This is a genomic window from Bacillus sp. FSL M8-0350 (assembly GCF_038593345.1).
Lineage (GTDB): Bacteria > Bacillota > Bacilli > Bacillales > Bacillaceae > Bacillus > Bacillus safensis.
In genome coordinates, this window is record NZ_CP151985.1 from 1321297 (window position 1) to 1436639 (window position 115343).

A 115343-nucleotide genomic window follows, 5' to 3' on the forward strand; every position below is an offset into this window, starting at 1 on the left:
CGGGCAGATGTTTCAATTACTGACAAGTGATCAGAAGGATGCCATTCAATCATTTATTTTAGAGGATACAGAGATTCGAGAAGGATTTAAGCAATTTGTCGATGAGGTAAAAAAAGCAGATATTCCTTTCTATGTACTTAGCGGGGGGATGGACTTTTTTGTCTACCCCATCCTCGAAGGCATTGTCGATCGAGACGATATTTATTGCAACCATGCATCATTTGTGGAAGACCATATTCAGATTGAATGGCCGCATGCCTGCGATACGCAATGTCAAAATGGCTGCGGATGCTGCAAGCCCTCAATCATTCGAAAGCTGACTCATGAGGATGACTTCATCATCATGATCGGAGATTCAGTGACTGATGTGGAGGCGGCGAAGCATGCGGATCTTACGTTTGCGCGCGACTACTTGCTCAATGAATGTCAAGAGCTCGGGCTCGTACACAAGGAATATGACACATTTATTGATCTACAAGCGCAATTTGTTCAAATAAAGGAAGTGAAGGAATGGCAGACGCAAAGAGCAAACGCTGGCAGGAGCTAGCAGACGTTAAACGTGAACTGGCTCAAAGAGATTGGTTTTTCGGAACAAGCGGTAATTTATCGATCAAGGTGTCGGATGATCCAATCACGTTTTTGGTGACGGCAAGCGGCAAAGATAAACGAAAAGAAACAAACGAAGATTTTGTGCTAGTAAATGCGGCAGGCCAGCCCCATGATCCGAACGAGCCGCTTAGACCATCAGCTGAAACACTGCTTCACACGTACGTATATGAACGGACGAAAGCAGGCTGCTGCCTCCATGTCCATACAATCGATAATAATGTGATGTCAGAGCTGTATGGGGATAAGGGAGAGATTCGTTTTAAAGGCAACGAAATCATCAAAGCGCTTGGTTATTGGGAAGAGGATGCAGAAGTGTCGATTCCGATTATTGAAAATCCAGCTCATATTCCGCAGCTTGCAGAGCAATTTGCCAAACATCTGACACTAGAGGCGTCATCTGGTGCTGTACTCATTCGCAATCATGGTATTACAGTCTGGGGAAAAACAGCCTTTGAAGCAAAACGAGTATTAGAAGCATATGAATTTTTATTTAGCTATCACTTAAAATTAGCGCTTTATCAACAGCAGCTTGTAAGATAAAAAGGAGGAAAAACACATGGCGACGATTTTGATTCATAATGAAGAGAACACATTACTTGAAAGCGAGCAAGAGGTAGCATCATATTTGGAAAACCAAGGGGTCATTTATGAGCATTGGGATATTGAAAAGCTGCCAAACCGTTTATCAGAAAAGTATGATTTAACCGATGAGGAAAAGGAAGAGATTTTGACTGTTTTCCAAAAGGAAATCCAAAGTATTTCTGAAAAAAGAGGGTACAAAGCGCAGGATGTCATTTCATTATCTGATGCCACGCCAAATCTTGATGAGCTGCTCCAAAACTTTAAACGTGAGCATCACCATACAGATGACGAAGTACGCTTTATTGTGAGCGGGCACGGAATCTTTGCTATTCAAGGCAAGGATGGCGTCTTTTTTGATGTGAGATTGAATCCAGGTGATTTAATTTCTGTTCCGCCAAACATTCGTCATTACTTTACACTTCAAGAGGATCGCAAAGTGGTCGCAGTTCGCATATTTGTCACAACTGAGGGCTGGGTGCCGATTTACGAGGAAGAAACGGTTTAATGATAGAGCTGATCATTCCGCATGAGGCGGAAGATCAGCTTTTTTTTAGGAGATTAGACATAAAATGAGAAAGAAAATAGTTGATTTTGATCTTCTGCATAGGATAAAATTCTGTTTAATCAATGTGTCAGTCCTGTCCAAATTTGAAGTTTACCCCCAAATTTGATTGGGTAAAAGGTCTTTAGGCTGTAAAAAATTAAATAAAATAAGCATATTTAATTTAATTTACAAATAAAGTATAATTTTGGTGTCGGATCATTTTGAGCATAGACAGTCGAAATCATTGCGGGAGCTGAGATCATGAATATTTACGTAAGGAAAGAACAATTGCTGATGTCCATTGATGAGAAGAGAAAACAAATGGTAGAAGCTGCTCAAGTGGAAGGTTACACTGGTGAGAAGACAATTAAATATAGTCAAGAACTGGACAACCTGATGAATGAGTATCAGCATCTTCTTTTTCATGAGAAACAATCTGCCCCCTCCTTTCATGATCTTGTGTCTCAAATGAGTCTTTTATCTGTGAACCGCCCCTCTTATTGACATGAAAAACCGGTCTTGCATAAGCAAAACCGGCTGACATCTTCAGTTATGCTGAGTGAGCAGAAGGAAGCATGATCATAACAGTCGTTCCTTTATTCACTTCGCTATGAATATCAATTGTTCCGCCATACATCGAAATGATTCGTTTACACACGACAAGCCCAAGACCTGTGCCTTTTTCCTTCGATGTAATAAAGGGGAGGAAGATGTGCTTTAACATCTCTTCTGGTATGCCTTCACCTGTATCCTCTACTTTAATGATGACATGTTCTTTTTCAGCTTCGATCACAATCTTCAAATGACCGCCGTTTGGCATCGCTTCTAAAGAGTTCTTTGCTACATTTAAAACAACTTGTTTAATATGATCCTTTGTGCAATACACGCCGACATCTTGAATCGTATTGATTTGCAAATCCACTTCGACATTATAAAGATTTGCCTCAGAGAAAACGATCGGCATGATCTCACTTACAATTTCTTTTACAGAGTTATTCTGCCATTTTTCTGCCGTTGGTTTTCCTAATACAAGAAATTCACTGACGATTTGGTTGATCCGTTTAATTTCTTCCTCGATGACAGAAAAATAGAGCTGATCTTCTTCTGAATGATACTTCTTTTGCAATAGCTGGATAAATCCGCTAATCCCTGTTAATGGGTTGCGAATTTCGTGTGCTGTACTTGCTGCGAGTGTTCCGATCAATTCAAGCTTTTGCGCTTCATTTTGATGACGCTCCTGCTGAGTTTGCCGCCTTAACACGATATATTGGACGAGTGTGAATAAAATATTTAATAAAATAAACGCACTGGATAAAGGGATGAGCATCACAGACAGCACTTCACTTGTTGAAGCACGCTGCGGAAAGACCTCCAGCTTCCAGCTGTTTTCATCTAAATATGTAGACACGGTGCTGCCGCCCTCGGGTACTGGCTGTGGACCGCTTGTAAAGACCACATGTCCATTTTGATTCAGCATCTTAAAATGAAGATCAGGGTTCAATACATTCATAATATTTCTTAAATAATCAATTTGAATGGCGGCAATCAGTACATTGGTGACCTCTTCGTTTTCATCGAGAACAGGCACACAAATGGAGAGAATCCGCTGTTTTGTAATTCGGCTCACATAGTTGTCTGTGATCACGGTCTGCTTGGTCACTTGAATGCGTTTAAAGTAATCTCTGAATGATAGGTTAATTTTTTCCTTTAACGGGGTGGTGCTTGCTGTTACATTTCCTTTTTTGTCTAGGAGATACAGACCTGAAAAACGAGGTTCTTGTTTATAGATTTTCTCTAGGATGTTTTGTACTTTTTTCGTCTCAAGCGGCTGGTCAAATCCCATGGCGAGGGAAGTTAATCTCGCTTCTGTTTCACTTATTAAATAATTCATTTGATTTTTGTGAATATTTAACATAAGTGTAGCGGTTTGTTTGTTCTTTAAATCGATTTTTTCAGTTTCTTTTTCGTAGATAAAATAACTAATGATTAGGGTTGGAAGCATGACCAAAATAAGGTAAAGCCTGATCTTCTTCCAAAACCCTTTCAGTATACTCATCATTCATCGCTCCAACGTATTACCTAATAGACTTATTATAGCATTGAACCTATCTTTATTACGATGACTTGTGTGATTTTTAAAAAATTAGGTGATTCGTTCTGGTCTCATTTTCGTGCTAAAGATGGATCAAAATGTTGACATTTTACTTATTGTTTATTAATGTCACATTAGTGGGTTGCATTTCATAAAGGATGATAAAAAATGGAAAATCATAATGTTGAAAAATCATTGAAACTATTTATTGTATTATCACGTGCCTATCGCTCAATTAATCATCACATGAACAAACATATTGTGAAGCACGGGCTGAATCCAACTGAATTTGCTGTGCTAGAATTGCTGTATCATAAAGGTGATCAGCCGCTTCAGCAAATCGGTGATAAGATTTTACTTGCAAGCGGCAGCATCACGTATGTGGTTGATAAATTGGAGAAGAAAGAACTCCTCAGCCGCAAGGCTTGTGCAGAAGACCGCAGGGTGACATTTGCGCATATTACCAAGCAGGGACGAGCTTTGCTTGATGACATCTTCCCAGATCATGCGAAAGAAATTCATGAGATGATCAGTGTCCTCAGTGAAGAAGAGAAAGATGCCTGCATCGATATGCTCAAACATGTAGGGCTGCGTGCAAAGCATTTATATGATCATCAAGAATAAATAAAAAGGAAGCCGCTGGCTTCCTTTTCAGCGCGCAGGCAATCCCTCGCATTCAGTTGTCAGTCCTGCGTGCCGGTGCTCGTTCCTAGACTGCAAAGGTATTCTATCACGCTGAAAAGAAGACAAAGGGCTAAAATAGAGATCATTTTAGCCCTTTGTCAACAATCTGTAAAGAAGCCGCTGGCTTCTTTTTTTATTTCGCTTTTTTCTCAATCGGTAAAATGAGTACTTCTACACGCCGGTTTTTACTTCTGCCTTCTGCTGTATCGTTCGAGGCAATCGGTTTGAATTCGCCGTATCCTTTTGTACTAAAGTTCTCTTGGTTTAGATTGCTGTTTTCAAGAAGAATATTTAAAAAGTTCACAGCGCGAATGGCGCTTAAATACCAGTTTGATTCAAATTCTGAATTTCTGATCGGTACATTATCTGTATGTCCGCTAATGACAATGTCACGAGCAGGATTAATGACGAGCAGTTTTGAGATTTCTTTTGCTAACGGGACATCCTGAGGGCGAATAACTGCCCGTCCAGAGTCAAAGAAGATACTATCCTCAATCGTAATGAGAAGACCTTCATCCGTAAGCTTTGTTTCGAGCTTTGAACCAAGTTTTTTATTTGCAATGAATGAATCGACTTGCTTTTTGACCTTTGTGAGAACCGCTTGGTCCCTAGCCTTTGCTTTGGCTTCTTCATCTTTCTCTTCCTCGGCTGCTTTCTTGACTTGGTTGCTGTTTTCAGTTTCTTCCGTGCTTTGCATGCTGGATTGATCCATAACACCAGTACCGCCAGTAAAAACTACATTAAAAGACTTAGCCATCTGTTCATATTTTGCCGCATCAATTGAACTAGATGCAAAGAGCACAATGAAGAGGGCGAGAAGAAGCGTTAGTAGATCGGCATAAGGGATAAGCCAAGATTCATCTACATGGTCTTCATGATCATGGTTTTTACGTTTCCTAGCCATTTTGATTTTCTCCTTCTTCAATGACAAGATTTGCACGTTCTTTTGCTGGTAAGTACATAAGAAGTTTTTGTTCAATGACTTTTGGAGATTGACCTTCAAGAACAGAAAGAATACCTTCGATCATAATCAGACGAAGCTTTACTTCTTCCTTTGATTTACGCTTCAGCTTGTTGGCAAATGGATGCCATAACACATATCCGGTAAAAATCCCAAGCAGTGTGGCGACAAAGGCAGCACTGATCGCATGTCCAAGTGCTTCAATATCTCCCATGTTGGCAAGTGCGGCAATAAGTCCGACAACGGCGCCAAGTACCCCTAGCGTCGGAGCGTATGTACCAGCTTGTGTAAAGATTAATGCACCTGACTGATGTCGTTCAGACATGGCGTCAACTTCTTCTGTTAAGACGTCTCGAATAAATTCAGCACTTTGACCGTCAACTGCCATGCTTAACCCGTTCTTTAGAAAATCATCATCGACTTCCTCAAGACTTGCTTCTAATGCCAAAAGACCTTCACGACGCGCAATTTGTGCCCAGTTTGAAAATAGAGGGATCATTTCTTGAATCGTTGGAAGCTGGCTGTCTTTGAAAATTTTGCCGAACAATTTTGGTGTTTTCTTAATTTCACTAGAAGGGAATGCGATGACAACAGCTGCAACCGTCCCAACAATGATGATTAATATAGCCGCCGGGTTGAGAAGAGCAGTTAGACTCACACCTTTCAAAACCATACCGACACCTAGTGCAATAAATGCTAAAATAATACCAATTAACGATGTTTTGTCCATTATCTCACCAAATCCTTTAACTATCTTTTTCTATAGTTAATATCGGTGTGTTCCAGAAGGGTTTTAGTCAGAATATAAAATTAAGACACTTTCTGTGAAGAATTTTTGACGAAAGCGCTTTCTATCTGCATAAAAAGAAAACTCCCTCTCATATAAAGGGAGTCTCCATTTAATCGTTTTGAGCTGGTTCATCTAAATGAAGCAGCTCTTTTAATTTTTCTTCATACATGATTTTAACAAGATCGTAGCTCCAATTCATCATGTGATCCACCTCTTTTTCTTTTATCGTAAAGGAAAAGAGGCGGGGGAGCGTCGTCGTTCAGATGGAACTTAGACGCCGCAACATGATGGAGATGCATATCATCCTGAAGATGTAGTTATCCTTTTTTTACGACGATTTCGTCATGTTCAACATCCACAGTAAATCCAGAAAGCTGCTCCTCTTCAAGCAGGATCTCCGTCATTTGGTCTTCAACGTGCTCTTGGATGGTTCTTCGAAGTGGACGAGCACCAAATGCAGGGTGATATCCAAGCTCTGCGATTTTTTCTTTCGCTTCATTTGTGACATGGACTGTTAAATTCTGCTCTTTTAATTGCTCTGACAGCTCATTGAGCAGAAGATCAACAATCTTCACTAAATCATCTCTGTCTAATGATTCAAACTGAATGATGCTGTCAAAACGGTTCAAAAATTCTGGTTTGAAGTAGCTGCTTAGTGAATCAATGAGTGATTGTTCCTCAATCGCTTCTTCTTGATCAGACTGGAAGCCGACCTTGACCGTTTTATCTGCGCTGCCTGCGTTACTTGTCATGATGATGACTGTATCTTTAAAGCTGACCGTTCTGCCTTGGCTGTCTGTTAAGCGGCCGTCTTCCATGATTTGCAGGAACATGTGCTGTACATCTGGGTGTGCTTTTTCGATTTCATCCAGCAAAATGATGCTGTATGGTTTTCTGCGCACTTTTTCAGTAAGCTGGCCAGCTTCATCATGTCCAACGTAACCAGGAGGAGAACCGATGAGTTTGGACACAGAGTGTTTTTCCATGTACTCACTCATATCTAAACGAATGATCGCATCTCTTGAACCGAATAATTCTTCAGCTAACGTTTTAGACAATTCGGTTTTCCCGACACCTGTTGGTCCAACGAAAAGGAAGGAGCCTGTTGGTCTATGTTTCGATTTTAAACCAGCTCTGCTTCTTTTCACGGCTTTCGCCACTTTATCAACCGCATGTTCCTGTCCAATCACTCGTGCTTTTAGACGGACGTCAATTTCTTTCATTTTGGTTTGTTCGTCTGCTTGGAGTTTCCCGACAGGAATGCCTGTTTTTTGTTCCACAATGGCCTGAATGTCCTCTGCTGTAACGATATGCTCTTTTTCAGTTGTTTTGTTTTGAAGTCTTGCTTCAATGGCTTCTTCTTCATCGCGAAGCTTCGCTGCTTTTTCATATTGTTCTTCTTTTAGCGCAGCTTGTTTTTCTGCGGCAATTTGCGCTAGTCGGTTTGTCAGCTCATCTGCACTTGCTGCATCAATGGAGAGGTTCGCTTTTGAACCAGCTTCATCCATTAAATCAATGGCTTTATCCGGCAAATGACGGTCTTGAATATACCGCGAAGATAATTGAACGCACGCTTTGATTGCTTCATCTGAATAGGTGACACCATGATAGGCCTCGTATTTATCTTGAATGCCTTTTAAGATGTCGATTGCTTCATCTTGTGTTGGCTCATCTACGATAACGGGCTGGAAGCGCCGTTCGAGTGCAGCATCTTTTTCAATTTGGCGATATTCTTTTAATGTCGTCGCACCTACTAGCTGCAGCTCGCCTCTTGCAAGGGCTGGTTTTAAAATGTTTCCAGCATCCATTGATCCTTCTGCAGATCCTGCGCCCACAAGAAGGTGGATTTCATCTACAAATAAGATGATATTTTTACGGCTTTGCAGTTCTTTGATTAACTGCTTCATTCTTTCCTCAAATTGACCGCGTACACCTGTGTTTGCGACAAGTGAGGAGACATCTAATAAATAGATTTGTTTGTTCTTTAATTTATTTGGCACATCGCCGCTCGCAATTTTGAGCGCGAGTCCTTCTGCGATCGCTGTTTTCCCAACACCTGGTTCACCAATAAGAACAGGGTTATTTTTATTTCTTCTATTTAAAATCTCAATGACTCTTGCGACTTCTTCATCTCGGCCAATGACTGGATCAATTAAACCAGCATTTGCTCCATCTGTTAAGTTACGGCCAAGCTCATCGAGTAAGCCTTTTTGCTTTGGCTGCTCCATGTTTGGGGCATGACTTGCTGCCTGAGAGAAGAATGAACTTCCTCCAAAAAGCTGAGGTCCCATTTTCATTTTTGACTGCTCCATCAAAGAGGTATAGCAGTCTTCACATAAAACCATTTGGCTCCGGGACGAATTTACTTGCATATTCAGGCGAATAGTTGCTTCATTTACTTGACAATGTTGACAACGCATTTGCCATGACCTCCTTAAAATAAAGTTTGACTTTATTTGACCAATGAATGTTAAAGAAAATGGCCTATTGTTTGACCATCTTTGACTATAGTATACTCTGACCTATTTTGACTTTCAACTGTTTTGCTCAAAGGGGAATAAAAATCCTTTTTTGCATTTAATCATGGTTTGTCCTTCTTTTCAAGGAACTTGTCTCATAGGATAAAAAAGAGACAATCGAAAGTGATGGGTGCGGAGGGGTCACATGAAACGTTCAAATGAATCCGCTTTTCAGCTTGCCTTTGTTTATGTAGGAACAGTGGTTGGAGCTGGGTTTGCGACAGGGAAAGAAATCGTAGAATTTTTTGTTCGTTTTGGCTGGATTGGACTATTAGGGATCCTGATTAGCGGTGTTATTTTTACTGGCCTTGGGGCAAAAATGATGCTGATTTCGAAACGAATCGAAGCAGAATCTTATCAAGATATGAACCGTTTTTTATTTGGCGCAGCTGCGAGTCGATATATTAATATTGTCATGTTTTTTATTTTACTTGGTGTCACCTCAGTCATGATTTCAGGCGCAGGGGCTATTTTTGAAGAACAGCTTGGCATATCGAAGGAGTATGGGATCTTTTTGACGATCATTTTGAGCGTCATTGTACTCTTTAAAGGTTCAAAAGGGCTATTTGGAGTCAACGTCCTTGTCGTTCCAATGCTGATTTTCTTTTCAATGATCGTGTTTCTTGATTCATTTGTGTTTAGCAGCAGTGAAAGTTATGTTCTTGCGCTGCAAATGGGTGAGGGCGAGTGGATATTATCAGCCGTGTCATATGGTGCCTTTAATTTAGCACTGTCACAGGCAGTGTTAGTACCCGTCGCAAATGAAATGACCTCTGAAGCAGTCATTAAAAAGGGAGCGGTGCTTGGGGGCGTCATGCTGACACTCATTTTGCTTGCTTGCTTCTTATCTCTTTCTTCATTAGATATGCTGGAGGCGTTTGATATTCCAATGGCCCAGGTAGTGTATCAAGTCGCAAACTCCATTCATCTCATTTATTTATTTGTCATCTTCGGTGAAGTTTTTACATCCGTCATAGGCAATTTATACGGGCTGGAGAGACAAGTGAGGGCATATATCCGAATGAACAGCATCTTTACGATATCCCTTATTCTCATATGCTGCTATGTGATTAGTAAAATTGGTTACGGTACACTGATTTCAACGGTTTATCCGGTTTTTGGCTATGTCAGCATCTTTTTTATCCTCTTTCTTTGTCTAAAAAAAGTGCCTGCCCCGCTAGATAAGTAAAGAAAGGATAGCCTGCATGAAAAATATGTGGTACACTATCCTCTGTGAAAATTGAACAAAAATCCGTGAAGACGGGAGAGGTTCTAGCAAAACCCTCTATAAAAAACTAAGGACTTGCCGTATCCTTGGATGTGGCATTTTTTATTTTTTATGGCTGGGACACCTCATACACATGTAAAGGTGTCTTTTCTTTTGAGAAAAATAGGGGTTTTCAGGAGCCTTTCAGATGCAGTGTTGTACGGTTGTACTCATCTGCAAAAGGAGGAGAACAGAAAATGAAAAATGAAAAAGCAGTCGTTGTCTTTAGCGGGGGACAGGACAGTACGACATGTTTATTATGGGCACTTCAACAATTTGAAGAGGTAGAAACCGTGACCTTTCATTATAATCAGCGTCATCAAGAAGAAATTGATGTCGCCAAAAGAATCGCTGACAAATTAGGTGTGAAGAATCATCTGTTAGATATGTCTCTTTTAAATCAACTGGCACCTAATGCTTTAACAAGAGATGACATTGACATTGAGGAAAAAGAAGGAGAGCTTCCTTCCACATTTGTACCAGGAAGAAACTTAGTGTTCTTATCTTTCGCCTCTATTCTTGCGTATCAAATTGGAGCAAGACATATTATCACAGGTGTTTGTGAGACAGACTTTAGCGGCTATCCAGATTGCCGTGACGAGTTTGTGAAATCTTGCAACGTCACAGTGAATTTAGCAATGGAAAAACCATTTGTGATTCATACACCACTGATGTGGCTGAATAAAGCAGAAACATGGAAGCTGGCAGACGAGCTTAATGCGCTGGATTTTGTGAAAAATGAAACGCTCACTTGCTATAATGGCATCATCTCTGATGGCTGCGGGGAATGTCCTGCGTGTAAGCTGCGGAAAAATGGCTATGACACTTATATGGAAATGAAGGAGGCAAAATAAATGCTTTCTCAAATCTATCCACAAACCGATCATCCATTTTCATTTGAATTAAATAAAGACATGCATGTTTCTGCTGCCCATTTCATCCCGCGAGAAGATGCGGGCGCATGCAGCCGTGTTCATGGTCATACGTACACCATCAATATCACGATTGCGGGAGACGAGCTAGATGAATCGGGTTTCCTTGTCAATTTCAGTACATTGAAAAAGCTCATTCATGGGCAGTACGATCACACGCTGCTCAATGATCATGAGGAATTCTCATCAAACGATCGATACGCGATGCCAACCACTGAGGTGGTGGCAAAGACCGTACATGACAAAGTCGCAGCGTATTTATCGACTTTAGCGAACAAGCCGGCATGTGTTCAGGTCTTTGTCAGAGAGACACCAACAAGCTATTGCATTTACCGTCCGAAACGAGTTGAGATCAATGGCTAAAGCGATTCCCGTATTAGAAATCTTTGGTCCAACCATTCAAGGAGAAGGAATGGTCATTGGACAAAAAACCATGTTTGTCAGAACGGCTGGCTGTGACTACTCGTGCAGCTGGTGTGATTCCTCCTTTACATGGGATGGCTCAGCGAAGCATGACATTCAGTGGCTTGAGGCAGAAGACATTGTCAAAGAATTAAAAAGAATAGGCGGACAGGCTTTTTCTCATGTCACCATTTCAGGGGGAAACCCAGCGCTTTTAAAACAAATGGAATCCCTCATTGATTTACTGCATGAAGAGGGAATTGATACAGCGCTTGAAACACAAGGGACGATGTATCAGGAATGGTTTTTGAAAATTGATGATTTAACCATTTCTCCTAAGCCGCCAAGCTCGAATATGAAAACAGATTTTACGAAACTAACACGTATTATAGATGAGCTGAAAAGCGGGAATAGATTACAGCATGCTAGCCTGAAGGTCGTGATCTTTGACGATCGTGACCTAGCGTATGCGAAGGATGTTCATGCAAAATACCCTGAGCTTCCTTTTTATTTGCAGGTAGGAAATGATGACACGACGACAGCTGATGATGCGTACTTATTGACGCATTTATTAAAGAAATATGAAGCGCTTGTCGATCAAGTAGCGCAAGATCCAGACTTAAACCGCGTAAGAGTGCTGCCGCAGCTGCACACGTTATTGTGGGGAAATAAACGAGGCGTATAGAAAGGAAGAGATGACATGACGACAAGAAAACCAGAAGAATTAGAAGGTGTCACGCTACTGGGAAACCAAGGAACCAATTATTTGTTTGATTATGCACCACAAGTGCTTGAAACGTTTCCAAATAAACATACAAATAGAGATTACTTTGTGAAATTCAACTGCCCAGAATTTACCTCACTATGTCCGCAAACAGGTCAGCCTGATTTTGCGACAGTTTATATCAGCTATATCCCAAATGAAATCATGGTCGAAAGTAAATCGCTAAAATTATATTTGTTCAGCTTCCGTAACCATGGTGACTTCCATGAGGACTGTATGAACATTATTATGAACGACCTGATTGAATTGATGGATCCAAGGTATATTGAAGTTTGGGGCAAATTTACGCCAAGAGGCGGTATTTCCATTGACCCGTATACGAACTACGGGAAACCTGGCACGAAATATGAGGAAATGGCAGAATACCGTATGATGAACCATGATATGTATCCGGAGACGATTGATAATCGGTAATTATTCCGCTGTGTGAGACGGAGTGTGAAACGAATTGGTGTCACAGTAAAAGTGGGAAAAGTCACACCTGAAAATACTCATGGGAATTGTATGATAAAGTGTGACCTGAGGTGCAAGCTGAACTGTGACTTTTATGCAGTGAAAAATTGATAGTGCAGAAGCAGATGAAGGCGTACAATTTGTACGTCTTTTCTTTTTTATCCGAAAGAAAAAATGCCTATTTAGAGATCATAGGCATTAAATATTATGATCATATCTTCATTTATTGTTTAAAGTTAAGTTTCTGAACCTTCTCTTTAACATTTGAAACAGCTCTTTTTTGAATTTCATCAAAGTTCTCCTGAATATAGTCCATGACACTTCTGATTAGAACTTTACTTTCAAAATTGACTATCTCATTTATTTCTGACTGTTCTTCATCTGTTAGGTGATGGTATTGATGTTGTTTATCATTTACTTCAGCAGCTACTTCAATCCTCACTTTAGTTGTTCTGGTTGTACAATTTCATATTCACCTTCTGCATACTCTTGCTCCGCATAATGGCTCCCCCATTGACAGAGCTCCTGCAAGATAGGTTTAAGAGATTCTCCAAGTTCAGTGGAAGAATATTCAACCTTCGGCGGTACTTGATTATACATCTTTCTGGTCACAAGTCCACTGGCCTCAAGCTCTCTAAGTGTTTGAATCAGCATTTTCTGCGTGATATTTGGGATAATGCGCTTTAATTCACTCGTTCTCTTTGGTCCATTCATTAAAAAGTATAATACAAGGCCTTTCCATTTTCCGCCAATCACTTCCTTTGTCACTTCAAACCCGCAGCTGAATTTTTTCATGTCTAAAGCTCTCCATTCCACATTTATTACTTTTTAGTTACTATATCACAAAAAAGTGGGTACTTCCGATAATGTGCTTGCTGGAGGATACTATATCTTGTAAGTTGCTCTTCAAGTACTTAAAGGTACTAGACATAAAATAATATGAATTCTAAAGGAGTGTTAAGTATGGGTAAATTTGAAGGTAAAATAGCGCTTGTAACGGGTGGAACAAGTGGGATTGGTCTTGCTGCAGCACAAAAATTTGTAAACGAAGGTGCATATGTGTATATCACGGGACGTAGACAAAACGAACTTGATAAAGCTGTTAACCAAATTGGCAAGAACGTAACCGGTGTTCAAGGTGATATTTCTAAGCTTGAAGACTTAGACAAACTATATGACATGATAAAGCAGGAAAAAGGTAAGTTGGACATCCTTTTTGCTAATGCAGGCATCGGCAACTTCCTTCCATTAGGTGAAATTACTGAAGAGCAGGTTGATAGAACGTTCGACATTAACGTGAAAGGAACCATTTTTACTGTTCAAAAAGCGCTATCACTATTCCCGGACAAAGTAGGTTCTATTATTGTAACGGGCTCTACTGCTGGATCAATTGGCAACCCAGCATTTAGTGTATATGGAGCATCTAAAGCAGCATTAAGAGCACTAGTTCGCAACTGGATTCTTGACCTAAAAGGTACTGAAATTCGTGTAAATGTGGTAAGTCCAGGAGTTATTCTTACACCTGCATACGATGAGCTTTTTGGTGATGCACTTGAAGGAGCGATGGAAAATGCCAGAAAAACTGTTCCAGCTGGAAAAGTTGGGACACCTGAAGAAGTAGCAAACGCTGTAACTTTCCTTGCTTCAGACGAAAGCAGTTACTTGACGGGTGTTGAATTGTTCGTAGATGGCGGGCTAGCACAGGTATAATGTCACTGCGAAGAGATTACAAATCGTCCCCAAAAAAAGTTAATGGGGATTTACTTGAGTCATACAAAAAAGTCGTTTTCCTTATGTCCTGAGTAACCACAAATGCTGCATGTAAAATGAGAAAAAAGGAAAAGACATGCCGGATGCATGTCTTTTTTGCGAATCAACCATAAAAAAAGAGAAGAGTCATGTCACTCTTCTCATACGAATGGGAATAGAACTTGCTAGGACGGCTGGGGGCTACCAGCTCGTAAACATATTATACATGACAGAACGTACGTTTGTAAAGGGGGATCATGTTTTTTTGCTTATCTCATTTGATGTAAGATAAAATAGAGGGAATGAATGATAAACGGAGGCGTTTGAGTTGGCAAACAAAGAAGAGCGGACAGAGCAGCTGCTAATGGATCTAAGGGAAGAGCTTCAAATACTCGAACATCAAAACAAAGAACGGTATAAATGGAGTGCCTCCACATTGCTTGGAGTGATTGCCCTCTTGATTGATAAAGGAGTGATCACACCCGAGGAAGTCGAGATGTACAAGACGAAGGCGGAAATGCAAACTTTTCATACGCAAAAAGACTGACCCCTCTTTAAGTGGTATCAGTCTTTTTCATATGTGATTGTTCAAATAGAGCAAAGTTGTCAAACGAGCCAAATTTGCTTTATATATACGTATGTACCGATCGTCTGAATTGAGGATTGCAAATTAATGTACGGAGTCTTTGATGATTTTATAGTTTTTATGATTAACGACTGTTAGTGAATCCAGTTCTAAATCTCTATAGTTGTCCATAATGGTGACATCCACAATGACAGAGTTTTCATTCACTTTTTCAACTACACCTGTTAAACCATTTCTAAATTCGATCACATTTCCAATTTTTGCAATCTTCAACCGATCCCTCTCCTTTAAAAACAGATTTCATTCCCTATTAAAAAGTATTTTGCAATATTTTCATACCAATGTAAAGGATAAAGACGTTTTTGTTTTGTTTTCGTTGTATGCTCTTCTAACGAATGGTATATTTAATAATTGATCATGGCTGAAAAGGAGCGGTTTTTTTGACTGAAGAACAAATCCTCACCATCCTCGAATCTTTACGGAATGGGACGGAAAAACAGGTGACCATCCAAAAAGATGACTTTTTAACGTTTCGTTCTGTTTTGGTGAATCAAGATGATTTTAAACATTTTCGCGGGATCGCCAAACATGGTGGAGATGTTATTTTTGAATATCTTACAGAAGCAAGAAGCTAAAGCTTTTTCTCATTGATGAGAGAAAGCTTTTTTATTTTCGTTCTTTTGTCACACTTCAAACCACTCTGATACATATGAAAAGAAAATGTAATAACCCATAATCAGGAGCATAAGGATGATGATAGGTGAAAAAGGGACCTTTTTAAGCGCTAACAATTCCATTTTATGTGCGCTCAACTAGGACATGCCATTTAATGACGGAATTTGGACAGGCATGTAAATCTTTGTGCGTGAAAATAGAATGAGCTCTTGTTAGAGTGGACAAGTATCTTACAGCCTACTTTTGATTAAAGGAGGAAAAAGGCGAATGATTAAAATTCATACAGCTCTTTTTGTCATCCTTATGCTCGTTGCAGCAATGAAGATGGACAATATACAAGAGCAGCAAGGCACATTAAGTCACGAACTTTCACAAGCACCTGTTAAACATCAGCTTTCATATATAGATCAAGACCACGATCAAGTCATCCCGGCATTTTCTGAAGAAAAGCGTCAGCCAAAAGTGAAATTGCTAAGTACGTCAACAGAAGAAAAGTCTTCAAAACCGAAGCAAAAGAAAAAAGTAAAATCTGAAACGACGAATAAGGCAAGCGGCAAACAGTATTCTAATGAAGAAATGGATTTGCTTTCTCGATTGGTACATGCTGAAGCGAAAGGTGAATCTTACGAAGGGAAAAAAGCGGTGGCAAGCGTTGTTTTAAACAGGGTGGAGCATCGTTCTTTTCCTGACAGCGTTAAAGGTGTGATTTATCAGCGAAATGCCTTCCAGCCAGTATCAAATGGAAGCATTCATGATAAGGCAGATCAAGATTCCATTAAAGCGGTGAAGCAGGTAGTAAAAGAGCATGACAGAACAACAAAGGCTATCTATTTTTATAATCCAAAAACGGCAACAGATCATTGGATTCGTTCCCGCAAAATTGTAGAACGCATCGGACGTCACGTGTTTGCCGTATAAAGAAAAAGAGCGATCAATGAGATTGCTCTTTTTTTGTCTTCAATTATTAAAATATTTTTTGGACTTGTCTCATAGAATGTGAAAAGAATTTGCTTTAGACAAGGGGAGGCTACATGAATCGATTTGTAAAAGGGGTCATTCTGCTATCTGTCGCAGCTTTTATTGCGGAGTGTATAGAGTTTTTAGTCAATATGATTTTAGCGAGAGAGCTTGGAGAACATGGAATGGGTTTATATATGAGTATCCTTCCAATCATCATGCTTGTCCTTGTGATCGCCAGTTTAGAGCTGCCAGTCTCCATTTCTAAATTCATTGCAGAATCACATGAGCGTCTCCACAAAAGCATGCTCCGTCATGCCTTTAAAATGACACTTGTGGTGACAAGTACAACAACAGCTATAGCAGCTATTGTACTGCCTTTCATTCCAGTGTTTCAGTCGTATCATCCGCTTATGAAGGGCCTAGTGCTGTCACTTATCCCGATTATTGCGTTTACCTCCATTGCCCGCGGCTATTTTATGGGAAAGCAGCAAATGGGCAGAATTGCTTTAGCCAATATGCTGAAGAAAACGATCCAGCTTATCTGCTTGTTTTTGTTTTTTCATTGGTATTCGTTTGATATTGAAACAGCAGTACTCATCGCCATTGGTGTCATTGTTGCGAGTGATCTTGTTGTCTTTATTTATTTATACTCCCAATACGTCATGGCAAAAAATGCTGTGAATGTCAGGTCTGTTGAATTAAGAGGAAGTGATGTGCGAAAGCGCCTATTAGCCGTTTCCATTCCGACAACGGGCATGCGCATCTTTCATGCGATCGCCAATGCGGTTGAACCATTTTTAATCAAAGGAGCGCTCGTGGCAGCAGGCATTTCTGGAACACTTGCTGTTGATCATTACGGCATGCTGGCTGGTGTCGCAATGTCGATCGGTTTTTTCCCAGCGTTTATCGCTCATTCCATCATGATTGTGATGATTCCGAGTGTCTCTGAAGCCTATGCTTTAGGTCAGTATGATCTTGTGAAAAAACGTGTCAGACAGGCGATTCTTATAACGTTTGGATACGGGGTGCCGGCAGTGATGGTCATGTATTATTTTGCTTACCCGCTCACACAGCTCTTTTTTGATTCACCGCAAGCTGCTGTCTATTTACAGCTGCTATGGCCATACTTTTTATGCCACCTGTTTGTGATGCCGTTTCAAGCATGTTTAATCGGAATGGGGCTCATCAAAGATGTGTTCCTACATAATATATGGGTGCATGTCGTCTCTTTTTCTATGGTGTATTTCCTCGGTTCAATTGAAAGCTTGAATATGATGGGGGTCATTTTAGGGATGAACACAGGCATGCTGCTGTTGACTGCCCTGCATTATGCGACGATTTGTAAGGAGCTCGGCGTTTCAATGTTTCTTACATTGAAAAAAGCTTGAATGTCATCGCCATCGAGAGGGCAAGCTAGAAGAAAACTGGGAAGGAAGATCATGATGAATCGTAAACATCTACCCGCCAGTCTTCTGATGATGACCCTGCTTCTATTTCTAACGAGCACAGCAGCAGAAGCAAAAGAGCCTGTGATGGCGCCAAGGATAGAGGCGCCGACATTAAATGGTGGCATAAAGATGGTTCCCGAAAAAGGGAAAAAGACCATTTTGCATTTTTGGACAACATGGTGCCCGTCCTGCAAAATGGAGCTGCCCGAATTTGAACAGATTGTGAAAGAAAATCAGAGTGATGTTGACATATTGACCGTGAATTTACTAGGTGCTGAACAAAGTAAACATGCTGTTGCCCAATTTGTGAAAGACAGAAGGTTTACATTCCCGATCATACTAGATGAACATGGAGAAATGATGAAGAAATATCAAATCATCACCATTCCAACGACCTTTTTGATTAACGAAAAAGGAGAAGTGGTAAAAAATCATGTAGGTCCACTGACGAAAAAACAAATCAAAGAGTGGACAAATTCGTAGAACAAATCCTTTCTGTGAAAGAACCAATTCTGTTGGTTCTTTTTTGTGTTCGTTTGCTTTTCATCTGAATACACTGTGCTCAGAAGAAGACGGAACGGTCTATATCAGTAATGATAATTATTATCAAAAAGAAATTATAATAATTATTAATTGAAAATTAATCAGAACCTGTTATAATGAGTGACAGACCAATAAAAAGCTTGAAATAGCAGAAAATATAGATGAAAAAGAAACGGGCAACGATTGATAATATGAAAACGATTATCAATTAGAGAGGAGAAAACAATCATGAATGAGAATACAGCACTTTACCAAACGACAAATCAAAAGGAATCGAAATGGTCCTTACATAAATGGGCACAGCACGGAGAATTAATTGCAGCAGGTATATCGGGGATTCTTATTTTAACTGGATGGATTCTAAAGGATCAGAGTATGTGGAGCATTCCTCTTTTCATCCTAGCATTTGTTATTGGAGGTTTTGCAAAGGCGAAGGAAGGAATTGAAGAAACGATTTCGTCGAAGACCTTGAATGTGGAACTTTTAATGATTTTCGCAGCGATAGGATCAGCTCTAATCGGCTATTGGGCAGAAGGCGCTATCTTAATTTTTATTTTCTCACTGAGTGGTGCGCTTGAAACGTATACGTCAAATAAAAGCAAGAAAGATTTAACAGCATTAATGAGCATTGCACCAGATGAAGCAACTTTAATTGAAAAAGATGGTACGACCATTCAAATCGCCGCTTCATCATTAACACCAGGTGACCAGATTATGGTCAAAGCTGGGGAACGCATTGCAGCAGATGGTGTCATTTTAAGCGGGAGAACAAGTGTGGATGAATCTGCCCTTACAGGCGAATCTATTCCACAGGAAAAAGGGCAGGGGGAAGACGTATTTGCAGGAACAGTGAATTTAAATGGTTCCTTAACAGTGGAAGTCACGAAACATAATGAAGAAACGCTATTCCATAAAATTATTAAACTTGTTGAATCCGCTCAAGAAAGTGTTTCGCCAAGCCAGGCATTTATCGAAAAATTTGAGGGTGCCTATGTAAAAGGTGTGCTGATTACCGTTGCGGTATTAATGGTTCTGCCTCATTTTGTCCTCGGCTGGAGTATGAGTGAAACTTTCTACCGGGCAATGGTGTTTATGGTCGTTGCTTCACCTTGTGCTCTAGTTGCATCCATCATGCCAGCAGCACTGTCACTGATCTCAAATGGCGCGAGAAATGGAATGCTTGTTAAAGGAAGTGTCTTTTTAGAAAAACTAGGCACAAGCAGCATGATTGCTTTTGATAAAACGGGGACAATTACAAGCGGGAAGCCAGCCGTAGAACAAGTCGTCATGGCTAAAGGGCAGGATGAATCTGCTTTTTATCAGGCACTCTATCAAATTGAGAGTCAATCAAACCACCCATTAGCGAAAGCAATTTCTGATATGGCAAAAGAACACCAAACAGAAAGATCAGTCCATGTCACCATTGAAGAAGCCTCTGGATTTGGTGTAAAAGCACAATTAAATGGAGAAACGTGGCGGATTGGGAAGAAAGACTTTGCGGGTAAGGCGTCAATCGACCGCGAGATTGAAGAGACAGGTGATGACCTTTCAGCTCAAGGATACACAGTGGTCTACGTTCAAAAGGGTGAAGAAGTTGTTGGCTGTCTTGGCCTTAAGGATCAAATCAGACCTGAAGCCAAAAAAATGATTCAAGAACTAAATGATTTAGGCATCCAAACCGTCATGCTGACAGGAGATCAGCAAAAAACGGCTGAAGCGATTGCGCAGGAAGCCGGTATCCAAACCGTAGTGGCTGAATGTCTTCCAGATGAAAAGGTACATGAGGTCAATCAATTAAAGAAACAAGGTAATTCAATCATCATGGTAGGAGACGGAATCAATGATGCACCAGCGCTCGCCACAGCAGATGTTGGGGTTGCGATGGGCGGAGGCACAGATGTTGCCTTAGAAACAGCGGATCTCATTTTAATGAAGAACAATTTAAGTAACCTAACAAAGATGATCCGTCTTTCAAGAAAAATGAATCGAATCATTAAGCAAAACATTATTTTCTCATTAACGGTGATCTGTCTGTTAATTTGTGCGAATTTCTTACAAGTGCTTGATTTGCCTTTTGGTGTCATCGGGCATGAAGGAAGTACGATTTTGGTCATTTTAAATGGTCTGCGTCTGCTTCGTGCATCTTAAATCAATCATCAGGGCGCACTGGATTCATGCCAGTGCGCTTTTGTGCGAAATACAGCAAAAACTGATACAATAGACCAGTAGTAAAACGTGTGAGGAGGATCATGATGAACCGAATGAAGAGCTTGTCTTCTTGGCTTAAGAAAGAAGACATTCAAGGTGCATTTATACATACAAAGGAAAATGTGTTTTATCTATCTGGATACTTCACAGAGCCGCATGAAAGAGTGATGGGGCTGTTTGTGTTCCAAGAGGCAGAACCATTTTTTATTTTGCCTAAAATGGAAGTCGAGCAGGCAAAAAATGCAGGATGGTCCGGCGATATCATTGGATATGAAGATCATGAGAATCCATTTGATTTCATTCAATCAGCGATAGAAAAACGAGGTATTCAAGCGGCGCGTCTTGCGATTGAAAAAGAATCGATTCCGCTTCAAAGAGCAGAACAGCTCCAAGCTGTCACCGGGGCAGAAACGTTCGTCCGGGCTGAAGATGCGCTCGATCAGCTCAGACTGATTAAAGATGAATCTGAAATTGCTACACTGAAAAAAGCGGCTCAATTGGCAGATGAAGGTGTAAAAATTGGGGTTAACGCCTTAAAAGAAGGAATCACAGAAACAGAAGTGCTCGCTGTCATAGAATATGAACTAAAGAAAAAAGGCATTCAAGGCATGTCCTTTTCAACCATGGTTCTCTTTGGTGAAAAATCAGGCGAGCCTCATGGAAATCCGGGACAGGCAGCCTTAAAAAAAGGCGATTTTGTGTTATTTGACCTTGGCGTCATTGTCGATGGATATTGCTCAGATATCACAAGAACATTTATCTATCAGGAAGCTTCTGAAAAGCAAAAGGACATCTATCAAACCGTCTTAAATGCAGAAATGGCAGCACTTGAAATGAGTAAGCCCGGCGTGAGAATCGGTGATCTTGATTTAAAAGCCCGCGGGCTGATCACAGAAGCGGGATATGGTGAATATTTCCCTCATCGCCTCGGACATGGGTTAGGGGTTTCTGTTCATGAGTTTCCTTCTATGAGTCAGGCAAATGACGATCTTCTGCAAGAAGGTATGGTGTATACGATTGAACCAGGAATTTATGTCCCAGGAGTCGGCGGCGTAAGAATTGAAGATGATGTTCTCATTACGGCAGATGGTCCAGTCACCTTAACCAATTATCCGAAAGAGCTGACGATCATCAAGTAATGAAAAAAATCACGATGAACGTCCGGGTATTGGAAGTGTCATCGTGATTTTTTATCACTCTTCTCGATCCTTATCAACAAAAAAATCATCAATTGATTGAAACGGTTTGATTTTATGTTCTTTTCCTAAAGGATGTAATGCAAAACGAGCAGAAAACAAAACAGTCATACATAATATAATCCATATGATGAAACCCATCTTGAATTCCCCTTTCCATCCAGTGATTTGTTCAGCTCACATACATCTTAAAGTATGAAACGCTTACCATATCAAGAGAAAGTAGGAGAAAAAATGGCAAACATAAGGGAGATTGCGAAAAGAGCGGGCGTATCTGTGACAACCGTATCACGTGTGTTGAATGAGCATCCTTATGTTAAAGAAGAAAAAAGGGAACGTGTTCTACAAGCGATGAAAGAGCTCAAGTATACAAGAAACATCCAGGCGGTCCATTTAGCGAAGGGCTATTCGAATATGCTTGGCATCGTCCTTCCAAATATTGAACACTCTTATTTCAGCGCACTCGTCACAGGTATTGCAGAAAAAGCACAGGCGCGCGGCATGCATTTTGCTTTATTTCAAACAGGATATGACCCATTAAAAGAAAAAGAAGCGTTAATGAGTTTAAAAGAGCGCCGTGTGGATGGTTTAATATTTTGTTCAAATGCGTTAAGTGATGGTCACATTTTAAAGTGGCAGGAATCAGGGCCGATTATATTTTGTCATCCTGCACCGCACGATCAATGCTCAACCGTGTCGATTGCGCATGATCAAGCATTTAAGGAAGGCCTGCATCATTTGGCGGCATGCGGCCATCAACGAATTGCGATTGTTCTCGCCAGAACAGAAGGAGCGAATAGCGAGTCGCGACTTCAGGCTTATCAAGACATGATGCAATCGCTCGGGCAGACCATTGATGAGAAGTGGATCATCGAAGGGAAGTTATCCCTGCTTGATGGGAAGCAATTATTTGCAGAATGGCAGGAAATGAAAAATCGTCCTACAGCTTTATTTATTACAAATGACGAAGTCTCTGCCGGCTTTTTATTAGAGGCGCAGCGTCATGACATAAAAGTAGGAGAATCACCAGCCATACTCAGCTTTCAAAATAACCAATTGAGTGAGGCTTTGGGGATTTCCAGCATTCATATTCCCCTCAAACAAATGGGACAGGAAGCGTTTGACTTGTTTGACCGGGCATTAAAGGGAGAGAAATCAGAAAAAAGAATGCTGCCATTTCGCCTGATTGAGCGAACAACAACCGTTTTGAAAAACAATCGTTGACGCACGTTTCATCTGTTTTGTACGATAAGAGGGATTGAATAAGAAGGAGGTGGGGATGTTCATGGAATCCTTCACCGTTGATAAAGCGTTAAATAATAATGTCATCATCGCAAGACACCCTTCTTTGGGCGAAGTGGTTCTGATTGGGAAAGGGATCGGCTTCGGTAAAAAATCGGGGGATCTTCTCGATCAAGACGTGTTTGAAAAAATGTTTGTGTTAAAAAACACGAAGGAACAAACAGAATATAAACAACTGCTTCATCATATTGATGAGAACATGATCGAGCTTGCCAATGACGTCATTTATCATATACGAGAAAAAATGGGACAACGATTGAATGAGCATATACATGTTGCACTGACTGACCATATTGCGTTTAGTTTTAAGCGGGTGCAGCAAGGCTATGATATCACGAACCCTTTTATGCTTGAGACGCAATCGCTTTACCCGAAAGAATACGAGGTTGCAAAGGAAGTCGTTGAACTGATTAACGAGCGGCCAGATGTCGAAACGAAGCTGCCAGAAGGAGAAATTGGCTTTATAGCGCTTCATATCCATTCAGCTTTGACGAATCGGCCATTATCTGAAGTGAACCGTCATTCGCAGCTCATTACACAAATGGTCCAAGTCATTGAAGATTCATTTCATATGAAAGTAGACAGAGAAAGTATTCATTATTTACGCTTATTACGCCATATTACGTTTTCAATTGAGCGTATTAAACGGGGAGAATCATTAGAGGAGCCAGAAAAATTGCTTCATCTATTGAAAAATGAATATCCTTTATGCTACAATACTGCTTGGAAAATGATCAAAATTTTGCAGCATGCATTGAAAAAGCCTGTACAGGATGCTGAGGCCGTCTACCTGACACTTCATCTGTACAGATTGACAAATAAAATTTCATAGTTTCCTTGAAACGTGTAACTGATTCGATCAGGCATGAGTGACTTAAGGTAAATACAGGATAAGATCCTGTTATTTGCGCAACCTTATATCACCATGCCTTTTTTTGCGTTTGAAAGTGAAATGTAAACGGTTAATTATGAAATGTACGTCAGGGAGCATCCCAAATGTATGTTGTAAGCGAAAACAAAAGGAGGTTCAACCAGTGTTTAAATCACTTTTTGGTGTGTTGCAAAAAATTGGACGAGCACTCATGCTTCCAGTTGCGATCCTTCCTGCTGCCGGTATTTTACTAGCACTTGGGAATGCGATGCAAAATCCGCAGCTGATTGATGTAGCTCAATTTTTAAGCAACGATACAATTCAGCTTGTTGCAAGTGTCATGGAGAATGCGGGGAACATCGTCTTCTCGAATCTTCCGCTATTATTTGCTGTAGGGGTTGCCATCGGTCTTGCCAATGGAGACGGAGTGGCAGGAATTGCCGCTATCATCGGTTATCTTGTCATGAACGTAACGATGAGTGCCGTATTAATGGCCAACGGATCCATTCCATCCGATTCACTCAAACTAGCCCAGTTCTTCAAGGAAAGCCATCCAGCATATATTAATATGCTCGGTATACCGACCTTGTCTACCGGCGTTTTTGGCGGGATTATCGTCGGGGTATTAGCAGCTTATATGTATAATAAATTTTACAAAATTGAGCTCCCGCAATATCTTGGCTTCTTTGCTGGTAAGCGTTTTGTTCCAATCGTTACTTCTATTTCAGCACTTATTTTAGGGCTATTGATGCTAGTCATTTGGCCGCCAATCCAAGGTGCACTGAACTCATTTTCAACAGGACTGCTCGCAGCGAATGAGCCGCTGGCTGCCTTTGTATTCGGTGTCATTGAACGATCATTAATTCCGTTTGGTCTGCACCACATTTTCTACTCACCATTCTGGTATGAGTTCTTTAGCTACAAGAGCTTATCAGGAGAGCTTGTCCGTGGTGACCAGCGTATTTTCATGGCGCAAATCAAAGATGGTGTACAGCTGACAGCTGGTACATTCATGACAGGGAAATATCCGTTCATGATGTTCGGTCTTCCAGCAGCAGCACTTGCGATTTACCATGAAGCAAAACCAAAGAATAAAAAGCTAGTAGCAGGAATAATGGGATCAGCGGCCCTTACTTCTTTCCTAACAGGGATCACTGAACCGCTTGAATTCTCATTCTTGTTTGTTGCACCAGTATTATTTGCGATTCACTGTGTATTCGCTGGATTATCCTTTATGATAATGGATATTCTAAACGTGAAAATCGGGATGACCTTCTCAGGAGGGTTAATCGACTTTTTCCTATTTGGTATCCTGCCAAATAGAACCGCTTGGTGGCTCGTCATTCCAGTAGGTCTTGTCCTTGCTGTCATTTACTACTTCGGATTTAGATTCGCCATTCGCAAATTTAATCTGAAAACGCCAGGCCGCGAGGATGAAGCAGCAGACGGAGCAAGTGAGGCGAAGTCTGAAAAAGGTAATGACTTGCCTTATGAAATCCTTGAAGCAATGGGTGATCAAGAAAACATTAAGCACCTTGATGCTTGTATCACGCGTTTACGTGTTACTGTCAATGATCAGAAGAAAGTGGACAAGGACCGCTTGAAAAAGCTTGGCGCTTCAGGTGTTCTCGAAGTAGGGAACAACATCCAGGCAATCTTTGGACCGCGCTCTGATAATTTAAAAACACAAATGCAGGACATCATTGCAGGCTGCACGCCTCGTCCAGCGAAAGACCCTTCCGCAAAAGAAGAAGTCAGCCAGCAGGTCGAAGAAGTCATTGCAAAGCCGCTTCAAAATGAGCAAGGGGAAGAAATTTTTGCTTCACCAATTACAGGGGAGCTTCATCCAATTACAGATGTACCAGATCAAGTATTCTCAGGAAAAATGATGGGTGACGGTTTCGCCATCTTGCCAACAGATGGAACGGTTGTTTCACCGGTAAGAGGGAAGATCTTAAATGTGTTCCCGACGAAACACGCCATTGGCCTGCAATCTGATGGTGGACTTGAAATTTTGATCCACTTCGGAATTGATACGGTCGGCCTCAAAGGAGAAGGGTTTGAAGCATTTGTACAAGAGGGAGATCAAGTAGAAATCGGTCAAAAACTTTTAGAGGTTGATATTGATAAAATTAAGTCTGAAGTACCATCTTTGATGACTCCAATTGTATTTACCAACTTAAGTGAAGGACAATTTATTGACCTTCAAGCATCCGGTGAAATCAAAGCTGGACAAGAAAACATCATGAAAATTTCAAAATAATTTTCATAACTGCCGTTCTTGTTAGATGACAAGCTCGGCAGTATGATATAATATTGTGGATGTATTAATTGTATAAAAAGGAGATTGATAAAAATGGCTCAACAAACATTCAAAGTAACTGCAGATTCTGGAATTCACGCACGTCCTGCAACAGTTCTTGTACAAACTGCTAGTAAATATGATGCTGATATCAACTTAGAATATAATGGTAAAACAGTGAACCTGAAATCTATTATGGGTGTAATGTCTCTAGGAATTGCGAAAGGTGCTACAATCACAATCTCTGCTTCTGGTTCTGATGAAAATGATGCACTTGCTGCGCTTAAAGACACAATGAAAAGTGAAGGCCTAGGCGAGTAATGCAACAACTGAAAGGAATCGGTGCTTCAGCAGGCGTTGCGATTGCAAAAGCGTATCGTCTGGAAGAACCAGATTTAACAGTTCACCAAAAAGACATCAATGATCCAGAGACAGAAGTGAAGCGTTTTGAAGAAGCAATTCATGTTTCTAAACAAGAACTTGAAGCAATTAAAGAGCATGCGCTAAAAGAGCTTGGCCAAGACAAAGCAGATATCTTTTCTGCCCACCTTCTTGTGTTAAGTGATCCTGAACTGCTAAGCCCAGTAAAGGATAAAATCAAATCTGATAAAGTAAATGCTGAATTTGCTTTAAAAGAAACAGCGACGATGTTTGTCACAATGTTCGAAGCAATGGACAATGAATACATGAAGGAACGTGCGGCGGATATTCGCGACGTAACGAAACGTGTGACTGGACATTTGCTAGGCGTTGACATTCCAAACCCAAGCATGATTTCTGAAGAAGTCATCATCATTGCTGAAGATTTAACACCTTCTGATACTGCTCAGCTGAACAGACAATTTGTCAAAGGCTTTGCAACAGATATCGGCGGTCGTACTTCTCACTCAGCGATCATGGCAAGATCTATGGAGATTCCAGCAGTTGTTGGGACAAAAGAAGCAACAAAAACGGTGAAAAACGATGATCTGATCATTGTGGATGGTATTACTGGAGACGTCATCATTCAGCCTTCTGAAGATGAAGTGAAAGCGTATCAAAAAAAGCATGAAGACTACTTAGCTCAAAAAGCGGAATGGGCGAAACTTGTTGACCAGCCAACGGTTACAAAAGACGGCGTTCACGTAGAGCTAGCTGCAAATATCGGAACACCTGAAGATGTAAAAGGTGTACTTGAAAATGGCGGCGAAGCAGTCGGATTGTACCGTACTGAATTTTTATACATGGGCAGAGACCAGCTTCCTACAGAAGAAGAGCAGTTTGATGCCTATAAAACAGTTTTAGAGAAGATGGAAGGGAAAGCAGTGGTTGTCCGCACACTAGATATTGGTGGCGATAAAGAACTTCCTTACTTGCAGCTTCCAAAAGAAATGAACCCGTTCCTTGGCTATAGAGCCATTCGCCTTTGCCTGGAAGAGCAGGAGATTTTCAGAACACAACTACGCGCCTTACTTCGTGCAAGTACATATGGAAACTTGAAAATCATGTTCCCTATGATCGCGACGTTATCAGAATTTAGAGAAGCAAAAGCCATTTTACTTGAAGAAAAAGAAGCATTGGTTGCCGCTGGTACAGACGTTTCTGATTCGATTGAAATCGGAATGATGGTAGAAATTCCATCAACAGCTGTCATCGCAGACCAATTTGCAAAAGAAGTAGATTTCTTCAGTATTGGAACGAATGATTTGATTCAATACACAATGGCTGCTGATCGAATGAACGAACGAGTGTCTTACCTTTACCAGCCTTACAACCCAGCGATTTTACGTCTTATTACGCTTGTGATCGAAGCAGCGCATAAAGAGGGTAAATGGGTCGGCATGTGCGGTGAGATGGCAGGAGATGAAATCGCAATACCGCTACTACTTGGATTAGGATTAGATGAATTCTCAATGAGTGCAACATCCATTCTTCCAGCTAGAACGCAGCTAAGCAAGCTTTCTAAAGAAGAAGCTGCATCATTTAAAGAGCATATTTTATCACTTAGCACAACAGAAGAAGTGGTTGATTTCGTCAAGAAGACGTTTCAACAGAACTAAGTGAATGAAAACCAGACAGATGAAACTGTCTGGTTTTTTTGTCGAATTTTATCATATTGAGTCATATTGGGCAGTGAGAAGGGCACCCTATAATTAAAAAATGGAGGTGACCAGATTGCCTTTCTCAGACTACAAACCGGGTGATCAAGTATATGTAATTTATCGAAATCCACATGCTGCAAACGTAGCACAAATTAAAGAAGCAGAAATTGTTTCACATCCATACAACGAAGAAGAGCTTGCCCTCTTTTTACTTGAAACGTATCATCCACTAGCACCTGATGATGCTGTGTTTCCAACATATGAAGAAGCAGAAGCTCTTTATCAAGACTTGTTTGAATAAGGGAGATTTTAGAAAGGATAAAAGCCATCCTGTGCGGTTAAAGTAACGGTATGAAAACCTTAAAGGTAAGGATGTGCTTAATATGATCAAACCTTTCGTTCCCCAGCTTGTTTACATTGAACCCCGGGCGTTAGAGTACCCGTTAGGACGAGAGCTGAAGGAAAAGTTTGAGGGTATGGGAATCGAAATAAGAGAAACGACTTCACACAACCAGGTCAGAAATATTCCGGGAAAAAATGACTTGCAAAAGTATCGTAATGCGAAGTCAACGCTTGTTATTGGTGTGAGGAAGACATTGAAGTTTGACTCGTCTAAACCATCTGCAGAGTATGCAATCCCATTTGCAACAGGGTGTATGGGACATTGTCATTATTGCTATTTGCAAACAACAATGGGAAGTAAGCCGTACATTCGAACGTACGTCAATGTAGAAGAAATATTAGATCAGGCAGAGCAATACATGAACGAGCGGGCGCCGGATATCACGAGATTTGAAGCATCATGTACTTCAGACATCGTAGGAATTGACCATTTGACACATACACTCAAACGAGCGATTGAATACTTCGGGAAGACGGACCTAGGAAAACTTCGCTTCGTCACGAAATTCCATCATGTCGATCATCTGTTAGATGCAAAGCATAACGGCCGGACAAGATTCCGTTTTAGTATCAATGCCGATTATGTCATTAAATATTTCGAGCCTGGCACATCACCGCTAGATCAGCGGATTGAAGCGGCTGTTAAGGTCGCAAAGGCAGGCTATCCTCTAGGCTTTATTGTTGCTCCAATCTACATCCATGAAGGCTGGCAGGAAGGATATAAAATTCTTTTTGAAAAGCTTGATGCAGCTCTTCCTGAAGATGTGAGAGACGATATCACCTTTGAGATGATTCAGCATCGCTTTACAAAACCAGCAAAGCGTGTGATTCAAAAAAATTACCCAAAATCAAAATTAGAGTTGGACGAAGAAAAAAGAAGATACAAGTGGGGAAGATACGGTATAGGAAAATATATCTATCAAAAAGATGAGGAACAAGAACTGAGAGAGACTTTAGAGTCATATATAGATCAGTACTTTCCTTCTGCAAAAATTGAATATTTTACTTAAAACAAGCCTATATGGCTTGTTTTTTCTATTTAAATTTTCTTACAACTATTGAATGCGGTATCATTTTGCCGATATATAAATTAAGGTGTGAAAGTAGATGTAGGGGTGATGAGATGTTTAAGAAACTTCAAGTGAGAATAGCTGTTTTCATCTCAGTTATTTTAATTTTAACCGTCGTGGCCGTTCAAGTGGGTTCTAACATAGTATTAACACCACTTATTGAACGAGATGCAAAAACCACCACAGCAGCAACGGCAGAGAGCATGAGAGACATCATTGCACAAAAGCTTGATAATTACAGTGATACAATTAATAAACTGGCAACTAGTACACTTACTGAAGATTTTGCGCAAAAACAAACAAAACAAACATTAGTCTTCGAAAACGATGAACTAAAAGGCTTGCAGGAGCAGGATGAACTTATTTCACTTGCCTATATTGGAACAAGTGACGGCAAAATGTTCGCCTTCCCAGAGTCCGATTTTGGTGAAGGGTATGACCCATCTAAACGAGATTGGTTTATCCAATCAGCTGAAAAGCCTGACGAAGTCATTTGGACTGATCCATATATCGATAAAGCAACAAATGAAATGGTCGTCTCAGCCACAAAGGCGATTGTCAGAAACGGAAAGGTCGTTGGGGTCGCTGGACTTGATTTGAAATTATCCTCCATTCAATCTTATATAAAGGAACAAAAGATTCCTTATATGGGTACCGCTTTCTTAGTTGACGGCAAAGGAACCATTTTAGCACATCCAACAGAGCAAGGAAAAAACATATCAAAAGTAGCTTCTGTGAAAAAAGCGATCGACAATTCAGGTATTGATGACAGAAAAGAACTGACGGTCATATCTAAAATCAAAGAAGCTGATTGGACGATTGGTGTCAGCTTTGAGAAAAAGAAACTGCTTTGGATCACAGAACAAATGAATCAGACAAGCATCATTATTTCCGTCATTGCCATTATTCTTGCGATGATCCTCAGCTTCTTATTGGCAAGAAGCATTACAACGCCAATCAAGCGTCTAATAGAGCATGTGCGTAAGGTGTCAGAAGGCGATTTAACAAGTACGCTTGCAGTGAAATCCCAAGATGAAATTGGTTCCCTCACGAAAAGCATTAATCAAATGACCGAGGATATCAGGGAGTTAATTGAAAAAGTGAAAGGGGCTTCAGATCAAGTTGTGAAATCAGCGGATGAAGTGACCCACATTTCAAATGAGACTTTGCTGTCTAGCGAACAGATTGCAACGGCCATTCAAGAGGTGGCAACAGGAGCGACTAAGCAGGCATCAGATGCAGAAACGATTAATGAAAAATCAGAGCATTTGTATGAGAAAGTACGCCATATGGGTGAGCTTGCCACGCAAATGCAAACCAACTCAAAATCATCTGAAGATGCCAGCTATAAAGGACTTGACGCACTTGGTGTGCTCGTCCAAAAATCAACACAAGCGAACGAAGAATCGAAAAAGGTAGAGCAAATGCTGCTAGACCTTGAGCATAAAACGAAAAATATTGAAAACGTCGTGACTGCTATTTCTGAAATCTCGGATCAAACGAATTTACTTGCACTGAATGCAAGCATTGAAGCAGCGAGAGCAGGAGAAAGCGGACGAGGATTTGCTGTAGTTGCAGAAGAAGTGAGAAAGCTTGCTGAACAATCTGCGCAGTCAACAAAACACATTAGTGAAACCGTCAAACTCATTCAAGATGAATCGAAGAAGGCGGCTGAAGCGATGACAACAGCAAGTAAAATGAATGAGGAACAAGGTGCCGCCATCAATGCAACAGGTGAGGCACTCAGCAGCATCACAATGGAAATGCAGGCACTTGTCGGTTCAATCGACAGCATTCATACACAGATCAATGAAATGACAGAAGAACAGCAGAAGATGAGTGACTCGATTCAAAGCATTGCTGCCATTTCAGAAGAATCTGCTGCCTCAGCTGAGGAAGTGCATGCGTCTACAGATGAACAAGTTCAAGCGTTAGAAAGAACGAAAACTTCAACTGAAATGCTGAACGAATCAAGCCAGGCACTGCGTCAGGCGGTTGACCGATTTAAGGTGTAATGAGCGGAAAGGAACCTTGCGATGTGAGCAAGGTTCTTTTTGTATGATAAAATAAACGAGAGGAGGTGTTGACATGGATGTCAATCTAACTGGAAAAAAAGCATTGGTAGCTGCAAGCAGTCAAGGTATCGGAAAATCGATTGCCTTTGCTCTAGCAAAAGAGGGAGCAGATGTGATGCTCTCGGGAAGACATGAACAGAAGCTGAAAGAAACAGTCAAGGAGCTGTCTCCGCTTGTCAAAGGACAGCTGACTTATCAAGTATGTGATGTATCTGACGCCGGGCAAATCAAGGCGCTTGTTCAAGCGGCGGCTGGTGATGAGAAGTGTCTCGACATTCTTGTGAACAATACAGGCGGGCCTAAAACAGGAACGCTCGACACCTTAACAGATGAAGATTGGATCGAATCATTTCAGCTTCATTTACTCAGCTATATTCGATTATTAAAAGAGGCATTGCCTTATTTGAAAAAACGCGGCGCACGTGTGTTAAATATTGCGTCAATGTCAGTGAAAGAACCGATCCCGGGCTTGATGCTGTCGAATACATTTAGACCGGCCATAGCCGGCTGGACAAAAACAGCCGCTCTGGAGTTTGCAAAGGATGGTATTTTGATCAATACGTTAGCACCGGGAAAAATTGAAACAGACCGTGTGAAACAGCTGGAAAAGCACCGCGCACAAAGAGAGAATCGAACGGTTGAAGAAATCAAAGCACAGGCTGAACAAGCGATCCCGCTTGGCCGTTACGGCCAGCCAGAGGAATTTGCAGCATATGCAGTGTTTCTTTTATCAGAAGCCAATACATATATGACAGGTCAAACACTGATCATTGATGGTGGATTGACAAAGTCTCTTTAAGGAGGAACAAGTGATGGCACAAATCAAAACAGTTGGTTTTATAGGAATCGGTGTAATGGGTCGCAGTATGGCAGGACATTTAATGGATGCAGGCTATGAAGTGATCGTTTATACAAGAACGAAAGCAAAAGCAGACGCATTGATTCAAAAAGGCGCATCATGGAAGCCGGCAGTAAAGGAGATTGCAGAAAGTGCAGATGCCGTCATTACAATGGTGGGATATCCATCTGATGTAGAAGAGATCTATTTAGGAGAAGATGGGCTTGTGGCACATGCCGCGCCAGGTACATATCTCATTGATATGACGACATCGAAGCCTCAGCTTGCAAAAGAAATTGAGTTGAAAGCGAAGGAAAGAGGTATATTTACATTAGATGCACCTGTATCAGGCGGAGACATAGGAGCCAAAAATGGCACGCTGGCCATTATGATCGGCGGAGAAAGGTCAGCCTATGAAGCTTGTCTGCCGCTATTTGAGCAAATGGGTGAAAACATTCAATATCAAGGACCGGCAGGAAGCGGTCAGCATACAAAAATGTGTAACCAAATTGCCATTGCAGCGGGAATGGTCGGTGTCGCAGAGGCAATGGCTTATGCCGAAAAATCAGGGCTTGATCCAGAGCAGGTGCTCAAAAGCATCACAACAGGTGCAGCCGGCAGCTGGTCTTTGTCAAACCTTGCACCAAGAATGCTGAAAGGCGATTTCGAGCCAGGGTTTTATGTGAAGCATTTTATCAAAGATATGGGCATTGCACTTGAAGAAGCAGAGCTGATGGGGGAAGAAATGCCAGGGCTCTCACTTGCGAAGTCCCTTTATGAAAAGCTGAGCGAACAGGGCGAAGAAAACAGCGGGACCCAGAGCATCTATAAATTATGGGTTAAATAGTTTGCAGCACTCTCAAAACAAACTAAAAACCTGTCCCAAATAGGGACAGGTTTTCTTGATATTATTTTCCGATGAATTGCTGCGTCCAGTAGTTGCCAGATTTCACATAACCAACACCGATATGTGTGTAGCTTTTGTTTAAAATGTTCGCTCTGTGGCCTTCACTGTTCATCCATGCTGTCACAACTTCTTGAGGAGATTTTTGACCTTGGGCAATGTTTTCACCTGCTGATTTATAAGTGATACCGAATTGCTTCATTTGATCAAATGGAGATCCATAAGTTGGGCTTGTATGAGAGAAATAGTTTTTATCTTTCATATCTTGAGATTTTGCGCGAGCAGATTTGCTTAATTTAGAATCAACAGAAAGGGCCTTTAAGCCTTGTTTTGCACGCTCTTTATTTGTAAGCTCAACCACTTCTTTTTCAAATGCATTTAAGCTGCTGTCTGCTTTTGATGCGGTTGTGTCTTTTTGGTCAGCTTTTGTGTTGCTGCTTGTGTTTTCTTTTGCTGGAGTGCTTGGTTTAGAAGCAGTTGGTTTTTTCACTGATTCTTGTTTTTGTTCTTGTTTTGCTTTGTTTACTTCTTTCACTACTTTTGTTCCTGTAACAGGTTGACCGCTTTTGATCAGTTTGTTTAATAGAGCTTCGATCTCTTTTTGATTCGACTTGCTTAGCTTGTTTACATCTGAAGAGATATGTAATTTTGCTGCTAGTGTATGAAGATCAATAGCTTGATGCTGTACATTTATTACTTGTTTCAGGTTAAGCTCCTTCGCATCAGCTGAATGTCCTCCAGTGAATGTGATGAGTGCAGCAGCTGTCAGCGCTGAAAAAAAGAATGATTTCTTCTTCATATTGTAACTCCTCCTAAAATCTTTGTTTTGTTTTCTCACAAAAAATCATACCATGGACTTTTTGTTATAAACGTACCAGCATCCTCCATTGACAATGCAAGTTTGTCATTTTTGTTAAAGTCATCGTAAGAGGCGCTTCATATCAAAGGATAGGGAATTCTTCCATTTAAAGAAAACGACATAAACATACCAATATTTTAAAGTGTTAGTATATTTTTTTGCAGATTAGGGATTGACAGCTTTTTTTCACTCGTTTCGCTGTAACAACTATTACAAAAGTGTTACAATAATGAGTGGTAATTGTAAAAGATTGAAAAGGATGAGAGGAGCTACATAAGTGGGAGAGAAACAGCATCAAGGTGCTGCCGAGCAAAAAAAAATCAAGCGCCGGAACGCCTGGAGAATTAATCTCTTTTTCTTCGCTGTATTTAGTTTATTTGCTGGACTTGTGATCAAGCTGGGTGTGCTGCAAATCGTCAATGGTGAAGATTATAAAAAGCAAGCCAACCGAACAGAGGTCAAAACAGCATCATACCCGTCTCCAAGAGGAAAAATGTATGACGCGAGAGGAAGAGTCGTCGTTGATAACGAAAGTGTACCTGCCATCGTTTATACATCAGAAAGCGGTGTGAAAGCGGAGGATAAGATTAAGGTAGCAAGAAAACTTGCGACTTATATAAAAATGGATACTGATTTTTTGAGAGAGCGTGACATTCGAGATTTTTGGCTGGCGAGCCATCCGAAAGAAGCGGATAAACTCATTTCAAAAGCGGAGAAAAAAGATATCGATGCAAAGGATGTCTATCCGCTTCAAGTAGAGCGTGTCCCAAAGAAAGAAGTCAAAGCGATCGAAAAGGATGCAGAGGAAAAAGCTGTTGCAGCGATCTACCGTAGATTTACAGGCGGTTATGCCTTTGAGCCCCAAATCGTGAAGGCAATGAACCCAAACGAAGAGAAAAAAGGGGACGAAAAAGTGGCTTTACTCGATGAAACGAAAGAATCAAAACAAACTTCATCCGTAAGCCTGACATATGAAGAAATTTCACTTGTCTCAGAGCATCTTGATGAACTGCCTGGTGTGAACGTCATCAACGACTGGACAAGAAAATATCCGTATGAAAAGACCCTTTATAATGTACTTGGCGGTGTGACGACACCAGAGCAAGGAATCATTAAAGAGCGTGAAGATTACTATATGGCAAGAGGCTACTCGCGAAATGACCGGGTAGGGAAGAGCTATTTAGAATATCAATACGAGGATTTTCTAAACCCAGAGAAAGCGACCGTTCAATATACACAGGTTGGCGGGAAGCTGCTCGATGAAATCAAGCGGACAGAAGGACGAAGAGGACTTGATCTTGCGCTGACATTTGATATGGAGCTGCAAAAGGAAGTCGACAAAATCGTTGAATCAGAGCTTAGATCCGCCAGCGCGAGAAACTATATGATGGATCGTGCCTTTGTCGTCATGATGGACCCTCACACAGGGGATGTTCTCGCGATGTCAGGCAAGAAAATGGACGGCAGAGACGTCACAGATTATGCGATCGGAACATTTACGACCCAGTACGAAATGGGCTCTGTTGTCAAAGGAGCCACAGTACTTGGCGGTTATCAGGACGGGATGTCACACAACCAAGCCTATATGGATACACCGCTCTATTTTGCAGGAAGTAATGGAAAGCCGAAACAGTCTTACAAAGTTCTTGGATGGGTTAACGACATTCAAGCACTCCAAAAAAGTTCCAACGTCTACATGTTCCAAGTAGCGATGAGAATGGCGGGCATCACCTATCAAAAGGATGGTCCGTTACCGGCAAGGCCTGAGCACTTACAAAAAATGAGAAACTACTATGCGCAATTCGGTCTTGGCGTGAAAACGGGGATCGATCTGCCGCAGGAATCAAGCGGGATGCAGACGCATCCTAAGACGGTCGGCGGACTCTTGCTTGATGAAGCAATTGGTCAGTACGACACGTATACACCGCTTCAAGTGGCACAATACATGTCGACGATCGCCAATGGAGGCAGCCGTATTCAGCCAAGAGTAGTGAAAAGTGTTCATCTTCCAACGAAGAAGGATGAAGTAGGCCCAGTCGTAAAAAAATATGAGCCGAAAGTGCTGAATACGATTAACAACTCGAAAGCAGATATTGACCGCGTAAAAACGGGACTGAAAATGGTCACATCAACAGGCGGAACTGCCGCTGGCCGGTTTGGTCAGCATGATGTCGCAGGAAAAACAGGTACAGCGCAAACGTTCTACTATGGTGCCAACCGCAGCTGGTGGGGAAATTCAACGTACAACTTAACCTTTGGAGGATATTATCCTTCTTCTAATCCAAAGGTGGCGTTTAGTGTCGTGACACCTTATGTCTCAGATAAGGATCCTGTTATTAAAAACATCCCGAGTAAAATTGTGGATAAGTACGTTGAATTACAAAAGAAATATGAAAAACAATAAACCGCAGGGAGCACAGCAGCAGAAAGTGCTCCCTTTTTGCTGAAAATATGGACGTTTCCCTCGATGACAGAAGGAAAATACGGGTTTTCTAGCGAATCTTTTTTATACATCAATCTAAGGACAACCCTAAAAAATGAAAAGGAGGGTCGGACGACGATGGAACAACAAATGAAAGATTCGAATCAATTGTATTCGAACATCGATTTACATGCCGTTCTTTCTTCTAATGGCCGCTTTCTCTACATTTCTTCCAACTGTAAGCAGCTTTTGCTCTATGAACAAAAGGATTTACTAGGGTGTTTTTTGAAAGACTTTGTTCATACCGAAGATCAATTTCTCGTCGAAAGTTATTTTTACAATCAGCACATGCTAGAGGTTTGCCACTTTAGACTGCTAAGAAGTGATCTGACAGCTGTATGGATCGAAGCAAGCATTGATTTTGTTGCTTGTGATGGGTTAGGTAGCGAAGTAAGTAGAGAAATGATCCTGAAAATGAGGGTGCTGGATACTGAGCCCCAAAAAGCAGCATTTCAAACAACATCAAACGTAGCAGAACAGTCGTTAGGCAGTCTGCCGGCTTTCCAAAATGTCGGTGAAGCTGAACAATTGATTGCCATGCTGCCAAATCCGTTATGTATTACGACTTTAGGGAAAATTGTGTATGCGAATGATGCGATGCTGCAATTAATGGGGGTAAGTGCAAGAGATGACATGATCGGCAAGTCCGCGTTTGATTTTATTGCTGAAGAGTACCATGACATTGTCAGAAGCCGAATAACAAGGCTGCAGCAAGGCCTTCCAGTCGGAATGATTGAACAGATATGGAAGCGTCAAGATGGAAGCAGTATTCATATTGAGGTAAAGTCATCACCGACGATTTATCAAAATCAGCGGGCAGAGCTTTTACTGCTCGTGGACATCTCATCCCGTAAAAAATTTCAAACCGTTCTTCAAAAAAGCCGGGAGAGGTATCAGCTGCTCATTCAAAATTCCATTGATACGATTGCGGTCATCCATGATCACAAATGGGTGTTTATGAATGAATCTGGCATTAAATTATTTGAAGCCGAGCATTACGATAAATTAATAGGAAAGGATATCTTTCATCAAATTCATTCCTGTGATCAGCAAAAGGTCAAAAAGAGTTTATCACGTATTATTGAAAGAGCATCAGATTCTGAGATTGTCACAATGAGCTGTCATACGTTTAAACATAAGCTGATTTATACAGAAATGGTCTGTATCCCAACTACATTTTTTGGAGAAACAGCGGTTCAAATTATTTTAAGAGATATCTCCGAACGTAAGCAGACAGAAGAGCTCATGCTCCGCTCTGAAAAATTATCGATTGCAGGCCAATTGGCGGCTGGCATTGCACATGAAATCAGAAACCCATTGACCGCCATCAAAGGCTTTTTACAGCTCATTAAACCGAAAACAAAAGATCGCGATCAATACTTCGAGATTGTTTTCTCTGAGCTGAGCCGAATAGAAATTATCTTGAGTGAGCTGCTAATGCTGGCGAAACCGCAGCAAACGTCCTCAATGCAGACGCTGGATTTGAAAAAAATCATCAGCGAAGTCACAGCCTTGTTAGAAACACAAGCGAACTTAAATGGCATTTTAATGAACACAAGTGAGATAGAGGAGGGTCTCCTGATGAACGGGGATCAAAATCAGCTCAAGCAAGTGTTTATCAATTTAATCAAAAATGCCGTAGAATCCATGCCGGACGGAGGAAAGGTAGACATCACAGCCAAAGCAGAAGGTGATGGAATACTTGTCACCATTCGTGATGAAGGGGTTGGCATTCCTGAATCGGTAATGAAGCGGATTGGAGAGCCCTTTTTAACCACAAAGGAAAAAGGAACCGGACTTGGCCTCATGGTCACATTTAATATTTTAGAAAATCATAACGGGACGATCCGTGTGGATAGTCAGCCTGAAAAGGGCACCGTATTTCACATCATGTTTCCTGCAAAATAAAAACAACGGCAAGAGAGCCGTTGTTTCAATCTAGCGAATGAATGGAACGTTTTTCAAGTACAAATTGTTCTAGCCGGTCAAGTCCTTCTTTCAGCGTTTCAAGTGAATAAGCATAAGACAGGCGCACGTACCCTTCGCCGAGTGGAGAGAAGGCTGAGCCTGGTACGACCGCAAGTCTTGTACTTTCTAACAGCTCCATGCAAAAATCAAAGGAACTCATCCCAAACGATTCAATGGATGGAAAAATATAAAAAGCGCCAGAAGGTTTAATTACCGGAAGCCCCATAGAAATGAGCCGATCATATACATAATCGAGTCTTTTCTTATATTGCTCTCTCATGATCAGTGCATCATCCACACCATTTGTCACAGCTTCAAGTGCCGCCTTTTGTGAGACAGCCGAGGCACAAGACACGTTATATTGATGTACTTTTAATACATGTTTAGCAATTGGAGCTGAAGCAAATAAAAATCCAATTCTCCATCCAGTCATGCTATGAGATTTAGACAGTCCATTGATGACAATGGTCTGTTCTTTTAAGAAAGAGGCAATTGAATGATGCGGCCGGTCAAATGTCAGCTCGCTGTAGATTTCATCGGATAAAATAAAGATGTCTTTTCCTTCAAGGAGCTGGGCAATTTCTTTCAATTCTTCTTCTGAAAGCGTGACCCCAGTCGGGTTTGAAGGGTAAGGAAGAACCACACACTTTGTCTTTTCCGTTAGCGCATCCTCAATCAGCTTGGCATTCAATTTAAAGCCGGCATTCGTTGTGTCAATATGTACGGGCATGGCACCGCACATTCGAATGATCGGTTCATATCCGGGGTATACAGGTCCAGGTAAAATGACCTCGTCGCCTTCTGTTAAAATGGTTCGAAACGCAGCATCAATTGCTTGACTTGCACCTGTCGTCACAATGATTTCTGACTCTGCATCATAATCAAGATTCACTTTCTTCTTGATATAATGCTGGATCGCTTGTCTTAGCTCTAGGAAACCAGCATTGTGAGTGTATGAGGTGAAATTCTCGTCAATGGCTGCTTTGGCAGCTGTTTTGACATGATGCGGCGTATAAAAATCGGGCTGGCCTATCGTCAATGAAACGACATCCTCATATGACGATACGAGATTTGAAAATGTTCGAATGCCTGAAATTTCAATATCCTTTACTCTTGGATTCAGCAAATGCTCCATTTCTCATCACCTTAAAAATTTATGTTTTTATCCTATTTTACCATTCACTGCATAAATGTCACCTGCGAAAGGCACTGGATATCGTTATATGTAGTCTATTCTCCTATCCATCACCGCATGAGTGATATATTGAAGAAAGAGCAACATTTATTATAGCGTAACCTCAAGAGAAAATACAGGCTGTGATGAAGATGATTAGAAAACGGCAAAACTGCGTAAACTGAAAGAACATGAGAATCAGGGTCATGGGAATGGCTTTCATAGACATACGATCTCCTAAAGGAGGACGATAGATGGAACAATCAGCGAAGACATCGAAAATCGCGTTCCTATCCGTGCTGAGCAACACATTTGTGGTCATCTTAAAAATCATTGTGGGTCTTTTAACCGGATCTGTTGCGGTTTTATCAGAAGCCATTCATTCGTTTCTCGATTTAATGGCGTCGTTTATTGCATTTATTTCTGTTCGTATTTCAAGAAAGCCAGCAGATTCTAAACATCCTTATGGACATGGAAAAGTCGAAAATATTTCTGGAACGATTGAGACCCTGCTGATTTTCGTTGCTGGCATTTGGATTATATACGAATGTGTTCACAAATTAATGCATCCAGAGCCAGTCAAGCTGCCTGTGCTTGGCATTGTGGTCATGCTGCTAGGCGCGCTCATCAATTTTGTTGTATCGAGGGTTGTGAACAAAGAGGCTGAGCGAGTACATTCAGTTGCCATGAAATCAAATGCACTGCATCTTTTAACGGATGTGTTTACGTCATTAGGGGTGGCATTTAGTTTATTGCTTGTGGCATTAACCGACTGGTATTTCCTAGATCCGATCATTGGAATGGTTCTGGCCCTCTTTATTATGCGTGAAGCGTTTAAACTCATGAAGGAAGCCTTTCCGCCGCTTGTTGATGCTCGGTTAACACCAGAGGAAGAACAATCGATCGAAGCGATCATTCAAGAATTTAGTCAAGAATTTATTGAATATCATGACTTTCGAACAAGGCGGTCTGGTGCCGAGGAATATATTGATTTTCATTTGATTGTAGATGGAAAGACAACGATTGAAGATGTTCACCAATTATGTGATCGAATTGAAGAGAAGATTCAGCTGGAATTTCCGCATGCACAAATCTTTATTCATGTGGAACCTGAAAGTGAAAGAAGCGTACAAACGTAAAAAAGGCGATCAACCTATTCTCAGGTTGTATCGCCTTTTTTTACGCTTCATCTATGAAATGAAATCAATATCCATAAGCAGTATCGTAGTCTTCATACCAAGAGATATAAGCTGTGTCATCATTTGACAAACCATGCTTCATATCTAAAAAATCAGCCTCGCAAATATCTTCAATTACAGTCATTTCGTTGTTCTTTAATAATACGACAGTTCCCATCATGAACACCTTTCTTTAAAAAAATCCTTGACTATTGTACCATTTGAAGAATCATTGTCAACAGAAGAATGGAAACAAGACGAAAATATCACAAAATGTTAAAAAATCAGGAGGTAAAAGAACTAGAAGTGCCATGATTTTCACAAATTTTCAGTATTTATTCACATAAATCGCTTAGATCAAACTGATCTAAAATGTATGTAAAAGTGTAAAGCTCCATTGATCTTGCTATATTCATAGGATATAATAACGAATGATTATAAGAAATTTATAGAAAACATACATAATAAAGGAGAAATAGGATGGAAACCAACATAACAGAACCACACATTCAAGAAAAGAAGCATCCTGAGCTAGCAGGTGTAGGCTATCGTTTTCTTGCACACCTTTTGGACGGTATCATTATCGGTGTACCAATTGCATTTATCATGTTTATTTTGGCGTCAGTCTTTTTTATCTCAAGCCCAGAGGCAGCAATGATGATGGATGACGACAGTTATTACTATTCTTCAACCGTCATAACGGATGAGGAATGGGAAGCTATTATGGGACTGATCTTTTTCTATATAGGGGCAATCCTGATGGGTACCGTGGTGACATGGCTTTATTACGCCATCATGGAATCATCAAAATTGCAAGGAACACTTGGAAAGATGGCTCTCGGCATCAAGGTAACAAAAGTCACAGGAGAAAAGGTCACATTCGGACGTGCAACTGGCCGCTTCTTTGCAAAAGGCTTTTTGTCTCCGATCTTATATATTGGCTATATCATTGCTTTCTTCACAGAAAAAAAACAAGCACTTCACGATTTGATTGCAAGTACCATTGTTGTGAAGAAATAATGAAAAAGCACCTCTGCTATATGGTAGGGACTGACCCCCGTTTTTGAGACAGGGATCAAAACACCTTTATACAGCCAATTGCCGATAGTTGATCGGTGATTGGTTGTATAGTTTTGTTTGAATACGAATGTTGTTATAATAATAAATGTATTCTTTGACAGTGCGTTCTACGATGGTGGTCGTAGTTCGATCAATACTGTTAAGATAGAATGTTTCAGACTTTAGCGAGGAATGAAACGATTCGATGGAGGCATTATCAGCGGGCGTCCCTTTACGGGACATGCTCATGGTAATGCCTTTTATATGAACAGCTTTCTGATACTCGTAAGATGTATACACAGAACCTTGGTCGCTATGTAACACACAGTTTTCAGGCAGTGCTGGGAGCTGATCAAGTGTGTTTAAAATAAAGTCTGTGTCCTGCTTATCACCAATCGTAAACGCAATCACTTCTCCATTATATAAATCCAATATACTGGAAAGGTACAATTGTTTCTGTCCATAAGGCAAATACGTGATGTCCGTTACTAGTTTTTCAAGAGGGCGATCAGACTGAAAGTTCCGATCCAGTATATTACCAGCCACAGCATAGGGCTGCCCATTTTTCTTACGCTTTTTCATTTTAACCCGGCACTGCCACTGGTTTTTCTGCATGATACGTTGAACAGTTTTATGGTTAATAAGCATTCTCACTTTTAGTAAGGCTGTGATTTTTCGATATCCATATCGATACTTGTGCTCTCGGCACAACGTGCCGATTTGTTCCTCTAGTTGTTTTTTAGAATGATTCTGAGTCAGATCTTTTTTCCATCTATAGTACGAAGCGCGTGAGACGCCTAAATGGACACAAATGTCCTGTACTGTCATTGTTTTGCACAATTCTTCTACTAGTTTGATTGACGTTTCCTTATCAACTTCCTTTCCAATTCGTTGTACTTTTTTAAAACTTCATTCTGTTGACTCAGATAGCGATTTTCTGCCTGCAGTCTCTCTAATTCGGAAGAGTACTCGGGACCCTTTCCATAGGTATATTGTTTTCCAACAGGCTGTTCGAACCGGTGTGTATCCCCAGCCTTATGCCACCTCACCCATGTCTGAACCTGCGTTTTATTTTTGATATTCAATTCCCGCAAGATCTCTTTCATTGATACGCCTGCCAATCTCATTTCTACAGCCTTCTGTTTGACTTCAACCGGATAACTCACTCTTGTCCCCATAGAAAAAACACCTCCATGTTTTATTTCGGATTACAACGATCCGTTTTCAAACTTGAAGGTGTTTTTTATTTGTCTCATCTTATGGGGTCAGTCCCGTAAGAGGTGCTTTTTTTTCATAGATCGCTCGTATGGAAGAGGGAAACAGCACATAAAATAGAATGATAGTGAAAAATGAGGCAGGGAAGGGAGACAATCGATTGAGAACAGGAAAAAAGACCGCACAGAAAAAAGGGGCAGGCTTTGGGCTGTTTTTGACAGCACCTGTGCTGGCCTGGGCGTTGTATGATTTTGCTAATACGATCTTTTCATCAAATATGATCACCATTTTCTTCCCATTTTACTTGCAGGAAACGATCGGGGACAGTGCGAGAATGGACCAGATCGCCAGCACCTTTATTTCTTATGCAAACGCACTAGCCAGCTTTTTTCTCGTCATTTTTACACCTTTATACGGAGTGCTGATTGATCGTACAGGGAAAAAGAAACGCTACATTACAGTGTTTACGTTCATATGTATTGCTTGTACGTTGATGATGGGGATTTTTGCTGGGATTGATTTCTCAAGTGAATGGTTTGGGCTGCCTGTTTCTTTATTAGTCGTGGTCATCTTATTTGTGATCGCAAAGTTTTTTTATCATTCTAGTCTTGTTTTCTATGACACCATTTTGCCCGATCTTGGGACAAAGGAAGAAATCCCGCTTATTTCAGGATTTGGTATCGCCGTTGGCTATTTAGGAACACTTGTCGGTCTCTCTGTTTATTTACTTGTCGGCAATGACCAGTTTCATGAAGCATTTATTCCGACAGCTCTTTTATTCCTTCTCTTTTTTCTACCCTTTCTCTTTTTTGTAAAAGATCCTCATCCGCTGCCTCAGCGAGAGAAAAAGGCGTCTTTTTTCAGCGGGTATAAAGAGATTATTCACACGTTTAAAGAGATGAAAAAGTACAAGCCAGCTTTTATCTTTATGATTGCTTTCTTTTTTATGAATGATGCTTTACAAACAGCGATTGCGATGATGGCTGTTTATGCCAAAATTATCATTGGCTTTACCGCTGGGCAATTTATTTTGCTCTATCTTGTGTCGACCATTTCAAGTATCATTGGCTCCTTTCTGTTTGGATATATCACAAAAGCGATAGGGGCAAAGCGATCGATTACAGTCGTGTATGTCATTTTAATTGTGGCGCTCATTCTGGCTGTGACAGCGGCAACCGAATGGGTCTTCTGGATAGCGGGCAGTTTATTCGGGATTTCACTTGGCGCAAGCTGGGGGGCATCACGAATCTTGATTATTGAACTGACACCGAAGGAAAAGCGAGGACAGTTTTTTGGCCTCTTTGCATTCTCAGGGAAGGTATCTTCCATTATCGGGCCGATCATTTATGGCTCAGTTACCCTGCTGTTTGCAGAGCACGGAAATCTCGCAAGCCGCCTTGCACTAGGGTCTTTGCTCATCCTTGCAGCGATAGGACTTGTGATTCATCAATTCGTTCGAGAGAAAGCGTAAAGAAACGTCAACTTTTTACCTATGCTGCCGATATAAAAAGTACAATCTTATATTGAAGAATAGAGGGATTTCCGTGGCTTTAAACAAACAAGAAATTTTACTTGACTCTGGTACCAATGAATTGGAAATTGTGAAGTTTGAAATTGGTGCAAATCAATTCGGCATTAACGTCATGAAAGTAAGAGAAATCATTCAGCCGGTTGAGGTGACGGTTGTACCGCACTCTCACCAAGATGTAGAAGGGATGATTAGTTTACGAGGCGAGATTTTACCAGTCATCAATCTATTTTCCTTTTTTAATGTCGAGTCAGATCAGTCAGAACAAGAGAAATATATTGTGACTGAATTCAACCAACGGAAATTTGTGTTCCATACAGGAACGGTATCACAAATTCACCGCGTCAGCTGGGAAGAGATTGAGAAGCCGACTGCACTCAATCAAGGGATGGACCGTCATTTAACGGGCATCATTAAGCTTGATGAAAAAATGATTTTCCTTCCAGATTACGAAAAAATCATTTATGATATTGAATCCGCTTCTGGTGTTGATACGTATCATATGTTTGACGGTGAGAAAGACGAGAGAAGAACAGGGAAGAAACTGTATGTCGTTGAAGATTCTCCGCTTCTCATGCGTTTATTAACAAATGAATTAACCGAAGCAGGCTATAAAAACATTGTGACCTTTGAAGATGGCAAACAGGCATATGATCATGTCATGGACCTTGTCAGCAAAGGAATCAGTGTCACAGAAGAAATTGATATGATTATTACGGATATTGAAATGCCTAAAATGGATGGCCACCGGCTAACAAAACTGCTGAAGGACAATCCTTTAACAAATTCCATTCCGATTCTTATTTTCTCTTCGTTAATCACTGAAGATTTGCGTCATAAAGGGGAAACGATCGGGGCGGATGATCAAATCAGTAAACCAGAAATTCATCAGCTAATTGAAAAAGTCGATCATTTTATTATCTAAACGAAAAAACCACTCGGTATGAGTGGTTTTTTTCTGTTTAAAAATAACTTTCCCCGAGACGTTTGAAGACGGGTTTTGTGTAATGTGATTTTTGTTTTGTGGCGGCAGGTTTTTCTTTTAAACCGACATACGTTTGAAGTATTTGCTTTGCTCGGTTTAATGACATATTCGCTTTCGGATTGCGATATGATTGATTTAAATTTCCTAAGTGTGGCAAAAATTCGAAGTCTTCTTTCGTTGGTGGCAGGTGAAAATAATAATCTCCAATTTCAATCAGCACGTCGGACTGTTGTTGACTATACTTGGGATTGTTAGAGAAATGTAGGCCCACTTTTCTTCCTTTACCTTCTTGCAATAGTTTTTGCAGCGCGCGTTTTTTCAAAAGATAAAGAAACTTGGGGTTTGGTGCGGTTTTAGCATGGCGGTTAACAGTATAAATGGCTTTTGCGATGTTTTCTGCTGTAGGTTCTATGTCTTTAGTATGAGCATAATCGTCCATTTTTTCTCTCCTTTGTCTTTCGTCTTCCTGTGCTTAGTATAAATTATACGTTTTTATTAGTAAATTGCAAATAGAGTTATTGTAAAAAGCGATGGGATTCTCATCGCTTGTATTTACAATTGCCATTCATGATAGGTCTAAAACGCCTTCTGCATTTTAGTAAACAAGCTATCTGCCATCAGTTTTCCTCTACCTGTTTTATCTGGAGAAGATCCAGCTGTTTTAATTTTCTATATGCTAAAGGTGTCGTATTTTTTATTCTTTTAAACAAATTGATAAAATAGCTTGTGCTGTTGAAGCCTACTTGGTAAGCGATTTCTGTGATAGTGAGATCCGTTTCTTGAAGCAGGATGAGGCTTTGCTGAATTCTATATTCATTTACATAATGCATAGGTGATTTCTTTAAAATGTCTTTGAAGGATCTGCAGCATTCTGAGCGGCTAAGCTGTCCTGCACGAGCAATATCTTGGAGAAGGATCTTTTCATGATAATGCTGATGAATCCAATTCAGCATGTGTTTCATCCGTTCATTTTTATCATGTTTACGCGCATCATGTTTCATTTGGAAGCCATTTTGTAATAAGCTTTTCCAAATGGTGATGAGCTGAATATTGAGTTCAAGTTCATAATAGACTGGAGTTTCACCAATTAATTGTTGAATGGTTTGAATACATTGATAAATATGTTTAGGCCAGTGATCTTTTCGGTTGAGTAAAATATAAGGTGTCTGGCTCGCATGCATATAAGGATGGACAAAAGTGGTGAATAATTCATTCGCTGTGATGAAGTAGGGAGAGACATTTAAACAAACATAAGTACATGCCGTCCCATTCGCATCTTTTGCCAGGTGCAGGCAGCCACTATTGATGAAAATTCCATCTCCTTGCTTTCCATATAATGTCTCTTCATTGATATGAAATTCAGCCTCACCCTCTAAAATAAAGACAAATTGAAACTCGTCATGCCAGTGAAGAGGAATATAGCCGCTTCTATGATGACGAATTTTCGTATGATAAAGAGCAATAGGCCATGTTGTCGTGGAATGCTCCGTTAATTCTTTCAGGTTGTAGTCAATCAGAAAATGATGGTTGTGCATAATTCTCCTCAATATTCTTTTATTTTTATGTTCAATTCATATATCAATATGTAACAAAGTGAACTACTATCAACTATATTATCATGATTTGTTAAGAATTGAGGAGAATGAAAATGAATAGGAGAAAGGGCATTTTACTTGTACTCATAGGCGCCATCTGCTGGGGTGTAGGAGGAACGATTTCACAAAAATTGTTTCAGCAATATGGGATTGATGTCAATTGGCTTGTGACGGTCCGGCTGCTCATCTCAGGGGGATTGCTTTTATTTGTTCATGTGATGACAAAAGAAAAAACACATCTGATGGGTGTGTGGCAAAAGAAGAGGACAGCGATGCAAATCCTTCTATTTGGACTAATGGGGATGCTGGCTGTTCAATATACTTATATGGCATCCATTCAACATGGAAATGCTGCTGTGGCAACGCTGCTTCAGTATACAGCCCCTGTTATGATTATCGTGTATTTGGTCATTCGCAGGCAATCAACCTTCACTAGAAGAGATCTAGTCACAGTGGTATTGGCTTTAGCAGGTATGTTTTTCTTATTGACGAATGGTTCTATTTCAACATTAACCGTTCCATTTGCGGCAGTGATGTGGGGAATATTATCGGCTGTGGCGCTCTCGTTTTATACGTTATATCCAATCAGCCTGTTAAAACAATTCGACTCTCTAGTGATTGTCGGCTGGGCAATGCTGATAGGAGGAGGCGCCCTTAGCTTGTTCCATCCTCCTTGGAAGGTTAATCTCACTCATTTACCTTTTGAAGCGTATGTCTATTTATTATTTGTGGTCATATTTGGAACGATGATCGCTTTTTGGTTTTACATAGAAAGTTTGCAATACTTATCACCAAAAGAGTCGAGCTTAATTGGAAGTGTTGAGCCCCTTGCAGCAGTCGTTACGACTGTTTTCTGGTTAAAAGAGCCATTCGGACTTTTCCAATGGATAGGGACAGCTTGTATTGTCTATATGATTTTATTCTTGGCATTGTATCAGCCGAAAAAATGAGAGGGATGGGGGTTGAACAATAGAAGTGATTATAAGAAGAATTGACTGAATGAAATATAAATAAAGTGAACTATTAGTACATGATAACTACCTATTTATTAAAATGGGTAGTTTCTCAAATGATATTTTTTTATATGATGTAAGCAGATGAATTATTTTGTATGAATAGAATAAGCGCAATAAAAACAACCATTAAAGTCCGTTTCATTCGTCATTTGTTTGGCTTCGCCCATGGCGCTTTCCCCATTCATATGCATGCCAATCAATGTACGGCTTGCAGCATCACCTAAAAATGCACAATCTTCTGTATGTACAACAAACTGTCCTTGTTCATTCTTTGTATGAATAAAATAGTAACTTTTTAGCATTTCCTTCACCTCCAACCTGACTATCCTACTATAAAACGTTTAATGATGTAAAGGAATTTTATTGTGAAAAACAAGAAAAAATGGATCAACAAAACAAAACGAGAGGTGCTAAATGGATGGAGGGGTTAGTAAAGAGAGGTATATGTGATTTATTTATGCATGCTTCAAGCAGATTCTATGGGCAGAGGAAATGACATGAAGAATGTTTCAGCCATGCAAAAAGGACTTTCCCGAAAAGAAAGTCCTTTTTGCTATTTACTTATTGAACTCCCTGCCCCTTTAGTTCACGCTGCACGTCTAAGTCGGCAGCTTCTCTGCTGAACTTTGGCAGTGTAATGAAGTAAAAAAGGAAGACGAGTAAAATAATAAAGCCCATTCCGTAATAAATATAAGAAACATTTGTGATGAGTTTTGGAAATAATACAGCAATCAGACCTAATGTCATCGATTGAGCAAACATAGTAAGCGGATCAACCCATCCTGACACGCGGCCCATCAGGCGAGGGTGGACGATTCTAGGCAGCCAGCCGCCAATGACAATGTTGACTGGGCCAATGCATGTACCAATGACAAATGATGTGACATAAAACAACCATAATGTATGGGTAGAACCAAGGACAAAAATCAAAATACCTGCGACCAGAATTGGAATCGACATGAGATATTGCATCTTTACCTTCTTAGCGAGGACAGAGCCCATTAAGCTTCCAACGAGCAATCCTGCACCGATCGCAATTGTAAAGAAGGATGTATGCAGCTCAAAATGGTCTGGTGAAAGTCCATATTTCATTGTAAACATCGGAAGAACGGCAAATGCGCCATTGACTAGACCGAAAACAAAAAAGCCAAAAATTAAAGAAGCCAATAATTTATTTTTTAAAATATACAGTATGCCTTCTTTAAAATCTTTCAGAGACGTTTTAATGGTCATGCCTCTCCAGCCAGCTTGTCCATTTGGCTGACGCGCTTCAATTGGAATGTTACATGAACGAATCAGGATGCCTGAAATAATAAAGCTGACTAAATCAATTGTAATGGCACCGTGAAGACCAATCGTTTTATACATAATGGCACCGAGTCCAACGCCAAATACCATAAATAAACTAAACAGCATTTGATTTAAGCCAGCGGCTTTTGCATATTGATCTTTATTTAAAATGGCCTGAACGAGAGAAGCTTCAGCTGGATAGAAGAATTTCGTAATGGCACTTCGAATAAACAAGATCAAGAAAATAAGTGGCAGTGAATTAAAATAAATAACGATGAATAATACAATCGTCAGCCCAGCTCGTATCCAATCACAATTCTCTGCGACTTTTTTACGATCAAACCGGTCTGCGACCACACCGACCATAAAAAAGACAAAGACAGTAGGAAGAGAATACATAAGCTCAGCCAATGTGGCGTATGCGGGCTGATGACTAAAATGGTCGAGCAAATAAAAGGCAAACGCCATATTGCCTACTGTTGTCCCCATTTGCGAAGCAAGTGCCGCAAAAAAGAGACGAACAAAATTTCTGTTTTTAAAAATATCCATAAATACGCTCCTTAACCTGAAGATCCCACTTTATATCATATAAAATTTTAACCATTCGTACAATTGATTTCATCTACTGGCTAATGGTCACAGGTGTTCCGTTTGGAACGAGTGAAGCAAGCTCGATGACATTCTGATTATACATGCGAATGCATCCTCTAGAAACAGCTTTACCAATTGAAGACGGGTTATTCGTACCGTGAATGCCGTAATGAATTTTTGAGAGGCTCAGCCAATAAGCGCCAAAGGGACCTCCTGGGTTTGGCTGTCTGTTGACAATATAATAAGAACCTGTCGGTGTCATATTTAAAATTTTCCCTGTTGCAATCGGATACGAACGAATAAGCTGTGATCCAGAAAACAAAACAAGACGTTTCGTTGAAATCGAAACAAAGATGCGGTAAGGGATCGTATTAGGATCCGGCAAACCAGGAATAATGATGACCTCATTTTGTTCGGGCTCGCGAGCTTGAAGTGACGGATTTGCAGCCTTTAAGGCATCTGTTGTTGTTCGAAAATCAAGTGCTATAGAAGCAAGGGTTTCCCCGCTTTTCACCGTGTATCGAAGCACCAAAGCACACTCCTTTTACTCAAATAAAAGAAGCCGTGATGCCGTCGCTTGACATACTATATGGACGGAATCAGGCCCCGTAAGGTTTCTCCTAACATTTGTCATGAGAAAGATCTTTGATTATACATATGCAGGAGAGGGCAGTTTGGCTTCTATTTATACGCGAGATGTCAAGGTAAAAAAGGTTAACTCGGGTTTGGCTAAAAGCCGAAGCGGCAGCCGCGTTGTTCCAAGTCCACGGTTGACATAGATTCGGTGCTGATCGCTGCCGTATATACCTTCTACATATGTACGGCCGTAAGGTGCTGTGAGAATCGGTCCATAGAAAGGCAGCTGCACTTGACCGCCATGCGTATGCCCGGAAAGCTGCAAGTTAATAGGTGTGGTTTTCAGCTCTAATGCGGCATCAGGCTCATGGACGAGCAGTAATGTAAATAAATCAGTTGATACTTCCCGTTTGATCAAATCGTAATCAGGCACGCTCATCATGAGATCATCCAGTGAAGCAATCTGAATATGCGCATGATCTTTTTCTAATAGAAACACATCATTTTTACATAAAGTAAATCCACAAGCCTCCATTGTTTTCTCATAAAGCTCCACGCCAAATGGTCCGTAGTCATGATTTCCGTAGATGGCAAGCTTACCGAACGGAGCATGAAGCTTATTCAAATAAGCCTTCGCTTTTTCATGCTCTTCAGAGGATGCTTGAAAATCAACGAGATCACCTGTGAACACAATGAGATCTGGAGATGCAGCATTGATTTTCTGGACGATGGCTTCTAGATTCTTCGCAGCGAATGTATCACTCAAATGAACGTCACTAAATTGGGCTATTTTAAACTGGTCAAATGAAGCTGGAAGCTGAGCATCTTGAATGGTCAGTGACACGGTATCGATCATGCGCGGCTCAATGTACCTGGCATATCCATATCCACAACTTGTAGCCAAAAAACCGAGAATACTCGCACCAGCTGCTCCTTTTAAAAATTGTCTGCGGGAAAGCTGCTTCATATAAGACTCCTTTATAAATAAAATTAAGTATAGCATCATATTTGGATAATCTCCCATATGGTGCACCGAGGGTCAATCATGATATGATAGACAATAATGAATGAATAGTCATTCAAATGACACAGAGGGGGAGAACAAATGACGAAACAAACAGTGATTGTCACAGGGGGATCAAGCGGTATGGGGAAGGCGATGGCTGCTCATTTGGCAGCTGAAGGCTGGAATGTCGTGATTACTGGTAGAACGGAAGAGACGCTGGAAAAAACGGCAAAAGAAATGAAGCAGAAGGGCGGATCGGTTGCTTATTTCCAAATGGATGTACGAAACCCAGAGGATGCTGACCAAATGGTTAAGTTTGCAGTGGATACATTTGGTGATGTCGATGCCCTCATTAACAACGCAGCAGGAAACTTTTTAGTGCCAGCAGAAAAACTGTCTCCTAACGGCTGGAAGGCTGTCATTGATATTGTGTTAAATGGTACATTTTTTTGCAGCCATGCAGTGGGGAATTACTGGATTCGTCAAAAGAAAAGGGGAAGTATGATTAACATGGTGGCCACCTATGCATGGGGTGCTGGTGTAGGCGTGGCGCATTCGGCGGCAGCAAAGGCCGGTGTGTTGTCTCTCACTCGAACGCTTGCTGTGGAATGGGGGAAGCAATATCGAATTCGCGTCAATGCGATCGCACCAGGTCCAATTGAGAGAACAGGCGGTGCAGATAAACTATGGGAATCTGAAGAGGCAGCGCAAAGAACATTAGATAGTGTTCCTCTTGGCAGACTGGGCACACCTGAGGAAATTGCAGCGCTTGTGAGCTTTTTATTGTCTGAGCATGCGTCTTATATAAATGGAGATTGTATCACGATGGATGGGGGACAATGGCTCAACCAATCACCATTTTGATTGACGATGTAAGACCTGCTTTTGATGTGGTATAATCACACAAAGAGAGAAGCAGGTGATGAAAATGGTCGATCCATTGGATATTTTAACGAATATTGAAGATGTTTTCCCGCACTATCAAGCAATATTCAGTGCGGAAGAGCAAAAAGTGATAGGCTATGAGATTCTAGGAAGAATGAAGCTTGAGTCAGAAACGGTCAGCCTAGGCTCCTTCTTTACGGATTCATCTATTCCTGACGAATATAAATTGGAAGTAGATCACAAAGTATTGACTCAAGCACTTGATCTCTTCACAACTGCAGATGACGATTTGCTCATTTTTATTAATCATGATGCCAATATCCTCATGCTGGATCATGGAGAAAGCTTTTTAGAACTTTTAAAGGAATATGAAGCACGGGGCATTCAGCTTAACCGGTTTGTTATTGAGTTTGCAGAGCATACGTTTAGCGGCGACATTGAACAGCTATACCATACGTTAACGTATTATCGTACATATGGGATTAAAATCGCCGTCTCAAATATAGGAAAAGAAAGCAGTAATCTGGACCGGATTGCCTTGCTTTCACCCGATTTATTAAAAATAGATTTACAGGCATTAAAGGCATCGGCTCCATCTCCTTCCTATGAATATGTCTTGTACAGCATTTCATTGCTTGCAAGAAAAATAGGAGCAGCCTTAATTTATGAGGATATTGAAGCAAATTTCCAGCTGCAGTATGCTTGGAGAAATGGCGGGAGATATTTTCAAGGGTTCTATCTTCATGAGCCTGCAGGAGAATTAATCGACCGAAACCACCGAAAAGATCAGCTTAGAGAAGAATTCCAGCAATTTATTGCCCATGAGAAAAAGAAGCTGCAAGCGGTCTACGAACATTCTGAAACATTCTATAAACGAATTCATCAAGCTGTTACGACTTTAAAGAAATCGTGCAGCACAAATGATGAGCTCATTCAAAAGCTGGCACTCGAACTAACAGATTGCAGCTTCCGGATTTATATGTGTAATGAAGAAGGCTTTCAAATCACTGGAAATGTGTTCAAAAAAGAAGAAGAATGGCTGTTTCAGCCGGAGTATATCGAAAAAAACTGGAGCTGGCGTCCTTATTTCCTAGCAAATATTCTTCAAATGAGAATTAGCGGAAAAGGATTTTTCAGCGATATTTACAGTGATTTAGAAACCGGTGAGAGGATACGTACGTTTTCTTATCCTTTAGAGGGAGATATGTATTTGTTTATAGACCTTCCGTATGCTTATTTATATGAGCAAGATGGATTAATTTGAAGATGCGGCGTGAAGACAAACCCTCTCATTCGTTGTCAGTCCTATGTGCTAGTGCTCACGAATGTATAATTCGCTCCGCTCCGGTACTCGTCCTTCCTAGACTTCAAAAGTTTTCTATCACACTGAAATGTAAACAAAAGGCAGCCTTGAAGGCTGCTTTTTTTTGATAGAAAAAAGAAATAAAAAATGGTTGACAATGAAACTGATAATCATTATCATTTAGTTATAGAGAGAAGCTACTCTCTGTTCCCCAACCCCTCTATCAGATCAAGATCCAAAAAACTTGGCGCTACCCCCGCCAAGTTTTTTTTGTGCTTCAATCTTTCCCTTCATGCATAGGACAGCCCAAACCTTCCATACATCTTAAGTGATGATAGTTAGACGGTAGGAGGGAAACATCATGATCAAACGTGACACGCGGCTGCTCATTGATTTGCCAAGGCCAGATCACCCAGATGCAAATGGTGCCGCTGCTGTGCAAGAATTACTCGGCGGAAAATTCGGTGAAATGTCCACATTAAATAATTACATGTTTCAATCCTTTAACTTTAGAGGAAAACGAAAACTTAAACCGTTTTATGACCTCGTATCCAGTATTACGGCTGAAGAATTCGGTCATGTTGAGCTTGTAACCACAGCCATCAATCTCATGATTACAGGAACCACCCATGGCGGGGACCCAGATACGACGCCGATGAAGGCAGCTGTCGATAAGCGAAATACACAGCATTTTATTCAAACAGCCCAAACAGGCTATCCGTTTGATTCAATGGCAAAACCTTGGACCGGAGAGAATGTGTTCTCAAGTGGCAACCTCATTCTTGATCTTCTCCATAATTTCTTTCTTGAATGCGGAGCACGTACGCACAAAATGCGCGTATATGAAATGACGGACCATCCTACAGCAAGAGAGATGATCGGTTATTTACTTGTCAGGGGCGGCGTGCATATTGTGGCATATGCAAAGGCACTTGAAGTCGCTACAGGAGTAGATGTGGGGAAGATGCTGCCAATCCCAAACCTCGACAACAAATACTTTGACTCAGCGAGAAAATTTGAAGATCAGAATGTTCATACAAAGCTCTATACATTTAGTGATACGGATTACAAGGATATTAATAAAATTTGGAAAGGCAGCCATCCGATTGATGGAAAACCGCTGACAGTCATTGAGGGCACCCCGCAAGGTGCACCTGTGCCAGATTATAGAGAATTACCGGAAGAGTTTGCTCCAGGCATTTCAAAAGAGGATTTTGATGAAATTGCGAAACGGCTGATGAGATCTGCTGGGTTATAAAAATCATGGTGCATGAGATGAGAAAAAAGACTCAAACTAAAAAAACAGATTCTTTTTCTTTTTTTGAATTCAAGAGGAAAAATATCATCTGAGAACACTTTATGGTATGATGCTTTGTAGGACTTGTGTATAATCAATACGGGTTCATCTTGAGTTGTTTTTTGAAAGGAGTCTTTTTTTAGAATGTCACAATTAATGGGTATCATTACAAGGCTGCAAAGTCTTCAAGAGACAGCAGAAGCTGCAAACGAGCCGGCACAGCGTTATTTCGAAGTGAACGGTGAGAAAATCTGTAGTGTTAAGTATTTCGAAAAGAATCAAACGTTTGAATTGACTGTTTTTCAACAAGGGGATAAGCCAAATACTTTCCCATTTGACAACATTGATATGATTTCGATTGAGATTTTTGAGCTTCTACAATCCTAAGCTGAATCGTATGAAATGTTTTTTCTGAGGATTCCTTCGTTTATTGCGGCAGCATACATGGATCATCATAGATGATATGTACAAATGGAAGATGATCAATCAGCGCATTTTTCGGATAAGAGACCATTAAAAAGGAGTTCCTTTCTGTGAGTGATTCTTTTTTCTACAATCTTTCTGAAGACTATTTAGCGTTTTCTGATGTCGTCATGAGAATGAAAGACTTTATACGAAAAGACCCTAGATCCACCTATGTGTTATCAATTGGTACGGACTCTCAGGTCAATCAAAATGTCACAACATTTATGACTGCAATTCATCTCCACCGGATTGGCAAAGGAGCATGGGGCTGTCTCACACAACAAGTGATCAAGAGGCCTGTGCAAAGTCTTAGAGAAAAAATTTCATTAGAGACAGCGTTTAGCCAAAAGGTATGTGCAGACATCCTTGAGGGGCCTTTAACAGAACTGATGGATTTGCTTCTTCCGTTTGCTGAGGAAGGGGCAGACCTTCGTTTTGAAGCCCATCTGGATATTGGCAAAAAAGGAAGTACGAAAGAGCTGATTCAGGAAATGACCGGAATGATCACAGCTATGGGAATTGAAGCAAAAATAAAACCCGACTCATATGCAGCATTTTGCTATGCCAATCGATACACAAAATAAATTCCGTCATTTTTCTCCAAACCTTGTCGAAACGTGCGGTTGACGATTCGATTCTAGTTCCTTATTCTAGCTGTATAGAGAGGAAGCAGACATTCAAAAGCCTGCTAATCAATATAAAAGCATATATGAAACAGGGGGCCTGATGTTGAATGAGCGTCATCGAAAATCGTTTTAATGAAGAAGAGAAAAAGCTATTATTAAACGTATTGCTGAATCAGGAATATGCTGTCGAATTACTAAGCAGTGAGATCAATGATATAGAATGTGGAACAAAAAATGTCGACGACAATACGTATAAGCAATTGATCACATTGTATGACAGAGTAAGGTTTGAGAATTAATATTGGTTTAACATTCTATTAGATACTCGGGGGCTGAGTATCTTTTTTATGCAGAAAAAATCTTTCGACAAAATTCGTTTTAGTTTATGCTTAATCGTAATGGGGAATGTATGATTGATGATTGAGAGAAAAGGGGTCGAAGAAACATGATAGAGATAGAACCGACTCAATTGCTTGAGTCCACAGTAGCCGAGCATATGATTGATGCAGATAAAGTCGCACATGTTCAAATTGGAAATAACCTTGAGCATGCCCTATTGGTTCTAACAAAAACAGGATATACAGCTATACCGGTATTAGACGCTTCTTATCATTTACACGGGTTAATTGGAACGAACATGATTATGGATAAAATCTTCGGTTTAGAACGAATCGAATTCGAGAAGCTCGATCAGTTGAAGGTTGAAGAAGTCATGCTGAAGGATATTCCGAGACTTAAAACAACAGATCCTGTACTAAAAGGCGTTCACGCAGTGACGAATAATGGATTTGTTTGTGTAGAAAATGAGGAGCAGGTCTTTGAAGGCATTTTTACTCGACGAGTTGTATTAAAGCGCTTAAATGAGGTCATTCATTCCGCAAAAAAATGAGCTGCAGCCCAGCTTATTTTTTTTGCCTTCATAAGTTAAAATTTATATAATGAGCATATAAAATAAGAAAAACTTATAGAGAGAAAGGGGACGCCCATGCAGCTTCAGGAGTTACATATGCTTGTTGTGCTAAGTGAAGAATTGAATATGAGAAAGGCTTCAGAGCGGCTCTTTGTCTCTCAGCCTGCATTATCTCAAAGATTGCAGACGATCGAAAAGGAATGGGGAACCAAAATCTTTTTTCGTTCACAAAAGGGGCTGACTGTGACCTCGGCAGGTGAACAGATTATTCAATTTGCAAAAGAGGTGACGGTTGAACAGGATCGAGTGAGAGAGCGAATTGATGAACTTGAGGGTGATATTCACGGTACACTCAAGCTTGCGGTGGCGTCGATTATTGGACAGCACTGGCTGCCAAAGGTGTTAAAACGGTATGTTGAAAAATATCCAAATGCCAAAGTATCACTCGTTACTGGCTGGAGCAGTGAAATGCTCAAAAGCTTGTATGAAGATCACGTGCACATAGGAATCATTCGCGGTAACCCTGATTGGAAGGGGACAAAGGAATACTTGATGACAGATCATTTATATTTAGTCGATTCCGTGATCAAGGACGTAGATGAATTAATCAAGACAGAGCGGCCATTTATCCAATTTAAAAGCGACAGCACGTATTATCAGGAAATCCAGCACTGGTGGCACCAAAAGTTTAAAGTGTCTCCAAAGCAGACGATTTTAGTAGACCAAATTGAAACATGTAAACAAATGGCCTACCACGGCATCGGTTACGCCATTTTGCCTTCTGTTACCTTATATGACCACGAAAAAAGTGTTTATAAAACACCGCTTGTTGATGTGAACGGAGAGCAAATTGGCCGTGACACATGGCTGCTAGGCTATGAAGCGTCTTTTCAGTTAAAACAGGTGCAAGCTTTTGTCGGTGTGGTTAAAGAAATGCTTGAGAATGATGCCGTGTAAGTACCTTCTTGGAATAGGGAGGTACTTTTTTTTATGAAATCATTTGACAATGAAAATCATTATCATTTAAAGTGTACATATAATAATTGAAAATGATTATCATTTAGATGAGGTGACCGATAGATGAAAGCACTAATTGCATTTGCGAGTATGTCTGGAAATACGGAAGATATGGCAGCGATCTTAAAGCAAACACTTGAAGGAAAAGGGATCGATACAGAAATGATGGAATTTGATGATACGAATGCAGAAGACCTTTCCTCATACGATTACGTATTCATTGGTTCTTATACATGGGGTGATGGAGATTTGCCTTATGAAGCAGAGGATTTTTATGAAGAGGTCTCTACTCTTGAACTTAGCCACATCAAAGCAGCTGTCTTTGGATCGGGTGATTACAGCTATCCGAAGTTTTGCGAGGCTGTCCATACATTCCATGACATGCTGAAATCAACGGGTGCATCTGTTTTTCCTGAAACATTAAAAATGGAGCTTGCACCGGATACAGATGAAGATGTGGCGTGCTGTCAGGAATTTGCTGCGAGCTTTTTAACGTGGGCTGCTTTATCTGAGAAACGAGTTGAAAATCATGTTTCATAAAGGAGCAACAGCCGTTGCAGCATCTAAAAGCGGTGGATACTTTGTTGCTGTAAAACGTGAAGGTATTTTTCACTATAGTGTGGAGAGCGGATGGCAGCAGCTGTTTAAGCTCAAGCATAAAATCCATGCGATCAGCTATATTGGCCCTTATTTATTCGGTGTTGGTGAAAATGGCACAGTAATTAGATCAGGAGATGAAGGCAACACATGGGCGTTATCTTCATTCCCAACAAATGCAGTCGTTTGGTCTATTACAGGACGCAAAGATGGGTTTGTGTGTGCGCATGGAAAACATAGTATCTATGTGTCAAATGATTTCGGAATTTCCTGGGAAATTATGAAGCCATTTGCTCATGTGAATCATCCGCCGGTCATTCGTTCTTTATGTGCTGCAGGTGACCATCTTTATATTGGAACACAGATTCATGAGGTTCACGGAGGAATATGGGTGTATGACTTGCAAAGAGAACATATTTTTCTTCTAAACAGAGAGGAGCACCGCATGACAGCTTCTATGCTGCTCTGTCATGAACATCTTCTTGTTTGTGCGTTAGGTTCAAAAAAAGGCAAAAAAGGATCTGTTCAAATTTTAGATTTACATACAAATATTCTGCATGATATTCAATCACAGGCCTTTGCTAGAGAAGAATCATTTTTGGATGTGTCAGAGGATAATGGCATTGTGTATGTGACCACCTCACAAGACGAACACGGATTTTCTAAAGTGTATCAGCTTGATATTGAGCAAAAAGAGCTCAAATGGTTTGATACGATCAAAGGACATGGTTTTCGTGTAGCCAATCAAAACGAAAACTTTTTCTGTGCGGGTTTATATGAAAGTAAGTTTGTCAGGCCATATGAGGAGCCTGCATTGATTCATTGATAAGGAGGAAGAAAAAGTGACAGAAAAAGTTTTATTGGTATATGCCACGATGTCTGGAAATACAGAAGCGATGGCAGATTTAATTGAAAAAGGTATAACGGAAGCAGGAGCCAGCGTAGACCGGCATGAAGCGATGGATATTGATGCCGAGCTGCTCAATAATTACTCGCACATTATGTTAGGTGCGTATACTTGGGGAGATGGCGATCTTCCGGATGATTTTATTGATTTATATGAAGAAATGGAAGAGCTTGATTTAACGGGAAAAGCATTTGCAGTATTTGGTTCTGGCGATACATCTTACGAACATTTTTGCGGAGCTGTTGACCTAATTGAAGAAAAAGTGAAGGAGCTTGGCGGTGACATTGTCCTGCCCTCAGTTAAGATTGAGCTGAATCCAGAAGGGGAGGAAGAAGACGAATTAATATCTTTTGGCAGACAATTTGTTCAGCTTCACCAGCAAGAAGCGGGATAATCGGTCCCGCTTGTTTTATTTTCCATTGCGGAGATGACTCTTTCACTTGTCATTAAAACACTCCTTTGGTACAGTAATGAAGTATAAATTAAGAGGAGGACATACATACATGAAACAAATGGACGCTAATGAAATTATTTCATTTATTCAAAATAGTACAAAATCAACACCTGTCAAAGTCTATATCAAAGGTGACTTAGAAGGTATTGAGTTTGGTGAACATGCAAAAACATTCATCACAGGAAACACTGGAGTTGTTTTCGGTGAGTGGAGCGAAATTCAAGAAGCGCTAGCATCTAACAAAGATAAAATTGAAGATGTTGTCGTGGAAAATGACCGCCGCAACTCTGCAATTCCGATGTTAGATTTGAAAAACATTAAAGCCCGTATTGAGCCAGGGGCAATCATTCGTGACCAAGTTGAAATCGGTGATAATGCAGTCATTATGATGGGTGCTTCTATTAATATCGGTTCTGTGATCGGCGAAGGTACGATGATTGACATGAACGTGGTGCTTGGAGGCCGTGCGACAGTAGGTAAGAACTGTCATATCGGTGCTGGATCTGTTCTTGCAGGTGTCATTGAGCCGCCTTCTGCTAAACCAGTTGTTGTAGAAGATGACGTTGTCATCGGTGCGAACGCTGTTGTTCTAGAAGGCGTGACAATTGGTAAAGGTGCAGTAGTAGCGGCTGGTGCAATCGTTGTAAACGATGTAGAGCCTTACACAGTTGTAGCAGGTACACCTGCTAAGAAAATCAAAGACATTGATGAGAAAACAAAAGGTAAGACTGAAATCAAACAAGAACTGCGTCAGCTTTAATTCATATAATTCGCAGCTGAAGACAAAGACGTGGATGAGATATCCACGTCTTATTCGTATAGAAGAAAGGAAGTGAGTTCACTTGTTAAATCGTGAGCAATTAATATCCATTCGAAGAGATTTACACCAAATCCCTGAGCTTGGTTTCCAAGAATTTAAAACACAAGCGTATCTCATTCAGCACCTTAATACCTATTCAAAAGATCGAGTTGAGATTGAAACGTGGCGAACTGGGCTTTTTGTGAAAGTGAAGGGAACAAATCCAACGCGCGTATTTGCTTATCGTGCAGACATGGACGGTCTGTCTATTCCTGAGGAAACAGGGTATCCATTTGAATCTGTGCATGAAGGAAAGATGCATGCATGTGGACATGACCTTCATATGACCATTGCACTTGGTATCATTGATCATTTCGTCCATGAACCGATCAAAGAAGACGTATTATTTATCTTCCAGCCGGCAGAAGAAGGTCCAGGCGGAGCTGAACCGATGCTTGCAAGTGATGTATTGAAAAAATGGACGCCAGATTTTATTACAGCGCTGCATATCGCACCTGAATATCCTGTTGGAACAATTGCTACGAAGCCTGGTTTGTTATTTGCCAATACGAGTGAGCTTGTGATTGAGCTTGAAGGAAAAGGCGGACACGCTGCATATCCTCATTTAGCCAATGATATGGTTGTTGCTGCAAGTGCACTTGTAGGTCAGCTGCAATCGGTTATTTCGCGTAATGTCGACCCCCTTGATAGTGCGGTCATTACAGTCGGTACAATTACCGGCGGAACGGCTCAAAATATTATTGCGCAGCATGCAAAGCTTGACGGTACCATTCGCACACTATCCCCAGAGTCTATGGACAAGGTGAGAAAGAGAATTGAAGCATTGGCAAAAGGCATTGAATTTGGCTACGAATGCAAGGCAACCGTTCGATACCCTTCATCTTATTACGAAGTGGACAATTCAAAGGATTTGACTGAGGAATTTATGTCATATGTAGCCGAAGAAGGGCTAGCAAATGTGATTGAATGCAGAGAAGCCATGACAGGAGAAGATTTTGGGTACATGCTGAAAAAGTATCCCGGCTTCATGTTTTGGTTAGGGGTCGATTCAGAATACGGCCTGCACCATGCAAAGCTCCAGCCTGATGAAAACGCGATTGAAACAGCTGTGAAAGTCATGACGGCTTATTTTAAAAAGCAAGCTGGCGAATGAATAATCGAGCTGCCTCCTGTACACCTTATGAACAGGAGGTGTACTTGATTATGACAAGAATTGGTGTAGAACAATCTTTATCCGATGTAGAAGAACTATTGAAGCAAAAAGGGTATGATGTCGTACGTATTCAAAATGAACAGCAAATGGATCAGTGTGACTGTTATGTCGTCACAGGACTAGATTCAAATGTTCTTGGCATTTCAGACACAACAACAAAGGCATCTGTTATTACAGCATCAGGTATGACGGCTGATGAAATTTGTCAAGAAGTAGAACAGCGTGTTCAATAAAACAAGAAAAAGAACCGGTAGATTATGATCCCGGTTCTTTTTGCTCTTTTTCTATATCGAGTACTTCTTTCATTTTTTTGCGCAAGATTCGTTCCACTCGCCATTGCTCCATTGTTTCAGTTTTCGCTATGATGCGCAGCACAAGGGAAGAGGAACCGAACGCCTCTACGCCGACAACTTGAGGACCTTCGATAATTTGCGGAGTTTCCTCCCGCACTTCATCACAGGCAGCTTGGAGGGCTGTGATCATCTGATCCACATTTTCATCCGGTGACAGCTCAATATCAACGAGTGCCTGCATCGTCCCTCTTGAATGATTGCTCACATTCAGTATGCTGCGATTTGGAATGAAATGAAGGGTGCCGTCAAAGCTTCGAAGCTGCGTGGTTCTTAGGCCAATTTGTTCGACAATCCCATCAAAGCCCGCGACCGTTATATATTCTCCTACATCAAATTGTTTTTCCAATAATATAAAGAATCCGGTCACAATATCACTCACTAACCCTTGAGCGCCAAAACCGATCGCAAGTCCCACAACGCCCGCACCTGCCAGCAAAGCGGTTGGGTTATAATGAAATAAGTCGAGGATCATCACAACTAGAATAAAAATCAATAAGTAGGCGAAAATATTTAACGTCAAACTTTGCAGTGTCTGAGCTCTTGATAAAGAGACTTCATGCTTTTCAGCGAATGTTGAATAGGCGCGCTTAATCATCTTGTTTCCTATGGCTCTGATGATAAAGTAAATGGCAAAAATGGCGACTAGTTTTAGCAAAATCATACTGCTATTGAGGATAATGGAAACCCAATCTACTTGTTGAAATGCTCTCATAATCTTCAAAACCTTTCTATGTATGCTCTAAAAGAGAAGCTAATCATTTGTTCCCTTATGCAAGTCATGTTAAACTTTTGATAAGTAGAGCAGGAATTGTGACAAATCGTTAATTAAATTTATTATTAATTAATATTGACTAAAAATCGCATAAGTATTATAATTGTAATTGTGAAGTTATTAACTAAATGAGAATTTTAAGTTTTGATTCTCATTTTATATACAGCTAAGAAGACTGTATAAAGATATTATTTTTTGGAGGGATTTACATATGGCAGAGCGTTTTGTAGGAAAACAAGCTCCACGTTTTGAAATGGAAGCAGTACTTGCTAACAAGGAATTTGGTAAAGTAAGTTTAGAGGAAAACATGAAGAATGACAAATGGACAGTTCTTTTCTTCTATCCAATGGATTTCACATTTGTTTGCCCAACTGAAATTACAGCAATGAGCGATCGTTATGACGAGTTCGAAGATTTAGATGCAGAAATCATCGGTGTATCTACTGATACAATCCACACGCATCTTGCTTGGATCAATACAGACCGTAAAGATAATGGTCTAGGTGAATTAAAATACCCATTAGCTGCTGATACTAACCACACAGTATCTAGAGAATACGGCGTTTTAATTGAAGAAGAAGGAATTGCTCTTCGCGGTTTATTCATCATTAACCCAGAAGGCGAACTTCAATATCAAACAGTATTCCACAACAACATCGGTCGTGATGTAGATGAGACATTACGTGTTCTTCAAGCATTACAAACTGGTGGACTTTGCCCAGCGAACTGGAAACCTGGTCAAAAAACACTTTAATTGATAGCTGAAGAAACAAGAGGGTCTAACTGATGTTAGACCTTTTTGTTTCGACACATACAATGGATGGAGGCGCTTCATAATGAAATTACGTCAACCAATGCCAGAACTAACTGGTGCAAAAGAATGGTTAAATGGAGAAGTAACAAAAGAAGATTTGATTGGTGACAAACCAACATTGATTCATTTCTGGTCTGTCAGCTGTCATCTTTGTAAAGAGGCAATGCCTCAAGTCAATCAATTCCGTGATGAATACAAGGATCAACTAAACGTTGTGGCAGTTCATATGCCTCGTTCAGAGGATGACCTAGATCTAGAAAAAATCAAAGAAGTTGCGAAAGAGCATGAAATCACGCAGCCAATCTTTGTGGACAGTGATCATCACTTAACAGAAGCCTTTGAAAACGAATATGTACCGGCATATTATGTATTTGATAAAACAGGTGCTTTGCGCCACTTCCAAGCCGGCGGAAGCGGAATGAAAATGCTTGAAAAACGTGTCAATCGAGTGCTTTCTGAGTCTGAAAAGGCTGCAGAATAAGCTTTTCCCCCATAAATGGGGGTTTTTTCATGGACAAAAATAAGAAGCATATGGCTTCGGATGAGTTTTTATGTAGGTGTTATTCCTAAGAAAAGAGAAAATGAGGGAGTTTATTAAAAAATATCCCTGAAACAAAAAGGTATAACGACCTATTTACATTTTTGTTTTGAAATGAAAATGTAAAGATTTTAACTTTTTACTATTCAGAACGTTTTTGCACAAAAGAAATTTCAGTTAGGTAAATAACTATATAAATCAAGTAGTATAAGCGTTTATTCAATTTTTTTACAATATTTTAAGGTTTGTCAAAAGCCTATAGTGGCAATGAAATGGGTGCCGATTTTTCCTCTTTGGCAAAATTTTAGTTGAAAATACCTATCTGTTAGCAAACTGTAAAATGATAAAAAAATAGTTGATAAAATTAGTTTTCTAATCTAATATTTACTATAGAATATTTTTTATATGATGAGGGGGAAATCCATTGTTTAATGAGAGGGAAGCGTTACGTTTACGATTGGAACAATTAAACGAGGCAGAAGTAAAGGTCATCCGTGAATATCAAATTGAGCGAGATGCGATTTATGCAAAATTAAGAGAATTAGACCGTCAAGGAACAGGTCTAGTGTCAGATACAAAAAAAGAAGTACGTACAGAGAGAAAGACGGATTCACTGCCTGTATTAGCTGAGCTTGCTGCGCAAGAAATGAGAAGCTACCAGCAGCCGGCACAACCACAATCATCATCTTTAGGAACAGGACAGCTAAACGGTGCACCTGTAGGTATTCCTGAAGGATCGACAAGACGCAGAAGAGGCACAGCTCGTCCTGGCTCTAAGGCAGCGAAGCTTCGTGAAGCTGCGATTAAAACGTTAAAACGTCATAATGCAGCGATTAAAAGCTCAGAACTTCAAAAAGAGATCGAAAAAGAGAGCGGTCTTGAAATCCCAAATATGACAACGTTTATGCAAAGCTTAATTAAAATGTACCCTGAAGTGAAGAAGCCTTATCGCGGACAGTATATTTTAGAAGGCGACATTCAAACAGAAGACGAATAAATAAAAAACTGCTGAGCGTAAAAGCCAGCAGTTTTTTATTTCGAGAATTACTTCTTTTGATCAACTGTATAGACAATTTTGCGTTCCTTGGGCAGGTGATCACGCTGTTTTTTGAAGCTGTCGATTTTGACTGTCATGACCTCTCCATTACGCTGCACTGCATCAACGTGTTCCTGAAGTGTTTGAACTTGTTCGTTGAGTTTCTTCAAGATCGGTTCGATTTCTTCTGTCGTTTGCAGGATGCGGTCTCGTGAGAATGGCTGTGCATTTGTTTTTGCTGACTGGTCAATATCAGCAAAATGAGAGGCGATCCATTCTTCGCTTTCTGCTAACTGTTTTTGATAGCTTGTGAGCGTTTCGTAAAAAATCGCTTCTTTTGCTTTTTCTATTTGCAGCAATTTCTCTTGTGTTTCATAAAAACGCTCTTGAAGGTGTCTGACGCCTTCCTGTAATACATGAAACTCTGCATTTTTATCGCTCAATGTTTGCTGCAGCTTCTCAATCACTGCGGATAAAGTATTTCCTTTTTTCTCCTCTTTTGCAAGCTGTTTATCTTGATCCTCTATCCGCTCATTTAATTGTTGAGAGATTTCCTTATATTTGACAACTTTCAAATGCAGCCTGTGTTTTTCTTCGGTTTCTTTTCTTCTATGATAGGTTTCCTTTTGCAGCATCTCATGGAGAAGGACAATTTTATGTAATAATTCTGATTTGCTGTAGGAGAGTTCCTGTATTTTTGAGGCAGCATCGTGTTGATCATTGGTCATTTCATCCAATTGTTGTTTTAATTGCGTGAAATCCTTTTTCATCTCATGATATTCTTGAGTTAACTTCTTATTTTTAGAATACGTATATGAGGACTGTAAATCAGAGATCATTTGTTGATATTTGGCAGTTTCAGCTTTTAAGTATAAATTCTCTTGAGATAAATCATGGAATAGGGGAGAAGCATGGCGCCTGTTCATCGATAGACCCTCCTTATTCATGTTACCAATAAAGTATGCGAAAGGAGTGCGATTAGAACAACCATATCAAAGGAGGACTTAGAGGATGCACGTAGTGAATGTAATTTTAGCTGGAGGCGCTTCCAGACGCTTTGGAGAGCCAAAGGCAAGTCATATGTATCAAGGGAAACCATTATATGAGCATGTGAAAGAGCAGCTTTTAGAAGGGCAGACGGTTATCATCAGCCATCCGTCGCTTCTTCCTTTTTTCAAAGCAAGAGGTGAACAAAGTGTGTGGTTAGATGATGAAGAGGTGCGCGGATGCGGACCGCTTGCCGGCATATATACGGCGATGCAAAAGCAAGAGGCAGAATGGTATTTAGTAATGGCATGTGATATGCCTTTCATACGGAAGGAAACGGCGAAAGTATTATCGTCCTATTGCAGCGAGCACGCAGATGCCATTATCCCGCTTGTTCAGGGCAGATTACAGCCTTTATTTGCGCTTTATCACCGCCGCTCTCTGCCTTTTATTCGCGCGTGTTTAAAAGAGAATCAATTTGCCGTCAAGGACTTGCTTCAAAAGCTTCAAGTGCGTATCGTTTCAGAGGAAGAACTGAACGTGACATCAAATGAATTTCGTAATATCAATAAAAGAAGCGATTTACCTGAAAACGGTATGATATGATACATAAAAAACGGTGAGGAGAGAACAGCATTGAATGACCGATATTCAAGACAAATCTTGTTCCCTCCGGTTGGGGAAAAAGGACAGCATGCGCTGGTTGAAAGTCATGTTCTGATCGTTGGAGCCGGTGCTCTTGGTACCGCCTCTGCGGAAGGGCTTGTTCGGTCTGGCATCGGTACGCTGACGATTGTCGATCGTGATTATGTGGAATTTTCAAATTTACAGCGGCAGCAGCTGTACACGGAACATGATGCATACGCACATGTGCCAAAAGCAGCAGCGGCAAAAAAACGTCTCGAGCAGATCAATCATGAAGTGACGATACACGCCCTGATTGAAGATGCAGGGGCGGAGCTGTTAAGGCCGTTATTCCAGAGAGCAGATATCGTCATTGATGCAACAGATAATTTTGAGACAAGAATGGTGATGAATGATTTATCACTAGAAACGAAGACGCCTTGGATATATGGCGCTTGTGTAAGCAGTCAGGGGATGTATATGACCATATTGCCGGATAAAACGCCATGTTTATCATGTGTGTTCACGGCAATGCCTGTTGGCGGCTTGACGTGCGATACAGCGGGGATTATTTCACCTGCCGTTCAAATGGTTTCTGCTTATCAGCAAACAGAGGCACTCAAATATTTAACTGGTCATGAAGAGCAAATCGAGCGGAAATTTGTCACGTTTGATCTTTGGCAGTCTACATCATTTAAAATGGATTTATCTCGCACTAAAGAGAAGACCTGTCCAACTTGCGGCACGGCAAGAACCTATCCTTATTTACATGATCAGCGTAAAAAATCGACGGTCCTTTGCGGACGTGACACCGTTCAAATTGTATCGAAGGATTTAGCAAAACTATCATTTCAGCATATAAAAGAGCGGCTCTCATCTTTATGTGAGGTGGAAGTAAACGACTTCTTAATCCATGTACGCTACGAAAACTACCGAATGGTCTGTTTCAAAGGGGGACGTGCATTAATCCATGGAACAAATGATGAAAAAGAAGCCAATTCATTACTAGCAAGACTGCTAGGGATATAGGAGTGATGTGTGATGGAAAGACGGCAGCCAATACCAGTAGAAGAGGCCATAAAGAAAGTCCACCAATACGAAAAACATGGAGAAATAGAATGGGTCCCTTTAAAAGACAGCCTTGGACGGTTTATTGCAGAAGATATTTTGGCAGACCATGATGTTCCGGCATTTGATCGTTCTCCGTATGATGGCTTTGCACTTCGGGCAGAAGATACAAAAGAAGCGTCAAGTGCGCATCCAGTTGAATTCGAGGTCATTGATCATATTGGTGCAGGAATGGTCTCAGCAAAAACCATCGGTCCCTTTCAGGCCATTCGTATTATGACAGGAGCAAAAATTCCAAATGGCGCAAATGTCGTCATCATGATTGAACTGACGAAGACTTTTGAAAAAGGCGGCAAATCATTCATGTCACTGAAAAGACCGCTGAAAAAGGGAGACAATATTTCTCGTCAAGGAGAAGAGGTACTCAAAGGAAACGTGATGGTCAAAAAAGGAACAGATGTCACTCCTGGCGTCACGGCTCTATTGGCGACATTCGGATATGCGGTAGTGCCAGTTGTCAAAAAACCGGTGATTGGCATTATCTCAACAGGCACAGAGCTTCTTCAAGTAAGTGATGCCATGGTGGACGGCAAGATTAGAAATAGTAATCTTAGTATGGTCTATGCGCAAGTACTTGAGGCCGGAGCTGAGCCGCTTGATTTAGGCGGAGTCTCCGATGATTTTGACAAAAGTTATCATGCAGTAAAAGCAGCCATGAGCAAGGTAGACATTCTGATCACAACAGGCGGTGTGTCAGTGGGCGATTTTGACTTTCTGCCTGCCATTTATGAAAAGCTGGGAGCCAAGGTCTTGTTTAATAAAGTAGCCATGAGACCTGGAAGTGTGACGACTGTGGCTGCAATGCCGAATGGCCAATTGCTGTTTGGGCTGTCCGGAAACCCTGCTGCCTGTTTTGTGGGCTTTGAATTATTTGTGAAACCGATCATTTATAAATGGTATAGGAAAGAAAATCCGTTTCCCACTTTTGCTGAGGCGAAACTCACACATGATTTTCCAAAAGCCAATCCGTTCACTCGTTTTGTCAGGGCGGCCCTTCAATTCACTGGCAGTCAGATCAGTGTGACTCCAACAGGTCTTGATAAATCAAGTGCAGTGACCTCTATTGCAGAGGCTGACTGTTTCATCGTGCTGCCTGGGGGAACAAGAGGTTTTCAAGCAGGTGATCAAGTTGATGTTCTGCTGTTTCAGCACAAAGGCGGTGGGTCTTCATGCTGGATGACAAATTAAGCATATTACAGGTGGTCGGTTATCAAAATAGTGGCAAGACCACGTTGATCGAAAAGCTCTGTCAGCTGGCTGAATGTGAAGGGCTGAAGCTAGGCTGCTTTAAACACCATGGACATGGCGGGACACCAGATCGTCTTTTCAAAGAAAAGGATACTGATCGATATATTCAGGCAGGTGCATATGCCGCAGGTGTTGAAGGAGAGGGTGAATTTCACTTTTCGATGCAGGACTTCACGTTAGAGCAGCTGCTCAACATGTGTCAGCATCTTCCGTTAGACGCTGTTCTCATAGAGGGGTACAAACAGGCGCCTTATCGCAAAATCGTTTGTGTCAAGAATGAAGAGGAGCTTATTGACCTTTCAACTCTTTCTAATATACAAGCAGCTATTTATTTTTCTCAAGAGGATCCATTAACCGAAAATTACCCGTTTCCTGTGTTTTCAGCTTTTGATAAGCGCGGGATGACATTTGCTTTTCACTTATTGAAGGGAGGCGGCACGTTTTGAGCGAACTTTTTAAAATAACAAAAATGCCGATTGAGGTAAACGAATTGATTCAGCATGTGACAAGACGAAAGGCAGGAGCTATTACAACGTTTATCGGGACGGTCAGAGAATGGACAAACGGCAAGAAAACATTGCGTTTAACCTACGAAGCATACATACCAATGGCGGAAAACATGCTAAGGCAGATTGGACAAGAAATGAAGAATCGGTGGCCTGACACTGAAGCTGCGATTGTGCACCGGATTGGAACACTTGAGATAACCGATATTGCTGTTGTGATCGCCGTTTCGTCTCCTCATAGGAAGGCTGCCTACGAAGCCAATGAATATGCTATTGAACGAATCAAGGAAATCGTTCCTATTTGGAAAAAAGAATATTGGGAAGATGGAGAGGCCTGGATAGGTGATCAGCTTGAAACGGTTTCATATCCAGAAGGTAAACCTAGCCATCTTCAACTTGCAGAAAAAGAAGGTGATCAGCATGATTAATGTGTTATTGTTCGCCGGCCTTGCTGAGAAGGCCGGTAAACAACAAATCATCATTCAAAAAGATCAAACAACGGTTGATGAGATTAAAATAGAATTACAGGAGGTATATGGTGTTGATGCTGCAAAAAATGTAATGGTTGCAGTCAACGAAATATATACGAGGGGAAATGCTGAAGTGCGTAGCGGGGACACTGTTGCACTCATTCCTCCTGTAAGTGGTGGATAATAGATATTAGAGGATTTGGTTATGGCCACCCGGCTGTAACCAATTTTTTATGTGTGAAAAGTTTGTAGAGGTGCTTGGGTGTGATCTTCGTAAATAAAACATCCCCTTCTTGCTTTAGAAATGTGAGGATCGAGCTGCTGAATGAGATCATACAATTCGCTGATTCGTCTCACATTGAAATCTGTTTGAGCTTGAAGCTGTTCCTTTAATTCTTTTGTGCTCACAATGCTTCCCTTTTTCTCTTTAATAATATCTACACATCTTGCAGCGTAGTATATTTTGTCGTTAGAAGGTCTGCTTTCTTTCATATCAAGTAATTTGAGCTCATGATAAATCGATTCTCTTTCCTTTCGAAAGTATTGCCATGCTTCTTGTTCCTTTTCATACAGTAAAATCAATTGCATTTTCAATTTTTCTCTTAACATTCACTTGACTCCATTTCCACTATCATTTAACCTACCTCTATTTTACATTATATGAAAAAATAACTTTTGATCAAGTAAAATCCCTTTATTTTTAATTTTTTAATATGAAAGTATTGATACTAAAGACTTATTTGTTCTGTAAAAGAAACCATTCATAGTCCTATAAAGCCGGGATTTGCCGAAATTACTAGGATTATTTTAACAAAAAATTGTTGTGTCTATGTAAGACCATGCGAATCCAAAAGAAAAGGATATTTATTCCGAAAGACATATTGTTTACTTAATAAAATGTTTTTAAGTCAGTAAAAGCACGATTCTGGATATGAATATGGTCGGATCATGAGGTCATTTGAAGGATTTAATTCGTGAAAATAGAATAATAGATAAAATTTTTTCTCAACGAAAATAAGAAAATTAAATGATCGATCACTTATTGGCAATCTTTTGATAAAATAGAAAGAAAAAGAGCGTCATTGTGCGTTTGCATACTTGCTTGACATAGAGAGGATGACATTTGATGAAAGAAAACATGCAAAAACCTACGATCATTGGAGTGAGCACAAGACCATCAGAGCACCTGAAAAGAGTATGGGAACATCCAGTTGTTTGGTGGCCTTTATCTTGTGTGCTTATTTTAACAGTCGTTGTGACTTATTTGTCTGAGCTCGTAAATAAGGGAATGTGGGCAGATTTAAGTTTGCCGGTACCTGTTGTTTATGTGGTGACGCTCATTGGCCTGGTATTTGGCATTGTCATCAATGCAGCTATATATAAGTTCATCGTATTTTTAGCGAAAGGTGATGCATCATTTCGGCAGCTGTTTTCAGCGGTCCTGTTCATTACGCCCGTTACGATCATTGGAACGATTATTTCTCATTTGGCAGTAATCCTTTTTCATGTTCCAAAAGACATCACGGTTACCTCGTTAAACGCGCTCATTCGAATTTCTGGTCCATGGCAGGCGGTGTTAGCCAATATCGATCTTTTTGTGATCTGGAATCTTGTTTTAACAGGCTTTTTATTCATCCGAGTTGGGCGTATATCACCGAGAATTTCTTGGGTGATTATAGGCGTTTTTTATATCTTATCGTTAATTTTTCAATATATAGGAACAGCAATTAACATATCAGTAAGCTGGGGGTAGAAGGTTTTTATGAGAAAGAAAATCATCATCGGATCTATTTTAATTATTGTGATTGGACTATTTATTGGATTTAATATTGCGAAAAACCAAGCAAAGCCTGCTTCTACAGCAGCGATTAAAACAGTCAAACTCACGCCGAAAGAAATCACATCTACGGTGATGACACCCGGGACACTTTCGTTCTCTGAAGAGCAGTTCATCTATGAAGAAGAGGAAAAGGGGAAATTGAAGGGAATTGCTGTGAAAGAAGGGGAAAAGGTAAAGGCTGGAACGCCGCTTCTTACATATGAAAACAAGGAACTGGAGCTTGAGGAGCAGCAGCAAGCACTAGCGGCTGAGTCAAGTACATTAAAACTGGAACAATTGCAAAAAAGGCTGAGTGAATTAGATGAGAAAAAAGCAGGCGGATCTGACGCTAATGCTAAAAGCGAGCGAGATCAGCTTCAATTAGAACTGAAAGCGGCTGAATTAGAACAAAAGCAAGCAGAGATCAGCCAAGAAAAAGTAAAGGCGCAAATAGAAGACTTAACCGTACATAGTAAAATTGATGGAACAGTCATTTCCATTGAGCAAGAGGCCGGAGCAGGGGGGCCGGAAGAAAGGCAGCCGATCATCCATATTGGTCATGAGAAAAAAATGATTGTGCGGGGTTTGATCTCAGAGTATGATGCCATCAAAATCAAAAAGAAACAAAAAGTGAAGGTAACGTCTGATGTTATTCGCGGGAAGAGCTGGCAAGGAGTCGTGAAAAAAGTGGGCGCTGTTCCTGTCCAGAATGCAGCCGAAACAACTTCGAGCGATCAAACGGTTCAATATCCTGTTGAAGTTGAAATAAAGGGAAAGAAACCTGAGGCGAAGCCTGGTTTTAAAATGATCATGGAAATTGAAACAGATAAGCGCCAAGCGCAAACGATTCCTGAAACAGCGGTAAAAAAAGAGACTGATGGACAATACGTTTATGTTGTTCGAAAAAATGTACTGAAAAAAGTAAAAGTGGTCATAGGGGAAACGTCAGGTCATGATCTTGAAGTGACAAAAGGTGTCAAGGCAGAGGATCAAATCATTGCTCATATAGGAGATGATATGTATGACGGAATGGAAGTGGATGCTGAATGATTCAGCTTTCCAACGTAACAAAAAGCTATGAGGTCGCACACGAAACATTTGATGTATTAAGTGACATGAATCTTGTCATTGAGAAAGGCGAGTATATGTCCATTATGGGCCCGTCCGGCTCTGGAAAGTCAACATTAATGAATATTATTGGCTGTTTAGACCGCCCGACGACAGGACAATATCATTTTCAAGGTACAGAGCTGTCAGCAGCAAAGGATCAAGAGCTTGCGGTCATTCGAAATCAATCCATTGGATTTGTTTTTCAGCAATTTCACCTTCTGCCAAGGTTAAATGCGAGGCGCAATGTTGAACTGCCAATGATTTATGCTGGGATCAGTCAAAAGGAAAGAAAAGAACGTGCGGAATTGGCGCTTGAAAAGGTTGGTTTGGCAGATCGAATGAAACATATGCCAAGTGAGTTGTCAGGAGGACAAAAGCAAAGGGTGGCAATTGCACGAGCGATTGTCAATAAGCCTCAGCTTATTTTAGCAGATGAACCGACTGGTGCGCTCGACTCAAAAACAAGCATGTCAATTATGGAACAGTTTACACAGCTGAATGAGGAAGGGACAACGATTGTGCTTGTCACCCATGAAGAAGAAATAGCTGCGTATACAAACCGTACGGTCGTTGTGAGAGATGGACGGCTTGTTGAAGATAGATGGATACAAGGGGACGCTATGAATGAAACTCTTTGAAAATATCAAAATAGCGCTGAATTCGGTTTTAGCTCATAAATTACGTTCTATTTTAACGATGCTTGGGATTATTATTGGTGTTGGATCAGTCATTGCAGTCGTGGCGATCGGTCAAGGCGGTGAGCAAATGTTAAAAGGATCGATTTCAGGTCCAAACAATACCATTGATATGACATATACGCCTTCTGACGAAGAGTTAAATGCAAATCCAAATGCCTTATTCGAAGCCTCATTTACTGAGGAAGACATAAAAAGCATTAGGACAATCAATGGGGTGAAGCAGGTCGCCTCCTCGACTGCACAAGGAATGCAGCTGAGATTTCAAGATACGACAGTTGATGCGACAGTTAACGGCATAAATGAGGGGTATACGGATGTACATTCATTACAAATCGCAGAAGGACAGAATTTAAGAGATATTGACTTTAGAAGCGGCAGAAGAGCTGCCCTCATCTCGGATGGCTTACAAAAAGAACTATTCAATGGACAAAAGGCATTAGGTGAACTGATTTGGATGAACGGACAGCCAGTTGAAGTCATCGGTGTGTTAGCAAAACAGAAAGGGATGTTTTCATTTGATATGAATGAAATATATGTCCCATTTGGGATGCTCACCTCCACATTTGGTATGAATGAATATGATAAGTTGTCTATTCAAGTCGCACATGCGGATCAAATGAAGGAAGTAGGAAAGAGCGCGGCTGCCATATTAAATGAAAATCATCATACAGAAGATGCTTACGAAATGATCAATATGGAAGAAATCGCAGAGGGGATCGGTCAAATAACGTCCGTTATGACAACGATCATTGGCTCAATAGCCGGAATCTCTTTACTTGTCGGCGGCATCGGTGTGATGAATATTATGCTCGTTTCTGTGACAGAGAGGACAAGAGAAATCGGTATTCGAAAGGCGATGGGCGCAACAAGGGCGCAAATTCTCGTTCAATTTTTAATTGAGTCTGTCGTTTTAACACTCATCGGCGGGCTGATGGGAATTGCACTTGGATTAGGCGGTGCTTCGCTAGTATCACTATTTGCCGGCTGGCCGTCTCTCGTATCTTGGCAAGTGGTTTGTGGAGGCGTACTGTTTAGTATGCTCATTGGAATTGTTTTTGGGTTAATTCCTGCGAATAAAGCAGCGAGACTAGACCCTATTGAATCGCTCAGGTATGAATGATTCGGAGAAGAAAAAAGCATACAAATGGTTTACATTTGCCTTCATTACACATCAAAAGCTTTTATGCAAATCGCATAGAAGCTTTTTTTAGTTCCATTGAATGAAATAAAAAATGATAGAAATGCTAATATCATGACTTTCATCTTAATGTCACATATTTTTCAGTTTACAAATGGTACATATAAAGGTAAGATGACCATGGTGAAAGATTTTGATAGTTATTGAATGTATTTGATTGTTTTGTATTGATAATGTTGAAAAAAGCGATTACAATAAAGGTGCGCGCAAAATGAATACGTTTTCAAAAGGGGTGTTCTCATGTTAACACCGGAAAGACATCAACTCATTATTGACAGCTTAGAAGAAAATGATGTCATTAAAATACAGGACTTAACGATGATGACGGATGCGTCTGAATCTACAATTAGAAGAGATTTATCAGCCCTTGAAGAAAAAGGATTTCTTAAAAGGGTTCATGGAGGAGCAGCCAAGATTTCGAGTATTCGCCTTGAACCAGATGTATTTGAGAAATCTGCCAAAAACCTTCAAGAAAAGTCAGTGGTAGCAGAGGCAGCGGCATCTCTTTTAAAACAGGGCGACTGTATTTATTTAGATGCAGGTACAACCACACAGCAAATGATTGAATATATCGATCCAGATCAAGATATTGTTGTGGTGACAAACGGTGTGATGCATATTGAAGCACTTATGAGAAAAGGCATTACCTTTTACTTGATAGGCGGATCAGTGAAACATCGAACAGGAGCCATGGTGGGAGCCGCAGCTTTGACAGCGATGGAAAATTATCGTTTTGACAAAAGCTTTGTTGGGACAAACGGCATTCATCCCGAGGCGGGATTTACAACGCCTGATCCAGAGGAAGCACTCATGAAAAAAAGAGCCATGAAACAGGCGAAAAAAACCTATATCTTATCAGATGCCTCGAAGTTTGGCGAAATATCGTTTTCAGCCTTTGCTAGTTTACAGGAAGCCACCATTATCACAAACGACGCAAAAGAGGATTCATTCGATAATTACCATGAAAAAACGGTTATAAAGGTAGTGAAAACATGATTTATACAGTTACTTTAAACCCATCAGTTGATTACATCGTACACGTGGAGGATTTTGCAGTCGGCGGTTTAAATCGTTCAACCTATGATCAAAAATATCCAGGTGGTAAAGGTATCAATGTCTCAAGGCTATTAAAACGTCACGGTGTTGAATCAAAAGCACTTGGATTCATTGGTGGATTTACAGGCAAATATATTCAAGATTTTTTACAGAACGAACAATTACAAACAGCCTTTCACGAGGTGTCAGAAGATACAAGAATCAATGTGAAACTAAAAACAGGTGAAGAGACAGAAATCAACGGACTCGGCCCATCAATTACTGAAGCGCAATTTGAGTCGTTTCTATCTCAATTTTCTTCATTGACTGAAGGAGATGTCGTGGTTTTAGCTGGCAGTATTCCTTCTTCATTACCTCATAACACATATGAGCGTATTGCTGAAGTTTGCAGAGAGCAAGGTGTAAGAGTTGTTCTTGATATTTCTGGCGAAGCGTTAAAAAAAGCAGCAGACATGAAACCGTTCTTAATGAAGCCAAATCATCATGAACTGGGTGAAATGTTTGAGACGAGTATTTCATCAGCAGAAGAAGCAATTCCTTATGGGAAAAAGCTGTTAGAACAAGGTGCTGAACATGTCATCGTCTCCATGGCTGGAGATGGTGCCCTTTTATTCAGTAAAGAAGGAATCTATCAATCCAATGTTCCAAAGGGAACGCTCGTTAATTCAGTTGGAGCAGGAGATTCAGTCGTTGCAGGGTTTTTAGCCGGCGTTTCAAAAGGCCTTTCAATTGAAGATTCATTTAAGCTTGGTGTTACTTCAGGAAGCGCTACAGCCTTTTCTGAGGAGCTTGGCACAAAAGAGCTTGTTGACACACTATTACCACAAGTAAAAGTCACACGCATTTAAAGGAGGAGTCATCATGAAAATTACAGAACTACTCACGAAGCATACCATTAAGCTTCAATTAGACAGCCAGCAGAAAGAAGCAGTCATTGAAGAGCTGGTCACTGTTTTAGATACAGCAGGCAAGTTAAATGATAAAGAGGGCTACAAAGAAGCTGTGATCAATCGTGAAAAACAGAGCTCTACTGGTATTGGCGAAGGAATTGCCATCCCGCACGCTAAAACAGCGAGTGTAAAAGAGCCTGCCATTGCATTTGGCCGCTCAACTGCTGGTGTAGATTATGAATCACTAGACGCGCAGCCGAGTCATCTTGTCTTTATGATTGCCGCAACTGAAGGCGCAAACAACACGCACTTAGAGGCACTTTCTCGTTTATCTACACTTCTTATGCGTGAAGAAATTCGAAAGCAGCTCCTTGAAGCGGCGACTGAAGATGAAATCATTGAGATCATCAATACACATGATCAAGATGATGAAGAAGAAGAGGAAGTTCAAGAGGAGCCGGCTGCAGAAGGAAAGCCTGCTAAAATTTTAGCGGTAACAGCCTGCCCGACAGGCATTGCCCATACATTTATGGCAGCAGATGCTTTGAAAGAAAAAGCAAAAGAAATGGGCGTTGACATTAAAGTTGAAACAAATGGCTCTGGCGGTATTAAACATGCCCTTACAGCAAAAGAAATTGAAGAAGCACCAGCCATCATTGTGGCAGCGGACAAGCAAGTAGAAATGGAACGCTTTAAAGGCAAGCATGTCATTGAAGTCCCTGTAACAGCTGGTATTCGCCGTCCACAGGAATTAATTGAAAAAGCAATCAATCAAGATGCGCCGATTTATAAAGGTTCAGGCGGTAGTTCTTCTAAAGAGGAAAATGAATCATCTGGCAAAGGAAGAAGCGGATTTTACAAGCACTTAATGAGTGGTGTAAGTAACATGCTTCCATTTGTTGTCGGAGGCGGTATCCTTGTTGCGATTTCATTCTTCTGGGGCATTAACTCAGCAGATCCTAAGGACCCTTCATTTAATTCATTTGCAGCTGTCTTAAAAGGAATTGGCGGCGATAATGCGCTTGCCTTAATCGTTGCGGTATTGGCTGGATTTATTGCCATGAGTATTGCAGATCGTCCAGGTTTTGCGCCAGGTATGGTCGGTGGTTTTATGGCGTCAGCAGCAGGTGCAGGGTTCTTAGGCGGATTGATTGCTGGTTTCCTAGCAGGTTACATTGTTGTGCTGCTCAAAAAAGTATTCACATTCGTACCGCAGACACTCGACGGGATTAAACCGGTTCTGCTGTATCCATTGTTCGGTATTTTCTTCACAGGCATTATCATGCATTATATTGTCAACACACCAGTGAAAATGGTGATGGACGGATTAACACATTGGCTTGAATCATTAGGTACGGGAAACCTTGTCTTAATGGGGATTATTTTAGCTGGTATGATGGCAATTGATATGGGTGGCCCAATTAACAAAGCGGCTTACACATTTGGTCTTGCCATGATTGCTGCTGGCAACTATGCACCGCATGCTGCGATTATGGCAGGCGGAATGGTTCCACCACTAGGTATTGCACTTGCAACAACAATCTTTAGAAATAAGTTCTCAAAACGTGACCGTGAAGCAGGGATTACATGTTACTTCATGGGAGCTGCCTTCATCACGGAAGGGGCGATCCCGTTTGCGGCGGCAGATCCTCTTCGTGTCATTCCTTCAGCTGTTATTGGTGCAGCAGTTGCTGGCGGATTAACGGAATTCTTTAGAGTGACGCTTCCTGCACCGCATGGCGGACTATTTGTTTTCTGGGTAACAAATCATCCAGTTCTTTATATCATCAGCATCTTAATCGGTGCTGTTGTGACAGCGATTTTACTGGGTATTTTGAAAAAACCAGTCAGGCAAGAAGCGTAATGCAGAAGAGAAGCATCGTGAAAAACGGTGCTTCTTTTTGTTTAATCATCAGTGAATTAGGAAAAAATATCTAATTAGATGGTTGTCTTGTGAATTTTTAAATGACATATGATAAAGTAAAGTTATTCAATTCACGTTTCAAGTCTTTTAGCAGAAAGTCTTAGGAGGAAGCAGTATTTTGAACGAAGAAAACAAACAAAACGAAAATGAAATTCAATCTGATGCGAAGCAAGCCAAAACAGAGAAGAAAAGTTCACTGTTTGAATGGATCAAAGCCATTTTAATCGCACTTGCACTCGTCTTGCTCATCCGTACGTTTATATTTGAACCGTATGTGGTGGAAGGAGAGTCAATGGAACCAACACTTCATGATGGGGAAAAGCTGTTTGTCAACAAAACCATTAACTATCTCGGTGGTGTAAAACGCGGTGACATCGTGATTATTAATGGAAAAGATGGTCAGAAGATTCATTATGTCAAACGATTGATCGGCCTTCCAGGTGATACGATTGAAATGAAGGATGATACGCTTTACATTAATGGTAAAAAAGTAGATGAGCCTTATTTAAAAGAGAATAAGGCGCATGCGAAAGAGTATGAAGTGCATTTAACTGGAGATTTTGGCCCAGTGAAAGTACCGAAAAACGATTACTTTGTGATGGGGGACAACAGACTGAATTCCATGGACAGCAGAAATGGACTTGGCCTCATTGAAAAGGATCGGGTTGTCGGGACATCAGAATTTGTTTTCTTCCCATTTGGCGACATTCGACAGACAAAATAAAAGCACCTTCTCATGGGCAAGAGAAAGGTACTTGAACGAGCGACCCTTACAGAAGGGTCGTTTTTAATTTGGCGTGAGCACTGTAACAATGATCACAATCGCTAGAACAGAAGCGAATACAGATCCGGTAATGGCTAAAACGGATCGAAACAACCCGATCTTTAGGTTTTCTTTTCCCCGCTTTTGTAAAAAACGTTTGGAAAAGATGTGAACCAGTGTGTAAATGAGGATAAGCCCAATATAAAGGCCAAAGTCCCTCGCATTAAAGCCTGTTGCAGATAAATAAATGCCCATAAAGAAAATCAATAAACAGTATTCCATCAGTGTGAGTAATCTCAAATCGCCCGAACTCCTTCAATCAATCATTCCCGTTTATTATATCATAATAGACAAAAAGCCTTCGTTCTTAGCGAGAGACGTTTCTATCAAACGTTATTCATGTTATACTTCATATTGATGAATGAGTGATGGAGGATTAATAAATGATTGCAGTAAATAATGTTAGTTTGCGCTTTGCTGATCGTAAACTATTTGAAGAAGTAAATATTAAATTCACTCCTGGCAACTGCTACGGATTAATTGGTGCCAATGGAGCTGGTAAATCAACGTTCCTAAAGATTCTTTCTGGAGAAATTGAGCCTCAAACGGGCGATGTTCATATGAGTCCTGGTGAGCGTTTAGCGATTTTAAAACAGAACCACTTTGAATACGAAGAGTTTGAAGTGCTGAAAGTCGTCATCATGGGTCACAAACGTCTATATGACGTGATGCAGGAGAAAGATGCGATCTATATGAAACCTGATTTCTCAGATGAAGACGGGATTCGTGCAGCGGAGCTTGAAGGTGAGTTTGCTGAATTAAACGGCTGGGAAGCTGAAAGTGAAGCAGCGATCCTATTAAAGGGCCTTGGCATTCCAGAAAGCCTTCAATCGAAGAAAATGTCTGAGCTTGGCGGTTCTGAAAAGGTAAAAGTACTTTTAGCTCAAGCTTTATTTGGCAAGCCTGACGTTCTTCTTCTCGATGAGCCGACGAACCACTTGGACTTACAAGCAATCCAGTGGCTCGAAGAGTTCCTCATTAACTTTGAAAATACCGTCATCGTCGTTTCGCATGATCGTCATTTCTTAAACAAAGTATGTACACATATTGCGGACCTTGATTTTGGAAAAATCCAAGTATACGTCGGTAACTATGATTTTTGGTATGAGTCCAGCCAGTTAGCGCTGAAACTAAGCCAAGAAGCAAATAAGAAAAAAGAAGAACAAATTAAGCAGCTTCAAGAATTCGTTGCCCGGTTTAGTGCGAACGCTTCTAAATCGAAGCAAGCGACATCAAGAAAGAAATTGCTTGATAAAATCTCTTTAGATGACATTAAGCCGTCTTCACGTAAATATCCGTATGTTCATTTTGCGCCAGAGCGCGAAATCGGAAATGATGTCCTTCAAGTAGAAGGTCTATCAAAAACAATTGACGGTGTGAAAGTACTGGATAATGTCAGCTTTATTATGAACCGCGAAGATAAAATTGCGTTTTTAAGCCGTAACGAGCTTGCTGTGTCCACTTTATTTAAAATCCTTGCTGGTGAAATGGAGCCAGACAGCGGATCATTTAAATGGGGCGTCACAACGTCACAAGCCTTTTTCCCGAAAGATAATAGTGAATACTTTGAAGGAAACGATGTTGATCTCGTTGATTGGCTTCGTCAATATTCTCCGAATGATCAAAGCGAAAGCTTCCTGCGTGGTTTCCTAGGACGTATGCTTTTCTCTGGGGAAGAAGTGAAGAAAAAAGCAAGTGTCTTATCAGGAGGAGAAAAGGTTCGTTGTATGTTATCAAAAATGATGCTGTCTGGAGCGAATATTCTGCTGCTGGATGAGCCAACGAACCACTTAGACCTAGAATCCATTACAGCGCTGAATAACGGCCTCATGAGCTTTAAAGGAGCTATGCTCTTCTCATCTCATGACCATCAGTTTGTTGAAACAGTCGCAAACCGGATTATCGAAGTGACGCCAAATGGCATCGTCGATAAACAAACAACATATGATGAGTTCTTATCAGATCAAGACATCCAAAAAAGACTTGAAGAGCTTTACGCATAAATAAAAAAAGACATCCATAGGATGTCTTTTTTTGATTAAATCGCCCAGTTTCCATTTCGGAAGATCGGTTCGCGTTTCCCGTCTTTTGTGATCCCGTCAATATTCATTTCCTTTGAACCAATCATAAAATCAACGTGTGTAATACTGCTGTTCACACCCGCTGCATCCAATTCTTCTCGTTTCATTTCTTTTCCGCCTTCGATATTAAACGCATATCCGCTGCCGATGGCAAGGTGGTTTGATGCATTTTCATCGTAAAGTGTATTGTAATAAAGAATATTTGAGTTAGAAATTGGTGAATCATCTGGTACGAGGGCAACCTCACCTAAATAATGAGAGCCTTCATCTGTTTCAACGAGAGATTTTAACATATCTTCGCCTTCTTTTGCTTTCACATCCACAATCCGGCCATTTTCAAAGGTTAATGAGAACTCATCAATGATGTTTCCAGCATAGCTGAGCGGCTTTGTGCTTGAGACTGTCCCGTTTACACCGTCTTTTTTCGGTACGGTAAAGACTTCTTCTGTTGGCATGTTGGCCATGAACGAGACGCCGCGTTCACTTACGCTGCCAGCACCTACCCAAATATGCTGCTCTGGAAGCTCAATCGTTAAGTCTGTGCCCGGTGCTTCATAATGAAGCTTGTGGTAGTGGCGTTCATTGAGTATTTTGACCTTTTCGTTTAATGACGCATCGTGCTTTTTCCAAGCCTCAACTGGATCTGCTTGATCAGCGCGTGCGACTTTAAAGATTTGATCCCACAATAACGTGACAGCTTCTTCATCTGTATGATCAGGGAAAATCTTTTTCGCCCATTCTTTTGATGCAGCACCTACGACTGTCCAAGCGACTTTGTCAGATTGAACGTATTGACGATATGTATGTAGTGCTGAACCAGCAGCTTTTTGCTGTGCAGCGATTTTTTTCGAATCAATGCCTCGCAAAAGGTCAGGGCTTTCTGACAGGATGGTAATAAAAGCGCCTCCGCGTTTTGCGATGGTTTCCATCATCTGTGCTTCCCATTCAGGGAATTGCTCAAATACATCTTGCGGTGCATGTTCATACTTTAAACGGGTGAGAACACCATCACTCCAGCGGATATGTACGTTTTTCGCCCCGCGCTCATACGCGTGTTTCGCTACAAGACGAACAAGATGTGCAGATTCAGTAAATGCGGATACAACGACTTCCTGCCCCTTTTGTACATTCACACCGACTTCAACGATGGTCTTCGCATATTGATCTAGTTGTTTTTCAAATGAACTCATAAAAACCCCTCCTTTAGTCATGTTCATCATATCAGATTTATGACCGAAAAGGAAAATGGGGAGCCCGTTTAAAGCCAAAATAAAAAAGCCGCTTTCGTGCGGCTTTTTTAGCGGTTCAGTTGTTTCACAGGCTGTGCATTAGAAGGCGGCATATGTGAAAACGACAGGCTCATTCCTCCTAAAATAATACCCGTTAAAATGACTGTGACAACGACCCGTTTACCTAAATCAAGCAACATGTTCTTCCTCCTTCACGTTTATCCATTTCTCACGATATGATCGAAATGACAAAAAAAGAAGTAGAACAAGAAGATTATTTTAAAGTTTTTTGCAATTTGTCGATCACTTCTAATGAACGACCTGTTCCAATTGCAACAGATTCAAGGGGATTGGCTGCAATATGGACTGGAACAACAATCTCTTGAGAAAGCCATTCTTGAATTCCATTTAAAAGAGCGCCTCCGCCAGTTAAAATGACGCCGCGGTCTACAATATCTCCGCTTAGCTCTGGAGGGCTGTCCTCTAATGTGGCACGGATCGCTTCTAAAATATGAAGAAGTGATTCTCGCATGGCGCCTTGAATTTCATGAGAGACAAGTGTGATCGTTTTTGGCAGACCTGTCACAAGGTCGCGACCGCGCACTTCTAATGATTCAGGCTCATGTTCAATAAGACCATATCCAATTTCCATTTTCACCTGCTCGGCAGTCCGTTCGCCGATTAATAGGTTATATTTCTTTCTGACAAACGTAATGATATCTTCATCCAGCTGATCGCCGCCAATTCGGATCGAATGACAAGAGACAACGCCGCCAAATGAAATGATCGCAACTTCTGTTGTTCCGCCGCCAATATCGACTACGACGTTCGCAACAGGCTCGTCTACCGGAAGATCAGCACCGATTGCAGCTGCAACAGGTTCTTCAATTAAATGCACATGCTTTGCTCCGCAGTTTTTCACAGCATCGCTGATGGCGCGGCGCTCAACAGCTGTTGAACCAGAAGGTGTACATACAACGACAGTTGGCTTTCTGAAGGTAAACCCGATATTTTTTCCTGCTTTTTTCATGATTTGTTTAAGTAAATCTGTTGTCATATCATAATCAGCGATGACACCGTCTTTCATCGGACGGATCGCAACAATTTTCCCAGGTGTTTTCCCGATCATTTCTTTTGCTTCTGATCCGACGGCAAGTACAGTCTTTGTTTCTGTATCGACTGCTACGACGGACGGTTCATTTAAAATAATTCCCTTATTTTTACTATAAACCAATATGTTAGCTGTTCCTAAATCAATTCCAATTTCGGCATTTTGAAACATGTTTTCACCCAATCTCTATTTTTGCTGTTTTAAACAATTTTACATTTAAAAGTTCAGAGGGTTGATGTCATTTGTGGGGGTTTGTGATCACCTTGAAATGAATCTGTAAAATTCAAGTATCATTTTGACAATCACAATAAATTTTCCCTTTGTTTTTTCTTTTATGAAAAAATTTTTATAGAGGAGAAACCTTTTAAGAATCTCTTACGTCTACGATATATCAATTGGTGAAAAACAGATTGATCTTGAGCTAATGAAAGAAAGAGGGAACGAAATTGAAATCTATCGGAGTCGTAAGAAAAGTAGACGAACTAGGGCGTATTGTGATGCCAATCGAATTGAGAAGAGCACTTGATATCGCTATTAAAGACAGTATGGAATTTTTTATAGATGGAGATAAAATCGTCTTGAAAAAATATCAGCCAGAGGGCGTTTGTCTCATGACTGGTGAGATTACATCAGAGAACCATGAATATGGAAATGGTCAAATTACATTAAGCGCTGAAGGCGCAGAACTGCTGTTAAAAGAACTGCAAGAAGCTCTTCAGAAGTAATCAAAATAGCCTGCTCTCTTCCTCTGTGCTGAGAACAGGCTATTTTTTCTTTAAAAAAGTTCCTTAAAAATGCCCCATCTCCCTCAAAAAATAAGTGGAAAATGGTACAATTGACAAAGAATCTCAGGGCGGCAGGTGGAATCATTTGAACAAAACATATCAAGTTCGGATCGTGTTATCTGTTCTTGCATTTATCTTAATCATAAGCTGGGATTTCTTTTATTATGTAGGCGGCTATCAAATTAATTGGCCGCTCGATCTAGCCTTTACAGTCGTTGTGTTAGTAGGGATCTGGGTTGTCTCAGGATATGTAGACCGCTTGAATTTACTTGTGTCAGATCTAAATAAGAGAGAAAAAGAAGCACACGAACTGACAGAGCGGCTGAATCGAATTACAGATAACTTGCAAGAAATTGTCTTTGAAACAGATGAAAAAGGGCACATCATTTTCTTAAATCAAGCATGGAAACAAATGACCGGCTATGACATAGATGAATGTCTAGGTACGATGTACAATCAGTACTTTGATCAAGAAGAAAGAGTTATTCAGCATTTGTCATCTGTCATCAAAGAGCATAAAGATTCAGGGCGGATCGAGCTGCAGCTTCTTCATAAAGAGGGAAAGAAAGTATGGGGAGACGTTCATTATAAGCTCTACTTTGATGAGGAGCACCAGTTTACTGGAGGTATTGGAACAGTTGCAGATATTACAAAACAAAAGCTGGCAAAGCTTGAGCTTGAAAAATCAAATCAACAAGTGCAAATGCAGGCGCAAAAGCTGGCCGTTGCAGGACAAATAGCCGCTGGAATCGCCCATGAAGTCAGAAATCCGCTGACCTCAGTAAACGGCTTTTTGCAGCTGATGAAAACACAATATCCTGAAAGAACCGATTATTTTGACATTATCTTTTCTGAAATTAAACGGATTGATTTTGTTTTAAGTGAGCTGCTGGTGCTGGCAAAGCCGCAGTCCGTCCATTTTCAAGAAGTTCAGCTTCATGGACTGTTAGAACAGGTGATTACATTGCTAAAAACCAATGCAGTCCTTTCGAATATTGATCTCAAACAGCCATTTAAAAAGCAGGATGCCGGCGCTATATTAGCAGACGCTAACCAAATGAAGCAGCTGTTCATTAATTTAATCAAAAATGCCATTGAGGCAATGCCTGAAGGCGGCAGTATATACATATCAACAGAAAAAGTGATGAACGAATGGAAAATTACTATTCAAGATGAAGGAAAAGGGATGTCTGAAGAGGATATTCAGAAAATATATGATCCTTTCTTCTCCACAAAAACAGAAGGGACAGGACTTGGCCTCACCATCTGTGCAGCGATTTTAAAAGATCATCACGGTAGGATGGATGTGGTCAGTGAGCTGGGAAAAGGTACAGCTTTTCATATCTATTTACCTGTGTGGCAAAAAAGCAGACACCAGCAAGGTGAGAGGACGTGATTTCATGAAGGAGAAAGCTTTATTTGTATATGGGACGCTTCTGCAGCATGAAGAGCACCACGAGACGTATATGAAAGAAAGCAGGCCATTAGCTAAATCAGCTTGGATCAGCGGCAGAATCTATGATACAGGTCAAGGATACCCTGCGTGCGTTCTAAAAGAGAAAAGCACAGTATATGGAGAATTGTACGAGGTAACCGCAAGCACGCTGAATAAGATAGATTTGCTTGAGGAAGGGTATGACAAGCAGGTGGTCGATGTCATGACAGACAAAGGGCCGGTGGCGGCTGTTACATACACTTTACCAAAGCAGAAGGCATCATCGCTGAAGGAGATCGATAGCGGCTGCTGGAAGGAATATAGAATGTGGCAGCAGAAGCCGGCATCCTTCTATTATTTTGCCTATGGCTCCTGTATGGATGATGCAAGATTTAAACTGGCGGAAGTTGATCATTATTTTAAACAAATCATCGGCGGCGGTGCTCTGAACGGCTTTACAACTAGATTTACATTGGTAAGGCCTGATGGATCAAGAGCCGATATGGTAGAAGACGGCGGAGAAACAGAAGGCGTTTTATATGAGGTTCCTTTTGATGCCATTCGATATTTGTACAAACGAGAAGGAGTCTATGAGGGCACATATCGTCCAGCTTTTGTCGATGTCAAAATAGGTGATCAGATATATGAAGACTGTTTAACCTTTCTTGTTCTTCAAAAGAGCGAAGAAATTGCTCCGCCAGGTCATTACCGCAGTGAAATTGAAAAAGGAGCAGATCTTTACTTAAGTGAAGCATTCCGCAAAAAAATTCGCTCGCATATGGATTCATTAATCAAACCGTAGTAAAATGCATGGTAAGTGAGATAAAAGGAGTCTGAACATGAAAAAGGAATATGCAGTCATTGGTCTTGGACGCTTTGGCGGAAGTATTTGCAAGGCGCTGAGCGAAGAAGGACTTGAAGTCATGGCCATGGATATGAATGAAGATCGAGTGAACGAATACGCGAAAATTGCGTCACATGCGGTCATTGGTGATTCGACGGACGAATCTGTTTTAAAAAATCTCGGCATTCGCAATTTTGATCATGTCATCGTTGCGATTGGTGAAAACATTCAGGCCAGTATTTTAACGACGATTATGCTGAAAGAGCTTGGCGTTAAAATGGTCACAGTAAAAGCGCAAAACGATTACCACGAAAAAGTGTTAAATAAAATTGGAGCTGATCGCATCGTTCATCCAGAGCGGGACATGGGCAGACGAATTGCACATAAAATCATCTCCAATAACGTATTAGATTATCTTGAGCTGTCAGATGAGTACAGCCTCATTGAAATCGTTGCCAACAGCAGGCTTGCAGGGCATTCTCTTTTAGATCTCGATATTAGAGCGAGATATGGCATTAATATTGTGGCGATTAAGCGTGGAAAAGAAGTGATTGTTTCACCGCTCGCAGATGAAATGATTCAAAAAGAAGATATTCTGATTGTCATTGGGGCAGTTGCCGATATCGGACGTTTTGAAAAACGAGAAATGCAGAACGATTATTAAACACTCCTAGGCGGGGTGTTTTTTAATATAATTGTGTACACATGAGGTGGACAGTGAAGAGGGAAGAAGACATTAAAAGGGCTGTTTTGTTCTGCATAAACAGCTAAAGTCATTCATCATATTTTTCATGCAATTATCACTATTCAGAAATAAAAATCAGTCTTTTTATCTGGGTGATTTTCTCTAAATGTCATTGACTGGGCAAACAGATTCGTTTACGATAAGAAACATTATATTGTTTACTTGGAGGAGGCAGTGTCGTTGGATAAGGAGCTTTTCAGACATCAAATTGAGGTAGCTGCAAAGAGAAAAAAAGCAGCCCTAGTGATTAAACATGCGAAAGTTATGGACGTGTTTAACCAGGAATGGATAGACGCTGATGTCGCTGTTGAAAATGGACAAATAGTAGGGATTGGAGAGTACGAGGGAGAACAGGAGCTGGATGCAGCAGGTCAAATGCTTGTACCCGGTTTTATTGATGGCCACGTTCATATCGAGTCCTCTATGGTTACCCCTGCTGAATTCTCCAAAGCTGTCGTCCCGTGCGGTGTGACAACTGTCGTAACAGACCCGCATGAAATTGCCAATGTGTCAGGGATCACAGGCATCCGTTTTATGCTGGAAGAAGCGAGAAAAGCTGCCTTAAATATTTATTTCATGCTGCCATCCTGCGTACCGGCAGTCAGTTTTGAACGATCAGGTGCTGTTTTAAAAGCGAAAGATTTAAAGCCTTTGTATCAAGAGAAAGAGGTTCTTGGTCTTGCTGAGGTGATGGATTACGTCGGTGTGGAGCAGGCAGAAGAAGATATGCTTCAAAAGCTGCTTGATGCTCAAAACGAGAATAAATTGATTGATGGCCATCTAGCAGGCTTAACAGACCGATTAATAAACGTTTACCGCACAGCGAATGTCCAAACAGATCACGAGGTGACAACAGCCGAAGAAGCCCTTGAACGTGTAAAACGAGGCATGTATGTCATGCTGAGAGAAGGCTCTGTTGCCAAAAACGTGAAAAGCGTTTTACCAGCTGTGAATGAAAAGAATGCGAGACGCTTTTTCTTTTGTACCGATGATAAACATTTAGATGATTTAATGGCTGAAGGAAGTATTGATGAACAAGTACGTATGTCTATAAAAGAAGGGTTAGACCCATTTTTAGCGTATCAAATGGGAAGTTTAAACGCAGCAGAGTGTTTTGGCCTCAAAACAAAGGGAGCCATTGCGCCAGGCTTTGATGCTGATTTTATGCTCGTCTCTGATCTTCATCAAGTAGACATTACCAGCGTATTTATTGCTGGAGAATTAGTGGCGCAGCATGGAGAGTACAAGCCAGGTGTCGAAAAAATTGCACCGAGTCCAGCCTTATTACAATCTGTTCATGCTATAGACGTTCAAGAGCAAGATCTGGCTCTGCCTATCACAGCTCATCAAAAAATGAATGTCATCCGCATTATTCCAAATCAGCTAGAAACAAAATTAGAACAAATCTCTCCTTCAGAAACGAACGGACAATTCACTAGTGATACAGAAAGAGATGTATTAAAAATGGTGCTTGTCGAACGCCATCAAGGCTTATCTGAAATGGGGATAGGGATTGTCAGCGGCTTTGGATTAGAAAAGGGCGCAATTGCAACAACGGTTGCGCATGATTCTCACAATTTAATTGCGGTTGGCACAAATGATGCTGATATCGTGAAAGCCATTGACGCGTTAAAAGAAGCAGGCGGCGGTTTGACTGTTGTCAAAGAGGGCCAGACTCTTCATACACTGCCATTACCGATCTCTGGTTTACTTTCAGATCAGCCGGCACATCTTGTAAATGAAAGCCTTCATGCACTCCATGAAGCGTTAAAAGAAACAGGTTTTATTTTAGACTTTAATCCGTTTTTGACGCTGTCCTTCTTGGCACTCCCAGTCATTCCTGATGTGAAAATGACGACAAAGGGTTTGTTTGATGTCAGAAGCTTTCAGCCTCTCCCAATTCAATCATAAAAAGAGAGAAACCGCATATGTATATATGCGGTTTTTTCAATGAACGGTGAAAAAAAGAGACACAGCCAAGCGGCTTGTGTCTCTTTTTGTGATTACACTTCCATAATAATCGGTAAGATCATTGGACGGCGTCTTGTTTTTTCATAAAGGAAAGGTGCAAGGGTGTCAGTAATTTCGTTCTTAATTTCAGACCACTGAGTTGTCTTACGTTCCATTACTTTTTCAAGATGCTTCGAAATTAAATCCTGTGCATCGTTGATCAGGTCTCCAGATTCTCTCATGTAGACAAAACCTCTTGAGATCAAATCAGGACCAGCAGAGATTTTGAATTCTTTCATGTCCATGCTGACGACCACAATAACAAGGCCCTCTTCAGAAAGAATGCGGCGGTCTCTTAAAACGATGTTTCCGATATCGCCAATACCGCTTCCGTCGATATACACGTTGCCTGATGGGATTTTGCCAGCGACACTTGCTTCGTCACCTTTCAGTGCAAGAACTTCACCGTTATCCATGATAAAGCAGTTTTCCTCAGGGATGCCGCAATCATTCGCAAGTTTGATATGCGTTTTTTGCATGCGGTATTCACCGTGAATCGGCATAAAGAATTTTGGTTTAATTAAACGGAGCATGAGTTTTTGTTCTTCTTGTCCGCCGTGACCAGATGTATGAATATTATTAAGGGAGCCATGAATGACCTCAGCACCTGCACGATAAAGCTGGTTAATGGTGCGGCTTACACTAATATTGTTACCTGGGATCGGTGAAGATGAGAAGACAACAGTGTCTCCAGGGTTAATGGAAATCTGGCGGTGAGTACCGTTCGCAATACGAGAAAGAGCTGCCATCGGTTCACCCTGGCTTCCAGTACAAAGAATGGTCACTTTGTTTGCTGGAAGGCGGTTGATTTCATTATGTTCAATAAACGTGTTTTTTGGACATTTAATATAGCCAAGATCTTGTCCAATATCAATAGCAGACTCCATACTGCGTCCAAATACAGCGACTTTTCTGCCGTTGGCAACAGCAGACTCAATCACTTGCTGAAGTCTGTGAATGTTTGAAGCAAACGTGGCAAAGATGATACGTCCATCGACTTTTCTAAAGATGTCATCAATGCTTTCACCTACGCGTCTTTCAGACATCGTAAATTCTGGGATTTCACTGTTTGTACTATCAGATAAAAGACAAAGAACGCCTTCTTTTCCGATCTCAGCCATTTTGGTTAAATTGGCAGGCTCGCCAACAGGAGTAAAGTCAAATTTGAAATCACCTGTATGTACGATGTTACCAGGAGGTGTCTTGACGACAATTCCATAAGAATCTGGAATACTGTGTGTCGTTCTAAAGAAAGACACAGCTGTTTTTCTAAATTTAATGGTATCTTCTTCTTCAAAAATATGAAGTTTTGTTTGTCTCAAGAGACCGTGCTCTTCCAATTTATTACGAAGTAGGCCGATTGCGAGTTTGCCGCCGTAAACTGGAATATTCACTTGCTTGAGAAGGTAAGGGATACCGCCGATGTGGTCTTCATGTCCATGAGTGATGAAAAGACCTTTGATTTTATCTTCGTTTTTAACTAAGTACGTATAGTCAGGGATGACGTAGTCAATTCCAAGAAGCTCGTCTTCAGGAAACTTAATGCCTGCATCAATTAAAATGATTTCATCTTGAAATTGAACGCCATACGTGTTTTTACCGATCTCGCCTAAACCGCCGAGCGCAAAAACTGCCGCCTGATCGTTTTTAACAAATTTCATTCCTCTCATAGCTCCAATACTTTAAAATTTTCACTTTCTCGTTCATAGTCTAAAAAAGCACCGTCTACAGGCTGAATGAATTCAATGTTGTAGTTATGTTTTTTCAACTTATCGCGTACGTCTCTTTCAGAAACCGCTTCAACGTATAGTGAATCTGTGTGTTCTCTTACAGGTACCTCAGTAGTACTTGCCTGAAAAAATACCTTATATATCATCCAAATCTCTCCTTAAATACCGTATGTTACACTCGCTTATTCTATTATATTAAAAAAACGCGCATAAGAAAAGTCTCTGAGAAAAAAGGACCTTCGGCAAATGTGCGGAAGATCCTTTTAAGCAATTGATTTTTTGCGAAGCATGTCCTTCCATTGTCTTCGAATTTTCTTACGCAGACGACGAAGCATCACATGCGCCTCCTTTCGGGTTGAAGTAAGCTTAACCAGTGTGTTCCGGTCTCTCTATATACTTGTATTATATGATGTTTCTATTGAATGTTACATGGTTATATGTGGGAAATAGGCGCTTTCAAAAGGAATTGGTTTCGAAAGCTGAAATCTTTCTGTATGATGAAAGGGAGTGTGTATACATAACGAAGAGCAGGAGGGCGAGATATGAATAAAAAAGTCATCTTCTTTGATATCGACGGTACTTTATATGACCATGATAAAAATATACCTGAGTCAACGAAGCGAGCGGTTCATTTATTAAAAGAAAAAGGTCATCATCTCTTTATTGCATCTGGGCGTTCTCCTTTTCTGATCCGGCCCATTTTAGAAGAATTAGGGCTTGACTCATTCATTGCTTATAACGGTCAGTATGTCATGTATGAGGGAGACGTTATTTACGGCAATCCGCTGAAGCAGGAGCTGATGGAGCGGATTTATGAGACAGCGGATCGTCATGATCATCCGCTCGTTTTTATGGGAGAAGAAACGATGAAGGCGTCTGTGCCGAATCATCCGTTTATCCATGAAGGAATCGGTACTTTGAAAACAGAGCATCCTGAGCACGATGTATCTTTCTTTAAAGAAAACGACATTTTTCAAATGCTGTTATTTTGTAAGGCAGAAGAGGAAGTGGAGTATAAGGCATTCCGCGAAGAAATTGACCTTGTCAGATGGCATGAGCTGTCAACGGACGTTCTGCCAAAAGGCGGATCAAAAGCTGAAGGAATCAAACGAGTCATCGAAAGACTTCCTTACGATCAAAAGGATACCATTGCCTTTGGAGACGGATTGAATGATAGAGAAATGATTTCGTTTGCTGGAACAGGCGTGGCGATGGGAAATGCTGTGAGTGAATTGAAAGCATTGGCTGATTTTGTGACAAAGCCGGTAGATGAGGACGGCATATTCCATGCAGTGACCCAGCTTGGCCTCATTGAAGAATAAAAAAGAAGACCCTTAGATCGCGGGTCTTCTTTTTATGTTATGATCTGCCGATCGCAACAGAGTTTTCTGGCTCAGCGAACGGCTGATCCTTTTGAATATGATCATAAAACATAATGCCATTTAAATGGTCAATTTCATGCTGAAAAACAATAGCGGGGAACCCTTTTAGACGGATATCAATGTCCTCTCCTTCAAGCGTAGTGGCCTTGACCCTGATTTTTTGATATCGAGGAACAAATCCAGGGATGGCTTCATCAACTGATAAGCAGCCTTCACCAGTCGCTAAATAAGCTCTTTTGACTGAATGACTGACAATACGCGGGTTGAACAGAGCATAGCTGTATTCTTCTCCGTCTTCATCCTCACAGTGAACAGCGATCATGCGTTTACTAATATTGATTTGCGGAGCTGCCAATCCAACGCCGGGTCTTAGTCCGTATTTTTCAGCAATATCACCATCTTGACTGTTTTTGACGAATTCGATCATGTCAGCTAATTGCTGTTTTTCCTCTTCTGTCGGCGGGAGCTCGACCGCTTCAGCTGTTTGTCTTAAGACGGGATGTCCGTCCCTTACGATATCATCCATGGTAATCACAAAACTTCACTCCTATTTCCTTTGTATGTAAAGTATATAAAATGATACACAACATATGCAATGAAATAAAGAAGACCGGTCCTTTGAGACCGGTCAGAGGCTTAAACCGCCTTAGCAGCAGCCACCGCCGCCTAAGAATGCTGCGCCAACGATGATTAATAGGATGAAAAGCACAACGATTAAAGCGAATGTACGTCCGCCGCCGTATCCGCACCCGTATCCACCGCCATAACTTGGGTAACAACAGCCGCCGCCGTATCCATACCCGTAACCGCCGTATCCACCGTATCCACCGTATCCACCATACATACTTCCATGACTATAATTAGACATACTTTTGACCTCCTTTGGAAATACACTCGGCCTCTCATAAGTGAAGGCGAAGCGTGTAATATAAACTATGTATGAATGCACTATTTGTATAGTCATGAGCCTATTGCTTGAAAAAAATCTTCTCCGCCTCATCTGACTGACCTCTTTCCTTGTCACAAACGCCTATAAAAATTATAGTGGTATGTGGAGATGTAAAGGGGGACCTTGTGATGAGACAGATGAAAAGAAGCATGAAAGCAGGTGCTGCTTTGGCGGGAATATGTACCCTTTTGCTGACAGGATGCGGAGGTCAAAATCCATTCAATGACATGCAGGATGCCATGACGAAAATGAGTGAAAAAGAAGCATCCTTTGAAAAAGAGCAAGGTACACTGCAAAGCTATGAGAAAAAAGAGCAGAAGCTGTATACAAAAATGATTCAAACAACAAAGGACCATACAAAAACAGTGTCAAGCCTTTCTGATCAGGCGTTAGCATCGGCAGCGAAACGAGAAGAACATTTAAAAACAGAAAAAGACAGCATGGATGAATCGAAAAAAGAATTAAAAACGGTAAAGGAATCTGCCGCACGATTGCAAGATGCCGAGTTAAAAGAGAAAGCAGATCAAACAGTCAAATCGATCGAGAAACGATATGCATCATACGATCAGCTATACAAGGAGTATCAAAAGGCGCTGAAACAAGATCAGCATTTGTATCAATCTTTAAAGAAAAAGGATCTAGGATATGAAGAGCTGAAGTCAAAGCTGAAGACCGTGAATCGTTCATATAGCAAAGTCAGAAAAGAAAGTAAGAAGTTCAATCGATATACAGATCAATTGAATGATCATAAAAAGGCTTTGTATAAAGCAGCAGATCAAGAGTCGAAAAAGAGCTGAAAAACAGCTCTTTTTTTATTTTTCGACAAAAACAAACATTTTCTATTGTAGTACAGTAGTACACTCTATACTAGTACAGATTAGGTTGTTTGTTAAACAGATTGATACAGTTCACCATAAAAAGTAAAGCGAATACATTTATTTAAATAAAGCCGTTAAATCAATTGACGGACTATTTTTCTTGTTGTAAACTATTCCTTGTTAACAGAAGTTGTATTAGTTTTTTGTGAACTATCGTTAATACAGTTATAAGGACTCAAAAACGAGTGATCAACCAATGTTTCGACAACGATCTTAGTGGCTATTATATACAGGAGTCATATGAGTATTTTGGGTTATCCTATATCTGTATGTATAAATGGATTCACGACAAATGGACTGTTAAAAGAAAGGAAGAGGTGACTTTAGAATGGCTGCAAAAACAAAAAAAGCAATTGTTGATAGCAAAAAGCAATTTGATGCCATCAAAAAGCAGTTTGAAACGTTTCAAATTTTAAACGAAAAAGGCGAAGTCGTAAACGAAGCGGCAATGCCGGATCTTTCAGATGACCAATTAAAAGAATTAATGCGCCGTATGGTGTTTACACGAGTATTAGATCAACGTTCAATTTCATTGAACCGTCAAGGACGTCTTGGCTTCTATGCGCCAACAGCTGGACAAGAGGCTTCTCAGCTTGCAACTCACTTTGCACTTGAGAAAGAAGATTTCATTCTTCCAGGATATCGTGATGTACCACAATTAATCTGGCATGGTCTTCCGCTAACAAAAGCATTCTTGTTCTCTCGCGGACACTTTGTTGGTAACCAAATGCCTGAAGATGTGAATGCACTTTCACCGCAAATCATTATCGGTGCTCAAATCATTCAAGCAGCTGGTGTAGCTCTTGGTTTGAAAAAGCGCGGTAAAAAAGCTGTTGCAATCACTTACACTGGTGACGGTGGAGCTTCACAAGGTGATTTCTACGAAGGTATTAACTTTGCAGGGGCTTACAAAGCGCCAGCGATTTTTGTTGTCCAAAACAACAGATATGCGATCTCTACACCTGTTGAAAAGCAGTCTGCTGCACAAACAATTGCACAAAAAGCAGCTGCAGCTGGTATCGTAGGCGTACAAGTTGACGGTATGGATGCATTAGCTGTTTATGCAGCAACTGCTGAAGCTCGTGAGCGCGCTGTAAATGGTGAAGGTCCAACATTAATCGAAACTCTTACATTCCGTTACGGCCCACATACAATGGCTGGTGACGATCCAACAAGATATCGTACAAAAGAAGATGAAAACGAGTGGGAGCAAAAAGATCCATTGGTACGCTACCGCAAATTCTTGGAAAACAAAGGCCTATGGTCTGAAGAAGAAGAGAATAAAGTGATCGAAGATGCAAAAGAACAAATCAAACAAGCGATCAAAGAAGCTGACGAACAGCCTAAGCAAAAAGTCACTGACTTGATTGAAAACATGTACGATGTAAAACCATTCAACTTAGTTGAACAGCTTGAAATTTACAAACAGAAGGAGTCGAAGTAAGCCATGGCGCAAATGACAATGATTCAAGCGATCACTGATGCGTTACGCACAGAACTGAAAAATGACGAAAACGTTCTCGTTTTCGGAGAAGACGTTGGTAAAAACGGCGGCGTATTCCGTGCGACTGAAGGATTGCAAAAAGAGTTTGGTGAGGATCGTGTTTTCGATACTCCACTTGCTGAATCTGGTATTGGCGGTCTTGCTATTGGCCTTGGACTACAAGAATTCCGCCCGGTAATGGAAATTCAATTCTTCGGATTCGTTTACGAAGTATTAGATTCTGTTTCTGGACAAATGGCTCGTATGCGTTACCGTTCTGGCGGACGCTGGCATTCCCCAGTGACAATCCGTTCTCCATTCGGCGGGGGAGTTCACACACCTGAGCTTCACGCTGACAGCTTAGAAGGACTTATCGCACAACAGCCTGGTATCAAGGTTGTTATTCCTTCAACACCTTACGATGCAAAAGGACTTTTAATTTCTGCAATTCGTGACAACGATCCTGTAGTGTTCCTTGAGCATATGAAACTTTATCGTTCTTTCCGTCAGGAAGTTCCTGAAGAAGAGTACACAATTGAAATCGGTAAAGCTGACGTGAAACGTGAAGGTTCTGACCTTTCAATCATCACTTACGGTGCAATGGTTCACGAATCACTAAAAGCTGCTGAAGAGCTAGAAAAAGAAGGCGTTTCTGCTGAGGTTATCGACCTTCGTACAGTAAGCCCGCTTGATATTGAAACAATCATCGCTTCTGTTGAAAAAACAGGCCGTGCGATCGTTGTTCAAGAAGCACAAAAACAAGCTGGTATTGCTGCAAACGTAGTAGCTGAAATCAATGACAGAGCGATCCTTAGCTTGGAAGCACCAGTACTTCGTGTAGCTGCACCTGATACTGTATTTGCTTTCTCTCAAGCTGAGAGCGTATGGCTTCCAAACCATAAAGATGTACTTGAAACAGCGAAGAAAGTTCTTGAATTTTAATTAAATGACAGAGGGGAAAAGAATTTATTTCTCTTCCCCTTTATCAATTACATGACCGTGTAAATATACACAACAAGGGTTCAACAAAATCTAGGAGGCGAAAAACAGTGGCATTTGAATTTAAACTTCCGGACATCGGAGAAGGTATCCACGAAGGTGAGATCGTTAAGTGGTTTGTTAAACCAAACGACGAAATCAATGAAGATGACGTTTTAGCAGAGGTACAAAATGATAAAGCAGTTGTAGAAATTCCTTCACCTGTTAAAGGAAAAGTATTAGAATTAAAAGTTGAAGAGGGAACAGTTGCAACTGTAGGACAAACAATCATTACGTTTGATGCACCTGGTTACGAAAATCTTCAATTTAAAGGCAGCGAAGAAGAAGGCGAAGCAAAAACTGAAGCTCAAGTACAAGGTACTGCTGAAGCTGGTAACGAGCCAGAGAAGAAAGAAGTAGCACAAGAAGAAGCGGCAGCAGCAACTGGTGCAGGCGCACAAGAGCAAGTAGATGCTGATCCAAACAAACGCGTGATCGCTATGCCATCTGTACGTAAATATGCTCGTGAAAAAGGCATTGAAATTTACAAAGTTGCAGGTTCTGGTAAAAACGGACGTGTGTTAAAAGAAGATATCGACAGCTTCGTTAATGGTGGTTCTGCAGCTCAAGAAGCAGCACCTCAAGCAGCTGAAAGTGCGAAAGAAGAAGCAGCTCCTAAAGCGGCAGCAGCTCCAGTTCTTGAAGGAGAATTCCCAGAAACTCGCGAGAAAATGAGCGGAATCCGCAAAGCAATCGCGAAAGCAATGGTGAACTCTAAGCATACAGCTCCTCACGTAACATTAATGGATGAAGTTGATGTAACAAACCTTGTTGCACATCGTAAACAATTCAAACAAGTTGCAGCTGATCAAGGAATCAAGTTAACTTACTTGCCTTACGTTGTAAAAGCTCTAACTTCTGCTTTGAAAAAGTACCCAGTGCTTAACACTTCTATCGATGATAAAACAGATGAAGTTGTGCAAAAGCATTACTACAACATCGGAATTGCAGCTGACACTGAAAAAGGCTTGCTAGTTCCAGTTGTGAAAAATGCAGATCGTAAAGCGATTTTCGAAGTTTCTAACGAAATCAATGAGCTTGCAACAAAAGCACGTGATGGTAAATTGGCTCCAGCTGAAATGAAAGGTGCATCTTGCACAATCACAAACATCGGTTCTGCTGGTGGACAATGGTTTACTCCAGTCATCAACCACCCAGAAGTAGCGATCCTTGGTATTGGCCGTATCGCTGAAAAAGCGGTTGTTCGTGATGGCGAAATCGTTGCAGCTCCAGTCTTAGCTCTTTCCCTAAGCTTTGACCACCGTATGATTGACGGAGCTACTGCGCAAAATGCCCTTAACCACATCAAGCGTTTATTGAATGATCCACAATTAATTTTAATGGAGGCGTAAATTCATGGTAGTAGGAGATTTCCCAATCGAAACAGATACTCTTGTCATCGGTGCAGGTCCTGGTGGATATGTAGCTGCTATTCGTGCTGCACAGCTAGGACAAAAAGTAACAATCGTTGAAAAAGGAACACTTGGCGGCGTATGTCTAAACGTCGGCTGTATCCCTTCAAAAGCATTGATCAATGCTGGACATCGTTTCGAGAATGCAAAGCATTCTGAAGACATGGGTATCAAAGCTGAAAACGTAACAGTTGATTTCACAAAAGTTCAAGAGTGGAAAGCTTCTGTTGTAAACAAATTAACAGGTGGAGTTCAAGGTCTTCTTAAAGGAAATAAAGTAGACATCGTTAAAGGTGAAGCTTATTTCGTAGACAGCAACTCTGTACGTGTAATGGATGAAAATTCAGCACAGACTTACACTTTCAAAAATGCAATTCTTGCAACTGGATCTCGTCCAATCGAATTGCCTACATTTAAATACACAGACCGCGTGATCAACTCAACTGGTGCTTTAGCGCTTAAAGAAGTACCTAAAAAGTTAGTTGTCATCGGTGGTGGATACATCGGTACTGAGCTTGGTACTGCTTATGCAAACTTTGGAACAGAAGTTGTGATCCTTGAAGGTGGAGACGAAATCCTTCCAGGGTTCGAAAAGCAAATGAGCTCATTGGTTAAACGTAACCTGAAGAAAAAAGGAAACGTTGAAATCCATACAAACGCACTTGCAAAAGGCGTTGAAGAAAAATCTGATGGTGTCACTGTTACGTTCGAAGTAAAAGGTGAAGAAAAAACAGTTGATGCTGATTACGTACTTGTGACTGTTGGTCGTCGTCCAAACACGGATGAGCTTGGTCTTGAGCAAGTTGGTGTTGAATTGACTGACCGCGGAGTTGTCAAAACAGACAAACAATGCCGTACAAGCGTATCTAACATCTATGCAATTGGTGACATCGTTGATGGACCACCACTTGCACACAAAGCTTCTTACGAAGGTAAAATTGCAGCTGAAGCAATCGCTGGAGAGCCAGCTGAAATTGATTACCTTGGTATTCCTGCTGTTGTATTCTCTGAGCCAGAACTTGCAACTGTTGGATACACTGAAGCAGAAGCAAAAGCAGAAGGAATCGAAATCGTTGCAGCGAAATTCCCATTCGCAGCGAACGGACGTGCACTTTCTCTTGATGCAACTGATGGCTTCATGAAAATGATCACTCGTAAAGAGGATGGTCTAGTGATCGGTGCACAAATCGCAGGTGTTGGCGCTTCTGATATGATTTCAGAGCTTAGCCTTGCAATCGAAGCTGGAGTGACTGCTGAAGATATCGCAATGACAATTCACGCTCACCCAACATTAGGTGAAATTACAATGGAAACGGCTGAAGTAGCAATTGGAAGCCCAATCCACATCGTAAAATAATAAACCTATGAAACCCTCTCCTTGATGGAGAGGGTTTTTTTGGCGCCCTGAACACCATATGAAAAACCCCTCATGAGTTGAGGGGTTTTTTCATATGGTTATATATGAGTGCAAGCAAAATATCATTAGTTTGTATTGACGCGGTCCAAAGCATGGCATAAGGGCGATAAGATCTCCTGTTTACTGCGGACATTTCCTTCAACCTTCACGATGACTTTTTCATCATTGACAAGTAAAATAGCCGGCAGTTCATCAACTTCATTTTTCCAGCCTTTACGATCTTCTTTCACAATCATTTTTGACATTTCCTTAGGGTATTCATTTTTTAAATCGAGGACTGCATCATAATAAGGGCTTTCTTTATCAAGGTTTTCTGCATCAGTAAAAAAGAGAATTCTCGGTTTTTGAATATGACGGACTTGGTCGGTCTGATTCGGTATGATATACGCAAATGAGCATGAACTAAGTACAAAGAGCATGGGGAATATAATGAGAAGTGTCCTCATAAAATTCAATCTATTCACCTCAAAATCATTTGGGGTTGTCCCAACATTTTTAGGAGCTTGTTCCCTGTTAGTCACTCTAGTGTATCATGTCCCTTTTGACAATTTTCGATTGTTACTCAATTGTTACCGAATTGATATGAAGCAAAATACAATTGAAACGTTCCCTCAATATGAGAAGAAAAAAGCACATATTTATAAAAAATGATTAAATGTGTCATACAATTAACCGTTGACAACTTAATTGTGACATCATATTATAGAGATATGAAATAGATTAAACGCTTTCAAACTATGAATGAAGAAAAGGGGAATGTACGTGGGTACAATTATTTGTCAAGATTGCAATGAAACCATTGATCAATTTGAAAATGAAAAAGTGACAACGCTATACGGAACATGCGGTCACTGTCATTGCTGTGATGAAGCCTCTGAATAAATAAAAAAGCATGCAGCTCCATTTGGGGCTGCATGTTTCTTTTTTATAAAATTGGTTTTTGTTCCTTAATCACACGGATCATTTCAAGCGTTGAATCTTCAGGTCCTTGGACAGGGAGACCAATTTCAATATTTTTAAAGATATACGATATATTTTCTTCTGTGATAATTTCACCTGGTATAAAAATCGGAATACCTGGCGGATACACCATCACAAACTCTGCGATAATGCGGCCGACTGCTTCCTTAAACGGAACGACTTCCGTTTTAGCGTAAAAGGCGTCACGCGGCGTCATAGCAAGCGATGGGATCTCAGGCAGCAGCACTTCCGTTACCGCTTGTTTGCCGCCCTCACGAGTAGAGGCTGCGGCAATTTCCTGCATCGCCGTCACGAGCGTATCAATTGTCTCATCTGAATCGCCAGGGGTGACGATACATAAAATGTTGTACAGGTCAGAGAGCTCTACTTCAATTCGGTAACTTTCTCTCAGCCACTTTTCGACATCATGTCCGTTTAACCCAAGGTCTTTAATAGAGATAATTAATTTCGTTGGGTCATAATCGTAAGTGGAAGCTGAACCGAGTACTTCCTTGCCAATGCAGGTAATGCCGTCAATTTGATTCAAACGGTCTCTCGCTGATTCAGCCAAACGAATGGCTTCATCAGCTAGTGCCTTACCTTCAGTGGCTAATCGTTTTCGAGCGACATCAAGTGACGCTAAGAGCAAATAAGAAGTGGACGTTGTCGTCAGCATACTCAAAATCGATTGCACGCGGTCTTTTGAAACAAGCCCTTCCTTCATATTTAAAATAGAGCTCTGCGTAAGAGAGCCGCCAAGTTTATGGACACTTGTTGCTGCCATGTCGGCACCTGCCTGCATGGCAGAGAGGGGAAGCTCATCATGAAAATGTATATGCACACCGTGTGCTTCATCGACAAGGACAGGCACATCAAATGAATGGGCAATGTCTACGATTGATTTTAAGTCTGCTGAAATACCAAAATACGTTGGATTAATGACAAGCAAACCTTTCGCATCTGGATGCTCAGTGAGCGCCTTTTTGGCTGATTCAGGTGTAATCCCGTGAGAGATGCCAAGTTCTTTGTCTATTTCTGGGTGAATAAAAACAGGAACTGCGCCAGAAAATACAATCGCGGACATAATTGATTTATGGACATTACGCGGAACGATAATTTTATCTCCAGGTCCGCATACCGTCATTACCATTGTCATGATGGCCCCGCTTGTTCCTTGAATGGAGAAAAACGTATGATCAGCACCGAAGGCTTCAGCAGCAAGCTCCTGTGCTTCTTTTATCATCCCTTTAGGTGAATGTAAATCATCGAGAGGTTCTATATTAATGAGGTCAATGCTTAAAGCATTGTCGCCAATGAATGCTCTAAATTCAGGATCCATTCCGGCTCCTTTTTTATGGCCTGGAATGTGAAATTGGACTGGATTGGCTGCTGCGTGTTTTTTTAGTCCAGTGTATAAGGGTGTATCATGTTGTGACAATTGCTTTCCCACCTTCATCGAAATACCTGCTCTTATTGTGCCAATTACAGCAGATTTCATTGCATAAAACAAAAGAATTATATTATGAACTGATCGGAATGTAAAGCATAAAATCAATCGGTTTCTGATCAAACAGATGCTATAATAAAAGTTCAAATCAGAAATGAGTGTTAAAGTGAGGGACAAGTAAATGGAATATCAATATCCAATGGATGTCGACTGGACAACAGAGGAAAAGATGGCGGTCATTTCGTTTTTTCAGGTTGTTGAAAAAGCCTATGAAAAAGGAATTGCGAAGCAGGAGTTATTAGATGCTTATAAACGATTTAAAGAGGTTGTGCCATCAAAAGCTGAGGAAAAAACGCATTGTGCGGCGTTTGAAAAGGGAAGCGGGTATTCCCCTTATCGTGCAGTGAAAACCGCAAGAGAGGCAGAAGAGAAAGCCATTATACGCATGTAAAAAACGAGCCTATAAGGGCTCGTTTCAGCGCGCGGACAAACCCTCGCATTCGGTGTCAGGTCTGCGTGCCGGTACTCGTCCTTCCTAGACTTCAAAGGTTTTCTATCACGCTGAAAAGAAGACAAAGGGCTAAAATCAAAATCATTTTAGCCCTTTGTCAACAATTTGAATCGAGCCTATAAGGGCTCGTTTTTTATACAGATTCTTTCTGTGTGAAGCGGTACAGATACGTCAGCGTGCGGAAGGCATTTTCAATTTTTGATAGAAATTCTTCATTATTCATTTGAACGACTTCTTCTCTAGGAAGCTGAATGCCGCAAAGAAGCTCGGCTTTCTTGACTGTTTGAACACGTTCAAACAGCGTTTTCAGCTGTTCGGAATCTAGTTCGCTGTGACGCATGACATCTGGTTTCATATGATCTTTAGACCAAACAAAATCTTGCGGTATTTTCTGCTGGATGGTGTCTAGCTCTTTTTCAAATAGCTGGCCGTACTCACCTTTTACTGGAGATTCATAAATGAGCGCAAACCAGACAAAGACATGTGTTTTCCAAAGCCCAATTTGAAAATGAGGGAGTTTTTTATATCCTCGCTTACTGTTTGCAAAAGCAACCCACGTATCATTTGGCGGGTTGACAGATCTTCTAGCATGCTTTGCGACGTGTACAAACATTTCGTCTCCTGTAATAGAAGAAAGAAGTGGTGCAAAATGTTCGCCAAGTGCCTCAAGCTTTGGACGGACTCTTTCTTTTAATACAGTCATTCTTTCATCTAAACCATCAACTGTGAATGTTTCAAAATCTTCATCTCTAAAACGCATTTCACTCATGTTATGCCTCCTGTATCTTTTCGCTGATCATATTTTATCATAGCTTGGATCAAGCTCAAAAAAAGATGCACCGTCAGATCAAAGATTGTAAAGGACGTGGTGCAGCGTTTAAAACCTTTCATTATGTGGTACATCATTAATAGGTAAAGACACAATTTTCAGAATGTCGTTGCGGTTATGCGATCGCTTCATACGATATAAGCAAGAACCATTTCTCTTATCGATTGAATTTTTATCAATGAAAACTGACAAGGAATGAATCATTCTCTGGAAGGGGCGTTGACCAATGAAGCAAATCGTGAAGCAGGGGTATAGACAGGAGAAGAAAAATCGCATCGCTGTGTGGAGATTAGAGGTTGATTATGAGCTTTCTACGCTTCATGAAGCCATCGAACAAAAAGATGACATCCAAATCGAACGCAGCAAACGAAAGCTTGAGCGCCTAAGAAAAGAATGGGAGCAGCTTCAAGGGTAAAACAGGGTGAGGTAAAAACGAACCAATTCATCGGTTCGTTTTTGTATGAAGCTGCTTTTTTCTTGCTTTTACGTACATAATATCAGTATGCTATTACAAATAGGTCCTACATAGAAAAGAGGTTTACAATCTGATGACAAACTGGGTGGAAATTGACCGTCTTGCAAAGCTCTGGGTAAAAGAAGCAGGGAGCCGTATTAAAGCGTCCATGCAGGAAGGTCTATCAATTGAAACAAAATCAAATCCAAATGATCTAGTCACGAATATCGATAAAGAAACAGAACGTTTTTTTATTGAAAAAATACAGTCGACATTTTCAGATCATCACATTTTAGGAGAAGAGGGACAAGGGGAAGAGGTCACCTCACTCAACGGAATTGTGTGGATCATTGATCCGATTGATGGCACAATGAACTTTGTCCATCAAAAGCGCAACTTTGCCATTTCAATCGGGATATTTGAAAATGGTGTGGGGAAAATCGGTCTTATTTATGACGTCATTCATGACGAGCTCTACCATGCCATTAAAGGAGAAGGAGCCTATATGAACGATATCCTGCTCCCTCCATTAAAAGATGTGGAGATTGAAAAAGCCATTGTGGGTATTAATCCGACATGGGCGATTGAAAGTCCTTATTTTGACGCCAAACCATTTGCCCGTCTAGTGCGTGACGTGAGAGGGACACGAACGATTGGATCAGCTGCCCTTGAGCTTGCTTATATTGCAAGCGGCAGAAGTGACGCATATGTCACCTTAAGGCTTGCACCGTGGGATTATGCAGCGGGCTGCGTGCTGCTTGATGAAGTAGGGGCCGTTTACTCAAATATTCACGGAGAACGTCTTACGTTCCTAGACAAAAACAGCATAGTGGCTGGAAATCGATCCATTTGTGAAAAAATCTTGCATGATTACATAAAAGGAAGCGGAAATAAAAAATAAACGACATCACTTCATGAGAATGAAGTGATTTTTTGTTTTTCCTGAAACTTTTTGGTAAGGCGGATGTCTATACGAATGAGGCCTTAATTTCATGTAAAGGATTGTGTATCAATGTTTGATTTGTTTAGTGATTTATCGCTCCATTTTGAAAGGTATTTTATTTTAAATGAGTACAGTATCCACATCATTCAATGGTGTGTACTTGGACTATTTGTCCTTTTCGTGACACTCCCCATATGGAAAGAAAAGAGGAGTAGTTATGTATTCTATGCTGGTATCATATTAAGAGTAGTGCTATTAGGCGGGATGACAGTTGAAATGATCCACCAAGTCCTGTCTAGACAGTATACGCTCGAAACATTTGAAGTGCTGACAGATTTCATGCAATTTCTCATTTATGGGTACGTCTTGCTTGCATCACTGTACTATGTCATTACTCTTCCTTATTTAAAAAATAAAGGTATGTTCTTTGCTTTTGATTTATCTGTATTACTTCTGCCTTTATGTCAAACAGTGTTTATTGTGTTTGCTGAAAGCAAAAAGTTCTTTCTTAGCAGTGATACGGGGTTAGTATGGAGAGATATGATCACCATTTTGGCTATGGCTTGCTTTGCCGCTTTGCTGCTCCACCTTTTCTTTCGCTTGTTTTGGCATTGGAAGTGGAAGGAATTGCTTTTGTTTTATATCTTGATTTTCGCAGCCTTGCTTTATATATTTTATCCTTCTATTTCGAAGTATGAGCTTCAATCTACATTTAAATCGATTGTCATTTTAGTAGCAGCGGCAGGAAGCTTTATGACGATTGATTTGTTATCTGCTTTACTACGGGACAAGGTGAAATTAAGGCAGTGGGGCGCTGGTTGTATAGCTGTCTTTTTTCTGCTATTACTCAACCCGATTGTCAATATTCCTCATACCATGTTCCAATTCACCAAAACGGAACTGGTAGATACTTTTTCAGAAGAATATCGCCCTTTATCAGCAGTAAGTGCAAAAGCATTCGCTTCAAAATTTGTACCAGAGGATCAATCGCTTTATTTAAATGCTAGTCATCAGCCTATCCCTTATCATTACGTGTTTGCAGATGATCAGTATGAAGTGAATATTTCTGCGTTTACAGGCGATTTAAGCGGGTATTCTTATCGAGGTCGTGTAGAGGGGAAGGAACTGACCGATAAAGAATATAAGAAAAAAACCATTGAATTTTTCGAAAGAAGCGGGCGGTCAATCGATCTACAGCGCATTCAATTAGCTGTAAAAAAAGAGGACGGAGAGACGGACGTTCTTCTTCTGCCAAAAATGTCTCAGAATGAAGAGGACAGTTTAGCGTTTGCCACCTGGAAAAAAGGGACGCTTCGACAAGCGCAATACGAAAACGCTATCTTTCAATTAAAGGATATAGACGGCATCCGTTTAACAGAAATGGAGATAAAAAACAGGATCAACAGTATTTATAAACATTTAAACCTAAAGCTGCCAGCTTATCAAATCACAGGCATCAATGATTTTTATTTGGATTGGCAGCATGAAGTGAGAGTCACAACAAAAGATCAATCTGAGTTTCTGTTTAATGGCTCAACAAAAGATATCATCAGCTTCAAGTTGTCAAAATCACTTCTTCAACAGAAAAAAGAGAACGTCAGCGATGAAGATTTGTTAAAAATTATAGGGAAAAAGCCAAAAGACGTAAGAAAAGTAACAGGCACTAGTGAAAGTAAACAATATATATTTAAACGCTCCTCTCATGTCGTCAATCTGTTTAAAGGGGATGATGGAATTGAGTTGAGAGTGCAAGCAGCTTCTTCTATCCCGCACGGAGTATCTAATCAAGATCGTAATGAAGTCTATCAGCAAGTACTTAAAAGGTATAAACCATATACGATCTATAAAAAACAAATAAAACCTGTGAGGATGATCGACAAAGAAGGGAATATCGACATTTCATGGCTTGTCATTATACAAACCTTCGGATCAAATGAGCATAAAATCTATGAAGTGAATGGGCGAACAAAAGAGGTGCATCGTTTTGACAGATAAAGAAAAACAAGCCATCTTTCAAGACTTATATGAACTGTATCAAGAAGGGGATCTAGGAGCCGAGGCAGCCAGCTGGATGAAGGCACACGAACAGCAATTTCAGCATACGGCCGCGGTTAAAAAGCAGTCCTCAGTGCCGATGGAAAGTCAGAATGACTATGACGAGTTAAAACGCATGAAAGGGTTTATTTACTCGTTATACTTCTTTTTTATCGTTTTATCGATTTGGATGACTGTGTGGTTTTATTTTTGATGTCCAGACCAGCCGACCAAATTGAAAAAATCTATGAAGAATATTTTCAGGAAATCACCAAATATTTATATCGCCGGACGGGAAATATGGAAACGGCCAAGGACCTTGCGCAAGACGTATTTATGAAGGCACTACATGGGTTGTCCTCCTTTAAGGGACATTCTAGTATGAAAACATGGCTTTATACCATTGCGTATCACACATTTGTGAATGACTATCACCGAAAAATAAAATGGACTTTTACGAACGTAGAAGAAATGGATTTCTTAGAGCAGCAGTCGTTCACAACACCAGAAGATTACATCGAAACACAAGCCGACATAGAAAGGCTGTGGCATCATATTCATCAGCTGAAGGATTCATATCGGGATGTCCTCATTTTAAGAGATATTCAAGAATTATCATATGAAGAAGTAGCTGAAATTTTGAATTGGACTTTATCTAAAGTCAAAACAACCCTTCATCGAGCGAGATTAGAGCTGAAGCGAATGCTACATTGTGAGGAGTTCAATAAATGAGCTGTTATTTGATTGAAGAATTGTTACCACTTTATATAGAGGGAGACACAAGTGCAGAAACAAATAAAATTGTTGCAGAGCACATACAATCCTGCGAAAGCTGCCGTCACCTTTATCACGAAATGAAAGAGCCAATAACCCTTATACAGACTCCTGATCTCGTGCCATATATAGATGAAAAGGAAGAAAAAAGAAAATTTGAAAAGCGCTACTATGGTAAGCTGCTTTATCGAGCAAGTATCGCGTTTGGTATAGGGTACGTCATGATGATCATTCTTTATTGGCTGAAATAAAAAACCCCCATCTGGATGAACCAGGTGGGAGTTTTTCTGAGATTAGCTTAATTTTTCTTTCGCAATTTGAACTGCATCATAGAACGTTTTCAATTGCTCTTGAGGAATTTTCTTAAGCATTTGGTTGAAAACAAGTAATTCAGTAGAGCTGAATCCAAGACCTTTTGCGATTTTTGAATCAATCACAACGTTTCCTTTTTTGTCTAGAACAAGGGCATCACCAGCAAGATCAGCAATTCTGATCACTGATTTGAAAAGCTTTTCAAATTTAGCCGCTTCTTCTTTTGTAAGACCAAGTTCAACAGCTTTTGCTGCATCAAAAACCAATTTCCCTTTTTCGTTTTTAGTGATGCTTTCACTGAAAACGATTGTAAGAACAGCTGCGCGATCTAAGAATTTCTCAGCAGTCGCCGCTTCTTCTTCAGTTAGTCCGAGCTCAACAGCTTTTTTCACATCAAATGTGTAGCTGTTGTCTTCCTCAACAAATGAATTGATGAGAATGTTGATGACACGCTCGTTTTTCTCCAATAATTCTTTAATGATTTGCTGCTGTTCAAAAGGAATTCCTTTGAAAGTTGCAGCGCTTGCTTGCCCAGGAGCTACTGTTGTGAAAGTAAGAATGATAGCTAAAGCGAAAAATACAACAGAGCTGAGCGATTTGCTCAAAAACTTCTTCATGCTTCTTTTCTCTCCCTTTTCTGTTAAATTTTGTTGCAAGAAAAGCATACCATGAGAAACTTTGTGGAAGAATAGGAAAAATGTAACTTTCTGTTTGATTTTGGAGAACTATAAAAGTTCTTGTCGAAAAATATAGGGGTGCAGATTGCTTACTTTTGTCAATTCTTCAAGATACGTTCCGTCTGCAAAATGGAGCTTTCATAGGTGATTTGTCTTGTTTTTACTCAAAATAAAAAGCCTTCTACATATAGAATGTAAAAGGCTTTTAACTAATTTTATGATTGCACGTTTAATTTTCTTTTTAATGTAAATCCTGTACCCATGAAAATCATGGCGAACACGATACTAAAACATATGCCCAGTATGTTTTTTTCTGCAAGAGATACCCCAATAAACGCCATACTGACAACTGCAAGTAATGCACATAATAATAGAAGCCATTTGATTTGTTTCATTTGTCTCCATCCCTTTTTTTAGAGTTAATATAAGTTTACAGAAAAACGATCGGCATTTAAAGGGGATTGTGATATAATATGAAAGTTATCTAATTATTTTAGGAGATGAAAATGTGAAACTTCGAAAAGACCTTCGCAACATCGCAATTATTGCCCACGTTGACCATGGTAAAACGACGCTTGTTGACCAATTGCTCCATCAAGCTGGTACTTTCCGTGCGAATGAAAATATCGCTGAGAGAGCCATGGATTCAAATGATTTAGAGCGAGAGCGCGGTATTACGATTTTAGCTAAAAATACTGCGATCCATTATAAAGATACACGCATTAATATTTTAGATACACCAGGACACGCCGATTTCGGTGGTGAAGTTGAGCGTATCATGAAAATGGTAGATGGTGTACTCCTCGTTGTGGATGCTTATGAAGGCTGTATGCCTCAAACACGCTTTGTGCTGAAAAAAGCACTTGAGCAAAACTTAACACCAATCGTTGTCGTCAATAAAATTGACCGCGACTTTGCTCGTCCGGCTGAAGTAGTTGATGAAGTGATCGACTTGTTCATTGAATTGGATGCAACAGAAGAACAGCTTGAATTCCCAGTTGTCTATGCATCAGCAATCAATGGTACAGCAAGTAACGATGCGAGCAAGCAAGATGAAAACATGGAATCTTTGTTTGAAGCCATTGTGAACCATATTCCTTGCCCAGTTGACAACCATGAAGAGCCGCTTCAATTCCAAGTGGCACTACTTGATTACAATGATTATGTTGGCAGAATTGGAATTGGCCGTGTATTCAGAGGAACAATGCAAGTAGGACAGCAGGTAGCCTTGATGAAAGTCGACGGCACTGTAAAACAATTCCGAGTAACAAAGATCTTTGGTTTCCAAGGGTTAAAACGAGTGGAAATCAACGAAGCGAAAGCGGGAGATCTTGTCGCTGTATCTGGAATGGAAGACATCAACGTAGGTGAAACGGTTTGTCCGGTAGAACACCAAGAAGCACTTCCAATCCTTCGTATTGATGAGCCGACACTTCAAATGACGTTTGTTGTAAACAACAGCCCATTTGCAGGCCGTGAAGGAAAATACGTGACATCACGTAAAATTGAAGAGCGTTTAGAGCAGCAGCTTCAAACAGACGTCAGTCTTCGTGTGGATCCAACTGATTCACCTGATGCTTGGGTTGTTTCTGGACGTGGAGAGCTTCACTTATCCATTCTCATTGAGAATATGAGACGTGAAGGTTTTGAATTACAAGTATCGAAGCCAGAAGTTATTGTAAAAGAAGTTGATGGTGTTCGATGTGAGCCTGTAGAGCGCGTTCAAATTGATGTACCAGAAGAGCATACTGGCTCTGTTATGGAATCAATGGGTGCAAGAAAAGGTGAAATGATTGACATGATCAATAATGGTAACGGTCAAGTTCGCCTGATCTTTACAGTGCCATCACGTGGTTTAATTGGTTATACAACTGAATTTCTTTCATTAACTCGTGGTTTTGGTATTTTGAACCATACGTTTGACAGCTACCAGCCAATGCAGTCTGGTCAAGTTGGCGGACGCCGTCAAGGTGTACTTGTTTCAATGGAAACAGGTAAAGCGACTGCTTACGGAATCCAAGGTGTTGAAGAGCGCGGTGTGATCTTCGTTGAGCCGGGTACTGAAGTATACCAAGGGATGATTGTTGGGGAGCATAATCGTGAGAACGACCTTGTTGTAAACGTAAGCCGTATGAAACAACAAACAAACGTACGTTCAGCGACGAAAGATCAAACGGTTAGCATGAAAAAACCTCGTATTATGTCACTTGAGGAATCTCTTGAGTACTTGAATGAAGACGAATACTGTGAGGTTACACCTGAATCAATTCGTCTTAGAAAGAAAATTTTAGACAAAAACGAACGTGAGAAAGCAGCGAAGAAGAAAAAGCTAGCAGGATTATCTTAATTCCATGAAGAATTAAAAAGATAGAACCCTGAAAGATAAGGGGAGGGAATCTTTTTGAATGATCAGGAAGTAAGTGAAAATCTATCCTTTTTCGCGATGCTGTTTCGTGTCGATGAAAATCCGCAAACAGGGATGTGGCTCCTATATGGCACCATCCTTGTTTTAGCGATTATTGTTTTTAAGCTCGGCTTTGCAAGACGTTTACCGATTTTAAAAGCGCTCGTGATTTATTTGTTTTTGATTTTTGGCTGCACGTTTCTCACATTTCTAGGTATCTTCCTTCCAGTAGCGGAAGGACTGGTTGTGGCAGCTGCCATTTTGATTATTTATAAAATACGGCTGCATCGTGCGAAAAAAGAAGGAACAGTTAATACGTAAAAAAAGACCTGAACATGTGTCAGGTCTTTTTTTATGTCTTTTGTTCTTTCTTTCCTTTTTTCTTCTTTTTCTCTTTCGTCGCAGGATCCTGATAAAGAGAGAATCTGCCAGTTTTGATGCGAGCTTCAGTCTTTATTTTAATGCGTTCTTGGCAGTCATCGCACATATATGTATGAATTGGCCGGTTTCTTAACCGTTTAGCAACAAGTGTATCATCATCAATGGTTTCAAGCTTTTCACATAATGAGCACTTCACTCTCATCATTTTCACCTCACTTTATTGCATTTATTATAGCATGTTTTCCAGCTACTTAAAATCAGCGTAGAAAAAGGCTTATATCACAGGAGATATAAGCCGTTCTCATTATTTCTTCTGATTCATATGATGGTTTGATTGGTCGTTTTGATTTTTTTCTAACTGTTTTTGATCCTGTTCTTTGAGCTGATTATTCGGATCATTTGTCGGGTCTTTTTCGTTACGCTCGATCTCATTTCTCGGCATCTCTGGCATCACGCGGCCGACAATGGCAGCCAGTTCGTCCATAATACCGCTTACCGGACGGCCTGCTTGGATTTCTTTGCCCATTTCTTTTAAACGGCTGACTGTATCTGGATCAGCAACCACAACAGCATTTGCACCTTCAGGGTCATTTCTCAGCGCTTTTGCAACTGAATATTTAATGGTTTCTACTTTGCTTCTATCTAAATCATCTTTTACATCAATACCAACAACAGCATAGCGGCCGATGACAATTGCCGTTGCATCATTGACATCTGCTACATGCTCTGTCACATTGACAAGATGCTGCGCAACATCTGTAGATGGGCGGGCTTGATTTGTCTTTTTCTTGGATGAGTCTGACACCCGTACTAAGTGCTGGCGTCCATCTTGCTTGTCCAGCGCTTCTGGCTTTTTCTGCTGCTGGCAAGCGCCTAACAGAATGATCGTTTGAATCATGAATAATGTTAAAAATAGTCGCATCTAAATTCCCTCCTTCACAAACTGCATGATTTATTTTATTGTTGAATTAACCTTCTAACTTTATTCATGAAAACATATATTTTAACAATCGTTTTGGGAAAGACAAGGATGAATGAAACCCCGATCAGGAGGCGAAGGACCTGAGTAAAATTTATGTATTAGACACAAATGTGTTATTACAGGATCCGAATTCAATCTTTTCATTTGAAGACAACGAAGTCGTCATTCCGGCCGTTGTGTTAGAAGAAGTAGACTCGAAAAAGAGATACATGGACGAGGTTGGGCAAAACGCCCGGCGCGTCTCACGTTTAATCGACGGTTTGAGATCGAAAGGGAAACTGCATGAAAAAATCACGCTAGAGTCAAAAGGGACGCTGCGCATCGAGCTGAATCATCGCTCTTTCCATGAACTTCAAGAAATTTTTATTGAAAAAACGAACGATAATCGGATTTTAGCGGTCGCGAAAAATTTGAGCTTAGAGGAAGAAACAAAGCCTCACGGCCGGCCTGTCATTTTGGTCAGTAAGGATGTCTTAGTCAGGGTAAAGGCAGATGCGATAGGTCTTCAGGCAGAGGACTTCTTAAGTGACCGTGTGCTGCAAAACGAAGACATTGATAACGGCTATCATGAGCTCTATATTCCGACCGAGCAATTGAATACATTTTATAAGCAAAGTCAATTGCCGATAAAAGAAGTCACAAGTGCACCATTAAACCCTCATCAATTTGTCATTATGAAGGGGAATGAAGGCGGTTCTGCTTTAGGAATGCTTGATCAAAAGGCAGAGCATGTGAAACGGCTGATTTATGATCAAGAGCATGTTTGGGGAATCCGTCCGAAAAATGTTCAGCAGACGATGGCCCTAGAGCTGCTATTGCGACGTGATATTCCGCTTGTGACATTGATCGGAAAAGCGGGTACTGGTAAAACACTCCTTGCACTTGCTGCCGGATTAATGCAGACAGAGGATCTCGGCATGTTTAAAAAACTGATCGTAGCCCGTTCCATTGTTCCTGTCGGCAAGGATTTAGGCTACTTGCCAGGTGAAAAGGAAGAGAAACTCAGACCATGGATGCAGCCGATTTATGACAACCTGGAATTTTTATTTAATACAAAAAAACCTGGTGAACTTGATGCGATTTTGGCGGGAATCGGTTCTATTCAAGTGGAAGCTTTAACGTATATCCGCGGAAGAAGTATCCCTGATCAATTTATAATCATTGACGAGGCGCAGAATTTAACGAAACACGAGGTGAAAACATTATTAACGCGAGTCGGAGAAGGAAGTAAAATTGTGCTGATGGGGGACCCGGAGCAGATCGATCA

At 40.7% G+C, this 115343-nt stretch carries 125 protein-coding genes and 1 riboswitch (2 of these 126 only partly in view); of the genes, 89 read left to right on the forward strand and 36 right to left on the reverse strand.

Going from position 1 to position 115343, the window contains the following annotated elements; all coding sequences use genetic code 11:
• The 4 genes from NSS80_RS06725 to NSS80_RS06740 all read left to right on the forward strand — a co-directional run.
• Positions 1-547: the 3' portion of a 2-hydroxy-3-keto-5-methylthiopentenyl-1-phosphate phosphatase gene (locus NSS80_RS06725; RefSeq protein WP_317222069.1), read on the forward strand. Its footprint begins 149 nt before the window's first position; 547 of the gene's 696 nt are visible here — the last part of the coding sequence; its start codon lies off the left edge, out of view; its stop codon occupies positions 545-547.
• Positions 511-1149, forward strand: a complete 639-nt coding sequence (locus NSS80_RS06730; RefSeq protein ID WP_034281536.1) for a methylthioribulose 1-phosphate dehydratase — start codon at positions 511-513, stop codon at positions 1147-1149. Before NSS80_RS06725 ends, NSS80_RS06730 begins: the two co-directional genes overlap by 37 nt.
• Before the next feature lie 16 nt (positions 1150-1165).
• Positions 1166-1696, forward strand: coding sequence for a cupin domain-containing protein (locus NSS80_RS06735; protein ID WP_034281537.1), 531 nt, complete (start codon positions 1166-1168; stop codon positions 1694-1696).
• A 300-nt stretch (positions 1697-1996) separates the two neighbouring features.
• On the forward strand, positions 1997-2239 hold the full coding sequence (locus NSS80_RS06740) for an aspartyl-phosphate phosphatase Spo0E family protein (protein ID WP_024424676.1): 243 nt from the start codon (positions 1997-1999) through the stop codon (positions 2237-2239).
• A 46-nt stretch (positions 2240-2285) separates the two neighbouring features.
• Here NSS80_RS06740 and NSS80_RS06745 read toward each other — a convergent pair whose 3' ends face one another.
• Entirely contained in the window at positions 2286-3791 is a 1506-nt protein-coding gene (locus tag NSS80_RS06745) for an ATP-binding protein (RefSeq protein WP_034281538.1), read from the reverse strand.
• A 204-nt stretch (positions 3792-3995) separates the two neighbouring features.
• Here NSS80_RS06745 and NSS80_RS06750 point away from each other — a divergent pair, with 204 nt between their 5' ends.
• Positions 3996-4451, forward strand: coding sequence for a MarR family transcriptional regulator (locus tag NSS80_RS06750; protein ID WP_034281539.1), 456 nt, complete (start codon positions 3996-3998; stop codon positions 4449-4451).
• Positions 4452-4644: 193 nt separating this feature from the next.
• Here NSS80_RS06750 and motB read toward each other — a convergent pair whose 3' ends face one another.
• From motB to NSS80_RS06765, 3 genes are all read right to left on the reverse strand, one after another.
• Entirely contained in the window at positions 4645-5415 is a 771-nt protein-coding gene (gene motB / locus NSS80_RS06755) for a flagellar motor protein MotB (RefSeq protein ID WP_034281540.1), read from the reverse strand.
• On the reverse strand, positions 5408-6202 hold the full coding sequence (gene motA, locus NSS80_RS06760) for a flagellar motor stator protein MotA (protein ID WP_024424680.1): 795 nt from the start codon (positions 6200-6202) through the stop codon (positions 5408-5410). Before motA ends, motB begins: the two co-directional genes overlap by 8 nt.
• A gap of 377 nt (positions 6203-6579) precedes the next feature.
• Positions 6580-8682: an ATP-dependent Clp protease ATP-binding subunit gene (locus NSS80_RS06765; RefSeq protein WP_041116451.1), complete on the reverse strand. Its 2103-nt coding sequence runs from the start codon at positions 8680-8682 to the stop codon at positions 6580-6582.
• A 244-nt stretch (positions 8683-8926) separates the two neighbouring features.
• Between NSS80_RS06765 and NSS80_RS06770 the strand changes: the two genes are divergently transcribed.
• The 5 genes from NSS80_RS06770 to queF all read left to right on the forward strand — a co-directional run bounded on the left by NSS80_RS06770 (position 8927) and on the right by queF (position 12580).
• Positions 8927-9970, forward strand: a complete 1044-nt coding sequence (locus tag NSS80_RS06770) for a membrane protein (protein ID WP_034623360.1) — start codon at positions 8927-8929, stop codon at positions 9968-9970.
• A 71-nt stretch (positions 9971-10041) separates the two neighbouring features.
• Positions 10042-10086, forward strand: a riboswitch (PreQ1 riboswitch).
• Positions 10087-10245: 159 nt separating this feature from the next.
• Complete coding sequence (queC, locus tag NSS80_RS06775; RefSeq protein ID WP_024424683.1) at positions 10246-10902, forward strand: 7-cyano-7-deazaguanine synthase QueC; 657 nt, start codon at positions 10246-10248, stop codon at positions 10900-10902.
• Positions 10903-11343 (forward strand): 6-carboxytetrahydropterin synthase QueD, encoded by a 441-nt coding sequence (gene queD / locus NSS80_RS06780; RefSeq protein WP_034281544.1) that lies wholly within the window; start codon positions 10903-10905, stop codon positions 11341-11343. It begins immediately after the preceding gene.
• Positions 11336-12067, forward strand: coding sequence for a 7-carboxy-7-deazaguanine synthase QueE (queE, locus tag NSS80_RS06785; protein ID WP_041116452.1), 732 nt, complete (start codon positions 11336-11338; stop codon positions 12065-12067). The genes queD and queE overlap by 8 nt, the downstream gene beginning before the upstream one ends.
• Positions 12068-12082: 15 nt before the next feature.
• Positions 12083-12580 carry a preQ(1) synthase gene (gene queF, locus NSS80_RS06790; RefSeq protein ID WP_024426839.1) on the forward strand — a complete coding sequence of 166 codons (498 nt, stop codon included), beginning with the start codon at positions 12083-12085 and terminating at the stop codon, positions 12578-12580.
• 262 nt (positions 12581-12842) lie between these two features.
• Here queF and NSS80_RS06795 read toward each other — a convergent pair whose 3' ends face one another.
• Both NSS80_RS06795 and NSS80_RS06800 read right to left on the reverse strand, forming a co-directional pair.
• Positions 12843-13061: a hypothetical protein gene (locus tag NSS80_RS06795; RefSeq protein ID WP_342498446.1), complete on the reverse strand. Its 219-nt coding sequence runs from the start codon at positions 13059-13061 to the stop codon at positions 12843-12845.
• A complete protein-coding gene (locus NSS80_RS06800; protein WP_061109758.1) occupies positions 13058-13414 on the reverse strand; it encodes a winged helix-turn-helix transcriptional regulator in 357 nt (118 codons plus the stop codon). Before NSS80_RS06800 ends, NSS80_RS06795 begins: the two co-directional genes overlap by 4 nt.
• A 168-nt stretch (positions 13415-13582) precedes the next feature.
• On the opposite strand from NSS80_RS06800, the gene NSS80_RS06805 reads away from it, so the two are divergent.
• Complete coding sequence (locus tag NSS80_RS06805) at positions 13583-14329, forward strand: glucose 1-dehydrogenase (protein WP_101677265.1); 747 nt, start codon at positions 13583-13585, stop codon at positions 14327-14329.
• Positions 14330-14696: 367 nt separating this feature from the next.
• Complete coding sequence (locus tag NSS80_RS06810; RefSeq protein WP_034281551.1) at positions 14697-14915, forward strand: hypothetical protein; 219 nt, start codon at positions 14697-14699, stop codon at positions 14913-14915.
• A gap of 123 nt (positions 14916-15038) precedes the next feature.
• Here NSS80_RS06810 and NSS80_RS06815 read toward each other — a convergent pair whose 3' ends face one another.
• Positions 15039-15227 (reverse strand): DUF2187 family protein, encoded by a 189-nt coding sequence (locus NSS80_RS06815; protein ID WP_003211747.1) that lies wholly within the window; start codon positions 15225-15227, stop codon positions 15039-15041.
• Between the two features lie 167 nt (positions 15228-15394).
• Here NSS80_RS06815 and NSS80_RS06820 point away from each other — a divergent pair, with 167 nt between their 5' ends.
• The 6 genes from NSS80_RS06820 (at position 15395) to NSS80_RS06845 (ending at position 21927) form a co-directional block, all read left to right on the forward strand.
• Positions 15395-15589, forward strand: coding sequence for a hypothetical protein (locus NSS80_RS06820; RefSeq protein ID WP_024424688.1), 195 nt, complete (start codon positions 15395-15397; stop codon positions 15587-15589).
• A gap of 307 nt (positions 15590-15896) precedes the next feature.
• Positions 15897-16547 (forward strand): cell wall hydrolase, encoded by a 651-nt coding sequence (locus tag NSS80_RS06825; RefSeq protein ID WP_024424689.1) that lies wholly within the window; start codon positions 15897-15899, stop codon positions 16545-16547.
• 113 nt (positions 16548-16660) lie between these two features.
• Complete coding sequence (locus NSS80_RS06830; RefSeq protein ID WP_024424690.1) at positions 16661-17977, forward strand: polysaccharide biosynthesis protein; 1317 nt, start codon at positions 16661-16663, stop codon at positions 17975-17977.
• A 54-nt stretch (positions 17978-18031) separates the two neighbouring features.
• On the forward strand, positions 18032-18520 hold the full coding sequence (stoA, locus tag NSS80_RS06835; protein WP_317222568.1) for an endospore biogenesis thiol-disulfide oxidoreductase StoA: 489 nt from the start codon (positions 18032-18034) through the stop codon (positions 18518-18520).
• 288 nt (positions 18521-18808) lie between these two features.
• Positions 18809-20728, forward strand: coding sequence for a heavy metal translocating P-type ATPase (locus NSS80_RS06840; RefSeq protein ID WP_034281557.1), 1920 nt, complete (start codon positions 18809-18811; stop codon positions 20726-20728).
• 104 nt (positions 20729-20832) lie between these two features.
• Positions 20833-21927 carry a Xaa-Pro peptidase family protein gene (locus NSS80_RS06845; RefSeq protein WP_268414088.1) on the forward strand — a complete coding sequence of 365 codons (1095 nt, stop codon included), beginning with the start codon at positions 20833-20835 and terminating at the stop codon, positions 21925-21927.
• A gap of 54 nt (positions 21928-21981) precedes the next feature.
• Here NSS80_RS06845 and NSS80_RS06850 read toward each other — a convergent pair whose 3' ends face one another.
• On the reverse strand, positions 21982-22125 hold the full coding sequence (locus NSS80_RS06850) for a hypothetical protein (protein ID WP_162842493.1): 144 nt from the start codon (positions 22123-22125) through the stop codon (positions 21982-21984).
• Positions 22126-22218: 93 nt separating this feature from the next.
• Between NSS80_RS06850 and NSS80_RS06855 the strand changes: the two genes are divergently transcribed.
• From NSS80_RS06855 to NSS80_RS06900, 10 genes are all read left to right on the forward strand, one after another.
• Complete coding sequence (locus NSS80_RS06855) at positions 22219-23208, forward strand: LacI family DNA-binding transcriptional regulator (protein WP_034623345.1); 990 nt, start codon at positions 22219-22221, stop codon at positions 23206-23208.
• A 55-nt stretch (positions 23209-23263) separates the two neighbouring features.
• On the forward strand, positions 23264-24118 hold the full coding sequence (locus NSS80_RS06860; RefSeq protein WP_024424695.1) for a transcription antiterminator: 855 nt from the start codon (positions 23264-23266) through the stop codon (positions 24116-24118).
• 202 nt (positions 24119-24320) lie between these two features.
• Positions 24321-26420 carry a glucose-specific PTS transporter subunit IIBC gene (gene ptsG / locus NSS80_RS06865; RefSeq protein WP_342498447.1) on the forward strand — a complete coding sequence of 700 codons (2100 nt, stop codon included), beginning with the start codon at positions 24321-24323 and terminating at the stop codon, positions 26418-26420.
• Positions 26421-26513: 93 nt separating this feature from the next.
• On the forward strand, positions 26514-26780 hold the full coding sequence (locus NSS80_RS06870) for a phosphocarrier protein HPr (protein WP_003211078.1): 267 nt from the start codon (positions 26514-26516) through the stop codon (positions 26778-26780).
• Positions 26780-28498: a phosphoenolpyruvate--protein phosphotransferase gene (gene ptsP, locus NSS80_RS06875; protein ID WP_041106058.1), complete on the forward strand. Its 1719-nt coding sequence runs from the start codon at positions 26780-26782 to the stop codon at positions 28496-28498. Before NSS80_RS06870 ends, ptsP begins: the two co-directional genes overlap by 1 nt.
• 100 nt (positions 28499-28598) lie before the next feature.
• A complete protein-coding gene (locus NSS80_RS06880; protein ID WP_044331928.1) occupies positions 28599-28841 on the forward strand; it encodes a transcriptional regulator SplA domain-containing protein in 243 nt (80 codons plus the stop codon).
• A gap of 82 nt (positions 28842-28923) precedes the next feature.
• Positions 28924-29952 (forward strand): spore photoproduct lyase, encoded by a 1029-nt coding sequence (gene splB / locus NSS80_RS06885; protein ID WP_342498448.1) that lies wholly within the window; start codon positions 28924-28926, stop codon positions 29950-29952.
• Positions 29953-30065: 113 nt separating this feature from the next.
• Complete coding sequence (locus tag NSS80_RS06890; protein ID WP_342498449.1) at positions 30066-32027, forward strand: methyl-accepting chemotaxis protein; 1962 nt, start codon at positions 30066-30068, stop codon at positions 32025-32027.
• A gap of 73 nt (positions 32028-32100) precedes the next feature.
• Positions 32101-32886, forward strand: coding sequence for an SDR family oxidoreductase (locus tag NSS80_RS06895; protein ID WP_224426309.1), 786 nt, complete (start codon positions 32101-32103; stop codon positions 32884-32886).
• A 13-nt stretch (positions 32887-32899) separates the two neighbouring features.
• A complete protein-coding gene (locus tag NSS80_RS06900; RefSeq protein WP_024426850.1) occupies positions 32900-33772 on the forward strand; it encodes an NAD(P)-dependent oxidoreductase in 873 nt (290 codons plus the stop codon).
• 61 nt (positions 33773-33833) lie between these two features.
• Here the strand turns inward: NSS80_RS06900 and NSS80_RS06905 are convergent, their stop codons facing one another.
• Positions 33834-34628: a CAP domain-containing protein gene (locus NSS80_RS06905; protein ID WP_041116470.1), complete on the reverse strand. Its 795-nt coding sequence runs from the start codon at positions 34626-34628 to the stop codon at positions 33834-33836.
• A gap of 337 nt (positions 34629-34965) precedes the next feature.
• On the opposite strand from NSS80_RS06905, the gene NSS80_RS06910 reads away from it, so the two are divergent.
• Positions 34966-37092, forward strand: a complete 2127-nt coding sequence (locus tag NSS80_RS06910) for a penicillin-binding protein 2 (RefSeq protein ID WP_041116472.1) — start codon at positions 34966-34968, stop codon at positions 37090-37092.
• Positions 37093-37248: 156 nt separating this feature from the next.
• Positions 37249-39078, forward strand: coding sequence for a PAS domain-containing sensor histidine kinase (locus NSS80_RS06915; RefSeq protein WP_041116474.1), 1830 nt, complete (start codon positions 37249-37251; stop codon positions 39076-39078).
• A gap of 25 nt (positions 39079-39103) precedes the next feature.
• Here NSS80_RS06915 and NSS80_RS06920 read toward each other — a convergent pair whose 3' ends face one another.
• Positions 39104-40273, reverse strand: coding sequence for an aminotransferase A (locus tag NSS80_RS06920; protein WP_024426854.1), 1170 nt, complete (start codon positions 40271-40273; stop codon positions 39104-39106).
• A gap of 293 nt (positions 40274-40566) precedes the next feature.
• Here NSS80_RS06920 and NSS80_RS06925 point away from each other — a divergent pair, with 293 nt between their 5' ends.
• Positions 40567-41451 (forward strand): cation diffusion facilitator family transporter, encoded by an 885-nt coding sequence (locus tag NSS80_RS06925; RefSeq protein WP_041116475.1) that lies wholly within the window; start codon positions 40567-40569, stop codon positions 41449-41451.
• A gap of 64 nt (positions 41452-41515) precedes the next feature.
• On the opposite strand, the gene NSS80_RS06930 is transcribed toward NSS80_RS06925, so the two are convergent.
• Positions 41516-41668: a hypothetical protein gene (locus NSS80_RS06930; RefSeq protein ID WP_162842519.1), complete on the reverse strand. Its 153-nt coding sequence runs from the start codon at positions 41666-41668 to the stop codon at positions 41516-41518.
• A gap of 302 nt (positions 41669-41970) precedes the next feature.
• Between NSS80_RS06930 and NSS80_RS06935 the strand changes: the two genes are divergently transcribed.
• Positions 41971-42510, forward strand: a complete 540-nt coding sequence (locus NSS80_RS06935; protein ID WP_024424707.1) for an RDD family protein — start codon at positions 41971-41973, stop codon at positions 42508-42510.
• A 66-nt stretch (positions 42511-42576) separates the two neighbouring features.
• On the opposite strand, the gene NSS80_RS06940 is transcribed toward NSS80_RS06935, so the two are convergent.
• Positions 42577-43727 (reverse strand): IS3 family transposase gene (locus NSS80_RS06940; RefSeq protein ID WP_342498336.1). Its coding sequence is split into 2 segments (ribosomal slippage): positions 42577-43454 and positions 43454-43727, totalling 1152 coding nucleotides; the frame shifts between segments, so codons are not numbered across the junction.
• A gap of 197 nt (positions 43728-43924) precedes the next feature.
• On the opposite strand from NSS80_RS06940, the gene NSS80_RS06945 reads away from it, so the two are divergent.
• Positions 43925-45235, forward strand: a complete 1311-nt coding sequence (locus NSS80_RS06945; protein ID WP_041118114.1) for an MFS transporter — start codon at positions 43925-43927, stop codon at positions 45233-45235.
• A gap of 73 nt (positions 45236-45308) precedes the next feature.
• Positions 45309-46217 (forward strand): chemotaxis protein, encoded by a 909-nt coding sequence (locus tag NSS80_RS06950; RefSeq protein ID WP_024424709.1) that lies wholly within the window; start codon positions 45309-45311, stop codon positions 46215-46217.
• A 37-nt stretch (positions 46218-46254) separates the two neighbouring features.
• On the opposite strand, the gene NSS80_RS06955 is transcribed toward NSS80_RS06950, so the two are convergent.
• On the reverse strand, positions 46255-46716 hold the full coding sequence (locus NSS80_RS06955; protein ID WP_008356877.1) for a YkyB family protein: 462 nt from the start codon (positions 46714-46716) through the stop codon (positions 46255-46257).
• A gap of 178 nt (positions 46717-46894) precedes the next feature.
• A complete protein-coding gene (locus tag NSS80_RS06960) occupies positions 46895-47812 on the reverse strand; it encodes an AraC family transcriptional regulator (protein WP_317222064.1) in 918 nt (305 codons plus the stop codon).
• Positions 47813-47925: 113 nt separating this feature from the next.
• Between NSS80_RS06960 and NSS80_RS06965 the strand changes: the two genes are divergently transcribed.
• Positions 47926-48822, forward strand: a complete 897-nt coding sequence (locus NSS80_RS06965) for an EamA family transporter (protein ID WP_041117239.1) — start codon at positions 47926-47928, stop codon at positions 48820-48822.
• A gap of 152 nt (positions 48823-48974) precedes the next feature.
• On the opposite strand, the gene NSS80_RS06970 is transcribed toward NSS80_RS06965, so the two are convergent.
• The 4 genes from NSS80_RS06970 to NSS80_RS06985 all read right to left on the reverse strand — a co-directional run bounded on the left by NSS80_RS06970 (position 48975) and on the right by NSS80_RS06985 (position 52312).
• On the reverse strand, positions 48975-49190 hold the full coding sequence (locus NSS80_RS06970; RefSeq protein WP_024424712.1) for a hypothetical protein: 216 nt from the start codon (positions 49188-49190) through the stop codon (positions 48975-48977).
• Positions 49191-49449: 259 nt separating this feature from the next.
• The gene (locus NSS80_RS06975; protein WP_024426859.1) at positions 49450-50727 is read right to left on the reverse strand and encodes an MFS transporter; all 1278 of its coding nucleotides are present in this window, start codon (positions 50725-50727) and stop codon (positions 49450-49452) included.
• A 73-nt stretch (positions 50728-50800) separates the two neighbouring features.
• Positions 50801-51298 (reverse strand): L,D-transpeptidase family protein, encoded by a 498-nt coding sequence (locus tag NSS80_RS06980; protein WP_034623332.1) that lies wholly within the window; start codon positions 51296-51298, stop codon positions 50801-50803.
• A gap of 156 nt (positions 51299-51454) precedes the next feature.
• Positions 51455-52312, reverse strand: coding sequence for a metallophosphoesterase (locus tag NSS80_RS06985; RefSeq protein ID WP_041117241.1), 858 nt, complete (start codon positions 52310-52312; stop codon positions 51455-51457).
• Positions 52313-52450: 138 nt separating this feature from the next.
• Here NSS80_RS06985 and fadH point away from each other — a divergent pair, with 138 nt between their 5' ends.
• The 14 genes from fadH to NSS80_RS07055 all read left to right on the forward strand — a co-directional run bounded on the left by fadH (position 52451) and on the right by NSS80_RS07055 (position 63078).
• Positions 52451-53215, forward strand: a complete 765-nt coding sequence (fadH, locus tag NSS80_RS06990) for a 2,4-dienoyl-CoA reductase (RefSeq protein ID WP_041117243.1) — start codon at positions 52451-52453, stop codon at positions 53213-53215.
• 64 nt (positions 53216-53279) lie between these two features.
• A complete protein-coding gene (locus NSS80_RS06995; RefSeq protein ID WP_041117245.1) occupies positions 53280-54500 on the forward strand; it encodes an EAL-associated domain-containing protein in 1221 nt (406 codons plus the stop codon).
• Positions 54501-54900: 400 nt separating this feature from the next.
• A complete protein-coding gene (locus NSS80_RS07000) occupies positions 54901-55797 on the forward strand; it encodes a manganese catalase family protein (protein WP_024424718.1) in 897 nt (298 codons plus the stop codon).
• Between the two features lie 183 nt (positions 55798-55980).
• Positions 55981-56223, forward strand: coding sequence for a DUF1797 family protein (locus tag NSS80_RS07005; protein ID WP_003212254.1), 243 nt, complete (start codon positions 55981-55983; stop codon positions 56221-56223).
• A gap of 146 nt (positions 56224-56369) precedes the next feature.
• On the forward strand, positions 56370-56885 hold the full coding sequence (locus tag NSS80_RS07010; RefSeq protein ID WP_041117247.1) for a ribonuclease H-like YkuK family protein: 516 nt from the start codon (positions 56370-56372) through the stop codon (positions 56883-56885).
• Positions 56886-57034: 149 nt separating this feature from the next.
• On the forward strand, positions 57035-57226 hold the full coding sequence (abbA, locus tag NSS80_RS07015; RefSeq protein WP_003210802.1) for an antirepressor AbbA: 192 nt from the start codon (positions 57035-57037) through the stop codon (positions 57224-57226).
• Positions 57227-57372: 146 nt separating this feature from the next.
• A complete protein-coding gene (gene cbpB, locus NSS80_RS07020) occupies positions 57373-57816 on the forward strand; it encodes a cyclic-di-AMP-binding protein CbpB (RefSeq protein WP_024424720.1) in 444 nt (147 codons plus the stop codon).
• A gap of 96 nt (positions 57817-57912) precedes the next feature.
• On the forward strand, positions 57913-58794 hold the full coding sequence (locus NSS80_RS07025; RefSeq protein ID WP_024424721.1) for a LysR family transcriptional regulator: 882 nt from the start codon (positions 57913-57915) through the stop codon (positions 58792-58794).
• 123 nt (positions 58795-58917) lie between these two features.
• On the forward strand, positions 58918-59394 hold the full coding sequence (locus NSS80_RS07030) for a flavodoxin (protein WP_024426866.1): 477 nt from the start codon (positions 58918-58920) through the stop codon (positions 59392-59394).
• Positions 59384-60277, forward strand: coding sequence for a hypothetical protein (locus tag NSS80_RS07035; protein WP_024426867.1), 894 nt, complete (start codon positions 59384-59386; stop codon positions 60275-60277). The genes NSS80_RS07030 and NSS80_RS07035 overlap by 11 nt, the downstream gene beginning before the upstream one ends.
• A 49-nt stretch (positions 60278-60326) precedes the next feature.
• Positions 60327-60752: a flavodoxin gene (locus NSS80_RS07040; RefSeq protein WP_029707636.1), complete on the forward strand. Its 426-nt coding sequence runs from the start codon at positions 60327-60329 to the stop codon at positions 60750-60752.
• A 109-nt stretch (positions 60753-60861) separates the two neighbouring features.
• Complete coding sequence (gene dapD, locus NSS80_RS07045; RefSeq protein ID WP_008347987.1) at positions 60862-61572, forward strand: 2,3,4,5-tetrahydropyridine-2,6-dicarboxylate N-acetyltransferase; 711 nt, start codon at positions 60862-60864, stop codon at positions 61570-61572.
• A gap of 82 nt (positions 61573-61654) precedes the next feature.
• Positions 61655-62785 (forward strand): N-acetyldiaminopimelate deacetylase, encoded by a 1131-nt coding sequence (locus tag NSS80_RS07050; protein WP_317222063.1) that lies wholly within the window; start codon positions 61655-61657, stop codon positions 62783-62785.
• 50 nt (positions 62786-62835) lie between these two features.
• A complete protein-coding gene (locus NSS80_RS07055; RefSeq protein ID WP_024424725.1) occupies positions 62836-63078 on the forward strand; it encodes a YkuS family protein in 243 nt (80 codons plus the stop codon).
• 22 nt (positions 63079-63100) lie between these two features.
• Here the strand turns inward: NSS80_RS07055 and NSS80_RS07060 are convergent, their stop codons facing one another.
• Positions 63101-63910, reverse strand: coding sequence for a mechanosensitive ion channel family protein (locus NSS80_RS07060; protein ID WP_024424726.1), 810 nt, complete (start codon positions 63908-63910; stop codon positions 63101-63103).
• Positions 63911-64181: 271 nt separating this feature from the next.
• Between NSS80_RS07060 and ahpA the strand changes: the two genes are divergently transcribed.
• From ahpA to rok, 3 genes are all read left to right on the forward strand, one after another.
• On the forward strand, positions 64182-64724 hold the full coding sequence (ahpA, locus tag NSS80_RS07065) for a biofilm-specific peroxidase AhpA (RefSeq protein WP_003211758.1): 543 nt from the start codon (positions 64182-64184) through the stop codon (positions 64722-64724).
• An 82-nt stretch (positions 64725-64806) separates the two neighbouring features.
• Positions 64807-65265 (forward strand): TlpA disulfide reductase family protein, encoded by a 459-nt coding sequence (locus NSS80_RS07070; RefSeq protein ID WP_024424727.1) that lies wholly within the window; start codon positions 64807-64809, stop codon positions 65263-65265.
• A gap of 481 nt (positions 65266-65746) precedes the next feature.
• Positions 65747-66319: a transcriptional regulator Rok gene (gene rok, locus NSS80_RS07075; protein WP_024426871.1), complete on the forward strand. Its 573-nt coding sequence runs from the start codon at positions 65747-65749 to the stop codon at positions 66317-66319.
• A gap of 47 nt (positions 66320-66366) precedes the next feature.
• Here the strand turns inward: rok and NSS80_RS07080 are convergent, their stop codons facing one another.
• Positions 66367-67284: a hypothetical protein gene (locus tag NSS80_RS07080; protein WP_034623329.1), complete on the reverse strand. Its 918-nt coding sequence runs from the start codon at positions 67282-67284 to the stop codon at positions 66367-66369.
• Positions 67285-67369: 85 nt separating this feature from the next.
• Between NSS80_RS07080 and NSS80_RS07085 the strand changes: the two genes are divergently transcribed.
• From NSS80_RS07085 to moaD, 6 genes are read left to right on the forward strand one after another with little or no spacing between them, the layout of a single operon-like run.
• The gene (locus NSS80_RS07085) at positions 67370-67951 is read left to right on the forward strand and encodes a molybdenum cofactor guanylyltransferase (RefSeq protein ID WP_317222062.1); all 582 of its coding nucleotides are present in this window, start codon (positions 67370-67372) and stop codon (positions 67949-67951) included.
• Positions 67952-67981: 30 nt separating this feature from the next.
• Positions 67982-68998 carry a ThiF family adenylyltransferase gene (locus NSS80_RS07090; protein WP_034623325.1) on the forward strand — a complete coding sequence of 339 codons (1017 nt, stop codon included), beginning with the start codon at positions 67982-67984 and terminating at the stop codon, positions 68996-68998.
• A 9-nt stretch (positions 68999-69007) separates the two neighbouring features.
• On the forward strand, positions 69008-70285 hold the full coding sequence (gene glp / locus NSS80_RS07095) for a gephyrin-like molybdotransferase Glp (protein ID WP_248351431.1): 1278 nt from the start codon (positions 69008-69010) through the stop codon (positions 70283-70285).
• Positions 70267-70791 (forward strand): molybdopterin-guanine dinucleotide biosynthesis protein B, encoded by a 525-nt coding sequence (gene mobB, locus NSS80_RS07100; RefSeq protein WP_024424784.1) that lies wholly within the window; start codon positions 70267-70269, stop codon positions 70789-70791. The genes glp and mobB overlap by 19 nt, the downstream gene beginning before the upstream one ends.
• A gap of 23 nt (positions 70792-70814) precedes the next feature.
• Entirely contained in the window at positions 70815-71279 is a 465-nt protein-coding gene (locus NSS80_RS07105) for a molybdenum cofactor biosynthesis protein MoaE (protein WP_198527505.1), read from the forward strand.
• Positions 71272-71505, forward strand: coding sequence for a molybdopterin converting factor subunit 1 (moaD, locus tag NSS80_RS07110; protein WP_041117257.1), 234 nt, complete (start codon positions 71272-71274; stop codon positions 71503-71505). Before NSS80_RS07105 ends, moaD begins: the two co-directional genes overlap by 8 nt.
• A gap of 47 nt (positions 71506-71552) precedes the next feature.
• Here moaD and NSS80_RS07115 read toward each other — a convergent pair whose 3' ends face one another.
• Positions 71553-71930: a hypothetical protein gene (locus tag NSS80_RS07115; RefSeq protein WP_024424734.1), complete on the reverse strand. Its 378-nt coding sequence runs from the start codon at positions 71928-71930 to the stop codon at positions 71553-71555.
• 517 nt (positions 71931-72447) lie between these two features.
• On the opposite strand from NSS80_RS07115, the gene NSS80_RS07120 reads away from it, so the two are divergent.
• The 8 genes from NSS80_RS07120 (at position 72448) to lepB (ending at position 80740) form a co-directional block, all read left to right on the forward strand.
• Complete coding sequence (locus NSS80_RS07120; RefSeq protein WP_025092360.1) at positions 72448-73074, forward strand: YIP1 family protein; 627 nt, start codon at positions 72448-72450, stop codon at positions 73072-73074.
• Positions 73075-73083: 9 nt separating this feature from the next.
• Entirely contained in the window at positions 73084-74190 is a 1107-nt protein-coding gene (locus NSS80_RS07125) for an efflux RND transporter periplasmic adaptor subunit (RefSeq protein ID WP_041117259.1), read from the forward strand.
• Positions 74187-74888 (forward strand): ABC transporter ATP-binding protein, encoded by a 702-nt coding sequence (locus NSS80_RS07130; protein WP_024426879.1) that lies wholly within the window; start codon positions 74187-74189, stop codon positions 74886-74888. Before NSS80_RS07125 ends, NSS80_RS07130 begins: the two co-directional genes overlap by 4 nt.
• The gene (locus NSS80_RS07135) at positions 74875-76068 is read left to right on the forward strand and encodes an ABC transporter permease (RefSeq protein ID WP_041117260.1); all 1194 of its coding nucleotides are present in this window, start codon (positions 74875-74877) and stop codon (positions 76066-76068) included. The genes NSS80_RS07130 and NSS80_RS07135 overlap by 14 nt, the downstream gene beginning before the upstream one ends.
• 318 nt (positions 76069-76386) lie before the next feature.
• Positions 76387-77142 carry a DeoR/GlpR family DNA-binding transcription regulator gene (locus NSS80_RS07140; protein WP_041117262.1) on the forward strand — a complete coding sequence of 252 codons (756 nt, stop codon included), beginning with the start codon at positions 76387-76389 and terminating at the stop codon, positions 77140-77142.
• Complete coding sequence (pfkB, locus tag NSS80_RS07145) at positions 77139-78050, forward strand: 1-phosphofructokinase (protein WP_025092362.1); 912 nt, start codon at positions 77139-77141, stop codon at positions 78048-78050. Before NSS80_RS07140 ends, pfkB begins: the two co-directional genes overlap by 4 nt.
• Before the next feature lie 13 nt (positions 78051-78063).
• A complete protein-coding gene (locus tag NSS80_RS07150) occupies positions 78064-79956 on the forward strand; it encodes a PTS fructose transporter subunit IIABC (protein ID WP_024424741.1) in 1893 nt (630 codons plus the stop codon).
• A gap of 211 nt (positions 79957-80167) precedes the next feature.
• A complete protein-coding gene (gene lepB / locus NSS80_RS07155) occupies positions 80168-80740 on the forward strand; it encodes a signal peptidase I (protein ID WP_029706712.1) in 573 nt (190 codons plus the stop codon).
• 63 nt (positions 80741-80803) lie between these two features.
• On the opposite strand, the gene NSS80_RS07160 is transcribed toward lepB, so the two are convergent.
• The gene (locus NSS80_RS07160; protein WP_034281618.1) at positions 80804-81079 is read right to left on the reverse strand and encodes a hypothetical protein; all 276 of its coding nucleotides are present in this window, start codon (positions 81077-81079) and stop codon (positions 80804-80806) included.
• A 143-nt stretch (positions 81080-81222) separates the two neighbouring features.
• Here NSS80_RS07160 and NSS80_RS07165 point away from each other — a divergent pair, with 143 nt between their 5' ends.
• Positions 81223-82842 carry an ATP-binding cassette domain-containing protein gene (locus tag NSS80_RS07165; protein ID WP_024426884.1) on the forward strand — a complete coding sequence of 540 codons (1620 nt, stop codon included), beginning with the start codon at positions 81223-81225 and terminating at the stop codon, positions 82840-82842.
• 35 nt (positions 82843-82877) lie between these two features.
• Here NSS80_RS07165 and NSS80_RS07170 read toward each other — a convergent pair whose 3' ends face one another.
• The 3 genes from NSS80_RS07170 to mreBH all read right to left on the reverse strand — a co-directional run bounded on the left by NSS80_RS07170 (position 82878) and on the right by mreBH (position 85431).
• Entirely contained in the window at positions 82878-84110 is a 1233-nt protein-coding gene (locus tag NSS80_RS07170; protein WP_034281621.1) for an aminopeptidase, read from the reverse strand.
• Positions 84111-84217: 107 nt separating this feature from the next.
• Positions 84218-84349: a protein YkpC gene (locus NSS80_RS07175; protein WP_003210922.1), complete on the reverse strand. Its 132-nt coding sequence runs from the start codon at positions 84347-84349 to the stop codon at positions 84218-84220.
• Between the two features lie 74 nt (positions 84350-84423).
• Positions 84424-85431: a rod-share determining protein MreBH gene (mreBH, locus tag NSS80_RS07180; protein ID WP_024424745.1), complete on the reverse strand. Its 1008-nt coding sequence runs from the start codon at positions 85429-85431 to the stop codon at positions 84424-84426.
• A 275-nt stretch (positions 85432-85706) separates the two neighbouring features.
• Here mreBH and NSS80_RS07185 point away from each other — a divergent pair, with 275 nt between their 5' ends.
• From NSS80_RS07185 to ade, 5 genes are all read left to right on the forward strand, one after another.
• Positions 85707-85985 carry an AbrB/MazE/SpoVT family DNA-binding domain-containing protein gene (locus tag NSS80_RS07185; protein WP_024424746.1) on the forward strand — a complete coding sequence of 93 codons (279 nt, stop codon included), beginning with the start codon at positions 85707-85709 and terminating at the stop codon, positions 85983-85985.
• 145 nt (positions 85986-86130) lie between these two features.
• Positions 86131-87441 carry an ATP-binding protein gene (locus NSS80_RS07190; protein ID WP_214755229.1) on the forward strand — a complete coding sequence of 437 codons (1311 nt, stop codon included), beginning with the start codon at positions 86131-86133 and terminating at the stop codon, positions 87439-87441.
• A gap of 4 nt (positions 87442-87445) precedes the next feature.
• Positions 87446-88282, forward strand: a complete 837-nt coding sequence (locus tag NSS80_RS07195) for a gamma-glutamylcyclotransferase family protein (protein WP_268481267.1) — start codon at positions 87446-87448, stop codon at positions 88280-88282.
• A gap of 37 nt (positions 88283-88319) precedes the next feature.
• Positions 88320-88988, forward strand: coding sequence for a TrkA family potassium uptake protein (locus NSS80_RS07200; protein WP_008345123.1), 669 nt, complete (start codon positions 88320-88322; stop codon positions 88986-88988).
• Between the two features lie 261 nt (positions 88989-89249).
• Positions 89250-90980, forward strand: a complete 1731-nt coding sequence (ade, locus tag NSS80_RS07205; protein ID WP_268481264.1) for an adenine deaminase — start codon at positions 89250-89252, stop codon at positions 90978-90980.
• Between the two features lie 92 nt (positions 90981-91072).
• On the opposite strand, the gene rnjA is transcribed toward ade, so the two are convergent.
• Both rnjA and NSS80_RS07215 read right to left on the reverse strand, forming a co-directional pair.
• Positions 91073-92740, reverse strand: a complete 1668-nt coding sequence (rnjA, locus tag NSS80_RS07210) for a ribonuclease J1 (protein ID WP_012009818.1) — start codon at positions 92738-92740, stop codon at positions 91073-91075.
• A 5-nt stretch (positions 92741-92745) separates the two neighbouring features.
• Positions 92746-92955 carry a DNA-directed RNA polymerase subunit epsilon gene (locus tag NSS80_RS07215; protein WP_008345114.1) on the reverse strand — a complete coding sequence of 70 codons (210 nt, stop codon included), beginning with the start codon at positions 92953-92955 and terminating at the stop codon, positions 92746-92748.
• A 396-nt stretch (positions 92956-93351) separates the two neighbouring features.
• On the opposite strand from NSS80_RS07215, the gene NSS80_RS07220 reads away from it, so the two are divergent.
• Entirely contained in the window at positions 93352-94131 is a 780-nt protein-coding gene (locus tag NSS80_RS07220) for a Cof-type HAD-IIB family hydrolase (RefSeq protein ID WP_024426890.1), read from the forward strand.
• 37 nt (positions 94132-94168) lie between these two features.
• On the opposite strand, the gene def is transcribed toward NSS80_RS07220, so the two are convergent.
• On the reverse strand, positions 94169-94726 hold the full coding sequence (gene def / locus NSS80_RS07225; RefSeq protein ID WP_212039781.1) for a peptide deformylase: 558 nt from the start codon (positions 94724-94726) through the stop codon (positions 94169-94171).
• A gap of 111 nt (positions 94727-94837) precedes the next feature.
• Positions 94838-95035 (reverse strand): YjcZ family sporulation protein, encoded by a 198-nt coding sequence (locus NSS80_RS07230; RefSeq protein ID WP_342498481.1) that lies wholly within the window; start codon positions 95033-95035, stop codon positions 94838-94840.
• A gap of 233 nt (positions 95036-95268) precedes the next feature.
• Between NSS80_RS07230 and NSS80_RS07235 the strand changes: the two genes are divergently transcribed.
• The 5 genes from NSS80_RS07235 (at position 95269) to lpdA (ending at position 101308) form a co-directional block, all read left to right on the forward strand.
• Entirely contained in the window at positions 95269-95937 is a 669-nt protein-coding gene (locus tag NSS80_RS07235) for a YkyA family protein (protein ID WP_317222061.1), read from the forward strand.
• Positions 95938-96346: 409 nt separating this feature from the next.
• Positions 96347-97462 carry a pyruvate dehydrogenase (acetyl-transferring) E1 component subunit alpha gene (pdhA, locus tag NSS80_RS07240; RefSeq protein WP_024424754.1) on the forward strand — a complete coding sequence of 372 codons (1116 nt, stop codon included), beginning with the start codon at positions 96347-96349 and terminating at the stop codon, positions 97460-97462.
• Positions 97463-97465: 3 nt separating this feature from the next.
• Positions 97466-98443 (forward strand): pyruvate dehydrogenase complex E1 component subunit beta, encoded by a 978-nt coding sequence (pdhB, locus tag NSS80_RS07245; RefSeq protein WP_012009824.1) that lies wholly within the window; start codon positions 97466-97468, stop codon positions 98441-98443.
• 107 nt (positions 98444-98550) lie between these two features.
• Complete coding sequence (locus tag NSS80_RS07250; RefSeq protein ID WP_003211261.1) at positions 98551-99891, forward strand: dihydrolipoamide acetyltransferase family protein; 1341 nt, start codon at positions 98551-98553, stop codon at positions 99889-99891.
• 4 nt (positions 99892-99895) lie between these two features.
• Positions 99896-101308, forward strand: coding sequence for a dihydrolipoyl dehydrogenase (gene lpdA / locus NSS80_RS07255; protein WP_039178233.1), 1413 nt, complete (start codon positions 99896-99898; stop codon positions 101306-101308).
• Positions 101309-101433: 125 nt separating this feature from the next.
• Here lpdA and NSS80_RS07260 read toward each other — a convergent pair whose 3' ends face one another.
• Positions 101434-101814: a hypothetical protein gene (locus NSS80_RS07260; RefSeq protein ID WP_223250976.1), complete on the reverse strand. Its 381-nt coding sequence runs from the start codon at positions 101812-101814 to the stop codon at positions 101434-101436.
• Positions 101815-102130: 316 nt separating this feature from the next.
• Here NSS80_RS07260 and NSS80_RS07265 point away from each other — a divergent pair, with 316 nt between their 5' ends.
• The gene (locus NSS80_RS07265) at positions 102131-102250 is read left to right on the forward strand and encodes a GapA-binding peptide SR1P (RefSeq protein ID WP_003212464.1); all 120 of its coding nucleotides are present in this window, start codon (positions 102131-102133) and stop codon (positions 102248-102250) included.
• A 43-nt stretch (positions 102251-102293) separates the two neighbouring features.
• Here the strand turns inward: NSS80_RS07265 and NSS80_RS07270 are convergent, their stop codons facing one another.
• Entirely contained in the window at positions 102294-103766 is a 1473-nt protein-coding gene (locus NSS80_RS07270) for an aminotransferase class I/II-fold pyridoxal phosphate-dependent enzyme (RefSeq protein WP_342498450.1), read from the reverse strand.
• A 190-nt stretch (positions 103767-103956) separates the two neighbouring features.
• On the opposite strand from NSS80_RS07270, the gene NSS80_RS07275 reads away from it, so the two are divergent.
• On the forward strand, positions 103957-104226 hold the full coding sequence (locus tag NSS80_RS07275) for a UPF0223 family protein (protein ID WP_041117276.1): 270 nt from the start codon (positions 103957-103959) through the stop codon (positions 104224-104226).
• A 193-nt stretch (positions 104227-104419) separates the two neighbouring features.
• On the opposite strand, the gene NSS80_RS07280 is transcribed toward NSS80_RS07275, so the two are convergent.
• Positions 104420-105055, reverse strand: coding sequence for a DUF1054 domain-containing protein (locus tag NSS80_RS07280; protein ID WP_024426894.1), 636 nt, complete (start codon positions 105053-105055; stop codon positions 104420-104422).
• A 286-nt stretch (positions 105056-105341) separates the two neighbouring features.
• Between NSS80_RS07280 and NSS80_RS07285 the strand changes: the two genes are divergently transcribed.
• The 6 genes from NSS80_RS07285 (at position 105342) to NSS80_RS07310 (ending at position 109571) form a co-directional block, all read left to right on the forward strand.
• Positions 105342-105530, forward strand: a complete 189-nt coding sequence (locus NSS80_RS07285) for a hypothetical protein (protein ID WP_024424761.1) — start codon at positions 105342-105344, stop codon at positions 105528-105530.
• Between the two features lie 133 nt (positions 105531-105663).
• Complete coding sequence (locus tag NSS80_RS07290) at positions 105664-106470, forward strand: inositol monophosphatase family protein (RefSeq protein ID WP_041117277.1); 807 nt, start codon at positions 105664-105666, stop codon at positions 106468-106470.
• Between the two features lie 111 nt (positions 106471-106581).
• Positions 106582-108507, forward strand: a complete 1926-nt coding sequence (locus tag NSS80_RS07295) for a hypothetical protein (RefSeq protein WP_317222059.1) — start codon at positions 106582-106584, stop codon at positions 108505-108507.
• Positions 108497-108760: a hypothetical protein gene (locus NSS80_RS07300; protein ID WP_041117281.1), complete on the forward strand. Its 264-nt coding sequence runs from the start codon at positions 108497-108499 to the stop codon at positions 108758-108760. The genes NSS80_RS07295 and NSS80_RS07300 overlap by 11 nt, the downstream gene beginning before the upstream one ends.
• Entirely contained in the window at positions 108760-109278 is a 519-nt protein-coding gene (locus tag NSS80_RS07305; RefSeq protein ID WP_041118116.1) for a sigma-70 family RNA polymerase sigma factor, read from the forward strand. Before NSS80_RS07300 ends, NSS80_RS07305 begins: the two co-directional genes overlap by 1 nt.
• Positions 109275-109571, forward strand: coding sequence for a zf-HC2 domain-containing protein (locus NSS80_RS07310; protein WP_041117283.1), 297 nt, complete (start codon positions 109275-109277; stop codon positions 109569-109571). Before NSS80_RS07305 ends, NSS80_RS07310 begins: the two co-directional genes overlap by 4 nt.
• Positions 109572-109613: 42 nt before the next feature.
• Here the strand turns inward: NSS80_RS07310 and NSS80_RS07315 are convergent, their stop codons facing one another.
• Together NSS80_RS07315 and NSS80_RS07320 are read right to left on the reverse strand one after the other, a co-directional pair.
• Positions 109614-110249, reverse strand: coding sequence for a hypothetical protein (locus NSS80_RS07315; protein WP_034281643.1), 636 nt, complete (start codon positions 110247-110249; stop codon positions 109614-109616).
• Positions 110250-110524: 275 nt separating this feature from the next.
• Positions 110525-110704 carry a DUF5325 family protein gene (locus NSS80_RS07320; protein WP_034281645.1) on the reverse strand — a complete coding sequence of 60 codons (180 nt, stop codon included), beginning with the start codon at positions 110702-110704 and terminating at the stop codon, positions 110525-110527.
• Between the two features lie 113 nt (positions 110705-110817).
• On the opposite strand from NSS80_RS07320, the gene typA reads away from it, so the two are divergent.
• Positions 110818-112656: a translational GTPase TypA gene (gene typA / locus NSS80_RS07325; RefSeq protein ID WP_041084955.1), complete on the forward strand. Its 1839-nt coding sequence runs from the start codon at positions 110818-110820 to the stop codon at positions 112654-112656.
• Positions 112657-112710: 54 nt separating this feature from the next.
• Complete coding sequence (locus NSS80_RS07330) at positions 112711-113034, forward strand: YlaH-like family protein (protein WP_003210819.1); 324 nt, start codon at positions 112711-112713, stop codon at positions 113032-113034.
• Between the two features lie 31 nt (positions 113035-113065).
• Here NSS80_RS07330 and NSS80_RS07335 read toward each other — a convergent pair whose 3' ends face one another.
• Together NSS80_RS07335 and NSS80_RS07340 are read right to left on the reverse strand one after the other, a co-directional pair.
• Positions 113066-113299, reverse strand: coding sequence for a YlaI family protein (locus tag NSS80_RS07335; RefSeq protein WP_223250959.1), 234 nt, complete (start codon positions 113297-113299; stop codon positions 113066-113068).
• A 99-nt stretch (positions 113300-113398) separates the two neighbouring features.
• Positions 113399-114016, reverse strand: coding sequence for a YhcN/YlaJ family sporulation lipoprotein (locus NSS80_RS07340; RefSeq protein WP_041117285.1), 618 nt, complete (start codon positions 114014-114016; stop codon positions 113399-113401).
• Between the two features lie 140 nt (positions 114017-114156).
• On the opposite strand from NSS80_RS07340, the gene NSS80_RS07345 reads away from it, so the two are divergent.
• A protein-coding gene (locus NSS80_RS07345) for a PhoH family protein (protein ID WP_025092370.1) crosses the window boundary here: on the forward strand, positions 114157-115343 show its 5' portion. 136 nt of this gene lie beyond the right edge of the window; the window shows 1187 of its 1323 coding nt (coding positions 1-1187); its start codon is at positions 114157-114159; its stop codon lies beyond the right edge, outside the window.

Excerpts from the sequence above, each read along its gene's own strand:
- NSS80_RS06830 (WP_024424690.1), top strand. The coding sequence starts at position 16,661 with ATGAATCGATTTGTAAAAGGGGTCATTCTGCTATCTGTCGCAGCTTTT.
- NSS80_RS06805 (WP_101677265.1), top strand. The coding sequence starts at position 13,583 with ATGGGTAAATTTGAAGGTAAAATAGCGCTTGTAACGGGTGGAACAAGT.
- NSS80_RS07295 (WP_317222059.1), top strand. The coding sequence starts at position 106,582 with ATGTTTGATTTGTTTAGTGATTTATCGCTCCATTTTGAAAGGTATTTT.
- NSS80_RS07220 (WP_024426890.1), top strand. The coding sequence starts at position 93,352 with ATGAATAAAAAAGTCATCTTCTTTGATATCGACGGTACTTTATATGAC.
- NSS80_RS06995 (WP_041117245.1), top strand. The coding sequence starts at position 53,280 with ATGGTCGATCCATTGGATATTTTAACGAATATTGAAGATGTTTTCCCG.
- NSS80_RS07285 (WP_024424761.1), top strand. The coding sequence starts at position 105,342 with ATGAAGCAAATCGTGAAGCAGGGGTATAGACAGGAGAAGAAAAATCGC.
- NSS80_RS07215 (WP_008345114.1), bottom strand. The coding sequence starts at position 92,955 with ATGATATATAAGGTATTTTTTCAGGCAAGTACTACTGAGGTACCTGTA.
- NSS80_RS07165 (WP_024426884.1), top strand. The coding sequence starts at position 81,223 with ATGATTGCAGTAAATAATGTTAGTTTGCGCTTTGCTGATCGTAAACTA.
- NSS80_RS07030 (WP_024426866.1), top strand. The coding sequence starts at position 58,918 with ATGAAAGCACTAATTGCATTTGCGAGTATGTCTGGAAATACGGAAGAT.
- NSS80_RS07130 (WP_024426879.1), top strand. The coding sequence starts at position 74,187 with ATGATTCAGCTTTCCAACGTAACAAAAAGCTATGAGGTCGCACACGAA.
- pfkB (WP_025092362.1), top strand. The coding sequence starts at position 77,139 with ATGATTTATACAGTTACTTTAAACCCATCAGTTGATTACATCGTACAC.
- NSS80_RS07040 (WP_029707636.1), top strand. The coding sequence starts at position 60,327 with ATGTCTGGAAATACAGAAGCGATGGCAGATTTAATTGAAAAAGGTATA.
- NSS80_RS07260 (WP_223250976.1), bottom strand. The coding sequence starts at position 101,814 with ATGAGGACACTTCTCATTATATTCCCCATGCTCTTTGTACTTAGTTCA.
- NSS80_RS07175 (WP_003210922.1), bottom strand. The coding sequence starts at position 84,349 with ATGTTGCTTGATTTAGGTAAACGGGTCGTTGTCACAGTCATTTTAACG.
- NSS80_RS07230 (WP_342498481.1), bottom strand. The coding sequence starts at position 95,035 with ATGTATGGTGGATACGGTGGATACGGTGGATACGGCGGTTACGGGTAT.
- NSS80_RS06930 (WP_162842519.1), bottom strand. The coding sequence starts at position 41,668 with ATGGGAACTGTCGTATTATTAAAGAACAACGAAATGACTGTAATTGAA.
- NSS80_RS06985 (WP_041117241.1), bottom strand. The coding sequence starts at position 52,312 with ATGAAGCAGCTTTCCCGCAGACAATTTTTAAAAGGAGCAGCTGGTGCG.
- cbpB (WP_024424720.1), top strand. The coding sequence starts at position 57,373 with ATGATAGAGATAGAACCGACTCAATTGCTTGAGTCCACAGTAGCCGAG.
- NSS80_RS06915 (WP_041116474.1), top strand. The coding sequence starts at position 37,249 with ATGGAACAACAAATGAAAGATTCGAATCAATTGTATTCGAACATCGAT.
- NSS80_RS06955 (WP_008356877.1), bottom strand. The coding sequence starts at position 46,716 with ATGGACGATTATGCTCATACTAAAGACATAGAACCTACAGCAGAAAAC.
- NSS80_RS07035 (WP_024426867.1), top strand. The coding sequence starts at position 59,384 with ATGTTTCATAAAGGAGCAACAGCCGTTGCAGCATCTAAAAGCGGTGGA.
- motA (WP_024424680.1), bottom strand. The coding sequence starts at position 6,202 with ATGGACAAAACATCGTTAATTGGTATTATTTTAGCATTTATTGCACTA.
- mobB (WP_024424784.1), top strand. The coding sequence starts at position 70,267 with ATGCTGGATGACAAATTAAGCATATTACAGGTGGTCGGTTATCAAAAT.
- NSS80_RS07170 (WP_034281621.1), bottom strand. The coding sequence starts at position 84,110 with ATGAGTTCATTTGAAAAACAACTAGATCAATATGCGAAGACCATCGTT.
- queD (WP_034281544.1), top strand. The coding sequence starts at position 10,903 with ATGCTTTCTCAAATCTATCCACAAACCGATCATCCATTTTCATTTGAA.
- queF (WP_024426839.1), top strand. The coding sequence starts at position 12,083 with ATGACGACAAGAAAACCAGAAGAATTAGAAGGTGTCACGCTACTGGGA.
- NSS80_RS06800 (WP_061109758.1), bottom strand. The coding sequence starts at position 13,414 with ATGAAAAAATTCAGCTGCGGGTTTGAAGTGACAAAGGAAGTGATTGGC.
- NSS80_RS07290 (WP_041117277.1), top strand. The coding sequence starts at position 105,664 with ATGACAAACTGGGTGGAAATTGACCGTCTTGCAAAGCTCTGGGTAAAA.
- NSS80_RS06965 (WP_041117239.1), top strand. The coding sequence starts at position 47,926 with ATGAATAGGAGAAAGGGCATTTTACTTGTACTCATAGGCGCCATCTGC.
- NSS80_RS06855 (WP_034623345.1), top strand. The coding sequence starts at position 22,219 with ATGGCAAACATAAGGGAGATTGCGAAAAGAGCGGGCGTATCTGTGACA.
- NSS80_RS07235 (WP_317222061.1), top strand. The coding sequence starts at position 95,269 with ATGAGACAGATGAAAAGAAGCATGAAAGCAGGTGCTGCTTTGGCGGGA.
- NSS80_RS07085 (WP_317222062.1), top strand. The coding sequence starts at position 67,370 with ATGCACGTAGTGAATGTAATTTTAGCTGGAGGCGCTTCCAGACGCTTT.
- rnjA (WP_012009818.1), bottom strand. The coding sequence starts at position 92,740 with ATGAAATTTGTTAAAAACGATCAGGCGGCAGTTTTTGCGCTCGGCGGT.
- NSS80_RS06745 (WP_034281538.1), bottom strand. The coding sequence starts at position 3,791 with ATGAGTATACTGAAAGGGTTTTGGAAGAAGATCAGGCTTTACCTTATT.
- NSS80_RS07150 (WP_024424741.1), top strand. The coding sequence starts at position 78,064 with ATGAAAATTACAGAACTACTCACGAAGCATACCATTAAGCTTCAATTA.
- NSS80_RS06905 (WP_041116470.1), bottom strand. The coding sequence starts at position 34,628 with ATGAAGAAGAAATCATTCTTTTTTTCAGCGCTGACAGCTGCTGCACTC.
- NSS80_RS06960 (WP_317222064.1), bottom strand. The coding sequence starts at position 47,812 with ATGCACAACCATCATTTTCTGATTGACTACAACCTGAAAGAATTAACG.
- NSS80_RS07195 (WP_268481267.1), top strand. The coding sequence starts at position 87,446 with ATGAAGGAGAAAGCTTTATTTGTATATGGGACGCTTCTGCAGCATGAA.
- NSS80_RS06970 (WP_024424712.1), bottom strand. The coding sequence starts at position 49,190 with ATGCTAAAAAGTTACTATTTTATTCATACAAAGAATGAACAAGGACAG.
- NSS80_RS06845 (WP_268414088.1), top strand. The coding sequence starts at position 20,833 with ATGAACCGAATGAAGAGCTTGTCTTCTTGGCTTAAGAAAGAAGACATT.
- NSS80_RS06840 (WP_034281557.1), top strand. The coding sequence starts at position 18,809 with ATGAATGAGAATACAGCACTTTACCAAACGACAAATCAAAAGGAATCG.
- NSS80_RS06740 (WP_024424676.1), top strand. The coding sequence starts at position 1,997 with ATGAATATTTACGTAAGGAAAGAACAATTGCTGATGTCCATTGATGAG.
- dapD (WP_008347987.1), top strand. The coding sequence starts at position 60,862 with ATGAAACAAATGGACGCTAATGAAATTATTTCATTTATTCAAAATAGT.
- NSS80_RS07000 (WP_024424718.1), top strand. The coding sequence starts at position 54,901 with ATGATCAAACGTGACACGCGGCTGCTCATTGATTTGCCAAGGCCAGAT.
- NSS80_RS06825 (WP_024424689.1), top strand. The coding sequence starts at position 15,897 with ATGATTAAAATTCATACAGCTCTTTTTGTCATCCTTATGCTCGTTGCA.
- NSS80_RS06880 (WP_044331928.1), top strand. The coding sequence starts at position 28,599 with ATGGAGGTGACCAGATTGCCTTTCTCAGACTACAAACCGGGTGATCAA.
- lpdA (WP_039178233.1), top strand. The coding sequence starts at position 99,896 with ATGGTAGTAGGAGATTTCCCAATCGAAACAGATACTCTTGTCATCGGT.
- ptsP (WP_041106058.1), top strand. The coding sequence starts at position 26,780 with ATGCAACAACTGAAAGGAATCGGTGCTTCAGCAGGCGTTGCGATTGCA.
- NSS80_RS07140 (WP_041117262.1), top strand. The coding sequence starts at position 76,387 with ATGTTAACACCGGAAAGACATCAACTCATTATTGACAGCTTAGAAGAA.
- queE (WP_041116452.1), top strand. The coding sequence starts at position 11,336 with ATGGCTAAAGCGATTCCCGTATTAGAAATCTTTGGTCCAACCATTCAA.
- NSS80_RS06925 (WP_041116475.1), top strand. The coding sequence starts at position 40,567 with ATGGAACAATCAGCGAAGACATCGAAAATCGCGTTCCTATCCGTGCTG.
- stoA (WP_317222568.1), top strand. The coding sequence starts at position 18,032 with ATGAATCGTAAACATCTACCCGCCAGTCTTCTGATGATGACCCTGCTT.
- NSS80_RS07105 (WP_198527505.1), top strand. The coding sequence starts at position 70,815 with ATGCCGATTGAGGTAAACGAATTGATTCAGCATGTGACAAGACGAAAG.
- NSS80_RS06900 (WP_024426850.1), top strand. The coding sequence starts at position 32,900 with ATGGCACAAATCAAAACAGTTGGTTTTATAGGAATCGGTGTAATGGGT.
- NSS80_RS06765 (WP_041116451.1), bottom strand. The coding sequence starts at position 8,682 with ATGCGTTGTCAACATTGTCAAGTAAATGAAGCAACTATTCGCCTGAAT.
- NSS80_RS06735 (WP_034281537.1), top strand. The coding sequence starts at position 1,166 with ATGGCGACGATTTTGATTCATAATGAAGAGAACACATTACTTGAAAGC.
- NSS80_RS07005 (WP_003212254.1), top strand. The coding sequence starts at position 55,981 with ATGTCACAATTAATGGGTATCATTACAAGGCTGCAAAGTCTTCAAGAG.
- NSS80_RS07060 (WP_024424726.1), bottom strand. The coding sequence starts at position 63,910 with ATGAGAGCATTTCAACAAGTAGATTGGGTTTCCATTATCCTCAATAGC.
- NSS80_RS07310 (WP_041117283.1), top strand. The coding sequence starts at position 109,275 with ATGAGCTGTTATTTGATTGAAGAATTGTTACCACTTTATATAGAGGGA.
- NSS80_RS06870 (WP_003211078.1), top strand. The coding sequence starts at position 26,514 with ATGGCTCAACAAACATTCAAAGTAACTGCAGATTCTGGAATTCACGCA.
- ahpA (WP_003211758.1), top strand. The coding sequence starts at position 64,182 with ATGGCAGAGCGTTTTGTAGGAAAACAAGCTCCACGTTTTGAAATGGAA.
- NSS80_RS07280 (WP_024426894.1), bottom strand. The coding sequence starts at position 105,055 with ATGAGTGAAATGCGTTTTAGAGATGAAGATTTTGAAACATTCACAGTT.
- NSS80_RS07340 (WP_041117285.1), bottom strand. The coding sequence starts at position 114,016 with ATGCGACTATTTTTAACATTATTCATGATTCAAACGATCATTCTGTTA.
- mreBH (WP_024424745.1), bottom strand. The coding sequence starts at position 85,431 with ATGTTTCAAAATGCCGAAATTGGAATTGATTTAGGAACAGCTAACATA.
- splB (WP_342498448.1), top strand. The coding sequence starts at position 28,924 with ATGATCAAACCTTTCGTTCCCCAGCTTGTTTACATTGAACCCCGGGCG.
- NSS80_RS07335 (WP_223250959.1), bottom strand. The coding sequence starts at position 113,299 with ATGATGAGAGTGAAGTGCTCATTATGTGAAAAGCTTGAAACCATTGAT.
- fadH (WP_041117243.1), top strand. The coding sequence starts at position 52,451 with ATGACGAAACAAACAGTGATTGTCACAGGGGGATCAAGCGGTATGGGG.
- NSS80_RS07315 (WP_034281643.1), bottom strand. The coding sequence starts at position 110,249 with ATGAAGAAGTTTTTGAGCAAATCGCTCAGCTCTGTTGTATTTTTCGCT.
- NSS80_RS06935 (WP_024424707.1), top strand. The coding sequence starts at position 41,971 with ATGGAAACCAACATAACAGAACCACACATTCAAGAAAAGAAGCATCCT.
- NSS80_RS07275 (WP_041117276.1), top strand. The coding sequence starts at position 103,957 with ATGGAATATCAATATCCAATGGATGTCGACTGGACAACAGAGGAAAAG.
- NSS80_RS06750 (WP_034281539.1), top strand. The coding sequence starts at position 3,996 with ATGGAAAATCATAATGTTGAAAAATCATTGAAACTATTTATTGTATTA.
- pdhA (WP_024424754.1), top strand. The coding sequence starts at position 96,347 with ATGGCTGCAAAAACAAAAAAAGCAATTGTTGATAGCAAAAAGCAATTT.
- NSS80_RS07080 (WP_034623329.1), bottom strand. The coding sequence starts at position 67,284 with ATGAACAGGCGCCATGCTTCTCCCCTATTCCATGATTTATCTCAAGAG.
- NSS80_RS06730 (WP_034281536.1), top strand. The coding sequence starts at position 511 with ATGGCAGACGCAAAGAGCAAACGCTGGCAGGAGCTAGCAGACGTTAAA.
- NSS80_RS07135 (WP_041117260.1), top strand. The coding sequence starts at position 74,875 with ATGAAACTCTTTGAAAATATCAAAATAGCGCTGAATTCGGTTTTAGCT.
- NSS80_RS07070 (WP_024424727.1), top strand. The coding sequence starts at position 64,807 with ATGAAATTACGTCAACCAATGCCAGAACTAACTGGTGCAAAAGAATGG.
- NSS80_RS06975 (WP_024426859.1), bottom strand. The coding sequence starts at position 50,727 with ATGGATATTTTTAAAAACAGAAATTTTGTTCGTCTCTTTTTTGCGGCA.
- NSS80_RS07120 (WP_025092360.1), top strand. The coding sequence starts at position 72,448 with ATGAAAGAAAACATGCAAAAACCTACGATCATTGGAGTGAGCACAAGA.
- motB (WP_034281540.1), bottom strand. The coding sequence starts at position 5,415 with ATGGCTAGGAAACGTAAAAACCATGATCATGAAGACCATGTAGATGAA.
- NSS80_RS06860 (WP_024424695.1), top strand. The coding sequence starts at position 23,264 with ATGTTCATGGAATCCTTCACCGTTGATAAAGCGTTAAATAATAATGTC.
- NSS80_RS07125 (WP_041117259.1), top strand. The coding sequence starts at position 73,084 with ATGAGAAAGAAAATCATCATCGGATCTATTTTAATTATTGTGATTGGA.
- NSS80_RS07115 (WP_024424734.1), bottom strand. The coding sequence starts at position 71,930 with ATGTTAAGAGAAAAATTGAAAATGCAATTGATTTTACTGTATGAAAAG.
- NSS80_RS07305 (WP_041118116.1), top strand. The coding sequence starts at position 108,760 with ATGTCCAGACCAGCCGACCAAATTGAAAAAATCTATGAAGAATATTTT.
- NSS80_RS06770 (WP_034623360.1), top strand. The coding sequence starts at position 8,927 with ATGAAACGTTCAAATGAATCCGCTTTTCAGCTTGCCTTTGTTTATGTA.
- NSS80_RS06890 (WP_342498449.1), top strand. The coding sequence starts at position 30,066 with ATGTTTAAGAAACTTCAAGTGAGAATAGCTGTTTTCATCTCAGTTATT.
- queC (WP_024424683.1), top strand. The coding sequence starts at position 10,246 with ATGAAAAATGAAAAAGCAGTCGTTGTCTTTAGCGGGGGACAGGACAGT.
- NSS80_RS06850 (WP_162842493.1), bottom strand. The coding sequence starts at position 22,125 with ATGGGTTTCATCATATGGATTATATTATGTATGACTGTTTTGTTTTCT.
- NSS80_RS07320 (WP_034281645.1), bottom strand. The coding sequence starts at position 110,704 with ATGAAACAAATCAAATGGCTTCTATTATTATGTGCATTACTTGCAGTT.
- NSS80_RS06920 (WP_024426854.1), bottom strand. The coding sequence starts at position 40,273 with ATGGAGCATTTGCTGAATCCAAGAGTAAAGGATATTGAAATTTCAGGC.
- NSS80_RS07025 (WP_024424721.1), top strand. The coding sequence starts at position 57,913 with ATGCAGCTTCAGGAGTTACATATGCTTGTTGTGCTAAGTGAAGAATTG.
- NSS80_RS07200 (WP_008345123.1), top strand. The coding sequence starts at position 88,320 with ATGAAAAAGGAATATGCAGTCATTGGTCTTGGACGCTTTGGCGGAAGT.
- NSS80_RS06895 (WP_224426309.1), top strand. The coding sequence starts at position 32,101 with ATGGATGTCAATCTAACTGGAAAAAAAGCATTGGTAGCTGCAAGCAGT.
- NSS80_RS07055 (WP_024424725.1), top strand. The coding sequence starts at position 62,836 with ATGACAAGAATTGGTGTAGAACAATCTTTATCCGATGTAGAAGAACTA.
- pdhB (WP_012009824.1), top strand. The coding sequence starts at position 97,466 with ATGGCGCAAATGACAATGATTCAAGCGATCACTGATGCGTTACGCACA.
- abbA (WP_003210802.1), top strand. The coding sequence starts at position 57,035 with ATGAGCGTCATCGAAAATCGTTTTAATGAAGAAGAGAAAAAGCTATTA.
- moaD (WP_041117257.1), top strand. The coding sequence starts at position 71,272 with ATGATTAATGTGTTATTGTTCGCCGGCCTTGCTGAGAAGGCCGGTAAA.